The sequence below is a fragment of the Methanoculleus methanifontis genome (assembly GCF_030464365.1).
GTDB classification, from domain to species: Archaea; Halobacteriota; Methanomicrobia; order Methanomicrobiales; family Methanoculleaceae; genus Methanoculleus; species Methanoculleus methanifontis.
Genome location: NZ_VCYI01000001.1, coordinates 53914 through 165733, shown reverse-complemented (window position 1 = coordinate 165733; position 111820 = coordinate 53914). Strand labels below are relative to the sequence as shown.

Annotated in this window: 114 protein-coding genes, 2 tRNA genes and 1 pseudogene (2 of these 117 running past the window's edge); 51 read left to right on the top strand and 66 right to left on the bottom strand. The window is 62.0% G+C overall.

The features are described from left to right. Positions 1–379, bottom strand: the 5' end (the start) of a protein-coding gene (locus FGW20_RS00895; RefSeq protein WP_301676224.1) for a CBS domain-containing protein. Its footprint begins 503 nt before the window's first position; only the first 379 of its 882 coding nucleotides appear in the window; it begins with the start codon at positions 377–379; its stop codon lies off the left edge, out of view. Positions 380–427: 48 nt separating this feature from the next. Between FGW20_RS00895 and FGW20_RS00890 the strand changes: the two genes are divergently transcribed. Next, entirely contained in the window at positions 428–1408 is a 981-nt protein-coding gene (locus FGW20_RS00890) for an NOG1 family protein (protein ID WP_301676223.1), read from the top strand. Here the strand turns inward: FGW20_RS00890 and FGW20_RS00885 are convergent. Continuing rightward, on the bottom strand, positions 1347–2252 hold the full coding sequence (locus FGW20_RS00885) for a presenilin family intramembrane aspartyl protease PSH (protein WP_301676222.1): 906 nt from the start codon (positions 2250–2252) through the stop codon (positions 1347–1349). The genes FGW20_RS00890 and FGW20_RS00885 overlap by 62 nt on opposite strands. A 57-nt stretch (positions 2253–2309) precedes the next feature. Here FGW20_RS00885 and FGW20_RS00880 point away from each other — a divergent pair, with 57 nt between their 5' ends. The 5 genes from FGW20_RS00880 (at position 2310) to FGW20_RS00860 (ending at position 6600) form a co-directional block, all read left to right on the top strand. After that, the gene (locus FGW20_RS00880) at positions 2310–2624 is read left to right on the top strand and encodes a hypothetical protein (protein WP_048113340.1); all 315 of its coding nucleotides are present in this window, start codon (positions 2310–2312) and stop codon (positions 2622–2624) included. Between the two features lie 49 nt (positions 2625–2673). After that, the gene (fen, locus tag FGW20_RS00875) at positions 2674–3675 is read left to right on the top strand and encodes a flap endonuclease-1 (protein WP_301676221.1); all 1002 of its coding nucleotides are present in this window, start codon (positions 2674–2676) and stop codon (positions 3673–3675) included. Between the two features lie 391 nt (positions 3676–4066). After that, a complete protein-coding gene (locus FGW20_RS00870) occupies positions 4067–5566 on the top strand; it encodes a DUF2193 domain-containing protein (RefSeq protein ID WP_301676220.1) in 1500 nt (499 codons plus the stop codon). 11 nt (positions 5567–5577) lie between these two features. Then, positions 5578–5787, top strand: coding sequence for a DUF2180 family protein (locus FGW20_RS00865; RefSeq protein WP_301676218.1), 210 nt, complete (start codon positions 5578–5580; stop codon positions 5785–5787). Between the two features lie 69 nt (positions 5788–5856). Further along, positions 5857–6600 carry an MIP/aquaporin family protein gene (locus FGW20_RS00860; RefSeq protein WP_301676217.1) on the top strand — a complete coding sequence of 248 codons (744 nt, stop codon included), beginning with the start codon at positions 5857–5859 and terminating at the stop codon, positions 6598–6600. 354 nt (positions 6601–6954) lie between these two features. Here FGW20_RS00860 and FGW20_RS00855 read toward each other — a convergent pair whose 3' ends face one another. Then, the gene (locus FGW20_RS00855; RefSeq protein WP_301676216.1) at positions 6955–8574 is read right to left on the bottom strand and encodes a thiamine pyrophosphate-binding protein; all 1620 of its coding nucleotides are present in this window, start codon (positions 8572–8574) and stop codon (positions 6955–6957) included. Continuing rightward, positions 8555–8800 carry a rubredoxin gene (locus FGW20_RS00850; RefSeq protein ID WP_301676215.1) on the bottom strand — a complete coding sequence of 82 codons (246 nt, stop codon included), beginning with the start codon at positions 8798–8800 and terminating at the stop codon, positions 8555–8557. The genes FGW20_RS00855 and FGW20_RS00850 overlap by 20 nt, the downstream gene beginning before the upstream one ends. Positions 8801–8928: 128 nt before the next feature. On the opposite strand from FGW20_RS00850, the gene nfi reads away from it, so the two are divergent. The 4 genes from nfi (at position 8929) to FGW20_RS00830 (ending at position 13643) form a co-directional block, all read left to right on the top strand. Next, a complete protein-coding gene (nfi, locus tag FGW20_RS00845; protein ID WP_301676214.1) occupies positions 8929–9633 on the top strand; it encodes a deoxyribonuclease V in 705 nt (234 codons plus the stop codon). Positions 9634–9790: 157 nt separating this feature from the next. Further along, on the top strand, positions 9791–10981 hold the full coding sequence (locus tag FGW20_RS00840) for an FprA family A-type flavoprotein (protein WP_301676213.1): 1191 nt from the start codon (positions 9791–9793) through the stop codon (positions 10979–10981). Positions 10982–11083: 102 nt separating this feature from the next. Continuing rightward, positions 11084–12106: a phosphoribulokinase gene (locus FGW20_RS00835; protein WP_301676212.1), complete on the top strand. Its 1023-nt coding sequence runs from the start codon at positions 11084–11086 to the stop codon at positions 12104–12106. 79 nt (positions 12107–12185) lie between these two features. Then, entirely contained in the window at positions 12186–13643 is a 1458-nt protein-coding gene (locus FGW20_RS00830; protein WP_301676211.1) for a TrkH family potassium uptake protein, read from the top strand. A gap of 162 nt (positions 13644–13805) precedes the next feature. Here FGW20_RS00830 and FGW20_RS00825 read toward each other — a convergent pair whose 3' ends face one another. Beyond that, complete coding sequence (locus FGW20_RS00825) at positions 13806–14426, bottom strand: hypothetical protein (RefSeq protein ID WP_301676210.1); 621 nt, start codon at positions 14424–14426, stop codon at positions 13806–13808. Positions 14427–14655: 229 nt separating this feature from the next. Here FGW20_RS00825 and cfbC point away from each other — a divergent pair, with 229 nt between their 5' ends. Both cfbC and FGW20_RS00815 read left to right on the top strand, forming a co-directional pair. After that, positions 14656–15474, top strand: coding sequence for a Ni-sirohydrochlorin a,c-diamide reductive cyclase ATP-dependent reductase subunit (cfbC, locus tag FGW20_RS00820; protein WP_301676209.1), 819 nt, complete (start codon positions 14656–14658; stop codon positions 15472–15474). Next, a complete protein-coding gene (locus tag FGW20_RS00815; protein ID WP_301676208.1) occupies positions 15455–16501 on the top strand; it encodes a nitrogenase component 1 in 1047 nt (348 codons plus the stop codon). Before cfbC ends, FGW20_RS00815 begins: the two co-directional genes overlap by 20 nt. A 400-nt stretch (positions 16502–16901) precedes the next feature. On the opposite strand, the gene FGW20_RS00810 is transcribed toward FGW20_RS00815, so the two are convergent. Continuing rightward, entirely contained in the window at positions 16902–17750 is an 849-nt protein-coding gene (locus tag FGW20_RS00810; protein ID WP_301676207.1) for an RNA-guided endonuclease InsQ/TnpB family protein, read from the bottom strand. 15 nt (positions 17751–17765) lie between these two features. Next, entirely contained in the window at positions 17766–17993 is a 228-nt protein-coding gene (locus FGW20_RS00805) for a helix-turn-helix domain-containing protein (protein WP_301676206.1), read from the bottom strand. A 281-nt stretch (positions 17994–18274) separates the two neighbouring features. Here FGW20_RS00805 and FGW20_RS00800 point away from each other — a divergent pair, with 281 nt between their 5' ends. Continuing rightward, a complete protein-coding gene (locus FGW20_RS00800) occupies positions 18275–18748 on the top strand; it encodes a universal stress protein (RefSeq protein ID WP_301676205.1) in 474 nt (157 codons plus the stop codon). 32 nt (positions 18749–18780) lie between these two features. Here FGW20_RS00800 and FGW20_RS00795 read toward each other — a convergent pair whose 3' ends face one another. The 7 genes from FGW20_RS00795 to FGW20_RS00765 all read right to left on the bottom strand — a co-directional run bounded on the left by FGW20_RS00795 (position 18781) and on the right by FGW20_RS00765 (position 24530). Next, on the bottom strand, positions 18781–19368 hold the full coding sequence (locus FGW20_RS00795) for a PH domain-containing protein (RefSeq protein WP_301676204.1): 588 nt from the start codon (positions 19366–19368) through the stop codon (positions 18781–18783). 15 nt (positions 19369–19383) lie between these two features. After that, positions 19384–19863, bottom strand: coding sequence for a GNAT family N-acetyltransferase (locus FGW20_RS00790; protein WP_301676203.1), 480 nt, complete (start codon positions 19861–19863; stop codon positions 19384–19386). Between the two features lie 70 nt (positions 19864–19933). Continuing rightward, the gene (locus FGW20_RS00785) at positions 19934–20140 is read right to left on the bottom strand and encodes a hypothetical protein (RefSeq protein ID WP_301676202.1); all 207 of its coding nucleotides are present in this window, start codon (positions 20138–20140) and stop codon (positions 19934–19936) included. Positions 20141–20234: 94 nt separating this feature from the next. Then, positions 20235–21347 (bottom strand): nitrogenase component 1, encoded by a 1113-nt coding sequence (locus tag FGW20_RS00780; protein ID WP_301676201.1) that lies wholly within the window; start codon positions 21345–21347, stop codon positions 20235–20237. 328 nt (positions 21348–21675) lie between these two features. Next, positions 21676–22797, bottom strand: coding sequence for an isocitrate/isopropylmalate dehydrogenase family protein (locus tag FGW20_RS00775; protein ID WP_301676200.1), 1122 nt, complete (start codon positions 22795–22797; stop codon positions 21676–21678). After that, positions 22782–23273, bottom strand: coding sequence for a 3-isopropylmalate dehydratase small subunit (locus FGW20_RS00770; protein WP_301676198.1), 492 nt, complete (start codon positions 23271–23273; stop codon positions 22782–22784). Before FGW20_RS00770 ends, FGW20_RS00775 begins: the two co-directional genes overlap by 16 nt. Before the next feature lie 3 nt (positions 23274–23276). After that, positions 23277–24530, bottom strand: a complete 1254-nt coding sequence (locus FGW20_RS00765) for a 3-isopropylmalate dehydratase large subunit (protein WP_301676197.1) — start codon at positions 24528–24530, stop codon at positions 23277–23279. A 146-nt stretch (positions 24531–24676) separates the two neighbouring features. Here FGW20_RS00765 and mutS point away from each other — a divergent pair, with 146 nt between their 5' ends. Then, positions 24677–27298: a DNA mismatch repair protein MutS gene (mutS, locus tag FGW20_RS00760; protein ID WP_301676196.1), complete on the top strand. Its 2622-nt coding sequence runs from the start codon at positions 24677–24679 to the stop codon at positions 27296–27298. Then, complete coding sequence (gene mutL, locus FGW20_RS00755) at positions 27295–29052, top strand: DNA mismatch repair endonuclease MutL (RefSeq protein ID WP_301676195.1); 1758 nt, start codon at positions 27295–27297, stop codon at positions 29050–29052. The genes mutS and mutL overlap by 4 nt, the downstream gene beginning before the upstream one ends. A 512-nt stretch (positions 29053–29564) precedes the next feature. On the opposite strand, the gene FGW20_RS00750 is transcribed toward mutL, so the two are convergent. Beyond that, positions 29565–30188, bottom strand: coding sequence for a PsbP-related protein (locus tag FGW20_RS00750; protein ID WP_301676194.1), 624 nt, complete (start codon positions 30186–30188; stop codon positions 29565–29567). A gap of 43 nt (positions 30189–30231) precedes the next feature. Then, positions 30232–31092, bottom strand: coding sequence for a S16 family serine protease (locus FGW20_RS00745; RefSeq protein WP_301676193.1), 861 nt, complete (start codon positions 31090–31092; stop codon positions 30232–30234). 401 nt (positions 31093–31493) lie between these two features. Between FGW20_RS00745 and FGW20_RS00740 the strand changes: the two genes are divergently transcribed. The 3 genes from FGW20_RS00740 to FGW20_RS00730 are packed head-to-tail and all read left to right on the top strand — an operon-like array spanning position 31494 to position 34512. Then, entirely contained in the window at positions 31494–32600 is a 1107-nt protein-coding gene (locus FGW20_RS00740; protein WP_301676192.1) for an ABC transporter substrate-binding protein, read from the top strand. Continuing rightward, entirely contained in the window at positions 32600–33703 is a 1104-nt protein-coding gene (locus FGW20_RS00735; RefSeq protein ID WP_301676191.1) for a FecCD family ABC transporter permease, read from the top strand. The genes FGW20_RS00740 and FGW20_RS00735 overlap by 1 nt, the downstream gene beginning before the upstream one ends. Positions 33704–33705: 2 nt before the next feature. Continuing rightward, positions 33706–34512 carry an ABC transporter ATP-binding protein gene (locus tag FGW20_RS00730; RefSeq protein WP_301676190.1) on the top strand — a complete coding sequence of 269 codons (807 nt, stop codon included), beginning with the start codon at positions 33706–33708 and terminating at the stop codon, positions 34510–34512. Between the two features lie 144 nt (positions 34513–34656). Here the strand turns inward: FGW20_RS00730 and egtD are convergent, their stop codons facing one another. The 25 genes from egtD to FGW20_RS00605 form a co-directional block, all read right to left on the bottom strand. Beyond that, entirely contained in the window at positions 34657–35661 is a 1005-nt protein-coding gene (gene egtD / locus FGW20_RS00725) for an L-histidine N(alpha)-methyltransferase (RefSeq protein WP_301676189.1), read from the bottom strand. 121 nt (positions 35662–35782) lie between these two features. Continuing rightward, positions 35783–36577: a class I SAM-dependent methyltransferase gene (locus tag FGW20_RS00720; RefSeq protein WP_301676324.1), complete on the bottom strand. Its 795-nt coding sequence runs from the start codon at positions 36575–36577 to the stop codon at positions 35783–35785. Between the two features lie 168 nt (positions 36578–36745). Continuing rightward, positions 36746–38125, bottom strand: a complete 1380-nt coding sequence (locus FGW20_RS00715; protein ID WP_301676188.1) for an MATE family efflux transporter — start codon at positions 38123–38125, stop codon at positions 36746–36748. Between the two features lie 182 nt (positions 38126–38307). Then, positions 38308–38874 (bottom strand): HemK2/MTQ2 family protein methyltransferase, encoded by a 567-nt coding sequence (locus tag FGW20_RS00710; protein WP_301676187.1) that lies wholly within the window; start codon positions 38872–38874, stop codon positions 38308–38310. 2 nt (positions 38875–38876) lie between these two features. Next, positions 38877–39650 carry a 16S rRNA (adenine(1518)-N(6)/adenine(1519)-N(6))-dimethyltransferase RsmA gene (gene rsmA, locus FGW20_RS00705; protein ID WP_301676186.1) on the bottom strand — a complete coding sequence of 258 codons (774 nt, stop codon included), beginning with the start codon at positions 39648–39650 and terminating at the stop codon, positions 38877–38879. Beyond that, complete coding sequence (locus FGW20_RS00700; RefSeq protein WP_301676185.1) at positions 39647–40210, bottom strand: DUF655 domain-containing protein; 564 nt, start codon at positions 40208–40210, stop codon at positions 39647–39649. The genes rsmA and FGW20_RS00700 overlap by 4 nt, the downstream gene beginning before the upstream one ends. A 17-nt stretch (positions 40211–40227) precedes the next feature. Further along, positions 40228–40578: an RNA polymerase Rpb4 family protein gene (locus FGW20_RS00695; protein WP_301676184.1), complete on the bottom strand. Its 351-nt coding sequence runs from the start codon at positions 40576–40578 to the stop codon at positions 40228–40230. Positions 40579–40599: 21 nt separating this feature from the next. Beyond that, complete coding sequence (locus tag FGW20_RS00690) at positions 40600–40893, bottom strand: 50S ribosomal protein L21e (RefSeq protein WP_301676183.1); 294 nt, start codon at positions 40891–40893, stop codon at positions 40600–40602. Between the two features lie 2 nt (positions 40894–40895). Further along, positions 40896–42134, bottom strand: coding sequence for a tRNA pseudouridine(54/55) synthase Pus10 (locus tag FGW20_RS00685; RefSeq protein ID WP_301676182.1), 1239 nt, complete (start codon positions 42132–42134; stop codon positions 40896–40898). Further along, positions 42134–42703: a tRNA (pseudouridine(54)-N(1))-methyltransferase TrmY gene (gene trmY, locus FGW20_RS00680; protein WP_301676181.1), complete on the bottom strand. Its 570-nt coding sequence runs from the start codon at positions 42701–42703 to the stop codon at positions 42134–42136. Before trmY ends, FGW20_RS00685 begins: the two co-directional genes overlap by 1 nt. Continuing rightward, positions 42700–44031 (bottom strand): signal recognition particle protein Srp54, encoded by a 1332-nt coding sequence (locus tag FGW20_RS00675; protein ID WP_301676180.1) that lies wholly within the window; start codon positions 44029–44031, stop codon positions 42700–42702. The genes trmY and FGW20_RS00675 overlap by 4 nt, the downstream gene beginning before the upstream one ends. Further along, a complete protein-coding gene (gene ftsY, locus FGW20_RS00670) occupies positions 44031–45122 on the bottom strand; it encodes a signal recognition particle-docking protein FtsY (protein ID WP_301676179.1) in 1092 nt (363 codons plus the stop codon). Before ftsY ends, FGW20_RS00675 begins: the two co-directional genes overlap by 1 nt. Next, entirely contained in the window at positions 45122–45580 is a 459-nt protein-coding gene (gene pfdA, locus FGW20_RS00665) for a prefoldin subunit alpha (protein WP_367617908.1), read from the bottom strand. Before pfdA ends, ftsY begins: the two co-directional genes overlap by 1 nt. Continuing rightward, entirely contained in the window at positions 45573–45764 is a 192-nt protein-coding gene (rpl18a, locus tag FGW20_RS00660) for a 50S ribosomal protein L18Ae (RefSeq protein WP_301676178.1), read from the bottom strand. Before rpl18a ends, pfdA begins: the two co-directional genes overlap by 8 nt. Before the next feature lie 7 nt (positions 45765–45771). Beyond that, positions 45772–46434 carry a translation initiation factor IF-6 gene (locus FGW20_RS00655; protein ID WP_301676177.1) on the bottom strand — a complete coding sequence of 221 codons (663 nt, stop codon included), beginning with the start codon at positions 46432–46434 and terminating at the stop codon, positions 45772–45774. A gap of 1 nt (position 46435) precedes the next feature. Then, positions 46436–46699, bottom strand: a complete 264-nt coding sequence (locus FGW20_RS00650) for a 50S ribosomal protein L31e (protein WP_301676176.1) — start codon at positions 46697–46699, stop codon at positions 46436–46438. A gap of 4 nt (positions 46700–46703) precedes the next feature. Further along, the gene (locus FGW20_RS00645; RefSeq protein ID WP_301676175.1) at positions 46704–46856 is read right to left on the bottom strand and encodes a 50S ribosomal protein L39e; all 153 of its coding nucleotides are present in this window, start codon (positions 46854–46856) and stop codon (positions 46704–46706) included. Between the two features lie 20 nt (positions 46857–46876). Beyond that, positions 46877–47467 (bottom strand): DUF7411 family protein, encoded by a 591-nt coding sequence (locus FGW20_RS00640; RefSeq protein WP_301676174.1) that lies wholly within the window; start codon positions 47465–47467, stop codon positions 46877–46879. Then, positions 47467–47805 carry a DNA-binding protein gene (locus FGW20_RS00635; RefSeq protein ID WP_301676173.1) on the bottom strand — a complete coding sequence of 113 codons (339 nt, stop codon included), beginning with the start codon at positions 47803–47805 and terminating at the stop codon, positions 47467–47469. The genes FGW20_RS00640 and FGW20_RS00635 overlap by 1 nt, the downstream gene beginning before the upstream one ends. A gap of 19 nt (positions 47806–47824) precedes the next feature. After that, positions 47825–48274: a 30S ribosomal protein S19e gene (locus tag FGW20_RS00630; protein WP_301676172.1), complete on the bottom strand. Its 450-nt coding sequence runs from the start codon at positions 48272–48274 to the stop codon at positions 47825–47827. 51 nt (positions 48275–48325) lie between these two features. After that, a complete protein-coding gene (locus tag FGW20_RS00625; RefSeq protein ID WP_048113252.1) occupies positions 48326–48586 on the bottom strand; it encodes a YhbY family RNA-binding protein in 261 nt (86 codons plus the stop codon). Further along, positions 48583–48900, bottom strand: a complete 318-nt coding sequence (locus FGW20_RS00620) for a ribonuclease P protein component 4 (RefSeq protein ID WP_301676171.1) — start codon at positions 48898–48900, stop codon at positions 48583–48585. Before FGW20_RS00620 ends, FGW20_RS00625 begins: the two co-directional genes overlap by 4 nt. A 71-nt stretch (positions 48901–48971) precedes the next feature. Beyond that, positions 48972–49598: a phosphoribosylglycinamide formyltransferase gene (gene purN, locus FGW20_RS00615; RefSeq protein ID WP_301676170.1), complete on the bottom strand. Its 627-nt coding sequence runs from the start codon at positions 49596–49598 to the stop codon at positions 48972–48974. A gap of 21 nt (positions 49599–49619) precedes the next feature. After that, positions 49620–50900, bottom strand: a complete 1281-nt coding sequence (locus tag FGW20_RS00610; protein WP_301676169.1) for a hemolysin family protein — start codon at positions 50898–50900, stop codon at positions 49620–49622. A 95-nt stretch (positions 50901–50995) separates the two neighbouring features. Beyond that, entirely contained in the window at positions 50996–51820 is an 825-nt protein-coding gene (locus tag FGW20_RS00605; RefSeq protein ID WP_301676168.1) for a sugar phosphate isomerase/epimerase family protein, read from the bottom strand. 39 nt (positions 51821–51859) lie between these two features. Here FGW20_RS00605 and xseA point away from each other — a divergent pair, with 39 nt between their 5' ends. Next, entirely contained in the window at positions 51860–53107 is a 1248-nt protein-coding gene (gene xseA, locus FGW20_RS00600; RefSeq protein ID WP_301676166.1) for an exodeoxyribonuclease VII large subunit, read from the top strand. Then, positions 53091–53276, top strand: a complete 186-nt coding sequence (gene xseB / locus FGW20_RS00595; RefSeq protein ID WP_301676165.1) for an exodeoxyribonuclease VII small subunit — start codon at positions 53091–53093, stop codon at positions 53274–53276. Before xseA ends, xseB begins: the two co-directional genes overlap by 17 nt. Here the strand turns inward: xseB and FGW20_RS00590 are convergent. Both FGW20_RS00590 and FGW20_RS00585 read right to left on the bottom strand, forming a co-directional pair. Beyond that, the gene (locus FGW20_RS00590; RefSeq protein WP_301676164.1) at positions 53251–55206 is read right to left on the bottom strand and encodes a PAS domain S-box protein; all 1956 of its coding nucleotides are present in this window, start codon (positions 55204–55206) and stop codon (positions 53251–53253) included. The genes xseB and FGW20_RS00590 overlap by 26 nt on opposite strands. 346 nt (positions 55207–55552) lie before the next feature. Next, positions 55553–55906: pseudogene (locus FGW20_RS00585) on the bottom strand (DUF371 domain-containing protein); the annotation flags it as partial. 33 nt (positions 55907–55939) lie between these two features. Here FGW20_RS00585 and FGW20_RS00580 point away from each other — a divergent pair. Then, positions 55940–56530: an HVO_0476 family zinc finger protein gene (locus FGW20_RS00580; RefSeq protein ID WP_301676163.1), complete on the top strand. Its 591-nt coding sequence runs from the start codon at positions 55940–55942 to the stop codon at positions 56528–56530. 3 nt (positions 56531–56533) lie between these two features. Here FGW20_RS00580 and FGW20_RS00575 read toward each other — a convergent pair whose 3' ends face one another. Next, positions 56534–56812 (bottom strand): thioredoxin family protein, encoded by a 279-nt coding sequence (locus FGW20_RS00575; protein WP_301676162.1) that lies wholly within the window; start codon positions 56810–56812, stop codon positions 56534–56536. A 48-nt stretch (positions 56813–56860) separates the two neighbouring features. Then, on the bottom strand, positions 56861–57559 hold the full coding sequence (locus tag FGW20_RS00570) for a hypothetical protein (RefSeq protein WP_301676161.1): 699 nt from the start codon (positions 57557–57559) through the stop codon (positions 56861–56863). Between the two features lie 156 nt (positions 57560–57715). Here FGW20_RS00570 and FGW20_RS00565 point away from each other — a divergent pair, with 156 nt between their 5' ends. After that, the gene (locus FGW20_RS00565; protein WP_301676160.1) at positions 57716–58186 is read left to right on the top strand and encodes an Hsp20/alpha crystallin family protein; all 471 of its coding nucleotides are present in this window, start codon (positions 57716–57718) and stop codon (positions 58184–58186) included. Between the two features lie 67 nt (positions 58187–58253). Beyond that, positions 58254–59042, top strand: a complete 789-nt coding sequence (locus FGW20_RS00560; RefSeq protein WP_301676322.1) for a CBS domain-containing ParB/RepB/Spo0J family partition protein — start codon at positions 58254–58256, stop codon at positions 59040–59042. 99 nt (positions 59043–59141) lie between these two features. On the opposite strand, the gene FGW20_RS00555 is transcribed toward FGW20_RS00560, so the two are convergent. Further along, positions 59142–60320 carry a nucleotidyltransferase family protein gene (locus tag FGW20_RS00555; protein WP_301676159.1) on the bottom strand — a complete coding sequence of 393 codons (1179 nt, stop codon included), beginning with the start codon at positions 60318–60320 and terminating at the stop codon, positions 59142–59144. Between the two features lie 96 nt (positions 60321–60416). Between FGW20_RS00555 and FGW20_RS00550 the strand changes: the two genes are divergently transcribed. Both FGW20_RS00550 and FGW20_RS00545 read left to right on the top strand, forming a co-directional pair. Continuing rightward, the gene (locus tag FGW20_RS00550; protein WP_301676158.1) at positions 60417–60914 is read left to right on the top strand and encodes a YkgJ family cysteine cluster protein; all 498 of its coding nucleotides are present in this window, start codon (positions 60417–60419) and stop codon (positions 60912–60914) included. Continuing rightward, a complete protein-coding gene (locus tag FGW20_RS00545) occupies positions 60907–61167 on the top strand; it encodes a hypothetical protein (protein WP_301676157.1) in 261 nt (86 codons plus the stop codon). Before FGW20_RS00550 ends, FGW20_RS00545 begins: the two co-directional genes overlap by 8 nt. 6 nt (positions 61168–61173) lie before the next feature. Here the strand turns inward: FGW20_RS00545 and FGW20_RS00540 are convergent, their stop codons facing one another. The 3 genes from FGW20_RS00540 to FGW20_RS00530 form a co-directional block, all read right to left on the bottom strand. Then, complete coding sequence (locus tag FGW20_RS00540; RefSeq protein ID WP_301676156.1) at positions 61174–61503, bottom strand: type II secretion system protein E; 330 nt, start codon at positions 61501–61503, stop codon at positions 61174–61176. Positions 61504–61638: 135 nt separating this feature from the next. Next, complete coding sequence (yciH, locus tag FGW20_RS00535; protein ID WP_301676155.1) at positions 61639–61944, bottom strand: stress response translation initiation inhibitor YciH; 306 nt, start codon at positions 61942–61944, stop codon at positions 61639–61641. 43 nt (positions 61945–61987) lie between these two features. After that, complete coding sequence (locus FGW20_RS00530; RefSeq protein ID WP_301676154.1) at positions 61988–63634, bottom strand: adenosylcobalamin-dependent ribonucleoside-diphosphate reductase; 1647 nt, start codon at positions 63632–63634, stop codon at positions 61988–61990. Positions 63635–63693: 59 nt separating this feature from the next. Between FGW20_RS00530 and FGW20_RS00525 the strand changes: the two genes are divergently transcribed. Then, a complete protein-coding gene (locus tag FGW20_RS00525) occupies positions 63694–65190 on the top strand; it encodes a cobyric acid synthase (protein ID WP_301676153.1) in 1497 nt (498 codons plus the stop codon). A 1057-nt stretch (positions 65191–66247) separates the two neighbouring features. On the opposite strand, the gene FGW20_RS00520 is transcribed toward FGW20_RS00525, so the two are convergent. From FGW20_RS00520 to FGW20_RS00505, 4 genes are read right to left on the bottom strand one after another with little or no spacing between them, the layout of a single operon-like run. Further along, positions 66248–67297 (bottom strand): type II secretion system F family protein, encoded by a 1050-nt coding sequence (locus FGW20_RS00520; protein WP_301676152.1) that lies wholly within the window; start codon positions 67295–67297, stop codon positions 66248–66250. A 1-nt stretch (position 67298) separates the two neighbouring features. Next, the gene (locus FGW20_RS00515; RefSeq protein WP_301676151.1) at positions 67299–68222 is read right to left on the bottom strand and encodes a type II secretion system F family protein; all 924 of its coding nucleotides are present in this window, start codon (positions 68220–68222) and stop codon (positions 67299–67301) included. Further along, positions 68219–70669 (bottom strand): type II/IV secretion system ATPase subunit, encoded by a 2451-nt coding sequence (locus FGW20_RS00510; protein ID WP_301676150.1) that lies wholly within the window; start codon positions 70667–70669, stop codon positions 68219–68221. Before FGW20_RS00510 ends, FGW20_RS00515 begins: the two co-directional genes overlap by 4 nt. After that, a complete protein-coding gene (locus FGW20_RS00505; protein ID WP_301676149.1) occupies positions 70656–71294 on the bottom strand; it encodes a hypothetical protein in 639 nt (212 codons plus the stop codon). Before FGW20_RS00505 ends, FGW20_RS00510 begins: the two co-directional genes overlap by 14 nt. A gap of 385 nt (positions 71295–71679) precedes the next feature. Here FGW20_RS00505 and FGW20_RS00500 point away from each other — a divergent pair, with 385 nt between their 5' ends. From FGW20_RS00500 to leuS, 4 genes are read left to right on the top strand one after another with little or no spacing between them, the layout of a single operon-like run. Further along, a complete protein-coding gene (locus tag FGW20_RS00500) occupies positions 71680–72471 on the top strand; it encodes an A24 family peptidase C-terminal domain-containing protein (protein ID WP_301676148.1) in 792 nt (263 codons plus the stop codon). 6 nt (positions 72472–72477) lie between these two features. Then, positions 72478–72843 (top strand): phosphoribosyl-AMP cyclohydrolase, encoded by a 366-nt coding sequence (gene hisI, locus FGW20_RS00495; RefSeq protein WP_301676147.1) that lies wholly within the window; start codon positions 72478–72480, stop codon positions 72841–72843. A gap of 23 nt (positions 72844–72866) precedes the next feature. Further along, positions 72867–74762 (top strand): PINc/VapC family ATPase, encoded by a 1896-nt coding sequence (locus FGW20_RS00490; protein ID WP_301676146.1) that lies wholly within the window; start codon positions 72867–72869, stop codon positions 74760–74762. Between the two features lie 38 nt (positions 74763–74800). Then, the gene (leuS, locus tag FGW20_RS00485; RefSeq protein WP_437178565.1) at positions 74801–77578 is read left to right on the top strand and encodes a leucine--tRNA ligase; all 2778 of its coding nucleotides are present in this window, start codon (positions 74801–74803) and stop codon (positions 77576–77578) included. A gap of 351 nt (positions 77579–77929) precedes the next feature. On the opposite strand, the gene FGW20_RS00480 is transcribed toward leuS, so the two are convergent. Further along, complete coding sequence (locus FGW20_RS00480) at positions 77930–78256, bottom strand: DUF5611 family protein (protein WP_301676145.1); 327 nt, start codon at positions 78254–78256, stop codon at positions 77930–77932. A 59-nt stretch (positions 78257–78315) separates the two neighbouring features. Here FGW20_RS00480 and FGW20_RS00475 point away from each other — a divergent pair, with 59 nt between their 5' ends. From FGW20_RS00475 to nudC, 4 genes are all read left to right on the top strand, one after another. Continuing rightward, complete coding sequence (locus tag FGW20_RS00475) at positions 78316–79029, top strand: proteasome assembly chaperone family protein (RefSeq protein ID WP_301676144.1); 714 nt, start codon at positions 78316–78318, stop codon at positions 79027–79029. A gap of 5 nt (positions 79030–79034) precedes the next feature. Further along, entirely contained in the window at positions 79035–79424 is a 390-nt protein-coding gene (locus FGW20_RS00470) for a DUF473 domain-containing protein (RefSeq protein WP_301676143.1), read from the top strand. Positions 79425–79767: 343 nt separating this feature from the next. Beyond that, positions 79768–79842, top strand: a tRNA-Arg gene (locus FGW20_RS00465). 255 nt (positions 79843–80097) lie between these two features. After that, positions 80098–80940 (top strand): NAD(+) diphosphatase, encoded by an 843-nt coding sequence (gene nudC, locus FGW20_RS00460; protein WP_301676142.1) that lies wholly within the window; start codon positions 80098–80100, stop codon positions 80938–80940. Between the two features lie 120 nt (positions 80941–81060). Here the strand turns inward: nudC and metG are convergent, their stop codons facing one another. Continuing rightward, complete coding sequence (metG, locus tag FGW20_RS00455; protein ID WP_301676141.1) at positions 81061–83055, bottom strand: methionine--tRNA ligase; 1995 nt, start codon at positions 83053–83055, stop codon at positions 81061–81063. Positions 83056–83097: 42 nt separating this feature from the next. Between metG and FGW20_RS00450 the strand changes: the two genes are divergently transcribed. Continuing rightward, entirely contained in the window at positions 83098–83886 is a 789-nt protein-coding gene (locus tag FGW20_RS00450; protein WP_301676140.1) for a hypothetical protein, read from the top strand. Here the strand turns inward: FGW20_RS00450 and FGW20_RS00445 are convergent. Then, complete coding sequence (locus FGW20_RS00445; protein ID WP_301676139.1) at positions 83873–84847, bottom strand: DHH family phosphoesterase; 975 nt, start codon at positions 84845–84847, stop codon at positions 83873–83875. The genes FGW20_RS00450 and FGW20_RS00445 overlap by 14 nt on opposite strands. Before the next feature lie 138 nt (positions 84848–84985). Between FGW20_RS00445 and FGW20_RS00440 the strand changes: the two genes are divergently transcribed. Beyond that, positions 84986–85059, top strand: a tRNA-Phe gene (locus FGW20_RS00440). Between the two features lie 40 nt (positions 85060–85099). Next, positions 85100–85762, top strand: a complete 663-nt coding sequence (locus tag FGW20_RS00435; protein WP_301676138.1) for a phosphoribosylanthranilate isomerase — start codon at positions 85100–85102, stop codon at positions 85760–85762. 8 nt (positions 85763–85770) lie between these two features. On the opposite strand, the gene FGW20_RS00430 is transcribed toward FGW20_RS00435, so the two are convergent. From FGW20_RS00430 to FGW20_RS00420, 3 genes are all read right to left on the bottom strand, one after another. Beyond that, positions 85771–85971: a hypothetical protein gene (locus tag FGW20_RS00430; RefSeq protein WP_301676137.1), complete on the bottom strand. Its 201-nt coding sequence runs from the start codon at positions 85969–85971 to the stop codon at positions 85771–85773. A 541-nt stretch (positions 85972–86512) separates the two neighbouring features. After that, positions 86513–86686 carry a 4Fe-4S binding protein gene (locus FGW20_RS00425; RefSeq protein ID WP_048111827.1) on the bottom strand — a complete coding sequence of 58 codons (174 nt, stop codon included), beginning with the start codon at positions 86684–86686 and terminating at the stop codon, positions 86513–86515. Positions 86687–86761: 75 nt separating this feature from the next. Beyond that, positions 86762–87001, bottom strand: a complete 240-nt coding sequence (locus tag FGW20_RS00420) for a DUF5320 domain-containing protein (RefSeq protein WP_082223031.1) — start codon at positions 86999–87001, stop codon at positions 86762–86764. A 221-nt stretch (positions 87002–87222) separates the two neighbouring features. Here FGW20_RS00420 and FGW20_RS00415 point away from each other — a divergent pair, with 221 nt between their 5' ends. Beyond that, positions 87223–89625, top strand: a complete 2403-nt coding sequence (locus FGW20_RS00415) for a PAS domain S-box protein (protein WP_301676136.1) — start codon at positions 87223–87225, stop codon at positions 89623–89625. Between the two features lie 438 nt (positions 89626–90063). On the opposite strand, the gene FGW20_RS00410 is transcribed toward FGW20_RS00415, so the two are convergent. Continuing rightward, entirely contained in the window at positions 90064–91323 is a 1260-nt protein-coding gene (locus FGW20_RS00410) for a hypothetical protein (RefSeq protein WP_301676135.1), read from the bottom strand. Between the two features lie 376 nt (positions 91324–91699). Between FGW20_RS00410 and FGW20_RS00405 the strand changes: the two genes are divergently transcribed. After that, complete coding sequence (locus FGW20_RS00405) at positions 91700–92197, top strand: Hsp20/alpha crystallin family protein (RefSeq protein ID WP_301676134.1); 498 nt, start codon at positions 91700–91702, stop codon at positions 92195–92197. Between the two features lie 21 nt (positions 92198–92218). Here the strand turns inward: FGW20_RS00405 and FGW20_RS00400 are convergent, their stop codons facing one another. The 3 genes from FGW20_RS00400 to FGW20_RS00390 all read right to left on the bottom strand — a co-directional run bounded on the left by FGW20_RS00400 (position 92219) and on the right by FGW20_RS00390 (position 95764). Further along, positions 92219–93493, bottom strand: coding sequence for a glycosyltransferase (locus tag FGW20_RS00400; protein WP_301676133.1), 1275 nt, complete (start codon positions 93491–93493; stop codon positions 92219–92221). Positions 93494–93649: 156 nt separating this feature from the next. Further along, a complete protein-coding gene (locus tag FGW20_RS00395; RefSeq protein WP_301676132.1) occupies positions 93650–94057 on the bottom strand; it encodes a response regulator in 408 nt (135 codons plus the stop codon). An 18-nt stretch (positions 94058–94075) separates the two neighbouring features. Then, complete coding sequence (locus FGW20_RS00390; protein WP_301676131.1) at positions 94076–95764, bottom strand: PAS domain-containing sensor histidine kinase; 1689 nt, start codon at positions 95762–95764, stop codon at positions 94076–94078. Between the two features lie 325 nt (positions 95765–96089). On the opposite strand from FGW20_RS00390, the gene FGW20_RS00385 reads away from it, so the two are divergent. Then, positions 96090–96770 carry a 2,5-diamino-6-(ribosylamino)-4(3H)-pyrimidinone 5'-phosphate reductase gene (locus FGW20_RS00385; RefSeq protein WP_301676130.1) on the top strand — a complete coding sequence of 227 codons (681 nt, stop codon included), beginning with the start codon at positions 96090–96092 and terminating at the stop codon, positions 96768–96770. Between the two features lie 68 nt (positions 96771–96838). On the opposite strand, the gene FGW20_RS00380 is transcribed toward FGW20_RS00385, so the two are convergent. After that, complete coding sequence (locus tag FGW20_RS00380; RefSeq protein ID WP_301676129.1) at positions 96839–97279, bottom strand: hypothetical protein; 441 nt, start codon at positions 97277–97279, stop codon at positions 96839–96841. 280 nt (positions 97280–97559) lie between these two features. Here FGW20_RS00380 and FGW20_RS00375 point away from each other — a divergent pair, with 280 nt between their 5' ends. The 9 genes from FGW20_RS00375 to FGW20_RS00335 all read left to right on the top strand — a co-directional run bounded on the left by FGW20_RS00375 (position 97560) and on the right by FGW20_RS00335 (position 108013). Beyond that, on the top strand, positions 97560–99149 hold the full coding sequence (locus FGW20_RS00375; protein WP_301676128.1) for an FMN-binding glutamate synthase family protein: 1590 nt from the start codon (positions 97560–97562) through the stop codon (positions 99147–99149). Between the two features lie 162 nt (positions 99150–99311). Next, a complete protein-coding gene (locus FGW20_RS00370) occupies positions 99312–100445 on the top strand; it encodes an NAD-dependent epimerase/dehydratase family protein (protein ID WP_301676127.1) in 1134 nt (377 codons plus the stop codon). A 53-nt stretch (positions 100446–100498) separates the two neighbouring features. Then, positions 100499–101245 (top strand): MJ1433 family protein, encoded by a 747-nt coding sequence (locus FGW20_RS00365; RefSeq protein ID WP_301676126.1) that lies wholly within the window; start codon positions 100499–100501, stop codon positions 101243–101245. A gap of 407 nt (positions 101246–101652) precedes the next feature. After that, entirely contained in the window at positions 101653–103311 is a 1659-nt protein-coding gene (locus tag FGW20_RS00360) for a 2-oxoacid:acceptor oxidoreductase subunit alpha (RefSeq protein ID WP_301676125.1), read from the top strand. After that, positions 103308–104192, top strand: a complete 885-nt coding sequence (locus tag FGW20_RS00355) for a thiamine pyrophosphate-dependent enzyme (RefSeq protein ID WP_301676124.1) — start codon at positions 103308–103310, stop codon at positions 104190–104192. Before FGW20_RS00360 ends, FGW20_RS00355 begins: the two co-directional genes overlap by 4 nt. An 86-nt stretch (positions 104193–104278) precedes the next feature. Further along, complete coding sequence (locus FGW20_RS00350; protein WP_301676123.1) at positions 104279–105091, top strand: glucose 1-dehydrogenase; 813 nt, start codon at positions 104279–104281, stop codon at positions 105089–105091. A gap of 165 nt (positions 105092–105256) precedes the next feature. Continuing rightward, positions 105257–106768, top strand: coding sequence for an MFS transporter (locus FGW20_RS00345; protein WP_301676122.1), 1512 nt, complete (start codon positions 105257–105259; stop codon positions 106766–106768). Between the two features lie 50 nt (positions 106769–106818). Further along, complete coding sequence (locus FGW20_RS00340; protein ID WP_301676121.1) at positions 106819–107547, top strand: SagB/ThcOx family dehydrogenase; 729 nt, start codon at positions 106819–106821, stop codon at positions 107545–107547. 235 nt (positions 107548–107782) lie between these two features. Beyond that, the gene (locus FGW20_RS00335) at positions 107783–108013 is read left to right on the top strand and encodes a hypothetical protein (RefSeq protein ID WP_301676120.1); all 231 of its coding nucleotides are present in this window, start codon (positions 107783–107785) and stop codon (positions 108011–108013) included. Here FGW20_RS00335 and FGW20_RS00330 read toward each other — a convergent pair. Further along, complete coding sequence (locus tag FGW20_RS00330; RefSeq protein ID WP_301676320.1) at positions 107973–109901, bottom strand: agmatine deiminase family protein; 1929 nt, start codon at positions 109899–109901, stop codon at positions 107973–107975. The genes FGW20_RS00335 and FGW20_RS00330 overlap by 41 nt on opposite strands. Before the next feature lie 92 nt (positions 109902–109993). Here FGW20_RS00330 and FGW20_RS00325 point away from each other — a divergent pair, with 92 nt between their 5' ends. After that, positions 109994–110551 (top strand): manganese efflux pump MntP, encoded by a 558-nt coding sequence (locus FGW20_RS00325; protein WP_301676119.1) that lies wholly within the window; start codon positions 109994–109996, stop codon positions 110549–110551. 3 nt (positions 110552–110554) lie between these two features. On the opposite strand, the gene FGW20_RS00320 is transcribed toward FGW20_RS00325, so the two are convergent. Beyond that, positions 110555–111475 carry a DUF362 domain-containing protein gene (locus FGW20_RS00320; RefSeq protein WP_301676118.1) on the bottom strand — a complete coding sequence of 307 codons (921 nt, stop codon included), beginning with the start codon at positions 111473–111475 and terminating at the stop codon, positions 110555–110557. A 327-nt stretch (positions 111476–111802) separates the two neighbouring features. Between FGW20_RS00320 and FGW20_RS00315 the strand changes: the two genes are divergently transcribed. Further along, positions 111803–111820: the beginning of a hypothetical protein gene (locus tag FGW20_RS00315; RefSeq protein WP_367617906.1), read on the top strand. It continues 426 nt past the right edge of the window; 18 of the gene's 444 nt are visible here — the first part of the coding sequence; the start codon lies at positions 111803–111805; its stop codon lies off the right edge, out of view.

Here is a 111820-nt window from a genome sequence, read left to right as displayed (position 1 = left end):
GGAAGAGTTTCACGCTCCCGATGATCCTGACCATCGCCTGGCAGAGGTCGGGGTGGCAGAGGGTGGTGAACCCGAGCTCCCTGACGCGGACGCCCTTCACCTTCTCGCCGTCACGGAGGATCGGCACCTCGGACTGGTGCTCGAGATCCCCGAGATTCAGCTCCCTGTACGCACCTGCGGTCGGGCTGTATCCTCCTTTCGGGCCGGGAACGCCGTCGACCAGCCCAAGAGCTTTCAACGCCTGCATCTGGTTGCGGACGGTGCCGGGGTTGCGTTTCAGCACCTCCGCGATCTCCTCACCTTTTATAGAGTGGGAAGACTGATGGTATAGGGTAATCAAAGTTATCAGGATGTCCTTCTGAATCGGAGAGAGCTCCATAATTATCAGTCATTATATGTTGTTTAAATACATTAGGTTGTGTGTACAGTGGAATTCGAAACCATCCCGACCGTTCCGACGGCGGACGAAGTGCTCGACCGCAGTCTTCGCAGGGCGGCAGCTAAAAAGAAGCTGAAGACCAACGTCGATACCGCGAACGAGGAGTTCGTGAGAGCGGTCGCGAAAGCCATCCACGACAAATTAAAGAGTGTGGTCAGCTCGTTTCCGAGTTTCGAGCGCCTCTCGCCCTTTTACCAGGAGGCGACCGACATCCTCGTCTCGCTCGACCGGTTGAAACGATCCCTCGGCGCCGTCAACTGGGCGGCCGACCAGGCCTGGGTCATCGGCTCCGGTTACGCCCGCAGCATGCGATCCGGAGTAGACACACCCTCAAAACGGCGGCAGGCCGTCGCCCGCATAGCCTCCATCGTTCACCAGGTGGAAGACGATCTCGTATACTTAAACGAGGCCCGGAACATCCTGCGGAAACTCCCGCACGTGAACGACGACGACTTCACCGTGGTGGTTGCGGGATTCCCGAACGTCGGGAAATCCTCATTTATCCGGCTTGTCTCCACGGCGGAACCCGAGATCGCCGCATATCCATTCACCACCAAGGGGATCGTCGTCGGCCACCGCGAGATCGGCAAGCGCGACCGGATCCAGTTCATCGACACACCCGGGGTTCTTGAGCGCCCGGCGGACGAGAGGAACCCCATCGAGCGGCAGGCGGTCAGCGCCATCATCAATACGGCCGATGTCGTTCTCTTCATCCTGGACGCAAGCGAACACTGCGGCTACTCGCTCGACGACCAGAACCGGCTCCTTGAGGAGGTACACCGGCTCGTCGACGTGCCAGTGGTAACGGTCGCAAACAAGGCGGATATCCAGGGGATCGAGGGTTACCCGGAGATGTCCACCCTCACCGGAGAGGGGGTGGAGGCGGTGCTGGACCTCCTGCTCGCGTTCAGAAAGGAAGCCACGAGAACGAGCCTGCGAGAGCCGCCCCAACCAGAAACCCAAGAATAGCCCCGCCGTTTAACGGCGGGAGCCCCGCCTGGGGGTTGCCCTTGTTGACAATGTAGAGGAGCACCGCGAGACCTGCAAGCGCTCCCGCCATCGCGCCGAGCGTCGGGGCGGAGAGAACCCAGAGGAGCGCGGGCGCGTCCACAAAGACGTGCGACGACGCGACAAGGATCGAGGGCATGATGAGGTCGCCCATGCCCATGACGAACGCGCCGCGCTCCTCCCCCTCACTGATGTTGAGCCCCTCTTTTCTGAACGAGTAGTCCGCTCTTTTCGGGACCACGACCATGATGGGTGCCTTCGTCTCCAGGACGCCTTCGGCGAGGGTGATCATGTGTTTTGTCCGGTAGACCGATATGGCGTCGTAGATCGCGAGCAGCACCAGCAGCACGATCACCGGCAGGACGGCGAGGGATATCCCGAAGATGGACGCAACCCCGGCGGATATCAGCACGCCGAGGATATCGATGACGTACCACTCCGGGTAGAGGTAGAGGAGCGCAGTCGCTGCAACGGCACCGATGAGCGTTCCGGCCGCGGCGGCGGTGGTGGGCCCGAGCGCGAGGAGGGAGAGCGCACCGAATATGTAGATGAACGTCATGAAGAGGGCAAACCCGATGAACGCGGCGATGAACCGCCGACCCCCCGTCCGGAGCAGGAAGAGCAGAACCAACGTGAAGGCAAGCAGCATCCCGATAAATATCAGGGGATTCGCTACCGATTCAGGATCTTCAAACGCAACGAGCCCCGCAGCCTGCATAGGCATGACGAGGACGATGGCGATGATCTGGACGAACAGGAGCATCAGGGGCATTCCAAGAAGAGGCAGCCAGTCGCGTATCTGCATCACAAAACTCCACTCATTATAGGTAGGTTAATTAATGCATCCTCATCACTTTAAATTATGGAGATTCGCGAACTCATTGGCGATATTGTTCTCACCATCGTGATGGTGGTCTCCACCGTCGTGCTGGTGATGCGGTTCTGGCAGGACCTCGTCATAGCGGTTGCTGCGACGTTCATGATGCTCTCCCTGGGAGGACTGCTCATCTCACTCGGCATAAAGATCGTGAGCCTCGAGCAGAGCGTCGTGCAGCGGGAGCGCACCATGCGCGTGAACATGGAGGAGATGGGAAAGACGATGACCGCCAGATACGACAACACCGTCAGCCACATCGAGGAGATCGTCGACGGGCTCTCCCGGCGGATGTACCGGTGAACAGGATCGCCATCTTAATGGCATCTCCCCCTCTCATGACTAGGTAAGCATGGGCGTTGCTATCCGAGACATCCTGGCAGACAGTAAAGAGACGTTGACGTGGAACGATCTATCCGGCATTGCCGCACTGGACGCCCATAACGCGCTCTACCAGTTCCTTTCCATCATCCGGCAGCCGGACGGCACCCCGCTGATGAACGGTGCGGGCAGGATCACCTCGCACCTCTCCGGGATCCTCTTTCGCACGGTGAACTTCCTGGAGAAAGGCATCCGGCCGGTCTTTGTCTTCGACGGGAAACCGCCGGAGTTCAAGAAGGAGACGATCAACGAGCGACGCGAACATCGCGCCCGGGCCGACGAAGCCTGGAAGACAGCGCTCCGGGAGGGCGATATGGAAGAGGCCTACAAGCAGGCGAGCGCGTCCGCCCGTATCGACAGCCACACCATCGCGTCGTCCCGCGAGCTCCTCGACCTGCTCGGCATCCCCTGGGTGCAGGCGCCGAGCGAGGGCGAAGCGCAGGCGGCCCACATGGTGCACGGGGGATCGGTCACCTACGCGGTCTCTCAGGACTACGACTCGCTCCTCTTCGGCTCCCCGGTGCTGGTGCGTAACCTCACCGTCAGCGGCCGGCGAAAGACCAGGGGGAGGACGATCACGGTGAATCCCGAACGGATCGTCCTCTCCTCCCTCCTCGACCGTCTCGGCGTCACGAGAGAGCAACTCGTCGAGATCGGTATCCTGGTGGGCACGGACTTCAACCCGGGGATCCGGGGCGTCGGCGGCAAGACGGCCCTGAAGATCGTGCGGAACGGCGAGTTCGAGTCCGTGATTGCCGAGAAGCAGCCCGACTTCGACCCCGCTCCGGTCCGGGACTTCTTCCTCGACCCGCCGGTCACCGACGACTACACCCTCGAGTGGAGGACGCCGGACGTCGAGGGCGTCGTGGAGATGCTCTCCGGCCGTTACGACTTCTCCGAAGAGCGGGTCAGGAGCGCTCTCGCCAAGGTCTCGGTGAAGGCGACGCAGAAGACGCTGGATGCCTGGTTCTGACCGCCGAAACGGCGAGCGCTCGAAGGTAACGAGCCGGCGTGAGTGGGCCGACGGGCCAGAAAACCCCTCTTTTCCCCTGAATACGGGGGCCGGCGAACGACACAAGAGATATATGTGAGGACGCCCTATCAGGCCAATTGAAGACTCCTTACCGGGATTTCAAGGCATGATGGAGGGTGCACGAGCCGGACAACAGGTATCGTATCCCCGATCGCCGTCATCCATGCTCTCCGGGCCCTTTCCCGGGCCGCCATAGCCAAACCATCCGCATTCTCCATCGCTCAGAGTAGCTCCGCATGATCCGGAGGTTCCGCAGGGACCGCCGTAAGAATCGCTTTCTTGAACATGCTGTCCGAAGAACCGGGCGGCAGGAACCATACAGGTGATTGATATGAGAGAACTCTACGAGAAGATGATCAACGAGGCCATGACCGCCCAGCGGGCGGACGTGGAGACGTTAAAAACAAAACGCGGCCAGAAATTCGTCCTTACGGACACGAAACCCTACGTCGATGCCGTCCGGGGGATGACCGCGATCGGCGACCAGAGCCAGGCGGTCATCGATCTACACAAGAACTCGGTCGTCTCGCATGCCGAGGTCCTGCAAAGCCTCACGAAGACCGTCCGGCCGGAAGACGATCCCTTCGTCGAACACTACCAGACCCCCGCGGTGCTCGATATTCTCAAAAGTCAGGACGGAGCGTTCGCAAAGAGCGTCGACGCCTTCACGGAGGCGATCGCCGCCGCGGAGGCCAGGATCGGCCTTGAAGCGGTGCGCCGCTACGGCGGGTTCTACGGCCCCACCTGCGTCGTAGACTTCGCGCTGATCCCGGGCAGCACGAGCAACGTGGTGAACCGGGTGCTCCAGAAGACCGATATACCGGTCGAGCACAAGCGGGCGATCCTTGCTGCCAAATCGTGGGGGATGAACACCTCCTACGGGTTCGGAGACACCTTCGCCCACGCCCTCGAGGAGGGCGCCACCCCCGGCGAGGCGACGGCGAAAGAGGTCGGGATCATGCAGAGGATCTACCGCGACCCGATGGAGGCCCAGGCGGAACTGATGGATGGGGCCGGGATGTCGTCGTTCGACCCGCGGAAGTACATGAGCGAGTACCGGCGGCGGATGGAGCCGACGGTTCGCGCCGCCGTCGACGACGGCGTCCATTACGCGAACATCCTGACGGTTCCCGCCTACAGCGTCGGCGACGTCGCGCACCACATCGCGCAGTCGACCTTCAACATGTGCAAGGACGACGTTGTCATGGCGACGATCGAGGCGGTCACCGACGTGATGGAGTCATCGCTCCGGAAATCGCTCGACTCTTACAAGAGTTACTGGGACGTCCTCTCGGTCGCGACCGGGTCGTCTGCCGCCGCGACCGAGTACCTCCTCCAGCTCGACGGGTTCAACGCCCCCATGATCGTCGACCTGCTCACAAGGCGGTTCCACAATTACGTCCAGCTCTACCCGTCCCGGGGCGCGGCGGCGGAACTCCACAACTGCGACTTCATGGACATGATCTACCGCGGGTGGAAGATCCTCGACAAGGCACAGCGGATGCGGAACGGCTCCGGTGAGACACTGGTCCCCATGGTCGGCAAGTACCCCGTCGACCTCTCGCCCATCCACGCAAACGAGGTGCTGATGAACCCACAGTGGTACGCCTACCCGGCCTGTGCGATATCCGTCCGGTTCGCCGCCCTGATGAGTCTTGCCGACTACCCGTGCCTCCTGACGAGCGAGCCGGTGACGGCGACGATGATGACGAACATCATCGCTCTCGAGAAGGAGACGGCGGCGGCCCCGGTGCGGGCCTGCAAGAACTGTGCCTCGGCGTGCCTGGTCGACATGCGTCACCAGTATTGCCAGTGGAGAGAGGCGGTATAAAAGGAGCGATCATGAAGTGCTACTACTGCGCCCTCGAGGGGAAGGATAGCGAGGCGGTGGCGATCTGCATCGTCTGCGGGATGGGGCTCTGCATGGAGCACGCGATCCGAAAGGATGTCGACGTCTGGGAAGGCGGCTACCCGCTCCCCAGCAAGCGTGTGAAGGCTCCGCTGCCGCGGATACTCTGTCCCGCTTGCTATAAAGCCCTGTATGAGAAGTAGCAACACACCCAGCCCCTTTTTTGGGCTAAGGTTCATTAAAAAAGGAGTATCTTACGTACTGGTGAAACTATGACCACATCTCTTGGAAAACGATGCGTCGCCGAAGCCGTCGGGACGTTCATTCTCGTCTTCTTCGGTGCCGGCGCCGCGGTCGTCACGCTGATGCTCGCCGCGGGGACGACCCCGGCGACCTCCTTCAACATAGGGATCGGGGCGCTCGGTGGCCTCGGCGACTGGCTCGCGATAGGGCTTGCCTTCGGTATCGCCATCGCCGGGTCAATCTACGCTTTCGGGCGGATATCGGGCTGCCACATCAATCCAGCAGTGACGATAGCCCTCTTTGCAACCCGCCGGCTCCCCGGCCGCGACGTCGTTCCGTACATCGCCGCCCAGCTCGTCGGTGCCGCGGCAGCGAGCCTGCTCTTCGCCTGGGCCGTCGGCCCGGACGCCGTAGTCATCGGGGGGCTTGGAGCGACGACACCGTTCCCCGGTATCGGCTACCTGCAGGCGATCGTCATCGAAGCGGTCGGGACGTTCCTCCTGATGCTCGTCATCATGGGCGCTGCCGTGGACGAACGGGCCACGCCGGGCTTTGCCGGGCTTGTGGTGGGTCTCGCGGTCGCGGGGATCATCACAACGATCGGGAACCTGACCGGCGCGTCGCTGAACCCCGCCCGTACGTTCGGCCCGTTCCTCGGGGACTGGTTGCTTGCCGGCCAGAACCTCTGGGAGTTCTTCCCGATCTACATCATCGGCCCCATCGTCGGTGCGGTGCTCGCCGCGTTCCTCTACGACTACGTCTGCTGCGAATGATGCAACCCCACCACTCTTTTGGAACGGCAAAACATTCGGCCGACGGGCGGCCACAAGAAGAACGGTGAACCGGAGCGGATCCGGTTCGCCGCAAGTTTACCCCAAAAACCCGTACGATTAACGGGCTCTCGGGACCCTTTAGCGTGGAGCGAAGAACGACATACCCATGCTCCCACCCGGATCGACATCCGGAGATCCGCGCTTGCCCGGCACAGGCCTCGCAGGCTGCGCGGCCATGACCGGGATGTTCACATCTACCCTCGGCCTTTCATACAGTTGCAGGATACTTATAGATTTCGGGTGAACGGCGTGACGTGTCCCACCGGCGCTCGCCGGGGATCGGGGAGAAAGACCCTACCCGAACCGCACCGGATCGGTCTCGATATCGACCACGACGGGCTTATCCATCCGCAACGCCCGGAGAACGGCATCCGCGAGATCCTGTGGCCGGGCCACCCGTATCCCGGCGCCGCCGCAGGCCTCCGCATACGCCGCGAAGTCGGGGTTCGTGAGTTCGACGCCGTAGGGTGGATAGTTCGCCTCCCGCTGCTCCTCCCGGATCATCGCAAGTTCGTGGTTGTTCAAGACCACGACGACGATGGGAAGATCGTTCCTGACCGCCGTGACGAAATCGGCCATGACCATGGAGAAACCCCCGTCACCGGTGATGCAGACGACGGTCGCATCGGGGTAGGCCAGTTTCGCCGCAATCGCCCCGGGGAGCCCGAACCCCATCGTCCCGAGGTATCCCGACATTGCGAACCGCTGCCGCTTCATCCGGAAACTCCTCCCGAACCACCACTGGTTCTCCCCGACGTCGAGGGAGATGACCGCGTCCTCCGGAAGGGTCTCGGAGAGGACTTTCATGATGTAGGGCGGGCGGATGGGAACCGCCTCCGGGTCGGCCTCCCGGTCGAGCTGGTTGAGCCATTCCTGCTTCTGTCCGGCAAGCCACGCCCTGACCTCCGTATCCTCCCGCGGCCTGACCCGCTCCCGGATCATCGGTACGGCAACGGCACAGTCGCCATAGACCCCTGCCGCGAGCGGGTGTTTGCCGAGCTGGAGCGGGTCGATATCGATGTGGACGGCCCGCTTCTCGCCGGGGATCCCGGTGAAGTCGGAGAAACTCGCCCCGCAGGCGATCACGAGGTCGGACTCTGCAATAAGTGTGCGGGCGTGGGGCGTCCCGAGCGGCCCGTGCACCCCGGCAACCCACTCGTTCTCGTCGGGGAGGATGCCCTTCGCCCTGAAGGTGGTGACGATCGGCGCCCGGATCGTCTCCGCAAGCTCGAGGACTGCTCCCGCCGCACGCATGGCGCCGAAGCCCGCGAGGATGACCGGCCGCATTGCGCCGTCGATCGCGTCCGCCGCCGCCTGGACGGCCTCGTCGGTCGGGACCGCCGTGACCGTCGAGAGGCAGGTCTCGCGTTCGCAGTAGGCAGGCTCGAGCGGTTCCCTCTGGATATCGTTCGGGACAGAGAGTTGGGCGACGCCGCGGGCGACGATCGCGTAGCGGAGCGCCCGTGTGAGGAGTTTGACCGCCGTCGACGGGTCGGCGACGGTGTTGTTGAAGACCGCGATCGGGCGGAAGAACGCGTCCTGATCGATCTCCTGGATGCCGCCGGGGCCGGCGTACTGCGCCTGCACCTGCCCGTTCAGGGAGAGCACGCTCGCCCGATCCTCTTTAGCGTCATACAGGCCGGTGGCGAGGTTCGTCGCTCCCGGCCCGGCGATGGTCAGGCAGACGGCGATCTTCCCCGTGAACTTGTTGTACGCGGACGCCGCCAGCGCCGCGGTCTGCTCGTGCCGGACGACGATGTAGCGTGCGTCAGGGTTCCTCCTGATCGCGTCCACGAGCGGGAGCGACGATGAGCCGGGGATGCCGAAGTAGAGGGTGATCCCCCAGGCCGCGAGTTCCGAGACCAGCACGTCGGCCACGGTCGTGCCGCCCCCTTCAGAGGTAGTCTTCGTCATTCGTCTCCACCTCTTCTTCGCCGGCCCGCACGAACGCTTCCTTTCCCACGCTACAGCGGGGACACCGCCAGTCGGCGGGGATGTCCTCAAACGGTGTACCCGGCGGGATACCGGCTGCCGGGTCTCCCGCTTCCTCAACATACTCGTAATCACAGACACTGCAGACCCATCGTGCCATACCGTCCACGCTCCTAAGATCGCTCCGCCGGGCCGTAACCTCCTCCACGTATAAAAATGCCCCGCCACCCCGGGGGAACTCTGCAGTTTATGGGGCGTTGCCATGGAGTGCCGTACGCCCCAAGCATATAATAGCAGGTCACAACACCACTTACCCCCGTATACCGGGAGACCGCCATGGAGATCAGAGAGACTCACCCCTTCGATCTGACGCCGGCCGAAGCGATCCGCCTCCAGGAGACGCTCCGGGCCCGGGTCCGTCTCGCCGGTGATATCGGGGAGGTCTCCCTCGTGGCCGGTGCCGACGCCTCCTACGTGAAGGGCGAAGACGTCATCCACGCGGTCGTCGTCGCCCTCAGTTACCCCGATCTCACCGTCGTCGAACGGGTCTCCGCCGCCGCCGTGACACCGTTCCCCTACATCCCCGGCCTCCTGACCTTCCGGGAAGGCCCCGCCCTCGTCGAGGCGTTCCGGAGGCTGCAGTCAGAGCCGGAGGTCATCTTCTTCGACGGCCAGGGGATCGCCCACCCCCGGGGGCTCGGTATCGCGAGTCACATGGGCGTCCTCCTGGACCGGCCCGCCGTCGGGGTCGCAAAGAGCCTTCTTGTGGGAACAGCGGCCGAGCCCGCGGTAGGCAGGGGATCGACCGCCCCGATACTCCGCGACGGCGAGACGATCGGGATGGCGGTGCGGACGAGAAAGCGGGTGAAACCCGTCTACGTCTCGGTGGGCCACCGGATCGATCTCTCGCAGGCGGTCGACCTCGTCCTCGCGACCGCACGGGGCTACCGGCTCCCGGAACCGACGCGGCAGGCCCACCTGTTTGCAAACGAGGTAAGAAGATGGGAAGGGCAGACCACCCTTTCTTCCTCCACGAAATAGAGCGAAACCGTTATCACCGTTCGCGCCGGAGAGACGCTTGCCGACCGGCGCAGCAGGGCTTCGCCGGGACGGTCGATAACCTAGGAGGCGCAAGCATGTCGGATACCTTGATAACCTGTGTGGCAGCCGGAACAGAACCGACGGAGGCGAAGGAGTAATGGCCGCACGCGAGATCGTGCCGGGCGTCTTTGCCGTCGGCGCAATCGACTGGGACCGCCGGCTCTTCGACGAACTGATCCCGCTTCCCGACGGCACCACCTATAACAGTTACCTGGTGCAGGGCAGCGAGAAGACGGCGCTGATCGACACCGTCGACCCGATGAAGACCGCAGAGCTCGTGGGGAACCTGGAGAGTCTCGGGGTTGATTCGATCGACTACATCGTCTCCAGCCACGCCGAGCAGGATCACTCTGGCTCGTTGCCGGCGATGCTTGAGAGGTTCGGGGACGCTCAGGTGGTGACGAACCAGAAGTGCCGCGACTTCCTGGTCGACCTCCTCCACGTCCCCGAAGACCGGTTCGTCGTCATCGGCGACGGCGATATGCTCGACCTCGGGGGGAGGACGTTCGAGTTCATCATCGCCCCCTGGGTCCACTGGCCGGAGACGATGCTGACCTACCTCAAAGAAGACCGGATCCTCTTCCCCTGCGACCTCTTCGGTTCGCACTACGCAACGAGTTCCCTCTACGTCCCCGACGAGGGCGTGATCTATGAGTCCGCGAAACGCTACTACGCCGAGATCATGATGCCGTTCCGCTCAAGCATCAAGGCGCACCTTGCAAAACTCGCGATGCGCGATATCGACCTGATCGCACCGAGCCACGGCCCGATCTACGACAACCCGGCGTTGATCGTCGAGGCTTACCGGGACTGGACGGGGGACGACGTGACGAACACCGTGGTGCTCCCGTACGTCTCCATGCACGGAAGCACCGAGACCATGGTCAAGCACTTCATGGACGCCCTGATGGCGCGCGGCATCGAGGTTCAGCCGTTCAACCTCCCGAAGACCGACACCGGCGAACTCGCAAAAGCGCTCGTGGACGCGGCGACGGTCGTGATCGGGGCGCCGACGGTCATCTTCGGCCCGCACCCGCAGGCGGTCTACGCCACCTACCTCGCAAACCTCCTCCGCCCGAAGGCCCGCTACGCGACGGTGATCGGGTCATACGGCTGGGGCGGCAAGACGGTCGATACCATCGTGGAGATGCTCGGCCGGCTCAGGGTCGAGTTCCTCGACCCGGTTTACGTCAAAGGCCACCCGAAGGAGGAGGACTTCGCGGCGCTCGACCGGCTCGCCGACGAGATCGCCAAGAAGCACCAGGAGGCGGGGATCCTCCCCTCCTAGGCACCCCACCCTTTTTTCACGGTTGCCGCCCCGTTCCCCGCCGGGTCGGCCTGCACCGAAATCTTAACACGCTCAGATACCGACCAACCTTCGAGTTGCATCATGCCCCCGTCCAACTTCAAGAGAGTCATTGCCGAGTCGCCCTACGTCTTCATCATCGGCGTCGCGGGAGACAGCGGGTCCGGGAAGACCACCTTCACCCGGGCGATCCGCGAGATCTTCGGGGACGAACTCGTCTCCACCATCACCATCGACGATTACCACAAATACGACCGCCAGGAACGCAAGGATCTCGGGATAACCCCGCTCGCCCCCGAGGCGAACCGGTTCGACCTCTTAGAGGAACACCTCGCCGAACTGAAGGCGGGGCGGGCGATCGAGAAACCGGTCTACAACCATGACAACGGGCAGTTCGATCCGCCGGTGCCCTTCAGCCCCACGAAGATCCTGATCCTTGAAGGGCTGCACCCGTTCATCACCGGGAAACTCCGCGACCTGATCGACTTCAAACTCTACGTCGACCCGGACCCCGACGTCAAGCGCGCCTGGAAGATCAAACGCGACGTGGAACGGCGAGGCTACGCCACCGAGGCCGTCCTCCAGGAGATGGAGGAGCGCAAACCCGATTACGAACAGTACGTCGCGCCGCAGTGCCTGTTTGCCGATGCGGTCATCCGGATCGCCTTCTCGAAGTACGGCAGGGACGTGAGCGAGGAGCGCAACGTCTATCACGTCACCCTCTGCCAGAACAGGCTTGAGCAGAGCATCGGGGACGTCGACCTCTCCATCGACCTCTTCGGGCTCCTCTCGCTCTCCGAGCGCGACTTCATGGTCGAGTTCACCATCGAGGATGTCGGGGGGAAGGCGATGGGGGCGCTCACGTTCGACGGGGAACTGAACGATGCCGTCGCGAGAAGACTGGAGCACAACATCGAGATTCAGACGCAGGTAGAGCCGATCGATCTCAGCCAGGACAGCGACTACCTGACGGCCAGCGATATGGCCCAGCTCGTCCTTGCCTGGCGGATCATCAACCGGCGCATCTTCATCGAGAGCGCGCCGGGAGTGACCGAGACCGGAGAGACGGTGACCGGAAACAACGGGTGCGAATGCGGCCGCAGGTGATTCTGAACTTCTTGAGAGCCCGATAGGCGAACGGCCGCACAGGAGAAAGTAGATAAGAGCACCCGGAGAACGTGTAACGATGGATAGGATCGAGCAGTTCTCGATCATCGCACAGGACATCGGCAGCATCTTCAAGTACATGAGCGTCGCCACGGCGCTGCCTCTTGTCGTGGCGGTGATCTATGGGGAGTGGGAGATGATCCTGCCCATGGCCTCCGTCCCGGTCGTCCTCTTTATCCTCGGGATGTTTCTTCTCCAGGTGCCCCGCGAGGATCGCGAGGCACCCCTATCCGCCGCCCTCATGGCGGTCGCCCTGATCTGGCTCGCCATCGCGCTGGTGAGCGCCCTCCCGTTCTGCCTCGGGCTCGGCGTCCCGTACCTCGACGCCGTCTTCGAGGCAATGTCCGGATGGACGGACACGGGCCTGACGGTGATGCGGTCGGTCGACGACCTGCCCCGGACGCTTCTCTTCTGGCGGTCGCTGATGCAGTGGCTCGGCGGTATCGGGATCATCGCCTTCACCGTCGCGATGGCCTCAAGAACCGGGCTGACCCAGTTCCGTCTCTACCGGTCGGAAGGCCGTTCGGAAGCGTTGATGCCGAGCGTCGTCGCGACGGGGTTCGAGATGTGGAAGATCTACCTGGTGCTGACCGCCGCCTCGATCGGCATCATCCTGCTCTCGGGAGTGCCCGTCTGGGACGCGGTAAACATCGCTCTCGTCGCCATCGCCACCGGCGGGTTCACCGTCCACTCAGGAGGGATCCCGTTCTACAACAACCCGCTGCTCGAAGTCCTCATCATCCCGGTCATGATCGCCGGCGCCCTGCCGTTCAAACTCTACTATCTCCTCTACCGCCAGAAAGGCGTGCGGTTCTTCGAAGACCAGCAGGCGCGTCTCCTCTTCATGCTCATCGCGCTCGGGATCTTCGTGATAGCATGGGATCTCGTCACACTCACCGCAACCGATCTCCCCACGGCCGTCCGCCAGTCGCTCTTCATGGCTACCGCAGCAGTCACCAGTACCGGGTTCCAGGTCGCCTCCCCGAACGAATGGGCAAGCGTGACCGTCCTCTTCCTCGCGATGCTGATCGTGATCGGCGGGTCGTCGGGTAGCACCGCCGGCGGTATCAAACTCTCCCGGGTTGTCCTCGGGTTCCAGAGCCTGGTCTGGTGGTTCCGGCGGATGTTCGTCTCCGGAAAGGTGCTCGTGCCGTTCAAGTACGACGGCAGGGTGATCCCGAAGAACATCGCCGACCTGGAGATCTCGCGGAACATGCTGATCATCATGCTCTACTTCCTGATCATCTTCGTCGCCACGATACTGGTGATGCACCTGCAGCCGACGTCGTTTGATTCGAGCAACGTGATCTTCGAGGTCGCCACTGCGATGTGCAACAACGGCATATCCACGGGGTTCGTCTCGCCCGACATGGACGCTCCGGCAAAGGGCCTCTTCATCCTGATCATGTGGATCGGGCGTCTCGAGATCATTCCGGTGATCATGCTCTTCATGGGGCTCTTCAAGAGATCGGATTGAGGGGTCAATTGAGCAGTTCGTTGCGAGGGCAGGAGCTGGAAGAAACAGAATGTCCGAAACGTGAAACAACCGCAGCGTCCAGCACACGAGCATCGAAGAACGACGTTCGCCTCAGGTCAACCGACCCGGATCCCCCGGATCGCAAAAAAAAGAATCAGCCGGTTACTCCAGCTGATTGTTGGCGTACAGGTCGTCCACCGCCGCCCCGTCCCCGCCGTCCTTGACGAGCAGGTTCACGTAGGCGTGAACCTCCGGGGCATACTTCTCCAGGACCTCGGGGGAGGTGTGGTAGAGCATGAACGCCTCAGCGAAGATCGCCGCCTCTCTCTCCTCACCGGCAGGCGGGGTGATCCGGGCCAGGAAGGTGCCCGGGTCTTCGGCAAGCGCCGCAAACGCCTTACTCTCGTCAAACCCCATCGTGTGGTAGACGCGGTAGCCCACCTGCTGGACAAAGACCTCGTCGGCTCGGGCCGGATCCCTGTCCGACCGGATGTAGACAGCGTTCTCCTCGGGGACGTAGACCCCGCTCACGTCCCCGGACGCACCCTCCCGCTTGAACACTTCGCTCTTGCTGTCGATGTAGACGGTGAGGTTCTCCATAAACGCTTCTCTGATTTTAGTGCTCTGCTGCAACACCAGGGCCTCCGCCAGCGCCGCTTCGGTGCCGCTTCCATCCCTGTTCTCCAGACGGAAACCAGCAACCGGGCTCACCGAGAAGACCGAACAGACGACGGCAATGAGGATTGTCGCCGCAACCAACCTTGATCGGAATCGTGGGTCCATAACTCGTTTCCCTCTGCGTAACAATGAGTTTCAAACTGTTCATTATATACCTTTCTTATTTTAAAAAAAGAATTATAAATGCTAGAATATCAAAAAAGTTCATGAGGATGAACGGTTTGGGTGAAGAACCATCCAGAGCAGGCGGCCATAAGGGCGAAAAGGGTAAATATACCCCCTACAGGAACAGCATCCGACACCTAATTACCCATGCAAGCGCATAGTAGCTGCAATGAAACAGATCGCCCTCTACGGGAAGGGGGGAATCGGGAAATCCACCACTGCAGCGAACCTGTCGGCAGCACTCGCGGGAGAAGGACTCGATATCCTGCAGATCGGCTGCGATCCGAAGCACGACAGCACCCGCATGCTGATGCACGGGACCTGGATCCCGACCGTCCTGGACCTCATCCGGGAGCGCGGAGACGAGACTATCACCGCCGACGACGTGGTCTATCGGGGCTTTCGTGGCGTGCGCTGCGTGGAGGCCGGAGGGCCCGAGCCCGGGATCGGGTGCGCCGGCCGGGGGATCATCGCGACGTTCCAGCTCCTCGAACGCCTTGACGCCCTCAAAGGCGACGTGATCGTCTACGACGTCCTCGGTGACGTCGTCTGCGGGGGATTTGCAATGCCGATGCGCGAGGGATACGCGCAGGAGGTCTACCTGGTCACCTCCGGCGAGTTGATGTCCATCTACGCGGCAAACAACATCGCAAAAGCCATTGCGCGGCTCTCGCGCCGGGTGCGGAGCAGGTGCACGCTTGGGGGCGTCATCTGCAACGCAAAGAACATCGAGGGCGAGCAGGAACTCGTGGAGGAGTTCGCCCGCCGGATCAACTCCCGGCTCATCGCCTACATCCCCCGCGACCGGGTGGTGCAGATCGCAGAACTGCAGAAGCAGACGGTCGTCGAGTACGCCCCCGAATCCGACCAGGCAGCGGTCTACCAGGAACTCGCCCGCACGGTCTACGGAAACGAGACGACGAGCATCCCCACACCCCTCGAGATGGATGAACTCGAATCCTTCGCCCTTGAATTCGTCCAGGTATGAGGGGTGCACCCTGACCGGGGCGCTCTCGGTGACGACAGAGGTACGGGACGCCATCTCCATCATCCACGGCCCGGCGGGATGCACGCACCACAACTTCTCTCTCCTGCACGCCACTCATCTCTCAAACGACCGGCTCGAGGTGCCCCGTCTTCTCTCCACCCGGTTAACAGAGAACGGCATCATCTTCGGGGGCGAAGACGCGCTGGAGGAGAGCCTGGCACGGGCGGTCTCGCTCGCGCCCGCCTCCGTCTTCGTCCTTTCGACCTGCATCGTCGAGACGATCGGAGACGACGTCGCGGCGATCTGCGCGAAAGACCGGGGTGTCCCGGTGATCCCCGTGCCGACCGCCGGGTTCCTCGGGGGGGTCTTCGAGACGGGAGTGAGAAACGCCCTCTCTTCCGTCGCATCGCTTGCCCGGCCGGCAACCGAAACGACCCTGTCGGCAAACCTGGTCGGCGAGAAGAACCTTGAGTACGGTGCCGACGAGAACGCAACCGAGATCGAGCGCCTTCTCTCCCGGCTCGGCATAACGATCAACCTCAGGTTCGTGCGCGGGATCGAGACCCGGGATATCGGACGGCTCAGCTCGGCCGCCGTGAACATCCTCCGGGAACCGGCGCTCCGGCCGGTCGGCGAAGACCTCGATCGGAGGCTCGGCACGCCCTGCGTCGACTCGTTCCCGGCGGGCCTTACCGGGACGTGCCTGTTCCTCGAAGAGGTCGGCCGGATATGCGGCATCGACGCCACCGCCGCCGTCGAGGAGGAACGAGCCCACCAGGCGGCGATGCTCTCCCGGTTCGACGATATCGCCGGGAGCCGGGTGTGCTTCCAGTCCCCCCACCCCATGCTCAGGGGCGATCCGGGTGCGGTGGCCATCTGCACCGAGTGCGCCGAAGCCCTCGATCTCACCGTCGACCCGGACGGGGCGGCGATCCCCCTCCCCTACCCGGCGCCCGTCGGGACGGCCGGTCTCCGCCGGATGCTGCACCGGTGGCGGGTGCTGATCCGGGAGAAGCAGCGGGGGTGAGAGACGTGCTCGGGAGGGGGAGCAGCTGATTGGGAAGCGCAGGACTGCCCCAAGAGCAAGTCGGGCCGCCGCGCTTCGAGCGTGTTGTGCAACGAACGTTTGTCCCGGTATACCCACATTTTAAGCGTGGAACGGGGCAAAGGGCGAAGAGGCCTCTTCTAATTAGTATTCAGAAGGAACTAATTCAACTGGAAGAAAATATCACACCGAAGGTTTTCAAACAATGGAAAGACCCAATGCAGTGGACCGTGGTGGATATCGCGTTTGGGGGAGGGGTTGCAGGGGAGGGGAAGACCCCCTCCCCTGTCCCCACCCCCCACGGCGATACTCGGTGGAAACCCGTGCATGAGTTTATACGAGTGACTGCTCCCCCGACTGAAGTCGGGGGCATCTTGGGATATCACCCCTGAGATTGCAGTCCCAATCTCATAATATTGATCGCCGCGTTCTGGTCGCGATCCATCACCAACCCACAATGCGGGCAGGAGTGGACTCGATCAGAGAGCGTCTTGGCGACGATCATCCCACATCTGGAGCATATCTGAGACGTGTTTCTGGGGTTCACCAGGATCACGCGTGAGCCAGCATCTTCCGCTTTGCTCTCTGTGATCGTGATGAACATATTCCAGGCAACATCTGCAATGCTTTTTGCCAGATGGTGGTTCTTCTGCATATTTGTGATATTCAGATCCTCGAACACAATTGTACCAAACCGATTCACCAGCTGACGGGAGGTCTGGTGAGCAAAATTGAGCCGTCTGTTGGCGATCCGTTCATGGACGTGTGCGACGATCTTCCGGGCTTTCTTCCGTTCAGGAGTGCCCTTCTCTGCCTTCGAGAGTTTCCTCTGCGCCCTGGCGAGATCTTTCTCGTCGGTACGGAAGAACCGGGGATTCTCGATCTTCTCCCCGTTGGAGAAGGTGGCGAAGGATTCCAGACCCACATCGATCCCGACGACCGACTCTTTCTGTGGGAGGGGAGGGGGATCGTACTCGACCGAGAAGCAGGCATACCACTTTCCAGTCGAAGACCGCCGGATCGTGAGGGTCTTGATCGTCCCTTCAACCGGACGGTGGAGGACGACCCTCACGTCTCCGATCTTCGAGAGGTGGAGGCGATCCCCGTCAAGTTTGAACCCGGACTGTTTGTACGTGATACTATCGTATCGTCCCTTCCCCTTGAACCGAGGATATCCGGGGGTCTCCCCTGCTTTTACGCGCCTGAAAAACGATTTGAAGGCAAGATCCACTCGAACCTGAACGTTCTAGAGGACCTGAGAATGAACCCGATTCAGATCGGATCGTTGCTTCTTCCACTGTGTCAGGATCTTGTTGGTTTCGTAGAGAGAGATAGTATGCTGCTCCTGCTCCCAGGCGTTCTTTCGCAATGCGAGCGTATCGTTATAGACCCACCGACAGATCTCAAGCGTCTGCTCAAGCAGAGTCGTCTGAGACTTTGAGGGATAGAGTCGATACCGACATGCCTTACGCATTATAGTCTTATGCACCACGGTGCGTAATATGATTATCGATGGACGACATTCATCCCCCCACTAAAGTGGGGGGCCTTCTGCCTGTTTTCTTCGTAAAAAGAACGTAAATGGACCGCAGATCTTCAGAGATGGCAAACCACATGAAGCTCCGGAGGGGGACCCCGTCGGGTATGATACACATCCCGTATAGCAACCCCCGGCACCCACCTCGTCCTCCGGCGTCCACACAATCTCTTTTATACCTCTTCTGCAGAAAAGGTCTCATCGGAGTGAGTGCCAGTATGTTTGAACGCATCCTGTTTCCCACAGACTTTTCAGAACCCTCCATGAAGGTGCTGGACTATATCCCCGTGCTGCACGAGGCGGGAACCCGGGAAATCGTCCTCGTCCACGTTATCGACTCAAAGGAGATCACGCTGATCGCCTCGGGCGGGCAGGGGTTCCTTGGAACCGTGCCCGACCGGGAGACCGAGACCCAGAAAGAGTTGCGGGAAGAGATCCAGCACCGGATCATCGACACCCGCCGGGCGCTCGAGAGGCAGGGCGTGAAGGTGACCGTCCGGACGCCCGTCGGCACCCCGGGAAAGGAGATCGTGGCCGCGGCCGATGCGGAAGGAGCGTCGCTCATCGTCATCGGCTCTCACGGCCGGTCGAACATCCGCGAACGCCTCCTCGGGTCGGTCTCAGAGTACGTGATCAAGAACGCCCGCCAGCCGGTCCTGGTCATCAAGCGGGAGACGATCAGTGGGAGGTAAGCCCCCCACCTCCCTGTATCTAAAAAAAGTATCTACCGCTCCTGCCGGCCTTCGAGCAGCCGCCGGATCGCCCGGAGTTCTGCCACCACCGCATCGGCAGCCGCCCCCTCTTCCGGCTCGCCGCCGGTCGCGGCGACCGGCCCGGTCGTCCGGACGAAGTTCATGATCTTCTCCTGGAGATCCCTCGGGTCCGCGATCCCGTTGATGACGATCTCCGCCTGTGCCTGGGCCGAGTAGCCCGCGGTCTGCACTCGAACGGCCGAGAAGGAGAAGAACCGCATCAGGGGGCCCTGGGTGATATCGACGTTCGTTATCCGGTTGTAGGGAACGATCCCCGTCTGCCGGAACCAGACCCCGCGCTGCCAGGTCACCTCGGTGACGGTGAGCCGGTAGACGATGCTCTCGTGGTAGAGCGGTATCCAGTAGGCGACGAAGACAACGATGGCGAGCACCGGGACGGCGAAGGCGAGAGCGACGGGCAGCCGGCTGAAGATGACGATGGGAGCGAGCCACGGCAGGACGAAGACGACGACAGCCAGGATCAGGGACGCGTAGAGGTACGACCGGAACTGTGGCACCGGTTTGAACGGTTCTCCTATGCGGAAAGTAGTGAGAGGCATGGTATCGCACAGATCTCAACCTGAACAGATTAAATCTTCCCGGCCGGTGAGGTCTCTTCGGAGGATACAGCGATCGCCCCCCTCGCCGAAGTAGGCCGGAAAAAAGTCCGTCTCTCGAAAGCCGTGCCTCTCGTAGAGCGCCCGGGCGGCACGGTTCCCCGGCGCGACCGAGAGGCAGACCTCATACGCTCCCCGCTCCCGGAGAGCGGCGATGACGGCCGCAACGAGGCCCTTCCCGAACCCCCTGCGCCGGTACCGCTCCCCCACCACCAGCCGGACGATCCAACCCGTTGTCTGCCGGTGCTGGACGAGAGCCCCGATGGTGTAGCCGACCACCTTCCCGCCGCATTCCATAACGAGAAAGGTATCGGCGAAGAGGACGCCGGCCTGCCGGATGAAGACCTCGGGCTTGCAGCCTCTCGGGCTGTTCTCCCGCTCGAGGCCGCAGACCGCGAGAAAATCCTCATCAAGGTATTCCCTGATCGTCAGATTCATACCGGTACATTCGTCATGATGTAAAAAAGAGGAGACGATCCCCGGCGGGGAACGCTCCCGAACCCGGCGCTCACTTCTTCATGCCCTTCTCGAGCATGTCCCGTGCCATCTTGTAGGTCCCGACCTTATACTGCATCGTCTCGATATACTGTTCTTTCATCTTGATGCGGGACTCGATCATCCGTATCATCAGTTGCCGCATCTCGTTCTCGTCGAGAAGATCGTACATCTTCGCGAGAAGCATATCATGGGCACCGTATCCGCCGTGATGTGTCATGTCATACCCTCCCTCTCGTACCGGCCCGCCCTGCGGACGAACCGGCACCCCGGTATCCGCCGACTGATAAATATCTTATGCCAGATGCGGCGGCTCACCGGGAGGGCGTGAACAGATCACCGCGTTTCGCCCGGTTCCGGTTGATACAGGCGTTGAGCACCTCTTCCATCAGCCGGAGCGCCCCTTCCACCCCGGCGACCGCGTGAGAGGAGAGCGTGACCCTGTCCCGGAGCGGCAGCGTCAACCCGACAAACGCGGCGCCGGGAGCGATCGCCCGCTCGTAGGAGGAGCCGAGGATAAGATCGGGTTCGGCGTCCCGGATCATCTCCCGGATGACCGAGAAGTCGGTTGTGTGAGTGATGCCGTCGCCGGAGGAGCCGTTCCGGGCGGCGACGCAGGCGATCTCGGCACCGAGATACCGGTCGAGGAGGTCGGCGGCAAACGCAGCGTAGGCGTGCCCGCCGGCGATCGCCACGCGGGGCGGGTCGAACCTCCTGAGATACTTCTCGCAGGCTTTCCGGATCCGGGCATCGGCCCACGCGACTTCGTCCATGACCGGGCGGGTATCCACGCCGTCGATTACGGCGCCAAGCCGCTCAAAGGTCTCGCGGACGGCATCGAGGCCGAGCAGCGAGCCGCACCACGTCCCGACACCGCTCGCGATGTCCGGGTTCGTCCCGACGGTGAACGGCGCCGCCCGGCGGGTCGCGGCGTAACGGTCCAGGCAGAAGGTGGCGGCGACATCGACGCCTGCAAGGTTGAGCAGGCGCCGTGCCTCGAGGGCGTTCCCCCGGCAGAAGGGGTCGGTGCGGCAGATGCCGTCGATGTTGACGCCGGGGGTATCGGGGTCGACCACCGGCGCGATCGTATCGAGCGCACGGCGGTACCCGGCCTCGAGGTCGCCGAGGAACCCCGGGCTGTCGACGAAGAAAATCTGCCCGTCGCCGGCAAGGTCGCCCATATCCTCGCCCATGATCGCGGGCACGCAGGTGTTGACCACGGCTATCCGGGCGTAGCGGCCGGCGAGTTCCCGGATCACCTCCGCGAGGCGGGACTCCGTGCCGAAGATGACCTCGTTCTCGACGAGGAACGTCCCGTGGATGGGGACGCCGACGAGCGACGCGGGGTAGAAGTAGCACCCGCTCGAACCGTGGACGACGACGGCGATATCCGCGAACCCCGAAAGACAGGCGACCGCCCCGGTCATCGCACACGGCCAGAGAGGGTTTTCGCACGGTGTTTGCTGCTCTTCCTGCATCGGTCCACAAGATCATGGCGGTGCGGGGATATAAAAGACGGGATCTGCGGGGATGTCCAGGAGGTCGTCACGAAGTCTGTGTGACTGCCAGCAACCTGTCTTCGCGGGTCGCACCTGCGGTGCTCAAACTCCGGATGTCTCATCCGTCGTTCTTCGCGTGAGGTTGTAATAGGGGTAGCAATCAGGTCTCACGCGAAGCCGCGAAGAACGCGAAGGAAGTTGTTAACAACTTCAGGGCTTCACGACTTCACATGAGATGCTGATACTGGTGGCGGCCCTACACCGTCTTCACAAGCGACGCGAGGTGCCGCCCGATCTCGCTCGTCTTCTTCGCGCCGCCCATATCCCGGGTGACGTATCCGTCGAGGATACTCCTCTCGATCGCCCGGAGAACGGCCGCCGCGGCCTCGTGCTCGCCGAGGTGGTCGAGGAGCATCGAGCCCGCCCAGACGGTGGCGAGCGGATTCGTGACGTCCTGGCCGCGATACTTCGGCGCCGAACCGTGGATCGGCTCAAACATCGAGGTGCCCGCGGGGTTGATGTTTCCGCCGGGGGCGAGCCCGAGCCCGCCCTGGATCATGGCACCGAGGTCGGTGATAATGTCGCCGAACATGTTCGGGGTGACGACGACGTCGAACCACTCGGGGTTCTTGACGAACCACATCGTGACGGCGTCGACGAAGTTGAACTCCGTCCTGACGTCGGGGTACCCGGTGGCGACGTCGGTGAAGACGTCCCGCCAGAGGCCGTAGACGTCGGAGAGGACGTTTGCTTTGTCGACCGACGTGACCTTCTTCTCCCTCGCTGCGGCGAGGTCGAAGGCGTAGCGGATCGCCCGCTCCGCACCCGGCCGGGTGACGACGCCGATCTGGTAGGCAAGCTCGTCGGCATCGGTCTCGACGTCGAGGCCGAACCTGACGCTGTAGAGGTCGCGGACGACCTCGAGGGTCTTCTGCTCGCGCCGTCCGGCAAATCGGGAGCCGATCCCGACGTAGAAGTCTTCGGTGTTCTCCCGGACGACGACGAAGTCGATATCCTTCGGACGCTTGTTCGCGAGCGGTGTCTCAACACCGTCGAGGAGTTTGATCGGCCGGAGGTTGATGAACTGGTCGAAGTGGAACCGGATCGCGAGCAGGATGCCCTTCTCGAGGATCCCGGGCTTCACCCGGTCGTCGCCGATCGACCCGAAGTAGATCGAGGAAAACTTCGAGAGTTCCCGGATATCCTCTTCGGTCAGGAGTTCACCGGTCGCGAGATAGCGGTCGGCCCCGATATCAAAGTCCGTCCAGGCGATGTCGAACCCATAGCGCTCGCCCGCGGAATCAAGGACTTCCTTTCCCGCCGCGACGATCTCGGGCCCGATACCGTCCCCGCCGATTGCGGCTACTCTGTGCTGCATGTCTTCACCTCATCCAGATCTTTTGCGTAGGCCACCAGGCCGCCAGCATCGATAATCTCCTTCATGAACCCGGGCACCGGCTCGATCGCGAGCCGTCTGCCGTTCACCTCGATGTAACCTCCGGCGAGGTTCACCGTGACAGTCTCGCCGTCCCGGATGCTCTCCGCCCCGGCAGAGACCAGGGGCAGGAGCCCGGTGTTGACGGCGTTCCGGTAGAAGATCCGTGCAAACGACTTCGCGACCACGACCTTCACCCCGGCGCCGAGGAGCGCGAGCGGCGCGTGCTCGCGGGAGGAGCCGCACCCGAAGTTGCTGCCTCCGACCACGACGTCGCCCTCCCGCGCCTCCTTCGCGAACTCGTCCCGCGTCCCCTCGAACACGTGCTTCGCGAGTTCCGCCGGATCGTAGATCGTGAGGAACCGGCCGGGGATGATCGCATCCGTATCGATATCGTTGCCGAACTTCCAGACTCGCATGATTCACACCTCCCTCGGGTCGGTGATCTCGCCGTAGAGGGCGCTCGCCGCCGCCGTCGCCGGCGAGGAGAGGTAGACCGACGCCTGCGTGCTCCCCTGCCTCCCCCGGAAGTTCCGGTTCGACGTCGAGAGCGAGACCTCGCCGGGGGCCAGGAGGCCGAACGCCCCACCCATGCAGGGGCCGCAGCAGGGCGCTTCGACGAGTGCGCCCGCCTCGACGAACCGCTCGATGAGCCCGGCCCGGAGAGCCTTGAGATACTCCGTCCGCGAGGCCGGGATGACGATCACCCTTACACCGTCCGCGAACCGGTCGGCGTTCCCGAGAACCTCGGCCGCCTCGACGAGGTCTTCGTAGCGGCCGTTCGTGCAGGAACCGATGAAGACCTGGTCGACCTTTGTTCCCGCTGCCTTCGTCACGTCCACGACGTTGTCGACGTTGTGCGGGACGGCGACCTGCGGGGCAAGGTCGGTGACGTCATAGCGGCGGCGCTCCCGGTACTCCGCGTCCTCGTCGCCCGCAAGGTCGAACGGCTCGATATCGCGGCGGGCGGTGACGTAGTCCCAGGTAGCCGCATCGGGCTGGACGATCCCGGCCTTCGCCCCCATCTCGATCGCCATGTTCGCGCAGGTCATCCGGCCCGCCATGCTCATATCATGCATGGCGGCGCCGGTGAACTCGAGCGCCATATAGGTCGCCCCGTCCGCGCCGATGTCGCCGGCGAGGGAGAGGATGAGATCTTTCGCCCCCACCCTCCGGCCGAACGCACCCTCGACCTTGATCCGGATGCTCTCGGGCACCCGGAAATAGAGCGCCCCGAACTTCAGGACGAACCCCATATCGGTCGAGCCGATCCCGGTCGCAAACGCCCCCGCCGCACCGTAGGTGCAGGTATGGGAGTCGGTCCCGACGACGATCTCGCCGGGTGCCGCCCGCCCCTTCTCCATCACGACCTGGTGGCAGACGCCCTCGAGGAGGTCGTAGTTGTGGATCCCCTGCTCATCTGCAAACTGCCGCATGAAGACATGGTTCTCGGCGGCGGGTATCGAGTCGGCGGGTACCTGGTGGTCGAAGAGCATAATGATCCGCTCGGGATCGAATACGCGCTCTCCACCCATCTCGCGAAAGACCCTGACCGCAAGCGGGCCGGTGATGTCGTGGATCATCGCTGCATCCACGGGTGCCATCACAACCTCTCCCGCGCGGACGGGTCTCCCGCACCGTTGCGAAAATATCTTTTCTGCGATAGTCGCCGACATACAGTATCGTGTCTCAGGTACGCGTTCCGGACGTATTTAATTTGTCCGGGGGTGCCTGAGTGGTGCAGTGAATCGGAGCCCTTTTCGGCCGTTTTCCCGGGACAGTACCCTTATGTGACTCCATGCGGATTCTATAAGGAGAAGCGATGACCGACGGACCGACCCCGGCAATGCGGCAGTATTATTCAGCGAAAGCCCGGTACCCCGACGCCATCCTCTTCTTCCGGATGGGGGACTTCTACGAGACCTTCGGCGAGGATGCCGGCGTGGTGGCCCGCGAACTCGACATCACCCTGACGGCCCGGGGCAGGGACAAGAACGGCGACCGGATGCCGCTTGCGGGCGTCCCCCACCACGCCGCCGACGGCTACATCGCCCGCCTGGTGAACAAGGGCTACAAGGTGGTGATCTGCGACCAGGTGGAGGACCCGAAGACCGCAAAAGGCGTAGTCAAGCGGGAGGTCACCAGGGTGATCACCCCGGGAACCCTTATCGACTCCTCGATGCTCTCCTCAGCCGGCGCCCATTACCTGATGGCGGTCGCTCCTGACCAAAAAGAGACCTTCGGCCTCGCATTCCTGGATGTCTCGACCGGGGAGTTCTTCGTCTCCTCGGGCAGCGGCGGGCGCGACTACGCCGAGATCGTCTCGGAGGTTGTCAGGTACCGCCCGACGGAGACGATCGTTCCCGAGAGCCTCAGCGACGGCCTCCCCGCCCGGCTCGAAGCCCTCGGGGTGACGGTGAGCCGCTACCGCGACGACGCCTTCGACGTTGACGCAGCGTGTGAGCGCCTCTGCGGGCAGTTCGGAACGGCAACGCTCGACGGCTACGGGTGCGCGGGAATGCCCGGCGCGATCAGCGCAGCCGGAGCGGCGCTCCACTACGCCCAGGAGACGCAGCAGTCGTCCCTCTCCCACATCTCGGGGCTCTCGACACGGGTTCCGTCGGGGAACATGGCGCTCGACGCAATCACCCTGCGGAACCTGGAGATCACGGCGGGGATCCGCGGCGTTGGCGACGCGAACACCCTTCTTGCCGCGCTCGACGCCACAGAGACATCGATGGGGAGCCGGACGATGCGGTCGTTCCTGATCGCCCCCCTGCTCGGGAAGGACGCCATCGAGGCCAGGCTCAACGCGGTGGAGTGGTTCTTTGACCACGCGCTCGATAGGCAGGCGCTGCGCGCAACGCTCAGCGACTTCGCCGACACCGAGCGGATTGCAGGAAGGATCGCCTACGGGAACGCCGGGCCGAGGGATCTCGCGACGCTCGGGGAGTCGCTCGAAGCGATCCCGGACGTAAAAGCGCTCATTCCTGCCGACGCCCCGGCCCTGGTCCGCGAGGCTCTCGACGCGATGAGCGACCATGCTCGCGTCACCGGCCTCGTCGGCCGGGCGATCATTGACGACCCCCCGGCACTCGCCAGGTCCGGCGGGATGATCCGGGAGGGGTTCAACGAGAAACTCGACGAACTCCGGCACCTCGCAACGACCGGGAAGGACTGGATCGCGGAGTTCCAGCAACAGGAGCGGGAGAGAACCGGGATCAAGTCGCTCAAGATCGGCTACAACCGGGTCTTCGGCTACTACATCGAGGTGACGAAACCGAACCTGCACCTGGTGCCGCCGGAGTACGAGCGGCGGCAGACGACCGCGAACGGCGAGCGCTACACGATCCCCGACCTCCGGGAGAAGGAGGCGATGATCGCGACCGCCGAAGAGCGTCTTGGCGCCCTCGAAGCGGAGATCTACGCCGAACTCGTCCGGACGCTCGCGGCGGAGGTCGCCGACCTCCAGGCGACCGCCCGGGCTGTGGGGCTCCTCGACGTCTATGCGGCGCTCGCCGAGATCGCCGCCCGCTACAGTTACACCCGCCCCACGATCGAGGAGAGCGGCCGGATCGTCATCCGCGACGGCCGCCACCCGGTGGTGGAGCGCCACCTCCCGGTCCCGTTCGTCCCGAACGACACGGAACTCGATTCCGCCGCCGACCAGATCATGATCATCACCGGGGCGAACATGGCGGGCAAGTCCACCTACATGCGGGCGGTGGCGCTCTGCTGCATCATGGCCCAGATGGGGAGTTTCGTCCCGGCCCGGCATGCCACCGTCGGGATCGTCGACCGCGTCTTCACCCGGGTCGGGGCGTTCGACGACCTCGCCTCCGGGCAGTCGACGTTCATGGTCGAGATGCTGGAACTCGCGAACATCCTGAATAACGCGACCCCGCGAAGTCTCGTTATCCTCGATGAGATCGGGCGGGGGACGAGCACGCTGGACGGGTGCTCGATTGCCCGGGCGGTGGTGGAGTTCCTGCACGGGAAGGCGGTCGCCGGCCCCCGGACACTCTTTGCGACACACTTCCACGACCTGATCGACCTCGAAGGATCGCTCAAGCGGGTGAAGAACTTCCACTTTGCGGTGAAGGATACCGGACAGGATGTTGTCTTCCTCAGAAAAATTATCCCCGGCGCGACCGACCGGAGTTACGGTGTCCACGTAGCGCACCTTGCCGGGATCCCGAAGAAGGTGACCGACCGGGCTATGGAACTCCTGAAAGAGGCGTCGACACGGGAGTTCTCAGCCGGTTCGCGGGCTCCCCGCTACACCCAGATGCTCCTCGTTGATCCCGGTGAGGGGGTCGTGGAGGAGAACCCGGCGGTCGGAGAACTTAAAAACATGAATCCCGATGAGATGACACCAATTGAGGCACTGAACGCCCTCTGCAGGCTCCAGAGGATGGCGAACGGGGAGAGGAGTGAGCGATGACGAAGATCCGCGTCCTCGACCCCGATACCGTGAACCAGATCGCCGCCGGCGAGGTCGTGGAACGGCCGGCATCGGTGGTGAAGGAACTTCTGGAGAACGCGATCGACGCGAGCGCGACGAGCATCCTCCTCGACGTCGCGTCAGACATGACGGGGGTCACGAAGATCCGGGTGACCGACAACGGCGAGGGCATGAACCCGGAGGAGGCGGTCCTCGCGTTCCACCCTCATGCGACGAGCAAGATCCGGGATATCGCCGATCTCTCGGCGATCAGGACACTCGGGTTCCGGGGGGAGGCGCTCGCGAGCATCGCCGCCGTCGCGGAGGTGACCGTAATCACCCGTTCCCGGGGAGCCGGGGCGCTCGCCGGCACCCGACTGGTCGTCAGGGGCGGCGAGGTCGTGGAGAAGAGCGAGGTCGGGGCACCGGAAGGGACGACGGTCACGGTGGAACGCCTCTTCTACAACACCCCCGCCCGCCGGAAGTTCCTCAAGAGCAGGAACACCGAACTCGCCCACGTCTACGCGGTCGTGGAGAATCTCGCCCTTGCCCACGGCGAGGTCGCTTTCCGGGTGGTGCACAACGGAAAAGAGCGGATGGCAACCCAGCGGTCCGCGGGGCTCCAGAACACTATCGCGGGCCTCTACGGCGCTGAACTCGCCCGGGCACTCGTCCCGGTCGAGGGAAGGCTCCCGTTCCTCCGTATCGGAGGCTACATCTCCCGGCCGTCGGAGAGCCGGGGGAGTCCCTCGCAGATCTCCGTCAGCATCAACGGGAGAAGCATCTCTTCCCGGCAGATTGCCGCCGCTGTCCGGGAGGGCTACGGCACCCTCCTCCCGAAGGACCGCTACCCGGTGGCGTTTCTCGAACTTTTGATCGACACCGAGCTCGTGGACGTCAACGTCCATCCAACCAAACGGGAGGTCCGTCTCTCCCGGGAGCGGGAGATCCTCCCGGCGATTGCGGCCGCGGTGGCAGAGGCGCTTGCCGGGCACGACCTTGCACGGGAGACCGCGACCGACCCGGTGCAGCAGCAGATCGCCCGGGATCTGCCCGAACCGGTGCCGTCACCCCCGCCGGTCGCCGAGGCCGGGACGTCCTACACGGCCGGTCACCGGGAACTCGCCCTCTCCGACAAGCAGCTCCGCCGGACGGAGACGAAAGGCGGAGAGAACCTCCTCCCCGCAATGGAGCCGATCGGACAGGTGGCCGCGACCTACATCGTGGCGGAGGGAACCGACGGCACCCTCTACCTCGTCGACCAGCACGCGGCTCACGAGCGCGTCCTCTACGACCAGGTCGCGGAGCAGCGCGATAAGGAAGCCGGGTCGCAGGAACTGATCGCGCCGGTCATCCTCTCCCTCCCCCCAAAGGAGTCTGCCGCGCTCCGGGACGCAACGGCGCTCCTCGCGGATGAGGGGTTCGTGGTGGAGGAGTTCGGCCGGGATACCTTCGCCGTCCGTGCGGTGCCCGCCGCCCTCGGCGCGACCGAGAGCCCCGAGACAGTCCGCGAGACGATCGCCGACCTTCTCTCCAACGAATCCCGCACCGCTCCCGATCGCCGGGAGGCAGTCACCTGCATCGTCGCATGCCGTGGAGCGGTGAAGGCCGGCGCCCATCTCACGCACGACCAGCAGAAACGTCTTCTCGCCCAGCTCGCCCGGACGGAGACACCCTGGACGTGCCCGCATGGGAGGCCGACGGTCGTGGCGTTCGACAGGCGCAAACTCGACGGGATGTTCAGGCGGGGGTAGCGGCACCCGGCCGGAGCGGCATAAAAAACTTAAGAAACGCCCATAAACACCCATTTTCCAAATTGGGCGGGTTAAAATAGGTGCAATAGCAAAATCCCGTATCATAATGGATTTATCCAGGGAGTTCATTACGACTATGTGTCGCAGCGGGCACCCGCTGCAGACGAAACGGATTGAACCATACGACACTACTCCAGCAATTCACCTCTGATATGGGGAAACAGAGGACTATTACCACAGATTCATAGAAGTGACCGGGTTATCGAGTTGCAGTGCACTTCGATATTCTCTCGCCAGCAAGCCTCCCCCTGACTGCTCACGATACCGTGTTAAAAACAGGTGACGGGGAGCCATCTCTAAACGTCCTGCCGAAGAAAACCACCTCTCAGCAACTCCGTTTACCCGCCACATTTTTTGATGTCGCCCGCTGTTCCCGCCAGGTGTACCTCCCGGCAGAGCCGTTTCAGGACAACCCCACCGACACTTCCGGATTGCGGTGCAGCCAAAAAAAATTAGAGGAAACGGAACGATTCAGCCGCCGGAGCCGCGTCGGCGTTGTAAACGTCGTACTCGGGCGGGAACACCGTATGCATGACCGAGTAGATGACACCGTCCTTGACGGCGTAACGGACGACGAAGGTATACCGGTCCTCATCGACGATGGGAACAGAGAAGACCGACTCGTATGCCGGAACGCCGTCAAGGGAAATCTCCTCCGTCGACACCCATTCGGCATCGATTCCGGCGCGAAGATCCTCCACATAGGTCGCGTTCAGCGCTTCGAGAACGTTCTCCGTGTCGCCCTCGCTCTCGCTCGAGAGCGGGTTCGTGTTCACGCGAACCTCTTCGTGCTTATCCGGCGAGGAGAACCAGACGCTCTCACCGGACTCGGTGTAGAACCATCCCTCCGGGCAGGTGACGGCATACCCGTACGTGGTGTTGACGTAGGTGCCGTTCTCCGGAACGGGCTTCGGTGCCGGTGTCGGGACCGAGGTGGAGGTCGGAGCCGGGGTAGGAGGTTGGGTCGGGTCAGGGCCGGGCGGCTGCGTCGAGGAGAGCCCCGGCAGCAGAACCGCCAGAACAACGACCAGAACAACCACGAAAACCGCGGCAATCAGCAATTTTTGCGATCTCATACTGTCCAGGTACGTAGACCGGCGGAGGATAAATACCCTTCAGTCAGGATGACCGGTCGGGCGCAGGGGCACGAAGATCGGCGAGCAGGTCGTCGAGGGTATTCACGTATTTCACCCGGATGCCGAGTTCCTCTTCGATAAACTCTTTTGAATCCACGATGATCGGCCGTTGCCGTACGATCCTCAGTCCGCCGAACGATTGGATCTCCTCGCGGTAATCGAGCATCTGATCGTTTTCGCCAGAGAGGATGAGAAGGGTCTTCCCGCCGCGTTGAGCAGCCTCAGCCTTCTCAAGGATCCCCCCGACCGGGCCGATACTCCCGTTCTCATCGATGGTTCCCGTCACGGTCACGCTCTCGTTGAGCGCGAAGTCCTCCAGCACCGAGAGGAGCAGCACGGACATCAGCGCCCCCGCACTGGGGCCGTCGATCTCGGAGATATCCTCCGGCCCCTGGATGCTGAAGATGATATCACTCTTCGTGAGATCCGCACGAGACCGGTTGGCGGCGACCGTTACCGCAAGGTTCGCGGCGTCCTGAAAGACCATCCCCATCAGGGGCGTCGTCTGGACGAGCACCCTCCCTTTCCCGGGCACGACCTCGACCGAGACGTTCACCATCGCCCCCTCTTCGATCACCTCCTCATAGAAGAGCGGGCCGCCCCGGTCGACCTCAATCTTCTGGACGATGACCGGCACCTGCATCGAGGCGGCGCTCCCGTTCCCGGCCACCTTCACCGGGAGGAGCGGGGCGACGGTCGCAGTCGGAAGAGTTTCGGTCTCCTCGGGTTTGGAGAGCGCCGGGGAGAGATCGTCCGCCGGCATGAGGACGACAACCAGGAGAAAGACGTTCGCGACAAGCGACAGAACGAATAGAATCGTCAGAGTCTTCTCCCGTATGCGCATACGCTGCCCGGATATTATTCATCTGGATATATAGTTTGTGCAAAGCGACTGGCCCGTAGGGGCAGGAGCTCGAGCACCGTCAGGTGCGAGCACGACTGGCCGTAGGGTGCGACGTTCCAACGGAACGGAGCTCGAGCACCGTCAGGTGCGAGCACGACTGGCCGTAGGGTGCGACGTTCCAACGGAACGGAACTCGAGCACCGTCAGGTGCGAGGCAGGAGCTCAATCATAACCACCAGAGAAACCAGGCAGCCATCTACACGCCATGGTTAACAAAAACCAATTAACTCAACCGAGAAAGGCAATTGTTTTCTTCCACAAAAATTAAATCCTCACGTATTCAGCGGAATTACGCTTAAAGCAGGTAAGTTCCGCTGTATAACGGTTACACAGGTGTAAAGATGACAAAAATCAGTTATGTGCTCTGTGCACTCATCGTTGCGTCAGGGATACTCTGCTGCGGTTGTACGACTACAACAACGCCGGAAGATCCGGCCGCGACACGGACGATCACCGACATGGAGGGGAACCAGATCACGCTGCCTGCAAAAGGAGCGACGTTCGGTGTCTTCGGCGGCCCCATCAGCCAGGTGCCCTACCTCCTCGGGGCAAACGCCAGCATCGTTGCAGTCACGAAAGGGCCGCAGATGATGGAGATGATGCAGGAGATGGACCCGGGCATCATCGATAAACCGGCGCCGCGGACGACGAACGGCAACGTGAACATCGAAGAACTCCTGGTCGCGAACCCCGACTGTGTCATCGCCTTCGATGTCGACGGGAAGATCGTGGAATCGCACACCGACATCCCGGTCATCTACCTCTCCGGCACCATGGGCGACGGGTTCGACGAGATGCGGCGGGAGATCGCCTTCATGGGCGAGGTCTTCGGAAAGCCCGATCGGGCGCAGGCCTACATCGACTACCTTGATGGAACCCTCGCATTCCTCCGCGAGCGCACCGGCGATATCCCCGACGACGAACGCGCCACCGTCTTCCTGGGCGAGGGCGTAAGCCATCTCCAGACGCTTGGCGGCGACACGTTCTTCGCCGAGTGGACCGAGGCTGCGGGGTGCAGAAACGCTGTCGCCGGCATCGAGACCACGCTGGGGCAGCAGGAGGGGATGCACACCGGCATCAACGAGATCTCGATGGAGCAGGTCCTTGCCGTCGACCCCGATATCATCATCATCGATACCGGCAGCCCCACCGAACTCAAGGACGACAGCCGCTGGAAGGAACTCGGTGCCGTCAAAGAAGGCCGGGTCTACAAGGAGCCGACCGGAGTCTTCCTCTGGAGCCGCCCGTCCGCCGAATCCGCCGTCCTCTACCCGCTCTGGCTCGCGTATAATGCCTACCCCGACCGTTTCGAGGACGTGCCGCTCACCGACCGGGTTAAAGACTTTTATGCCGAGATCTTCGAGTTCCCCATCACCGATGCGCAGGCGCAGAAGGTCATCGACGGCACCTACGGGAGCGTGACGTTCGGCCAGGTGAAGCAGTCCTGATGAGACAGAGCTCAACGAGCGCCGACGTGCAGACCAATGGAGGAGCCACGGTGACCGGGACGGCGGCGGCAAACCAGGCCCACAACAGGAGCTGGGGAGAACAGCACCCCGGCACCATCCTGATGCTCCTCCTCGGCGTGCTCGGGGTTTTGGCGTTCGTCGCCCTGATGGTCGGCCGGTACATGATCCCGCCGGAGACGGTGATAGCGGCGCTCTTAAGTTCGGTCTTCCCGATCGAGGAGACCTGGGCGGCGACAGCGACTTCAGCCGTCGTAAACGTCCGCATCCCCCGGATCATCGCCGGCCTCCTCGTCGGGGCCGGGCTCGCCATCAGCGGAGCCTCGTTCCAGGGGATGTTTCGGAACCCCCTGGTCTCCTCGCAGATACTGGGCGTGGCCTCCGGCGCGGGCTTCGGAGCGGCAATCGGCATCCTCCTCTCCGACAGCCTCGTCCTTGTCCAGATCCTTTCGTTCGTCTTCGGCCTGCTCGCTGTGGGGATGGCCTACGGGCTCAGCCGGGTCAGGAGCACGACCCCGATCCTGATGCTCGTCCTCTCGGGGATCGTGATCACATCGCTCTTCTCGGCCCTCACCTCGATGGTGAAGTACGTGGCCGACCCGATGAACAAGATGCCGGCGATCGTCTTCTGGCTGCTCGGATCGCTCAACCACGTCTCGGCGCCGGACCTGATGATCCTCGGCCCGATCATCGCCGTCTCGATAGTGGGGCTGCTTGCCGTCCGGTGGCGGATCAACGTCCTCACGATGGGCGATGAGGAGGCACGGGCGCTCGGGGTGAACACCGAGCGCTTGAAGGTCGTCATCATCCTCCTCTCGACCGTGATCACCGCTGCAGCGGTCTGCATGAGCGGGATCATCGGGTGGATCGGGCTTGTTATCCCGCATATGGGACGGATGCTCGTCGGGCCCGACAACCGCTACCTTCTGCCGATATCGGTGCTCCTCGGGGGAGCGTTCCTGATCGCCGTCGACACCGTCGCGAGGACGGCAGCCCCTGCCGAGATACCGATCGGCATCCTGACGGCGGTCATCGGGGCGCCGATATTTGCGGTGCTGCTCCGGCGGAACAACCCGGGGTGGTGAGCATGGGGTGCCGCATCAGCGTAGAGGATATAGCGTTCAACTACCCGGGTGGAGCCACCGTCTTTACGGGCATCTCGCTCGCCGTGGACGAGGGATGCGTGTACTCACTCCTTGGCCCGAACGGCACCGGGAAGTCCACGCTCCTCAAGTGCATGGCCGGGCTCATCTCCCCATCGCACGGCCGCGTTCATCTTGACGGGCGCGATATCGCGGGGATGCAGCCGCACGAGATTGCCAGGCAGGTCGGGTTCGTTCCCCAGACACAGGTCTCACCGTTCCCGTTCATGGTCAGGGACATCGTCCTGATGGGCAGGGCGTCCCATCTCGGCCCCTTTGCAACCCCGTCTGCGGAAGACGAAGAGATTGCTGCCGACGCCCTTGGACGGGTCGGGATCTCTCACCTCGCCGATCGTCCGTGCACCGGGATCAGCGGCGGCGAGTGGCAGCTTGTCCTGATCGCCCGGGCGATCGCGCAGCGTCCGGGGATCCTCCTGCTCGACGAACCAACGTCCCACCTGGACCTCGGCAACCAGGTACGGGTGCTCGACGTCATCAGGGGGCTTGCAGAGGACGGAATGACCATTGTCGTCGCGACCCATTTCCCGGATCACGCGCTTCTGACGTCGAACCAGGTTGCAATCCTGAAAGATCAAAGAATCCTTGCTATGGGAAGCCCCGAAGAGGTCATCGGCGAAGATACCATGCACCGGGCCTACGGGGTGGACGTGCGGATCCTGCACCTCGACGACCCGTTCAACCGGCGGATCTGCGTGCCTGTGATGGGCCCATCCAGGGGAACGGCACCATAGCAGAGCAGCCGCACAACCTTTTTTTCACCGGTGGGAGAGACCGGGTGCCGGCATATCCCGGGAGGAGTTCGACGCGCTCGCGCCGGATCACCACCCCGTGCCGCCGATTCCTCACCACTACGGCGGAGGATACAGCAAGGGACGTCATCCCAGCCCCGCCCGGGAGACCTCAGCGAGCGCAAACCACTCCTTCGGGTCGGAGAACCAGCGCTCCACGGTAAGCCCTGCGGCCGAAAAGAGCCGGCCGGCGCTCTCCCGGGTGAACTTCCGGGAGATTTCGGTAAGGATGGTCTCGCCCCGCTCGAACGCCACGTGAAGATCCAGGGCGGGGATACCGACCGCCATAGCCGCCGATGCCACAAGATGCATCTCGATCCGCTCCTCGTCCCGGTTGAAACCTGCACGGTGCTCAAATCTGCCGGGGTCGAAGTCCGCCCCGAGTTCCCGGTTGACCACGGCAAGGATGTTCTTGTTGAACGCGGCCGTCACCCCGGCCGCATCGTTGTACGCGGCCTCGAGCACCGGGACCGGTTTTACCATATCGAGCCCGACGACGAAACGATCATCCTCCCCCATCACGCCGGCCACGCTCCTGAGCATCCGCTGCGCTGCAGGATCGGTGAAGTTCCCGATGGTGCCCCCGAAGAACGTGACGAGTTTCTTGCCCCTGGCGGGAATGTACCCCAGATCGCGGGTGAAATCACCCACAATCCCGAGAACGCGCAGCCGCGGGTACCGCCTGAGCAGACCCTCCGTTGCGGCGGCCAGAGCCGACTCGCTCACATCCACCGGGATGTAACATATCCCCTCCCCCTCGGGCTCCGGTGCCGCATCGATCAGTTTCGAGGCCTTCAGATCCGTTCCCGGCCCCAGTTCCACGAGATCCCCTTTGCCGAAGGATTCCATGATCGCCCCGCATGCCCCGTGAAGGATGGAAAGTTCCAGCCGGGTCTGATAGTACTCGGGGAGGCGGCAGATCTCCTCGAAGAGCTGCGAGCCCCGGGCATCGTAGAAGTATCTGCTGGGGATACACTTCTGCTCTGCGGTCATCCCGGCCAGGATATCCCGGGCCAGGTCGTCCCGGTACCCGGAGGAAAGATAGTTACGGAACTCGCTTCGCGGGACGGGGTTCCCCGTGCGGTTCAGCATAGCCCGACTCAGATCCCCGCCGACGTATAAATACCTCCCCGTCACGGGGCAGTTGAAACGACCGCTCCCGGGGGTCGATGCGACATAATTGTTCTCATAGCCGGACGCGGGGAGGTGGCCGTCATTCCGACGGTTTGACCGCCTCCACCTCAAGGCGCACCATGGGGACGTGGATGCGGCCGTCGGCCGAGGGGTATCGCTCCACATACCGGCTCACCACCCCGGCGATGAACGCCGGCCGGGCCTCTTCGGGCAGCCGGTCGAGATACAGGTGCCAGGTTGTCCGAATCCACCCTGCGAGGTCGTCAAGCTGACCGAAGGCCATGTCCTTTTCGATCAACTCAACCCGCACGGGCGCAAGCCTCGCCTCCGCAAGCCACCCGCGCTCTTCCTCAGGGTCATAGAAGGCGTAACGGCGGGAAAGCCCATTGAAGAGTTCGTTCCAGGGCTCCTCCGCGAGCATCTCGTCCGCGAGCGCAAGGATCGGCGCGGCGTTTCCTCTCCCGCCCATCTGGAGGAAGACCCTTCCCCCCGGCCGGAGAGCGCGGGAGATACCCTGAAAGACCCTGCCGTGGTCGGCGACCCAGTGCAGGGCGGCGCTGGAGAAGACGACGTCGAACTCCTCATTAAACTGCAGACCGAGCATGTCGCCCTCGACAAACCGGAGATTCGGGTACCACTCCGGGGGCAGGTGAGCCCGGGAGAAGGCGATCATGTCGCGGGAAAGATCGAGGCCGAGCACCGAGCCGGAGGAGAGGCGGGCTGCAATCTCCGCGGTCACCTTCCCCTCGCCGCACCCGAGATCGAGCACCCGCTCGCCGCCGGCAAGCGCGAGTTTCTCGATCAACTCGTGCGCCCAGTGAGCCTGGGCGGCGGAGTGCCGATGATAGTCATCCGGGTTCCAGGTATGCGTGATGATACTTCCTCCGTGCGAGTTAGCCCGACCGGAACAGCGCTCAGGCTCTCACGGGCCAGGTATCGCCGTCACAGAACATCAAGTCACCGGCGCAGGATCGCCAGCGGACAAAACGTCCACAGGCTCCTTACAGGGCCGGTCGAAAAAAAGTCTCAGAGAATCTCTGGCTTAATTCTCTCCGCCGAGATTCAGTTTCTTTGTCTTCCAGGCGCCCTGCCGGTAAAAGAACAGGTCGCACAGGAACACCACCACGGTGCCGCAGACCACCGCGAACCAGACGAACTGCAACGGCAGGTCCATCGTCACAAAGATCGCAGCAAGACCCACCTGCACGATCAACTGCCCCGCGATCGCCGCGTACATGCCGGGTCTCGTCATCCCCGCACCGTTCATCGCAAATCCCATCGTCATCGCCATAGCGATCACGAAATACGACATCGGGATTATCTGCATAAACAGGGTGCCGTCTGCAAGCGACTCGCCTGTCGCGCCGAAGAGCGCCAGGAGATTCTTCGCATGCAACAGATACAGGATACCCACCATCGCCATGAACGATGCGTTCACGATCATCGCGATCCGGACCGTTTTCTCCGCTCTCTCCACTTTCCCTGCTCCCAGGTTCTGCCCGACCATCACCGCGACTCCCGTGCAAAGCCCCAACACAAAGATCAGGCCCAGCATATCCAGACGCTGGCAGATGCCGTATGCCGCCACCGCCGCCGTCCCGTACAGCGCAACGATCGCCGTCATCCCCAGGAACGCAAAGCTCCTGACCCCGCTCTGCACCGCCGAAGGTATCGTGACCTTCACGACATCCTTGATCAGCTGTGGTTCGAACGTCCACTTCTTCGGGAACCTGACCGGTCTGTCCTTTCTGGACGGCAGATACATCACCCCAATCAGAAGCAGCACGCCGATCGTACGCGACGTAAGGGACGCATACGCAGATCCGGCTATTCCAAGCGCCGGGAGACCGCCGAGACCCATGATCAGCGTTGGGTTCAGAACAATGTTCACGATATTCACCGCGATCATCACGTACATCGGCGTTCGCGAGTCTCCCGTACTCTGGAACACGGTCGTCAGGATCATCAGCGTGACGAACGCAAACATTCCCATCAGCATCGGGGAGAGGAAGCGTGCTCCCACCACTGCGACCTCGCTCTCCGCTCCAAGGAGCAGGAGGAGATCCTGTGGCCAGAAGATGCCGATGACCATAAGGATCATCGAGAAGGCAAGTGCCAGATACAGCGAATGCGCGAGGATCACCGGGATACGCTCATACCGCTGCGACCCGTATGCTCGCGAGACAAATGCAGCCGTTGCCGTCACGGTCCCGAAGATCACTGTTGTAAGCACCATTATGATGGATATGCTCATCGCTCCGCCGGCGATCGGAACATCGCCGAGTTTCCCGATGAAATACATATCCACCACCTCCAGGACGCTTGCGAGGAAGTTGCTGATGATGATCGGAAGAGCCACGATCCAGAGACCCTTTCCGACCGATCCTTCAGTGAGGAGATTATTGGAATGTTGTATTGTCACGATAACATATCTTATGTGATGCAAGAGGAGATAAAATCTAACTGAATATTCTAACCACAATCAGCCTATACATTAAAAATTGAGCCACATCAAGCCCTTATCCGGCCATCGGGGTTACCGGAATAAGAAAAATAGTAAGCAACCTTCTATCAGGAGAAACGGAGCCGAAGAAACCCGAAGGCTCACGCTCCCATCCGGCAGAGGTCCCGCATCGCCCGGATGACGTAGAGCCGCTCCCCCTCGAGCGGTTCCTCGTCGACGACGAACGAGACGAATCCCTCGCGGGCGAAGAGTTCCCGGACTTCGTCAAGCCCGGTCAGCGACGAGACCAGGAGCAGGATGCGCCCGTATGGCGAGAGCACCCTCCCGGCGTCCGCGACGAACCGTTCTATCACTACCCTTCCTGTCGGCCCGCCGTCGAGGGCGTACTCCAGCCAGTCGTCCATCCGCTCATCGGGAGACGTCGGGAGGTAGGGGGGGTTGAAGAGAATGAGGTCGAACGGACCGGAGACGCCCGCGACGAGGTCTGTCCTGATCGCCGCCACCCCACGGGCGCGGGCGCACCGGACGGCGTGGGGGTTGATATCGGTTGCGGCCACGCTCGCCGCGCGGCCGAGAAGTCCGGCCGCGACGTAGCCGCTCCCGGTCCCGACCTCGAGCACCCGGTCGGTCTCCCGGACTTCCCGTCGCGCCGCCCGGAGGAGGAGGAACGAGTCTTCAGCGGGAGGGTAGACCTGGTCGGGGAGCATCCCTAACTCCCGGCAAGCATGTTCGCGATCAGCGCGAACTCCTCGAGCGTCAGGTCTTCGGGCCGGCGCCGCAGGAGGTCGTCGGGCAGTTCCGCGATCGTCCGCTCGATCGCCTCACGTGCAAACGCATCCTTGCCGGTCCGAAGACCCTTCCGGACGGTCTTGCGGCGGTGGGAGAAGAGCACCCGGACGACGTCCGCGTAGACCTCGCGGTCCGTGATCGGGTACGGTGGTTCGTGCGGCGTGATCCGGACCACCCAGGAACGAACCTGCGGTTGCGGGCGGAACGAACCCGGCCCGAGGTCGAGGAGCGGTTTTACCGAGGCGTAGGTCTGCACCATCACCGAGAGGCGGCCCACGTTCGGCGTACCCGGCGGCGCGATCATCCGCCGGGCGAACTCCTTCTGGTACATCAGGACAGCGACCTCAAAGCCGATCTCGAGCAGCCGGAACGTGATCTTCGAAGAAACAGAGTAGGGAAGGTTCGCGACGGCGATCTCGAACGGCGGGATATCCACCTTCTTCGCGTCGCCGTGGATGATCTCGAGACGGCCTTCCCCGATCTCGTCGGCGAAGGCAATCTCGAGTTCCTCCACGAGAGCCGGATCGATCTCTACCGCAATGACCTCCGCTCCGCGGTCAAGGAGGGCGCGGGTGAGGATCCCTTCGCCGGGCCCGATCTCGAGCACTCTCCGGCCGGAGACATCAACAAAACCGGCAATCTTCCCGACGGCTCTCCGGTCGACGAGAAAGTGCTGATCCCTCGGAGCACTCATCTCGATGTAAAGACGTGATACTTCTCGTTCGGATCCTCGATCTCACGCAGGATCCGGCTGACAATCATCCTGTCCGGATGTGGGAGCGACTTGATCCGCCCGGAGATGTCGGCGAAACTCTCGAACGGTTTCTTCCCGCGCTGTTCGATGATCTCCCACATCAGCTTCTTCCCGATGCCGGGGAGCAGGTGCAGCATGTGAAACTTCGGTGTGATGGGCACGGACTTGTTGAAGAAGTCGACGAACCGCGGCTCGTTCTCGCGGACGATCTCCTCGACAACGAACGGCAGTTCGAGTTTCGCCGTCGCCGTCAGATCATCGTAACTGATCCGCCGCTTGACGCGCTCGATCTTCTCCCGTTCCGCATCGCCGATATAAACGCGGTCGTAGAGCTGGATATCCGCACCCTGCTTCGGGATGAGTTCGAGCAACTTGAACTGGTTCACGCCGACCGCCTGGACGACCGGCTCGCGCTTGTAGACCGGCCGCTGCTCGCTCACGTATCCCATGGGGAGGACATCGATAACTACCGCGTTCTCCTCTTTCCTTTCGGTCTTCATTGGCACCACCCCTTCAATCAGAAGTGGGTCATTACCAGGTCGAGGATCTCGTCCAGCTCTTCCGTTGTAAGATTGAACCGTTCTTTGGCGTAGATGGCCCGCAGTTCATCCCGGGTCCGCGGCATCAGGTTCGCGATGCGGTAGGCGATCTCCTCTTTCATCTTCTCAAGTTTCAGGAGCTCATCAACGAGGGCGCAAGCCCTCTCGGAAGATGTCTTTGAAAGCTGGTTGGCATGCTCGATGCTCTTACGAAGCTCGTAGGACATCTCTTCACCGGACTCGAGCCGGGCTGCCTCCACCGCGAGAAGGGTTTCCCGCAGTTCGGGAAGCAGCATCCGCTCTTCACTCACAATTCGTTTTACCTTCATGCCAACCACTACTGTTGAGGATTATACTTTCTGCGCTTTTAGATGTTGCGGTCTCGCAATCACCTGTTTTACCGAATCTCCATCCCTGACTTCAAGCAGCCATGCGCGTCCGCGCTGTCCGATGACCGTGCCGGTCTTCCCGTGGAATCTCCGGTGGGGCATGCCCTTCTGGACACTCGGCTCGACCACGACGTGCACCTTCTGCCCGATCTCGAACTTCTGAATCACCGAGGTGACCGGGGGGATGCCACGTTTTCTGAGGTCCTTCTTGAACTTATACCGCGTCTTCTTGCGTGGTCCATTGTGATGTGCCATGATTACTCACCATACTCGTTTGCAGTTTTGACCAGCACCACATCGAGGCTGACAACACTTGCGGTGCGCCCCAGGATCTGGGCAAGGCTGGGCTGGGTTCTGCCGCTGTCGCCCGATACCAGTTCTTTTATGTAGAGGCCCGCTTCGCCGACGACTTCAACCCAGTATCTGCCGTCGACGCTACCCGTACATTCGATATCGAGGACACGCCGTTCCCGAACTTTATCTGCCCGTCGGTGTGACACCCTATTCGGGGTGCGCTGTCGTATCGTTACACCTTTTAACTGATCGAGGGCCGCCCTGAACTCATCTGGGGTTACAGAACCGTCGATCTCGACCAGGATCCTGTATTTTTTATGCGCTTTGTCTGATTTAAGGCTTTGCACCAATTTCCGATCCGCCCATCCGTCAAGGTGAACCGCCACCCGGCCTTCGGCCGCACGGTTGATCTCCACTTCAAGCGCCGCAAGATCCACCGACCGCTTCCGCGGCGCCTCGATCTCCATCGCGAAGGGGCGGCCCGATCCGAGCATCCGGGCATCGATATCCTCTCTCCCGGCACCGTGCAGGACGGCGTTCTCCGCGCCGAATACCTCGATCGCCGGCCGGCCGATCAGTTCCTCGACGGAGTCGGCATACTGCTTGCCGGTGAAGTTGCACTTCTCGCACCCGGCTCCCCGGCACGCCCGGCAGTCCCAGTGGGTCTGGGGGATGCCGCGCTCGTACTTCAGGTACCGGCCGGCGAAGAAGACGGGGTTCACCTGCACCTCGACGGTGCCTTCCCCGAGATCGAGGATCGCCACAACGTCGGGCTTCTTGAGGTCGGCCGACTTTCCGGAGAGGGCCGAGACGGCTTTTCCGACCTCCCGGTTCATCTCGGCCTTCAGCGGTTCGGGGTCGCGGAGCGAGAGATCGCTCCAGATCATCTCCTCGCTCTCCGCGACGAGCGGCGGCACCTTCGTCCCGATAAGGAACGTTGAAAACTCGATGCCGTCCAGCGCCTCGACAACCTTCTCCGCCCAGTCTTCGGTGCGGGAGAGTTCGCCGGCGCATATCCAGCAGGAACCCGGGTCGGGTTCGCGGTGCGGTTCGTTTGCCGCAAGTTCGTGCGCGATCCGAAGAGCCCTGCCCCGCTCCTCGTTCGTCAGTCCAAACGACCGCTTGCCGAAGAAACGCCCGAGACAGTGGTCGCAGGTATCGCCGTATCCAAGAATTGCTTCTACCTCGTGTATGATATCCATCAGGATTCCCTCCGGTCCATCTCATTTAAGAGGACGGTGATCGTGTGATCGGCGTGCAGCGACCGCGGCCCGACCGAGTAGCGGGGGCAGCCCGCGATCGAAGCCTCTTCCTCTGCGGTGAAATTGTGGTGATCCGAGAGGAGATAGTTCTCCGGGAGGTCGTGTGCCCCCCGGATATCCTCGCCCGCCTCATCGAGCACCGCGAACGGGATCTCGGCAAGCAGCCGGGAAAGCCCGCCGCGGCGGACGTAGACGCCGGGAGTCGACTCCCGGAACTCGTCGCCGCAGGGGATCGAGAGCGCCTTCTTGATGAGAGCGGCGCTGCTCCGCTCGTCCGGCGAGAGGTGCCTGACCTCGGCGCCGCGAAAGAGGACGGTCTTCTCGGGCCCGGGCTCCCCGCAGAGGACGAGGTAGCACTCGACGTCGCGGCGCAGATCGTGAGAAAGGAAGAACGCGGAGTTGACAGAGCGGCAGAGGACGTCCATCCTCCCGCCGCTACCGGGCAGATCGTTGAGGCTGAAGGTGCCGCTCGTCACGGCAAGGTGGCCCACGACGGCAAACCGCTTCATCTACTGGGTCCGCCGAACTTCTTCATCATGCGCTGCATGTTGAACTTGCCGCCGCCCATGCCCCGCATGCCCTTTAGGGCGCGCTGCATGATCTTGTAGTATTTGATGAGGTCGCGGACGTCGTCGGGCGTCACACCGGCGCCCCGGGCGATCCGCTGGATCCGGGAGCTCCCGATCATCGACGGGTCGTCGAGTTCCGGGGGCGTCATCGAGTCCATGATCACCTTGTAGCGCTGCATCTTCGTGCTGGTGATGTCGTAGGCGTCGTCCGGGATCTGCATGCCGCCGAGGGGGAGCATGCTCATGATCTGCTTCAAGGGCCCCATCTTGTTCAGGGCCTCGAGCTGCTTGTACATGTCCCGGAGCGTGAACTTGCCCTTGAGCATGGCGTTGACGTCGAGCTCCTCGCCCGAGACCGCCTCTTCCGCCCGCTCGACGAGGGCTCTTAAGTCGCCCATCCCGAGCAGCCGGGAGATGAACCCGTCCGGGTCGAACCGCTCGAGGTCGTCGATCGTCTCGCCGCTCCCGATGAAGACGATGCCGCTCTGGGTCTCGGCAACCGCTGAGAGCGCGCCGCCGCCTTTCGCGGTACCGTCCATCTTCGTGACCAGGACACCGTCGATCCCGATCGCCTCGTGGAACCGGCGGGCCTGTTCGCTCGCCTGCTGGCCGAGCGCCGCGTCGATCACGAGCCACCTGTGCTCGGGGTGCGAGATCTCGTTGATGTTGACGATCTCCTCGATCAGGTTCTCCTCAAGGGCGTGCCGCCCCTGGGTATCGATGATGATGACCTCGTAGAGCTTGCGGTACTTTGGGAGGCCTTCGCGGACGATCTTGAGCGCATCGGGTTCCTTCGGATCCCCAAAGCACGGGACGCTGATCTGGTCGCAGAGCGTCTTCAACTGGTCGTAAGCGCCCGGCCGGAAGGTGTCGGCGCAGATCACCCCGACCCGCAGCCCCTTGCGCTGGAAGTAACGGGCGAGCTTCGCCGTCGTCGTGGTCTTCCCGCTCCCCTGCAACCCTGCCATCAGGATCGTCTGGGGCTCGAGCGCCACCTCGCCGGGCGTCCCCATCAGCCGGACGAGTTCCTGGTAGACGATCCGGAGGACGTGCTCCCGGACACCCATCCCCTTCGGCGGCTCCTCCTCGAGGGCGCGCTGCTTGATCGCCTGGGAGAGGTGCATCACGAGTTTGACGTTGACGTCGGCGGAGAGGAGCGCACGCTGCAGGTCGCGCACCAGTTCGTCGACCGCCGCCCGGTCGATCACTGTCTTGCCGGCGAGTTTTTTGACGGCGTCCTTTAAGGACGTGCCGAGGTTATCGAGCATCAGGCTTCATCTCCCAGAAGTTCGCTCACCACCGCCCCGGGTTCGAACGGCATGATGTCGTCGTAGCCCTGGCCGGTTCCGAGGAAGAGGATCGGTTTCCCGACGGTGTGAGCGACCGAGATCGCCGCACCGCCCTTGGGATCCATATCCGCCTTCGTCAGGACGACGGCGTCGGTGCCGACGGCCTTGTTGAACTCGTCGGCACGGATGACCGCGTCGTTCCCCGCGACCGCCTCGTCGACGTAGACGACGAGATCGGGCTTCATGACCCGCCGGATCTTGTCGAGCTGGTTCATGAGGTTCGCCCGGTTGTGGAAGCGGCCGGCCGTATCAGCGAGGACAACGTCGATATCGTGCGCCTTCGCGTACTGGACAGCGTCGAAGAGAACTGCGGAGGGGTCGGCGCCCGCCTGGTGCTGGATCGTCTTGATCCCGAGGCGGTCGGCGTGGGTCTGTATCTGCTCGATCGCACCCGCACGGAAGGTATCGCCTGCGCCAATCACGACCGTAAAGCCGTTCTTCTGCAGGTACTGCCCGACCTTCGCGACCGTCGTCGTCTTGCCGGTTCCGTTCACGCCGGTGAAGAGGATCTTCACCGGGCGCTCGTGCTCGCGGATGTAGCGCGAGAGGTCGAGGCCCTCCCCGAGCACTCCACAGAGCGCGGAGCGCAAGGTCGACACGACCAGATCGTCAACCGAGGCGCCGATCTTACGGTGCCGGCCAAGAAGATCGCTTCGCATCCGGGCGATGATCTCGTCCGTGACCGGGAGCGCGACGTCGTTTTCGAGAAGCACCATCTCAAGTTCGAAGAGCGGCTCCTCGACGTCCTTCTCCTGGAGGAGGACTTCCCGATCCCGGACGAGGACTTTTACCTTCTCAAAAAACGTAGGGCGCTCCCGGCCCTCCTGCACCTCTTCCTCCGCGATAGAAGATTCGGGTTGGGGGGCGGGAGTGGAGACGGGTTCTTCCGTCTCCGCTCCCTCCGGCAGTTCTGCAACCTGCGGCTCCGGTTCGGCCCCGGCAGCCTCCTCGATATTCGAGGCGAATTTGGTCCTGATATTCTGAAGTTTTTTCTTTAGGGAATCAAACATTATGAACGTCCGCCCTGGCCTGCCTGAGCCTGCCGGGCCCCCCGGTACGTCGCCTCGAGGCGCCGGGAAATCTCCGTTGCCTGGCCCTGCAGTTGTTCGACCGAACCTGAGACCTTCTTTGCAAGCGCCTCAAGTTCGGTTATCCGATCCTCCAGATACTCCACCGCATCCGCGGTGGCCCGTTCGACCGAAACGTCGGCCCCGACGTTCACCAGAGCATGACCGGCATCGAGCACCTTCACCCGAAGGTATGCACCGCCCCCGATGGGGAGAAGAACGGTATCGTCCGCGTTCTCCTGGATAGCACGGAGGGTCTCGATGGCGGCGGTGCCCTCAAGCCGCTGCTGCTCTATCATCGAGAGCTGCTGCGTCATGAGCTCGATCTGCTGCCCGTACTCGTTCAAGTACATCTGGAGAGTCTGTATCTCGCGAGGATCTGCCTGGTTCACGTCATTCACCAGCTACTACGTTAACCGATTCGATAGAGATATAATTTCTCTTCAGGCGGTGTTTGCTCCCGATATCAGTAAGAACCCGCTCTTTTGCCTGGTTCTCGTTCGGGGCGCCGACGACCTTGCGGTACGGTTTCCACTCGTTGTTGATCTTACACGCGCCTACAACTTCAAACATCTGGTTTTCCATGGTTGTATCACTCCAAAAACCCAAAGACTTCTTCTATTCGTCCCAGCTCAAACCCGGTCGTGACGGACCCTGCGACGTAGCCATTGCTGTTTGCAAGGAGCCCGGTACCCACGAGACCGCTTCCCATGTTGACCGACCCAAGCCCGATCGGGAGCTCGACCACTCGTTCGAGGTTCGCGAGCTCCGTATCGTTGGCTCTCGGGTGGACAAGGACACCTTTGTTCGTCGCGGATCCCGCCATACCGACGGTCTTGATACCGCCGAGCGAGAGCCGGACCACCGGCACCCCGAGGAACGACCCGATCTCTTCGGCAACATCGAACGGCATCTCAGGGTGGACGGCGGCAACGTAATCGTTTGCGAGAATAACGTTGCCGGCCGCGTTCATAGCCCCCTCGAGCAGAAAAATGTCCCGGTACTCGTTCAAGGCCGCCAGTTCCTCGTCGGCGGCAAGGCCGCTGACGACAAGACCCTGGCTGTTTCCGGCAACGAGCGAACCGATGATGCTGCTTCCCTGGATAAAGGTGCTCACGACCTCGACATCGAGTTCCCGCGCGAGGGCCGCGGTAAACTCCGCGGGCGCCCCGGGGTATACGATCGCTATATCCTCAAATACTCGGGCGTAGACGCCGATGTTCGGATCGCCGGCGAGATCGATCGTTCCCGTCATTTCACTCCTCGGCGAGCTCGGCCTGAACCTGCCCGTCCTCGAACTTCATCGCGCGGACGCGAATCTTTCGCGGGGGCCTGGCACTGCCGTTCTCCCAGACCTTCTCGTTGATGCTCTTATCGAGTTTGACGTCCTCGCTCTTCATGTGCCGCGCGAGAAACACCCTGATGTCCTTGATTGCGGTGTTACCCCGCTTCCACCGGGGTGCACGCTTCACCTCGCGGAGGGGGATGATATAGATATGCTCCTTCAATGCTTCTGCCATAACCTTACACCTTCAGGGAACTCCGTCTCCAGTTGCGCCGCTTTGGATGCGACGCAACCCCACGGTTGGTCTTGATCATCACCCATGCAGGCACGCGGCGGTTCTGCTCGCATGCCTTTGCCAGCCGGATCTTCCGGCCCTTCATTAATTTGCTCATAATGTTCACTCTCGTAATATTCAGGTATCTCTCCTCGCGACCACCAGCGACTGCAGGTGGCGGGAGGGGAAGAACGACGCCGGGTCGATGCCGCGAGCGCAGATGGCGTTGCGGAGCTCTCCTTCATAGTCGCCGTTCCCGATGCTGCCCGTCTCCCCGTACCGCACCACGAGCAATCGCTCGGCCAGCCGCTCCACCTCAGTTTTTCCGTAGCCGAAGAGCGGGCGGACGTAGGAACAGCCGGTGGTCATCTCCAGGTGCTGGACATCAGGGCGTTCGAGCCGGGGAACCCGGTCTTCCCGGCGGGTGCCGTCGCCGACCACCGCATACTCGGCCGCTAGGGCCTCAACCGCCGTCCGGTGAACCATATCGATCGCGTCGTTTGGGTACCCGCATGAGAGGAGCAGGTCGACGGCTTCGCAAAGCAGATCTCTTCCGAGCACCCTTCTCCTGAAGGGAAGTCCCAGGGCGGCCGCTGCGGCCCGCACTTCCGGGACCTCGCGGTCGGGATCGAATACACAGGTATTCAGTTCCACGCCGTAATCGCGCGCGAGCATGATCGCCGCGAGCGCGCTGTCTTTCCCGCCCGAGAAAAGCACACCTGCTTCCATTATTTCCGCGTAATCCTGAACTCTTTCTTCGACGGCGTCAGCTGGGCAAGCAGCGCTTTCAGCTGCTCGTCGGTGATCCGCTGCCGAACCCTGCCGCTCTGGGCCAGCATCACCAGCTGCTGCTCGACCGCTTTTGCAAACTCCGGCCGGGTCAACTTGATGGTATTGAGCCTCTCCCTCGCTTCAGGTTCGAGGATCTCCATGAGCGCGGCGCGGATCTGTGCATCCATCTGCTGCTGGCGTGCGGCCTCTTCCTCCATACCCTGCTGATCCATCGCCTGCCGTTGCATCTGCTCCATCTTCCGGCGGCGCAGTTCAGCGAGTTCGTCATCTACCATCAGTCATACCTCCTGCCGATCAATACTTCGCAAGGCCCGGGGCGGTTGTGGCAGCCTCGGGTTTCAGGCCGTTTGCAACGTTGTCAAGGAAGGACCTGCCCGCCGGTGTTACCGTGCGTCCCCCAACGCCGTGGGCGACGTATCCGGCTGCTTCGAGCTGCTGGAAGATCTTCCGAACGATCGACCCGCTCCCCCGCTTAAACCGGTTCGGAGCCGAGCCGCGGTTCAGCGCACCGCCGTAAGCGGAGCGCATCCTCTGGATACCGACAGGGCCGTCGGTGTAGATCCGCCGAAAAACCGCCGCCGCACGCACGTACCACCAGTCGTCATTCTCGGGGGGCATCTCTTTGTGTGCCCCCGTCTTTGCAAAAGCGGCCCAGTCGGGGGGCTGAATCTGCGGATTTTTCTTGAGTTCTTCTGCCACCTGCCGGATGAGCATATCGGCAGGGATGTCATATACAGTCGTCATAGATGAACCTCACTCTCGCTAACAGTCTTTACATATTCGTTTAGTGACGATTTATATATTTCGAGGATTGTGCCCGGGCGATCGGTTCCGCCGCTCCGTAAGGACGAGCGTCCGCCCCCGGACCTCGGCCAGGACCGCGCCGGCCGACGCCGCTATCTCCTCGGGATCAACCTCGGTGTTTCTGAGCCATCTCACCTTGACGACCTTCCGATCCTTGAGCTGCCGCCGGATCTCGTCGATCATGACGTTCGTGATGCCGCGTTTCCCGATCCAGATGGTGGGCTTGAGATCCTGGAATGATTCTCTGCTCATTGTCGTGGCCTCCCGACCGGGTACCGCGACCGGTGCCCGCAGGCAAGACAGGTGACAACCACGCGCCCCCGGTGAACCCGGACCCGGGCGTTCGACCCCGGAACCAGGTAGGTGCAGCACCGGCGGCAGAAACGGCGTTTCAGTGGTCGTTCTATCCGAACGCGATGACGCATGCCGATCTTGCGGGCCAGTTCAACGCACCGGTTGCTCCAGTCGGGGTTTTCCGGGTAGAACTCCGCGGCACGCGCGAAGAGGACACTTATCCTCTCACGAGCGAGTCTCCGGGAGCCTGATTTTCGTTTAGTATCTGCCATGGTGCGATCCGTCTCAGTGGTGGGTCATGAGATTGGAGGCGAGAAGATATATAAGAGATTGATGACCGCGGTCAGCGGACCCACACGCGTCGCCCGTCGACCTCCAGGCGGTTCTCGCAGAAGAGTTTCACCGCGAGTGGGAGGGCTTTGTGCTCCTCTGCGAGGATCCGGTCGGCGAGCCTCGTCTCATCGTCGTCCGGGAGAACGGGCACGCACCGCTGGACAACGATGGGGCCGGTATCCATCCCCTCGTCCACCAGGTGGACGGTGCAGCCCGCGACCTTCACCCCGTACTCGATCGCCTGCCGCTGCGCGTGCAGTCCGGAGAACGCCGGGAGCAGGGCGGGATGGATGTTCATCATCCGGCCCGAGAACTCGCGGACGATCCCGGTCCCAAGGATCCGCATGTAGCCGGCGAGGACGAAGAGGTCGGCCCGGCAGCCCCGCATCGCAACGAGGAGGGCCTCCTCATAGGCGGCTTTCGTTGGGAACCCCGCGTAGTCGACGACCATCACCGGGACGCCGGCGTTCTTCGCCCGCTCTATCGCGTACGCCTCCGGGTTGTCAGTGACGAGCCCGACGCAGATCCCGGGGATATCCCCGGCCGCGACGGCGTCGAGCACCGCCTGAAAGTTTGATCCTCTCCCCGAGACGAGGAACGCAATCCGTTTTTTATCAATAGATCTCTCTGGACTCATAACTACCGTTCTCCGGGCACCTTACCGGGCCTCGCCCGGCCCGTTCTGCGGGCCGATGATCAGTTTCACCTTGACGATCCGCCGACCCCGCATCTGCATCACCACAAGTGTGATGTTGCTCTCCTCAACCTTGACCACCTCGCCGCGGCGGGGGATGTGGCCCAGCCGGTCGATAACGAGGCCGCCGATGCTCTCATAAGCATCCATCAGCGGGAGGGATAGTTCCAGGTCCTCGTTGAGGTGCTCCACCCACGCCCGCGCATCGACCAGGTAGACACCCTCCTCGACCTGTTGCACTTCGGGCTCCTCCTCGTCGAACTCGTCCATGATCTCGCCGACCAGTTCCTCGAGCATGTCCTCGACGGTCACGATCCCGGCAAATGAGCCGTACTCGTCGAGGACGACTGCCATGTGCTGCTTCTTCACCTGGAGTTCCTTCAAGAGCTCGTCGATCTTCTTGCTCTCGGGGACGAAGTAAGGTTCGTACATCAGGTTCCTGACCGTCGCGCTCGTCTGCTGCCGGAAAACTGCCGAGAAGACGTCTTTCACGTTTAAGAGCCCGATGACGTTGTCGATGTGCTCGTGATAGACCGGGAGCCGGGAGAAACCCGTCTCGTTGAAGATGGTGAGGGCGCTCTCGAGCGTGGATACGTCCTCGATCATGGTGACGTCTATCCGCGGCGTCATCACCTCGCGAACCGTTGTGTCCCCGAACCGCAGCACGGAGTAGAGCATGTCCCGCTCCTCCTCCTCGATGGTGCCCTCCTCTTCGCCGACGTCGATCCACTCCTTGATCTCCTCTTCAGTGACGACCGGCTCGGTCACGCCGGGCCTGAAGGCGAACTGCTGCTTGATGCGGTCAGCGACCCAGAGCACTGGATAGAGCACTCTTGAGAGGTAGAGGATCGGCTGGGCGACAGCGAGCGCCAGTTTTTCGGTATTCCGGGAGGCATACATCTTCGGCCCGATCTCGCCGAAGATCAGCATCAGAATGACCGTGACTCCGGTCGCTATCCCGATACCGACATCGCCGTAGATGGCTATGGCGATCGCGGTCGCGAGCGATGCCGCGGCCACGTTGACGATGTTGTTTCCGATCAGGATAGTAATCAGAAGACTATCCGTCGACTGTTTCAACGTATCGAGCGCATTCGCTCCCTTTCGACCCTGATTTAAGAGGGCGCGGACTTTCGCCCGGGTTACCGATATAAGGGCGACCTCCGAACTTGAGAAAAAGCCCGAAAGGAGCAGACAAACAATGAATAAAATAATCTCTACGGTTAAAAGGTCTATGACTACCATTTACTCCACGCCGCATCAAGCGGCAGCATCCGGTATTGATTGATTCCCGGCATTTTATGAATTATGTCGCAGCCAGATGTAATAAAACCAGCGCTTCACGAGAATGCCTCTCGTAGCGCCTCCGATTCCTTTGAAAGAAGCACGACCTTCTCCTCGGACGAGAGCGCCCCGGGAAAGACCATGTCCTCGAGTTCCAGGGTGAGGTATCCACCATAACCCCGGTCGGCAAGTTCCGCGAGCACCCGCAACGCCTCCGGGTCGTCATGAATGGGGTGGTGGGGGCGCCCGTTCCCGCCGATTGCGCTGACGTGGACGTTAACCATCCTCTCAATGCAGAGATCGATGAACCGGATCGTCTCGTCGCACGACGTCATCATGGCGTGCCCCATATCCAGCGTGAACCAGAGCCAGGGTTCCCGCTCGAGCACCTCGGCGGCATCCTCCGCCGTGGAGAGGAGCGCGTTGACCCGGGGCTCCAGGTTCTCGATCGCCACCTTCACCCGCGTCCCCTCCGCCACCTCCCGGAGCCGGGCGATGTAGTCCTCGAACCGGCGGTAGTCGTAGGCGCTCGGGTGCCGTTTCGCCGTCCGCTTCCCCGGGTGGATGGTGACCACGGCGGCACCCATCCGCTCCGCCATCTGGACGGCCTCGACGGCGTAGTCGACCGAGATCCCGGCAACCCGGGGGTTGATAGAGCAGGGGTTTAAGTCCAGCGACGGGGCGTGGACGGTGATCGGCGCGAGTTCCGGGTGCCCCGCGATGCACCCGGCGAGTTCATCTTCAGGGCGGTCGCGAAGCCAGAAATGCGGCGTCTCGACCCAGAACTCAAGCGAATCAAGACCGGACTCAGCGACGTAGTCGAAGATATGGTCACAGGGGTACTCGTGGAAGAACATGGTCGAGACGGCGAAACGACCCATAACACTACTTGATATAAACCATCGGTCAAATAGATTGTGATGATGCTCGGCGGTCATTCCACCGGCCCGGAACAGTTCGGCACCCCGATCTTCGGGGTCTCGGAGGTCTCAGGGCTCATCTGCGACCTCCTCGACGACGCCCGCCTGCGCCAGATCTGGGTGCGGGGGGAGGTGACCAACTACAAGAACCACGCCTCCGGCCACCGTTATTTCTCACTCTCGGAGAGGAGCGGGAGGAACTCCGCGGTGATCAACTGCGTCATGTGGCGCACCACCGCATCGGCGCTCGCGTTCGAACCCAAAGACGGCATGGACGTCCTCGCCTGGGGATCCGTGGAGGTCTACGAGCCTCACGGCAGATACCAGCTGATCGTCCGGGAGATGCTCCCGGCGGGCCTCGGAGAACGCCATCTCATGGTCGAGCGCTGGAAGCAGGAACTCGACACCGAGGGGCTCTTCAATCCGGAGCGGAAACGCCCTCTGCCTCCCTTCCCGCAACGGATCGGCGTGGTCACCTCATCGACCGGCGCGGCCGTGAAGGATATCCTCTCGGTCATCTCCCGGCGCTACCCGTCGGAAGTAATCCTCTCTCCGACGGCCGTCCAGGGCGAGGGGGCGCACATCGAGATCGCGGAGGCGATCCGGCGGATCGACGGGCTCGTGGACGTGATCATCGTCGGGCGCGGCGGGGGAAGTTTCGAAGATCTCTTCCCCTTCAACCACCCGGACGTCGTGCGGGCCGTCGCGGCGTGCAGAACACCGGTGATCAGCGCCGTCGGGCACGAGGTGGATACCGCCCTCTGCGACTTCGCCGCGGACATCCGGGCGCCGACACCCTCGGCGGCGGCGGAACGGGCGGTGCCCGAGCGCCGGGACATGCTCCGCGAACTTGCCGGGTGCGAGGAGAGGATGCACCTGCTCGTCCGTAGCCGCCTTGCCGCCTCACAAAGCGAGGTCGAGGACCTGCGGGAGCGCATGCGCCCCGGACGGCTCGCGCGCCGCATCAACGAACGAATGCAGCGCCTCGCCGAACACGACGACCTGCTCAGGCGGGCGGCGGTCGCCCGGGTGCAACGGGAACGCTCCGCTCTCGCGGAGATTCGCGCCGGCCTCGAGGGGAAGAACCCGCTCGCGATCCTGGAGCGGGGATACTGCATCGTCGAATCGGGCGAGAAGGTCGTGAGGAGCGCCGCAAGCCTCGCACCGGGCGAGCGCGTGACGATCAGGATGATGGACGGTCGGGCGAGAGCCGTCGTGGAGGAGACAACATATGACGAAGACCTTTGAAGAGATGCTAGAAGAACTGCGGGGGATTGTCCGGAAACTCGAAGACGGCGAGACGAGCCTTGAGGAGAGCATCGCCATCTACGAGCGGGGCGCGCTCCTCGTCAAACAGTGCGAAGACCTGCTCGACACGGCCGAGATGAAACTCACCGAGCTTGGCCGCGACCGGTGAAGCGGTAGAACCCTTGCGGGACGTCGATCTCGAATCGCGCGCCTTTACCGGGCTCGCCGGTCTCCCGTATGGAGATCCCGGTAATACCGAGGATCTCGCGGGAGAGGAAGAGCCCGAATCCGGTCTGCCGCCCGAACCCACGCCTGAAGAGGTTCTCTTTTACTTCACGGGGAATGCCGATGCCGTCGTCCTCGTAGACAAGGCTGATCCCCCGGTCGGACCCTTCGGGATAGATGCGTATCCGGGTAACCCGTTCACCATGCCGGAGCGAGTTGTCGATGAGGTTTTCAAAGACCCTGACGATGAGAGGGTCGGCATACACCTCCAGATCGCCCGTCCGCACCTCGATGGCAATATCGCCCGGATCGAGCCCCGCCATCGCCTCACGGACGATCCTCCGGGCATCCTGCCAGGCAGGGGTGGCCACCCCGACATCACGGTACTCCGCGGTGAAGGCCATGTAGCGCTGGATGTCCTGGAGGGCTTCTTCCTCTTTTCGGCAGTAGTCCAGCAGTTCCGGGTCGCTCACCCGCTCGCGAAAGAGGGCAAGGTACCCGGAGAGCACGGTGAGCCGGTTTAAGATATCGTGCCGGGTCACATCGGAGAGCAGGTTGAGTTTCCGGTTCGCAAGAAGAAGCGCCTCCCCCGCCATCCGCGCATCGGTGATGTCCCGGCCCACCGATTGGTACTCGACGACGGAACCCTCTTCATCGAAGGACGCCGTATTCGTCCACTGCTGCCACCGGACACCCCCGTCCGGCATGATCACCCGGTGCTCGACCGTCGATACCGGGTGGTCGGGGGTGAGGGAGGCGAAGCTCTCCTGGATCCGGGCCTGGTCGTCGGCCGGGACGGTGAGGGTGTAGCGCCGTCCGATGAGGTCGCCGCACGGGATGCCGACGTAGCGGCAGTAGGCGTCGTTCGCGAAGGTGATGGTGCCGTCGGGGAGCCGGCGGCAGATCAACTCGGTCTGGCTCTCAACGACCATCCGGCACCGCTCTTCGCTCTGCCGGAGCGCTTCTTCAGCCTCGCGCCGGGCTGTGATGTCCCGGATATAGATGGAGATGCCCGCACGGGTGGGGACGGCACGCACCTCGAACGTGTGTTCCCGGCCGTGGATATCAAACCTGCATTCGCTTATCCCGGGTCGGCCGGTCTCCGCAATCTGCCGGAAAAACCCGATAACCTCGTCGTTTCGGAGTTGCGGGAACAGGTCGTAGATGCTCTGTCCGACCGCTTCCTCCACCGTGCGGCCCGAGAGACGGGCGGCCGCCCGGTTCCAGGAGATGACGCGGCCGTCCCGGTCCAGGGCGAGGAATGCGTCGCTGACGTTCTCGGTCAGTTCCCGGTACCGGTCTTCGCTCTCCCGGAGGGCTTCCTCGACTCGCTTCTCTCCCGATATGTCGTGGAACACCCAGAGGTACTCGGCTGCACGGCCGCCGGGCCCGTAAGAGGTCGAAACGGCCGCAGTCGCCGGAACGGTGCCGCCGTCGGCTCGAACGAGCAGGAACTCCTGCGCAGGCAGATCCTCGCCCCGGCCGAGCGCTGCAACGGCCGACCGGAACGCCGGGATGCTTTCCGGGTGGAGATGTGCGCCGAGAGGCAAACCCTGCAGCCGGTCGGGAGCGATGCCGAACAGGAGGGTCGCCGCCCGGTTCGCCTCCAGGATGATGCTGTCCGCGCCCGTGCAGAGGCAAATCGCCGGGAGGTGGAAAAATCGGTCGCGATATCGTTGGTATGCGGCGTCGATGCTCCGGATATCGGCAATCAGCGTGTCGACCTGATCGTAGAGCTCGGCAAGATCAGGTTTGAGCAGGAGCAGGTCCCCTGCGGGAGCCGCACCCTCGCCTGCCCTGAGCGGGCGGAGACGGCGGTCGAGATCTTCCAGGTGCTCGAGGAGGTCTTCGAGCGCCGGGGTGAGCGGTTGCATATCTCACCCGTTCCCCTGCACCTTGAGTGCATAAATCTATCCCTGCCGGCATCGCGGAGCGGGCACACGGGTTTTCCGGGCAGGAAGATCGGAGCACCGGCAACCTCACGGATTTCACAGCTCCGTGTGAGGCAGCAGCGCAATGAGTGTGTCGGATCTCACGCGGAGGCGCGAAGTCAGGCTGATAGGCGCATCGACAGTTCCCTTCGCGCCCTTCGCGAGTCGCACCTCGCACCTGGCGATGCTTGAACTCTTGTTCCTCCGGAACGTTGTCACCCAGAATCTCCACTTCGAGTTCGACGACCAGTTCCTCCCCCCGCCGGAGCGCCTCGATGAACTCGCGGGGGAGGGTCGCCGCGACCTGGTCGGAGCGGATGCCCACCGTCCGGTCGGAGACAAAATCGCTCCGTCGCCAGACGAGGTCGGCGGGGTGATCCAGACTGAACGCCGCGTTGCCCCGCGACGTCACCTCGACGATCTCGCTCCCCGCGGTAAGCCGGGTCGTGAGCACCGCCCGATCGTCGCAGAGCAGCGCTTTGAGACCGGGGTCGAGGTCGGCGGCACCCTTGTCGGCAGCGACGCCGATGATGCAGTCTCCGGTCTCGGTCAGCGTCTCGTCTTTTGTCACTTCAAACGTCGTCCGATGGGTTCCCTGGACCAGCGGGTGTCCCCGTGCCCGCACGACATCCCTCGCCTTCATGCTTAATTAGGAGAGGGACGCTATTGCTAATGAATGATTAGCATCGTTTGCCCCGTCTGTAAAGAGGAGTGCGAACACCAGGTTCTCCGGGAAGCCGCCGAACTGGTGGTGCAGTGCAGCGAGTGCGGGCAGGTTCACCGGATACCGAGACCCCCCGAACCCGAGATCCTTGCCATCAAAGCCATCGTGAGCCAGGAGACCGAATCAATGGTCTGCAGCGTCGAGATGTTCGATGACGAGGTCGTCTCCCTTGGCGACCGGATCGCCGCGGAGTGCGGCGACGAGGTCTTCGGGGTCGAGGTGACCGGCATTGAGGCCGGTCCAAAGCGGGTTCGCCGGGCGGCGGCCGGAGAGGTGACGACTCTCTGGACACGGGGAATCGAGCAGGTCGTGGTGAAGGCGTCAATCCACACCGGGCGCACGACCCTCCCGCTCTACCAGACCGCCGACGGCGAGGATGAGTTCGTCGTCGGGGAGACCTACACCTTTGCGGGCCGCCGGATCAGGATATCACACATCAAACTCCGCGACGGCCCGGTCATGCGAAAAGAAGGATGGAAGACGTTTGCCCGCCGGGTGAAGCGGATCTACGGGTATCTCGAAGGTCGCCCCCGGGGCCGCTGAACCTCACCGGGGCAGGGGCTCGGGGAGGTGGCGCCGGATCGCGGCCTCGAGGTCTTCACGGTGGACGAGCCCCTCCATCCGCTCCCTGACCTCGTCGCCATCGAGGACGATGATCGTCGGCGTCACCCGGAGATTATACTTCTGGATATACTCGGGGTTCTTCACGGCATCGATCTCTTCTATCTTGATTCCGAGTTCCTTCTCGGTCTCGCAGAGGATCGAGGCCTGCTCCTCGCACCCCATGCATCCTTCCTGGTAGAAACTAATCACCTTTACCGCCATGTACGGCAGGTCGCAGGGAGATTATAAAAAAGTGTGGGGCGGGTGCCGTCACCCGGTTATGCCGTTGAGTGTGACCCGGGCGCTGCCGTAGCGGCACGTAACGACCAGCGAGTCGTCGGTCTTGTCAGCGACTTCCCAGAAGCGCAGCGTCGGGGTCTGGTTGGTCTCATTCCCCAGATGGATGCCCGACGCGAGCATAAACTCGCGCAGGAACGGTTTACCCACTTCCGCCTCCGTGAAGTTGAGGTCGATCTCGTTTGCTTCCTCTTCGCTGATATTTATCTCGAGGTCGTTTTCCTCGTAAGCGAAACTGATGGTCTTCGTCTCGCCGGCCTGCATCCCGACGAGCCCTGCCGAGATAGCGTTGGTCTCGAATCCCAGCAGTCCGGCGCCCACGGTTCCGTTGGTCTCGGGGTATGCGATGGGAATGGGTGCAATGTTCTCACCTGAGACCTGTGCACCGACGGGCATCTCCAGGCCGTAGGTCAGGAGAACAAAGTTTCCCTTCTCGTACTCGCTTACGAGGAGGTTCTGGTCGGTCGTGATGAGGGGACGTCCGTCCTCGTTGAAGATGGTGTAGCCGATCACCGCCATGTTTCCTACCTGGGCGGCCGGTTTCTTCTCAAACATGGGTGCGAGATAGGTGCCGACCATGGCAACCGCAACCAGAACGGCAATCCCCACATAGGCCCATTTCATCCACGGGGAGTTGTCATCCTTCGAGGTCTTCTGCTGTGTTTTTTTCATTACGAGTACAATCGCCGTTTGGTGAAATAAAATGGTATTGTTCTGGAGGGATACGGAGACGCCAGAGATAAATTTATTATACTTTAGCACTACCTAAAGGTTAGCCTCGGCCGACCCGCTCGTCCGGGGCGATCCGAGTCAACAGGAGTGATTACAATGGCAAGAATCGAACGAGGACCGTATCGCACGATATGGCAGGACTTCGACGACCTTATGGCCGAGATGGAGAGCAGGTTCCAGTCGTTGCTCGGGGGGATCGGCTCACGCGGAGAGGAAGTCCGGGGCCGGGTCGTCCCCGCGGTCCGCGACTTCCGCGTGGATGTCCGCGACCACGAGGACGAAGTGATCGTCGTTGCCGACCTCCCCGGCGTCGAGAAGGAGAACGTCGCTGTCCGGCTCATCGATCCCAGCCACCTGGAGATCACCAGCAGGCGGACGGGAGAGACCGAGGAGGAGAGCCTGGATTTCTTCATGCGAGAGCGCATCTACGGTCTGATGACCCGCACGGTGCTGCTCCCGGCGGAAGTAATCGAAGAGAGCGCCGCTGCAACGTTTAAGAACGGGGTTCTCGAGGTCCGGCTGAAGAAAGCGCCGGCCGAGACCGGAACCACGATCCCCATTGAATAACCATTTTTTGGGGGCGTTGCCGGGTTCAACCGAACATTTCATGTCGGGCCAGCGTGAGACTATCATGATGGATAAAAAGAAGGTCAAGGATTACATGACCTACGACGTCGTCACCGTCAATGCCCACGGGACGGTTCGGGACGTCATCGAAACCATAAAAAATACACATCACGACGGTTTTCCGGTCGTCGAGAATTCAAAAGTGGTGGTGGGCTACATATCGGCACGGGATCTCCTCTTCGTCCACCCATCGACACCGGTGGAGCAGGTGATGTCCCGCCACCTCATCGTCGCCGACCCGGACATGAGCGTGAACGACGCCGCTCGCGTCATCTTCCGCTCCGGCATCCAGAAACTCCCGGTCGTCAACGACAGAAACGAGCTCATCGGGATCATGTCGAACGCCGACGTCATCAGGTCCCAGATCGAGCACGTATCGCCGGAAAAGGTCTTCAAGTTCATCGAAACACTCAAAAAACTCTACGGGGTGGAACCGACCCTGAAACGGGGATCGGTTCCAATCATCAACCTCCTGCCCACCCAGTCGAAGATCTACGAGGACGAACTGGAGGGGAGGATGTACGAGATCAAGAAGGGGCTCGCCGAGCCCCTGATCGTCGTCAGGCGGCCGGGCCGCTGGATCCTGGTCGACGGGCACCACCGTGCGATCGCGGCCAAGCGACTCGGGATCGCGAACCTCGACGCCTACATCATCGAGGTCAGGGAGAACATCGAACTCGGGATGGAGCGGACGGCCCGGACGCTGAACTTAAAGACGCTCGACGACATCAAAGTCCTCGACTACGCCCGCCACCCCCTTGTCGCGCTGACGCACCGGCTTGTCAGGCACGGGTAGTGCCCCGGGGGCCATCACCGGCAACCAACCGCTTTTCGTGTCCTTCGCGTGAGGGGGCGACCTGCACCGGGAACCACGAGGCGCGGTGAAATGCCCCAATTAGGACCCTTCGGTCCGGGTATCGAAGTCCTCGTTTAAGACGTGCTCTTTGACGACCGTCCCCTCGGGGATGATCACCTCCGGCCAGAGCCGGGTTCCCGAGTGGACGACCACGCCGCCTTTCAGCACCGCACGCGGCCCGATGACCGTATCGTGCTCGATGTTGCACCCGGTGCCGATGAGTGTATCGTTGTCGATGATACTCCCGCTGACGGTGCTGTCTCTCCCGATCACCACCCGGTTGTAGATTGACGAAGAGAAGACCTTCGCGCTGTTCTTGATGATGCAGCCCTCCCCGATGCTCGTATACGGCCCGATGATGACGTTCTCCTCGATGATCGTCCCGGCGCCGATCGAAACCGGCCCGATCACCCGGGAATTTGCCGCAATCGAGACCGAACTCCCTATCTGTGCCGGGCCGAGGATCCGGGCGCCCTTGATGTAGAGGTCGCCGGAGATGTTCGTGAACCCGATATCCTGCAGTTTCCACCGTTCCGCTTCACGGAGCGACCGCGGGCTTCCCACGTCCGACCAGTTGCCGCGGGCAAGCCAGGCTTTCAGGCCGTAGCCTTTCTCCATCAGTTCGGGGAAGAGGTTCCGGGCGAAATCGAACTTCTCGCCGGTCGGGATGTGGTCAAAGATCTCCGGGTCGCAGACGTACATCCCGGTGCTCGCCAGGTTCGAGAAGATCTCACCCGGGCTCGGCTTCTCCTTGAACCGTTTGATCTGGTAGTCCGCGTCGATCTCGGCGATCCCGTACTCGGTCGGGTCATCGATGCTGATGAGGCCGATCGTGGTGATCGAGTCGTTGGTGAGGTGTTCACGGTAGAACTCGAGCAGGTTCAGGCCCACCACGTGGTCGCCGCCGACAACCAGGAACGGCTGCTCTTCGAGGTATTTCTGGGCGTTCTTGACGCTCCCCGCCGTTCCGAGTTTCGTCTTCTCGTGGACGTAGGTGACATTGACCCCAAAGAGCGACCCGTCCCCGAGGGCCTCCTCGATGGACTCGCTCATGTAACCGAGCGTGATCACCACGTCGTTGAACCCGAGGTTCGCGAGGTGTGAGACCAGGTGCTGGATCGAGGGTTTGTTGACAATTGGAATACACGGTTTAGGACGCCCGAATGTGAGGGGGCGGAGCCGTGTGCCCTCCCCTCCGCACATTATGCACACCTTCATGCCACTCCATTGTATGCGTATCGATTTAACCCTATTGGGACGGCAAAGCACCTCGTTCACGAACCTTTATCCATCGTTATGCAAAGAATCTAGTGGATGACGGCGTTCGAATGTACACTCTGCGGGAAGTGCTGCATGCAGGCAGGCGGCGCACTTATCGAGGTAGAGAAGAGACTCACGAGCCGCGATTTCCTCTGCCGGCAGAAGGTCGTCGGCGGCACGTTCCGCGCCCGGGTAGAGGAACGGTTCCTCGACGCATTCAGGGATACCTCCGAGAACGACAGACACCCCTCCTGGTGCCCGTTCCTCCGGCCCCTCCCCGGGGAGAGGGGGAAATACGTCTGCACCATTCACAACAGCCGCCCGCTGATCTGCCGGTCTTACATCTGTTGCACCATGCGGATCTTCGATTCCAGCGGGCAGGAGATCGGGAAGGTGAAGGGGAGGAGAAGCCTCGCCACCGAGGACGCCGCCCTCCACCAATGCTGGGAGGAAGGAGTCGCACCGCTCACGACCGACGACGATATCGTCTGGAAGAGCGAGGTCGCCGCGATCCTCGGCCGGGCGGGATACCAGGTCGAGGCCTATGAGTGAACCCCGGCGTCTTGCGGTCGTCCAGGGCCGGGTTCAGTGCACGGAAAAAGAGAGTGTTTCCATCGACCGGTGCAGATTCTGCGTCCATTCCGCCAGTGTCGTAGTCAAAGGAGCAGAACTGCCGTCACCGGCACGGGCCTACTGCAGCCGGTGCCGCGATGCACCCAATATCGATATGGCAAAAGTCGAGGCGGTTCTCTGCGATGATAAGCAGGAAGAAGGGTTTCGGAGCATCGCAAACATCATCAGCTAACCGGGCTTACTTCCGCCAGAACTCCCAGGGGTGTTTCGTCTGGAACGGAACGCCCTTCGCCTCGTTGTTCCAGTCGGTCTCGATCGTGTGGTGGACCAGCCGGACTTCGTTGCGGAGCTCCGTAAGGACACTTTTGACATCCTCAAGTTCCTTCTGGAGCCGGCTCAACTCCTCAAACGTTCGCGGCTGCCGGACTGTCGGCGTCCCCGTCTCCTTGCAGGCAAGGCCGGCCTCAATCAACTCTAAGATAGCCTCATTTCTTTCGAGCGCGTGATCCCTGGCAAACTGATCGATCTGCTCCATCAGGTCGGGATCGAGCGCAAACGAACATCTCATCACCATAGGTCGTCCACTCCCAATATTGTACCTATCTGTTGATTATAGTGTCTGCCGCTCAGGGAAGGGACAGCCTCTTTGAGTGCAACGTCTTCGCAAAAAAAGTGTCCGGGCCCTCTATGGAGGACAACCCGGTCAACTGATATTTTCCATGTTGTATCCTTTCTGCGCGAGCAGAGCTTTCACCCGCTCGCGGTGGTTGCCCTGCAGCTCGATCGAGGAGTCTTTGACCGTGCCGCCACAGGCCAGCTTCGCTTTCAGGAACTTGGAGAGGTCTTCGAGATCGATGTCATAAGGGTCGAGGCCCTCGATGACCGTGACTTCTTTCCCGTACCGACGCCTGTTGATCTTTACGCTGATTCTCTGTTGTTCCTTTGCTACTTCTTCACAGATACACAGTTCCTTTGGCAGTCCGCAAGTCGGACAAATCCCACCGTTCATTGCATTGTACCTTTCAGCTCTCGTTATATATTATTTGGCATGGTCATCCGTCAATCAGGCAGACATCGCACCCTAGCGAGAATATCTGGTCGGGTCTGCTCCGGTAGCGGTAGACGGTTGTGCCCTTGCACCCAAGATCATGGGCGAGGGAGAAGACGCGAATGATATCGTCGACGGTTGCGCTCTGTGGCAGGTTCACGGTCTTCGAGACGGCGTTGTCCACGTGCTTCTGGAACGCCGCCTGCATTCGGACATGATGCTCCGGTGCGATCTCGGTAGCTGTCCTGAAGAGGTCGCGGGCATGGTCGTCGAGGGGGAGGGCGGCGACCGTGCCGTGGCGGCGGACGTGCTCGGCCACATCCTTCCCCCCGGCGGTCGGGGGCAGGAACCCGGCTACAAGGTCGCTCGTGATGCTGACCGGCCGGCCGTCGATCGTCCGGTCGTAGGCTAGCGAGAAGACCGGTTCGATGCCGCTCGTTGTGCCGGCGATGAGGTGGATCGAGCCCGTGGGGGCGATGGTGGTGACGGTGGCGTTGCGCATCTCGCCTGGAAAGACCGAGCCCTCGATCACCGGGAACGACCCGAACTCTCTCCCGAGTTCCTCCGAGCGCTCCCGGGCCGTCACCCGGATACGTTCCATCAGGCTCCCGGCGAACCGGAGCGCCTCCTCCGACTCGTAGGGTATCCCGAGACGTATGAGCGTCTCGGCAAACCCCATGACCCCGAGGCCGATCTTCCGGGTTGATAGGGTCTTTTCCCGGATCTGGGGTAGAGGGAAGTGGTTCACGTCGATGACCGCATCGAGGAAATCGACGCCGCACCGGACGATTTTTGTCAGCAGGCCTTCATCGAGGTCGTGCTTTCTGATGCACCGGGCGAGGTTGACGCTTCCGAGGTTGCAGCTCTCGTAGGGGTAGAGCGGCTGCTCGCCACAGGGGTTGGTCGCCTCGATGCGACCGAGGTGCGGGGTGGTGCTCTGTCGATTGATCTCGTCGAGGAAGAGCACCCCGGGCTCGCCGGAGACGCTGGCGGACGCGGCGATGAGACGCCAGAGCGATCGGGCGTCGATGCTCTTCCAGACACTGCCGTCGCGGGGATTGACGAGGTCGTACTCCTTCCCCGTCGCGACGCACGAAAAGAACTTCTCGTCGACGCCGACCGAGATGTTGAAGTTCGAGAGCCCCCCTTCCTGCTTTGCGGTGACGAACTCCTTGATGTCGGGGTGGGAGGCCGCGAGCACCCCCATGTTCGCCCCCCGGCGCCGGCCGCCCTGCCTGACCGCCCCGGTCGCCGCGTCGAAGACCCGCATGAACGAGACCGGCCCGGTTGCGGCGCCCGTGACCCCGTTGACGGCGTCGCTGCGGGGCCGCAGAAGGGAGAACGAAAACCCGGTTCCTCCCCCGGACTGGTGGATGAGCGCCATGTGGCCGAGGGTTCCGAATATCCCTTCGAGCGTGTCCTCCATCGGAAGGACGAAGCAGGCCGAGAGCTGCCCGGAGGGGGTGCCCGCGTTCATCAGGGTCGGGGAGTTCGGGAGGAAAAGAAGGCTCGATACGAGCGAGAAGAACTCGCGGGACCGTGCCGTCCCGCCCACGGCGTCGGCGACCCGGGAGAAGAGGCCGGCCGGCGTCTCGCCCGGGAGGAGGTAGCGGCTCTCCAGGAGGAGGCGAGCAGCAGGGGAGAACTCCATATGATCCCTGATGGAACCCCGCCCTTAATAACCCGTCGTGCCCAACTCTTCTGCCGGCAATGTCTCTCATCGTGCTCGGAACTGCATCCCACGTGGGCAAGAGTATGACCGTTGCGGCGCTCTGCCGTGCGCTCTACCGCCGCGGAATCCCGGTTGCGCCGTTCAAATCCCAGAACATGAGCCTCAACTCCTACGTCACGGCCGACGGGAGCGAGATCGGGATCGCCCAGGCCGTCCAGGCCTTCGCGGCCGGGGTCGAACCGGAGGCAGACATGAACCCGGTTCTCCTCAAGCCGAAAGGCGATTCTGTCTCGCAGGTGGTGCTCCTCGGCCGACCCTATAAGGATGTGCAGATCCGGGACTACTACAGGGAGACCGATACGCTTCTTACCGAGGCCGTCGCCGCGTTCGAGCGCCTGAAACGGCGCTTCGGGAACGTGGTGGCGGAAGGTGCCGGAGGAGCGGCGGAGGTGAACCTCTACGACCGCGACATCGCGAACATCAGGCTCGCCCGCTCGCTCCGCCTCCCCATCGTCCTGGTCGCCGATATCGAGCGGGGCGGGGTCTTCGCCCAGGTCTACGGGACGCTCGCCCTCCTCCCGGAGGATATCCGGCCCCTCGTCGCCGGGGTCATCGTCAACAAGTTCCGGGGAGACCCCGGGCTCTTCGCCCCGGGCGTCGAAAAACTCGAGGAACTCACGGGCGTCCCGGTGCTCGGGGTGGTTCCCTACACCGATATCCCTCTGCCGAGCGAAGACTCGCTCTCGATCGCCGATAAAGGAGAGCGATCGGCCGCCCGCCCGGTCAGGATCGCCGTCCTCCGCCTCCCGCGGATCTCGAACTTCACCGACTTCGAACTCCTCGAAGAGCACGCAACGGTGGACTACGTCCCGCCCGGCGGATCGCTCTCCGGCTACGACTGCATCATCCTGCCGGGAACAAAGAACACCGTCGAGGATCTCGCCGTGCTGAACCGCAACGGCGTAGGGGAGGAACTCCGGCTCGCCCGGGAGCGGGGCGTCCCGATCATCGGGATCTGCGGTGGCTACCAGATGCTCGGGAGCCGGATCCATGACGGCGCCATCGAGTCGGAGAACCCTGCGGAATACCCGGGGCTCGGGCTCCTCGACGTCGTGACGGCCTTTTCCGGCTATCGCAAGACGACGGTGCAGGTCCGGCGCCGGGCAACCGGTCCCGGGCCCATCCTCCCGGCGATGGGGGAGGTGGAGGGCTACGAGATCCACATGGGCGAGACGGAGCGGGGAGGGGTGCCCGAGGCGTTCGCCGGGGAAGGAGCCGCAACCCCCGACGGCCTGGTCTTCGGGACCTACATGCACGGCCTCTTCCAGAACCCCGGCGCCGTAAACGCCCTCCTCGCCCACCTCTCGGAACGCCGGGGCGTAGCCTTCGAACCGGTGGCGGAAGCGGGCGGAGGCGCCCTCGGAACCGCGGCTTCTTACGACGAACTGGCCCGGCACTTCGAGGAGCACGTGGATATGGAGGCTATTCTGGAGTTTTTTCAGAACGATGGCACGGCGGCGAAAGAAGCAAAGTGAAAGCGAATAACGGCTTTCCGCAAAATGGAATCTAGAAGAGCCAAAAACCTTCGATTGTGAGCAGCCACATTGTAATCAAGAGAAGGTCAAATCCTCATTTTGGGACTACCCAGGCAGATCTACGCTCCACTTGATCCCGCAACTCCACCTACGGATTCCCACTGAGTATCGCGCTTGGGGAGGGGCCGACGGGGAGGGGGGCATGCCCCCCTCCCCTGTCCCCACGGTCCAGTGTACCGGGCGTTTTCATCGCCTGAAGTTCTGTCAGTTGCGACCCAAAACCCCATTCCTCTCAACTCCACCCCTTAGGGCCAGTCCTTCCAAGCATCGCATCCACCCTCCTGTCAAAGAAGTTCCCAGACCGTTTTATGGGCCCTGTTGAAATGCTTTCCACAACCCCTGGATAACACTCGGTTGCCGATAGAGGCGGGTGATGTGGGTCTCACGCGAAGCCGCGAAGGGAGACAGTCAATACCCATCCAGACTTCGCGTTCTTCGCGCCTTCGCGTGCGTCGGTGAGACATGGATTATCCGGAGATAATTCATCCTCCGGGAGAGGGGTTTAACAAAGCCGTTTTATGATTGCCTCTCCCGCCTCACTTTCTCACGTCAGGGCCAAGAGTTAAATAGCAACGTATTTCTTTCATCGCACGGAGGAGTTTAATGGGAAAAGGAAATATGGAGGTCATCCCAAAACGCCTCTGCCGGGAGGGGGACACCCGTTCGAAGACCTTCGGTCTTCTCAAGCTCCCTCCGGTCGCACCTCCCCGATCACTCCCGCGTGGCGATATGCGATGGTTCGTAGAACCGGAGCAGGAGCACCGGAGGTGCGATAACCAACGGGAAGCCGTTTCAGCAATTTGATACAGGAGATCATTCAATTCGGTATGAACGCTCGTAATTACATTCAGAACCCTGTGAATCTTCAATCCCGTGGTATTTTTGGGACGACTTCAATAATTCACCAAAATGTCGCGCTCCCTACTTCCAGTGCTCCTTCTCGCTTTCGCTTGCACATCGAAACGTCGTAAAAAAAGAAGAACTCGTTCCGGCCCTCTCAGATAATGAACCGGAACGCCAGCCAGGCGATAAACACCATCAGCGCCGAGTATTTCAGCCCACCGACTACCCGGCCTTCGCCCATGATGCCCGCCGCCAGCCCCGAGAAGAATCCCTGGATCAGCGCGGCGTGGCAGAAGAGCCGGTTGTAGAGGAAGAGGTCCACGTTGCCCATGAACGACTGCGCCGAACTTGAGCCCGATGCAGCGACCGCCTCGCCCGCCTCCGCCATCGTGGTGAGGAAGGTGCCCGAGAGCACCCCGATGACGAAGAGGAAGACGAAGAACGACATCAGGATGATGATCATATAGATCATCATCCCGTTTTTGCGCTCCGACTGCAGGTTGAAGAACTCGTACGCGTCGTGCGCCGCCGCACGCAGAACCTCACTCACATCGCCGCCGGCGGAGCTCGCGTGGGCGATCAGGTCGACACTCCGTTCCGCGAGCGGAGTGCTCACGGCCTTTCCGAACTGGCGGATAGCTTCCACGAACGGGACACCCCAGGACATCTCGGCATCAAGTTTGCGGATGTGCGGCGTGAGCGCCCCATACTCGCCCTCCGAGACTATATGAACCGCATGCGGGAGCGTCATGCCTGAATCGTTCATCCCGGCCACGTCACGGAAGAAGTTCGGGAGCGACGCCTCGATGCTCGATATACGCAACGCCTCCTTGAAGTCGAGGAGCGAAAGCGGCACGATGGCGATGAGGAGCGCGAAAACAAAGACGTCGTCGATCATCGTCGTCGTGAAGAGGGCGCCGATGCCGTAAGACGCCACCATGCTCATAAACCCGCCTATGAAGAGGAGAAGCGCGGCGGGGACGGATATGAAGAGGACGGTGTAGGGCTCTTCCACCATCACCCTGACCGGGTGCCTGAGGAACCGGTAAAACCCTTCCTGGTACTTCCGCCAGTCCTCGATCCGGCCGAAGATCTCCTGGTCTTGCTCCACGAACGGGTCAGATTCCAGCACGTCATTCGGAACACTCTCCTGATCCGAAGATTTACGGTTCAAGAAATCGTCGATAAGATCTTTAAATCCCATATCACACCTCCGGCGTCATGGAACTGATCAGGATGACGAACATCATGCTCCCAAACGGCACAATCATGTAGATGATGATGTAGAGGAAGAACGGGTCCGAGTCGCCCGAGAGGATCGTCATCACCGACTGCAGGATGATCAGAAAGAGCATGCCGGCGACCATCGCGGTGACGTACGACTCCGCAATCAGCCCGAGCGTCTCTAAAAACGTCTTCTGCTGCTGGTTATTCTCAAGCGTGTACTGGTGAGCCTTGTTGCGGAAGTACTCCGTAAGGTTGCTCCCGCTGGAGATGCTCGCAACGGACCCCTGCAGGAACTCCCGCATCCGTTCGCTCGGCGTCGCCTGTGAAACCGTCCGCAGCGCTTCGAGGAGATCCTTCCCGAAGAAATCGGTCTCCCGGGAGATATAGCGCGCTTCGACAGCGCTTTCGCCGTATATCGCACTCTGGCCGAGCAGCCGGAAGACCTCGTCGGGGGTGATCCCGGCTGAAGACATGGCGGTGACGTAGTTGATGGCGTACGGGAGGGTGGCATCGATGTTCCGGCGACGCTCTCCTGCCTTTATACCGGGATAGAGGAGGTAAATCAGGTAGGTCAGCCCCCCGAAGACCAGGAGAGAGATGACCGTGATGATGATGGTGCCGAGCAGCATCTTGTAGTCGTTCAACGCGTACAGGACCTCCGGAACCGCTCCGCGATAGACGATCATATCAGGGATCCGCAGGAAGTAGGTCAGCAGCCCGATGAGCGCGGCGGCGACCAGCCCCACGGCGACCGAGGAAACGTAAGCGGTCGCAAGATACGCCTCGAACGGCGTATTCATCCGGGCCCCCATCAGGTCGTTTCGGAGGCTGATGTAGTCTCCCCGCTTCGCCTTCAGGTCGTGTCCGATCAGGTTGAAGCAGAACCGCTCGTAACTGTTCATGCGGAACCACCCTCCCCGTAGAGGTCAGCACGCACCCGCTGGACGACCGTCTCCGGATCGCGGAAGTAGGAGACCAGGATCTTGCTCACGTCCTTGAAATAGCGGATCTTCTTGATACGCATCCATTCAAGGACTTCCTGCCGCCGTTTCAGCTCTTCACGCATCCGCTCCTCGCTCCACCCCCGGTCTTCCATGATCTGTTCGAGAATGTAGGATTTGCCGGAATACCGGATCTCGTCGGTCGCCGGATGCCACCGGAAGACCTCGTTCGTGATCAGTTCGTTCGTTCGGGGATCGATGTCCAGGATCTCGATCAGCTGCTTGTTCCGCCGGATCCGCTGACCGCCGATACGGGCCTGCACCTGGATGGACATCAGGTTCAGTGCAGAGAGCATGTTTCTCGGCACGTCGATCGGCGGGTTCTCCAGACGGTGGACGGCGCTCGCCACCGAGTCGGCGTGCATCGTCGCGTAGGTGACGTGACCGGTGCTCATCGCCTGGAAGAGGGTCAGGGCCTCCTTGCCACGGACCTCACCGACCAGGATGTACTCCGGGCGTTGCCGGAGGGCGGCACGCAGGAGTTCGTACATATCGATCTCGCCCCGCCCGTCCTGCGAGAACGAGTCACGGGTGATGCTCGGGATCCAGTTCGGGTGAGGCAGTTTCAGTTCCCGGGTATCCTCGAGGGTGACGATCTTTGCAAGCGGCGGGATAAAGAGCGATATGGCGTTCAAGGTCGTCGTCTTCCCGGACGCCGTCCCGCCGGCAAAGATGCAGGACTTGGCGTTCTCGACCGCAAGCCAGATGAAGGCAATCCCGAGCGGCGAGAAGGTGTGCCACTCGATGAGGTCCGTCGGCGTGATCGGCTCCTCGCGGAACTTACGGATGGTGAACGTCGAACCGTGTGCGGTCACCTCCGCCCCGAGTGTCATCTGGATACGCGATCCGTCGCTCATCGTGGCGTCCAGCATCGGCTCGGCGATGGAGATGTATTTCCCGGCCCGCTGCGCAAGTTTCGTGACGAACGAGTCGAGCGCCACGTGATCCTGATAGACAAGGGTCGTTTTCATCGATTCGTACGTCGTGTGATAGACGAATATGGCACTGCCCACGCCGTCGCAGGAGATATCCTCGATGTACTTGTCGTGCATCACCGGATCGATCAGTCCGTCGCCGAGGAACTCCTTCTCCACATGGTAGAGGATCTTCTCGCGCCCGAGAGGGTCGAGACGGATACCGTAGTCGGCGATGATCACGTTCGCCGCATCACGGAGCGCTTTACGGGCTTCATCGTGAGTGAGGTCACGGGAAGTGATACAGAGCGTCTCAAAGAGCCGTTCTTTGATCTCCAAAAAGAGTTCCCGTTCTCCGGGCGTGAGCATGGGCTCGATGACGTGATAGGTGTACTCGTGCGTCGTGCTGTCGTAGGTCACCCGGACATAGGCATACGGTTCGTTCACCGGATAGAGTTCAATCTCTTCAATCCCCGGTGACGGCCGCATCGCGAGATCGACGAGCGGACCGTGGAGTGTGGGGTTATATTCCTCGACCACGGCACCGACTTTCGGCACCTGGAACATTTTGAGGAAACCGAACCGGGGTTGCGGAACCTCTTCGACCGGGGTCGCCACCTGTGCGGCCGCCGCAGCAAGCGAAGCGGAAGAGAGGGACTGCGAGAAGATATCGTCGAACTCCGATACGACCCGGGCGTTGTCGACGAAATCAAAACTGTGTTCGTTTCGGTTGATGTTCAATTCATCGATGGTGAACGTCGCGCTCTTCGGGAGGATGAGATCCGCCAGGTTCCCGAGTTCATCGACCGTTACCACGCCGTCGGAGACCTCTCCTCCGAGTCCCGGGTCATCGACCTCTTCCACGATGTGGGATCCCGACCCGGGGGTGCTGGATTCAGTGTCCTCCCGCCACCCTTTCATCCGGTCAAGGATTCCCGCAGGGCCGTGGTGCCTGGGGGAAGGAGCCGGCACGTCCGCCTCCGGCCCGAAATCTTCAACCGCTGCCGGCAGATCGGCCGACATCTCCGCTTCTGCACGGACATCATGCGTCTCTACCGTAGGGGTGGACGCGCCCTCTTTCCCCCGGCCAATCCGGTTAAGGAGCGCCCTGACCGGGTCCTTGCCGCCGGGTACACGTGGTTCGGCGGCGTCTCCGGATCTTGCCACCGTTTCGATGAACGAACGAATCCCCGCGCCCTTTTGCGCTTGCACTGGAGATTGTTCCGGTTGCTCGTTCTTTTCATCGGTGACGGGGGCGGCAACCTCCGGAACCGTCTCTTCCCGCACATCCTCTTCCGGGGACGGGGGCGGCAAATCTGTACCGACGCTCTCCGCTGCGGATTTTTCTTTGCCGGCCTCCAGTCCCCCGGGCTGTGTGAGAAGGTTCCTGACTGCCGCTATCAATTCACGTTCTTCATCTTCACCTGTACTCATCCTCAGTGCCCCCAATATCAATGTGCTCTACTACCTGAGGTTCATGGAACTCGACGATTTGCCGTGTCCGCTCTCCGAGCCGATCCGAGACCACGCACATATAGCGCCCATTGAGCAGTCGAAAACAGACCTTCCCCGCGGAATCCGTCACATCGCCCGTCATGACGAGTTTGCCCTTCCGGATCGCGACGTGGGCTCCCGCAAGAGGCGTCCGGCCGTCGCGCACGATCAGGCAGAGCACCCCTATCCGCTGCCGGGCAGGCGTACCGACGGTCGGGATATCAAGGCGACCGTTCTTCTTCAGGTGGCTTTTGTCGAAGAGCCTGCACCGTGCAACCAGTGCATCAATAATCTGCGGCGTCACCGAGAAGAGTTCGAACTCTTCTCGTCCGGTCAGGCGCAGGACGGCCGAGTCTCCAAAGAGCGTCCCCATCGTATCGACGAACATGGCACCGTCCGGTTCGCCCCCGGAGAAAAACAGGAAAAACGTGTGCCCTTTCTCTCTGGAAACCCCGATCCCGGTCGGGGAATACCTGCTACCGTAATGCAGCAACTCGTCAAGAGTGAAGTGTCCCTCGCTCGTCGACTGTCGAAGGACCTCGCCCATAAGGTCGTTTACGTCCATGCAGATCTTCAGGTACGATATTTTGTAGATTTTATGCCGGAAAGGGGATTTTTACCCCCTATCACAATATATCACATCATTATGCTATTATTAATACCTTGTGAAAATAGAATCGTCATTCTAACAAATATTAATGGGAAAGGGCAGTATCTGGAAGTCTGGAGGAGACCATTTACGTACAGAAGTTCCCGATATGGTTCCGGCCAGGAAGGGGCTTTGACCGGAGAACCCGAACGCTCAAACCGTCCCGGCGGCGGTAGGTGCCCGTATGGTGTCGTATCGGTTCGGAAAACGCATCGAAACGACGACGATCCCCTACAAAGAAAGATCGCCAGAAATAAGAGACAACAGGTGAATAGAGTACCTGCCCATGATTCTTCCGCCCATGGTAGGTATCCCCCTCATGATTGCAGCGACTGCAATAGGGGTCACACTCATATATGCGTCCATCTTAGATGCGAAAGAGCGGCGGGTGCCTCACAAAACCTGGCGCCTCGCACTCGTGATCGCGGTTCCGGCGGCCGTCTGGGTGTACGGACTGACTATCCTTGCGGACTGGCGAACGGCAGCGGCGTACCTCGTCCTGGTTGCGGTCTTCTGCGGATTTTTTTACTTCTTCCAGGCGGTAAACCTCTTCGGCGGAGCGGATGCGTACGCCCTCATCATCATCACTGCTTGCATTCCGTTCTACCCGCTCGAACCGTACTTCGGCGCATCACCCCTCGGGTTCTTTCCGTTCAGCGTGCTGACGAACGCCGTGCTCATCAATATCGCGGCACCCGTCGCAATCTTCGCGAAGAACATCCTGGAGGGGAACCGGGCCCCGGTGCCCTGCCTCCTGCTCGGCTTTCCCGTCGACGGGAGATCGATCCAGAACGAGTTCGGTTTCGTGATGGAAGATATCGAGGAGGCGGAGGACGGCAGACTTGCCAGGCGGTTCGTCGGATTTACGGAATCGCTCGGGCGTATCGTGCGGGGAGAGCGGCGGTTATACACAAAAGATCTCAGGCTGCATCCAAATGACTACCAGCGGGAACTTGCCCTTTACAGGAAGGCCGGCAAAGTCTGGATATCCTACGGCATTCCATTCATCATACCAATCACAGCAGGATTTCTGACCGCACTGTTCATGGGAGATATCCTCTTTGTAATCATGAAGGCAATCGCGGGAATGTGAATCAATATGGAGATACAGTTCAAGGACGGATTGGTGCCTGTCATCGTGCAGGAAAAACGAACTCGTGATGTCCTGATGCTCGCCTACGCAAACGCGGAGGCGTTGGAACTCACCAGAACCACGGGATATGCACATTATTACAGCAGGAGCAGACAGAAACTCTGGAAGAAGGGGGAGGAGAGCGGGCACGTCCAGCGGGTCTGCCGCATCCTGGTCGACTGCGACGAGGATGCCGTCCTCTACGAGGTGGAGCAGACCGGCGCAGCCTGCCATACCGGCCACGTCTCGTGTTTCTATCGGTCGGTCGACGGGGAGGAGGTCGCCGGATTGGTCTTCGATCCGGAGAAGGTATACGCTAATAAGGGTGAATGACTTCATTACTATGGTGATTTTTTATGAAAATTGTACCCGATACCAGCGTCGTAATAGACGGACGCATAACATCGCTGATAAAAACCGGAGAATATAAGGGCGCAACAATAATCATACCGGAAGCTGTCGTCGCCGAACTGGAGGCCCAGGCGAATCAGGGGCGGGAGATAGGATTTTCCGGTCTGACGGAACTCCAGGAACTCTTCCGCATGTCGGAAGAGAACGTTATCGAACTCCGGTTTTCCGGAGAACGCCCGAGCCTCGACCAGGTGAAACTGTCCAGCGGGGGCGAGATCGATGCCCTGATCCGGAACGTCGCGATCGACCACGAGGCCCGGTTCATCACGAGCGACCTCGTGCAGGCGGAGGTGGCGAAGGCAAAAGGGCTCGACGTCACCTACCTGCGGCCGCAGATCGGCGACTTCTCGCCGCTCTCGATCGACCAGTATCTCGATGAGGAGACGATCGCGATCACTCTTAAGGAGCGGGCTCCGCCGGTGGCAAAGATCGGGAAACTCCGGGATACCCGCCTGGTGACCCTCCGGGATGCACCGATGTCCGAGTACGAGCTCAAGGCCATGGCGCAGGAACTCCTCGAGCGGGCGAAACGCGACCCGGACGGCTTCATCGAACTTGAGAAGCGGGGGATCACGGTCGTCCAGATCGGGTCGCTCCGGATCTCGATTGCCCGGCGGCCGTTCTCGGACGGGATGGAGATCACGGTCGTCCGGCCACTGGTCGACCTTTCGCTCGACGATTACGACATGGCGCCGGAGATCAAGCAGCGGATCCTCGGGAACCGCCGCGGCGTCCTGATCGCGGGCCCACCAGGAGCGGGGAAGACAACCCTCGCCCAGAGCCTTGCGACGTTCCTCGCCGACAACAACTTCGTCGTGAAGACGATGGAGGCACCGCGCGACCTGCAGGTGCCCGACCACATAACCCAGTACACGGCGCTCGAGGGGAGCATGGCGAACACCGCCGAAGCCCTCCTGCTCGTCCGTCCCGATTACGTGATCTTTGATGAACTCCGGAAGAACGAGGACTTCAACGTCTATGCGGACATGCGCCTTGCCGGGATGGGCATGGTCGGGGTGGTGCATGGCATGGAGGTGCACGACTGCCTCCGGCGGTTCTGCGACCGGGTGGACTACAGCATCCTGCCGCAGATCATCAACACCGTCATCTACGTCGTCCAGGGTGCGATCACGAAGATCTACGACCTCGAGCTGGCGATCAAGGCACCGGAGGGGATGCCCGGCGATACACACATCCGCCCGGTGATCGTCGTCCGCGACCACGCCCGGCGGGAACCCGAGATCGAGATCTTCCGCTACGAAGGAGAAACCCTGGTGATGCCGCTCGCCCGGAAGAAGAGCGTCGTAGAGCCGGCCGCTGTTCACGCGGAGCCCCCGGCCATCACGCCACCGGAAGCGGAGCCCGAGGAGAACGTCACCTGGAAGGTTGCCGAGAAAGAGGTCCAGCGCGAGATTGGGCGGTACACGAGCGGGCCGGTCGAGGTCCGGATCATCAGCGACAACAAAGCCGTCGTCTATATCGAGGACAAGGACGTCCCGGCGGCGATCGGGAAGGGCGGCAAGAACGTCTCGGCGATCGTGAACAAACTGGGTATCGGGATCGATATCCGGCCGAGGAGCGAACTCGAGACGCAGAAACCTGTCGAGGAGGAGATGCACCTTGCCGGCGGCATCAGGATCCGCCTCGACAAGAAACAACTGACGATCGTATCTCCCGAGAACAAAGGCAAGATCGTGGACGTCTTCGCCGGGAAAGAGTATCTCTTCACGGCAACGGTGAACGATGAGGGGGATATCCTCCTTGCCAAGAACAGCACGATCGCCCAGGAGATGATCAAGCGCTACAACGAGGGCGAGACGATCCGGCTGCGGCCGGTATGATAGGGCAACTATGAGGAACCAGAATCTGGAGGCTTAGAGTGAGCGGATTAGATATGCAGGGCAACGAACAGGAGTGCATCGCCCGGTGGGAGCACGCGTTCGAGGCCGATCCGGCAGAAAAAGAGAAGTATTACCTGACCGTGGCGTACCCGTATCCAAGCGGGGCGATGCACGTCGGACACGGGCGGACGTACATCGTCCCGGACGTCCTCGCCCGGTACCAGCGGATGAAGGGCAAACAGGTTCTCTTCCCGATGGCGTTCCACGTCACCGGCACCCCGGTCATCGGGATATCGAAGAGGATTGCAAACGGGGACACGACGACGATCGGGCTCTACCGCGACCTTTACCGGGTGCCGCAGGACATCCTCGATCGGTTCATCGACCCGATGGAGATTGTCCGCTACTTCTCGGAGGAGTACCGCCGCGTGATGCAGAAGTCAGGGCTCTCGATCGACTGGCGGCGCCGGTTCATCACCGTCGATCCGCAGTACAGCAAGTTCATCGAGTGGCAGTACAAGCACCTGCACGAGGAGGAGCACGTCGTCAGGGGTGCCCACCCGGTCAAGTACTGCCCCCAGTGCGAGAACCCGGTCGGCGACCACGATCTCCTCGAGGGGGAGAAGGCCGAGATCATCAAGTTCACCCTGGTGGTCTTCTCCTGGGACGGCGCCAGGATTCCCTGCGCAACCCTCCGGCCCGAGACGGTCTACGGCGTGACGAACCTCTGGGTGAACCCGGACGTCACCTACGTGCGGGTGACGCTTGACGGCGAGGAGTGGATCCTGAGCCGCGAGGCGGCGGCGAAACTCGCCCTGCAGGACCACGACGTCCGCGTGGGAGAGGAGATCCCCGGGACGGCGCTCGTCGACCAGACGGTCACCCACCCGCTCTCCGGCGATGTCGCGGTTCTTCCGGCGACGTTCGTCGACCCGGACATGGGGACCGGGATCGTCATGAGCGTTCCCGCCCACGCGCCCTTCGACTACATCGCGCTCCGCGACCTGCAGCAGCAGGGGAAGTACACGTCCATCCGGCCGATCCCGCTCATCTCCGTCGAGGGCTACGGCGAGATCCCGGCAAAGGACGCGGTCGAGCGGGCGGGCATCCGTGACCAGAACGATCCAGGGATGGAGGCGCTCACCCAGGAGGTCTACAGCGCGGAGTTCTCCCGCGGGAAGGTCTTTGAGAAGTACGGCGGCAAGCCGGTGCGGGAGGCCCGGGACGACGTTGCAGCGGTGATGATGGAGCGGTACGGCTCCATCGCGATGTACGAGTTCGACAACCGTCAGGTCACCTGCCGGTGCGGGGGGCGGGTCTTCGTGAAGATCCTGCACGACCAGTGGTTCCTGGAGTACAGTGACCCGTGCTGGAAGGAGCAGGTGAAGACCCAGCTCGAGCGGATGGCGCTCGTCCCGCCCGAGGTTCGGACGGAGTTCGACCGGACGGTCGACTGGCTGAAGGACTGGGCCTGCACCCGCCGGGTGGGGCTCGGCACGAAACTGCCCTGGGATCCGACCTGGATCATCGAGCCGCTTTCCGACTCGACGATCTACATGGCCTATTACACGATCGCCCACCACCTGAAGGCTATCCCGCCGGAGAACCTGACGCCCGAGGTCTTCGACTACATCTTCTTCAGGGAGGGAAGCCCGGAGACCGTCGACCGCGAGACCCTCGACCGGATCAGGAACGAGTTCCTCTACTGGTACCCCTACGATTACCGGTTCTCGGCAAAGGATCTCATATCGAACCACCTCACCTTCCAGCTCTTCCATCACCGCGCGGTCTTCCCGCAGGAACTGCAGCCACAGGGCATGGTGATCTTCGGCATGGGGCTCCTGAACGGGGCGAAGATGTCCTCGAGCAAGGGTAATGTCTTCCTGCTCGAGGACGCCATCGAGGAGTTTGGCGCCGATACCGTCAGGATGTTCCTCGTCGGGAGCGCCGAGCCCTGGCAGGACTTTGACTGGAGGAACGAGCTCGTCTCGTCGACGAGAAGGCAGATTGAGCGGTTCTGGAACACGGTCGAGGAGACGAAGGACGCGGAGGGCGCCTACGATATTGATGCCTGGCTCGCGAGCCGGCTCCAGCGCCGCATCGAGAACGCCACCGCGGCGTTTGATTCGTTCCAGACCCGGCAGGCGCTGCAGGAGGCGTTCTTCGGCGTAGAGGCCGACCTGAAGTGGTACCGCCGCCGCCTGCCCGAGGGCGCGAGCGGCGGGGCGGTGATGCAGGATCTCTGCCGCACCTGGGTGCGGTTGCTCGCTCCTTTCGTCCCGTTCACCTGTGAGGCGCTCTGGGAGCGTGTCGGCGGGGAGGGCATGGTCTCCTTCGCCCCCTGGCCCGGGGTGGACGAGAGCAGGGTCAGCCCTGAGATCGAGCTCGCCGAGGAACTCCTCACCCGGACAGTCGAGGATATCGAGTCGATCGTGAAACTCATCCCGATGGAGCCCGCGTCCATCAGCCTCTTCGTTGCCCCGGCCTGGAAACACGAGGCCTTCCGGATCATCGCGGCTTCTGCCGATAAGACGAGGGTGATGCGCGATATCATGCAGAACGAGGATATGCGCAAGCGCGGCCGCGAGGCGACCGATGCCGCGAAGCAGATCACGAAACTCGTCCTGAAACTGCCGCCCGAACTGGTGAAGCAGATCGGAGCATCGCCGCTCGACGAGCAGGCGATCCTCGAGGGCGCACGGGAGTTCCTGGAGCACGAGTTCGGCGTGCCGGTGAAGGTTCAGAGCGCCGAGACGAGCACGCACCCGAAGGCCTCGGGAGCGCTGCCGTTCAAGCCGGCGATTGTGATTGAGTAGGGCGCTCACTCTTTTTTTAGGTCATCCCAACATGCCTCTGCCAGGAGGGGGACACCCGTTCGAAGACCTTCGGTCTTCTCAAGCTCCCTCCGGTCGCACCTCCCCGATCACTCCCGCGTGGCGATAAGCGATGTTCCGACAGGAACGGAGTTGGAGCACCAAAGGTGCGATATCCGGTGGGAAGCCGTGTACAGGTTCATCCAATTAACTGAAGCAAAAGCGAAAGATGACCAATACCGGGCAACGATTGAAACGCCGGGAGCACCTCGCCTTTCTGCACCAAAAATCAGCATGAAATATGCGGAGTTAAAGTCCGCAAAAAGAGATGCCCTGCCGGAGAGAAGAATCCGGTTATTCTTTTTTCTTTAAGGCCTGCTGGGCCTTCTTTGCCCGCTCTTTTGCCGTATACCCGGTGACCTGCTGGAGATAGTTGCGGAACCGGCGGTTGGTGTCGATGATCGTCTCGTCGTCGGCATCCTTGCTCGCCTCGGTATCGACGATCAGGGTTTTGCCTCCTGCGCCCAGCCAGACCTCAAGGCGCAGGAGCGCTCCGTAGGAGATGATATAATGGTCGTTCTCCGCCGCACGGGGTTCGATCTCAAACTGGTCGCGGAGACCCTGAATCATGGATTCTGCAAGTTGTTTCGTGTATCCGCGCTTGATCTGGTATTCTTGCATAATATTTTTAAGGGACATCCAGCTATGTTAAACTAATCCAGGAGTGAGTGATTGATCCCATGGACGATATAAAGGTCATATCCAGAGCGCTCGCCGGCGCCGAAAAAACAGTGTTGATCGGCTTTCCGGGGAGTGGGCTCGTCGGGAGTATTGCCCTGCAATACCTCGTCGAACAGATGGAATTCGAACAGATCGGGGCGATCACGAGCAAATACTTCCCGCCGGTCGCTCTTATGTCGAAAGGCGTGATTAACGCTCCCGTACGTCTCTACGAGAAGGATCACCTCGCCGCAGTCGTCTCCGACGTCCCCATCCACCCGGCGATCTGCTACGAGGTGGCGAACGGCATCATGGACTGGCTCGCCCAGTTCAACATCGGGGAGATCGTCACGATTGCCGGGATCATCACGAACGAACAGGAAAAGAGGGTCTTCGGGGTCGCGACCAGCAGCGGTGCGTTGCAGCGTGTCGAGGAGAAGACGATCATCCTTCCCATGGGAAGCATCTCCGGTGTCGCGGCAAGCCTCCTCACGGAGTGCAAGACGCGGGGCATCCCGGGGATAGGGCTGCTCGGGGAGACGGTGAATACCCCCGACCCGCGATCGTCTGCGGCCACGATCGAGGTCTTAAACCAGATCTACGGCCTCGGCCTGGATATCCAGCCGCTGCTCGAACAGGCGGTGGAGATCGAGGCGGCGATGTCCCAGATCGCCGAGCAGGTGCAGAAGACTGAGGGTCAGCCCCGGAGAGAGCAGCTGCCGATGTACGGGTGATGACTATGAAGTATGCAGCGTTAACCGGAATTTCGCCGTCGGTCATTGCCGAACTCAAGAGCGGCAAGGCCCGCACTCTCGAGCTGAACAGCGCCCACAACATCATCACGCTGACCGAGACCGCTCCCGGCGAGTGCATCTTCGTGACGTCGGTCAACGAGGAAGACCTCTCGCCCGGTGATCCGGGGATCATGGTCGATCTCCTCGCCCTCAACATCAGCATGAGGCGGATCGAGGTCGCCAACCCGTTCTTCTTCGAGGAGCGGGAACGGATGGCCGCCCGGATCAAGGTTCAGTTCCGGGGGATGACCATCGCCCGCGACGTGGAGGGGCGGAAGTGGGGAGACCCGACCAAGGTCGAGATCATCCGGTCGGCGTGTTACCGCGCCGGATGATGCGCTCTCTTTTTTCGTGCGACGTTCCGACAAGGAACGGATCAGGAGCACCGGAGATGTGAAGAGACACTGGCAGCACCCGGACACCAGACTTCGCGTCCTTCGCGGCTCGAAGCCTACGGCTTCTCACGCTCCCGTCCTGTGGACAGTCGCGGCTCGCACCTACGGTGCTCCAACTCCGCTTCTGACGAAGCGTCGTTCTTCGCGTGAGTTAGCGGGTACAGATAACAATATGACCTCACGCGAAGTGCGCGAAGCCGCGAAGTGCGAAGGGCCGGAGCATGGGCGCCTTCCTCAAAGGGTTAATAACCCCATGCGACCAAAATGTATAGGAATACCACAGGGGTCTGTGGCTTAGCCAGGACATAGCGCCGGGCTTCTAACCCGGATGCCGAGGGTTCGAATCCCTCCAGGCCCGTCCGTTTTTAACAGGTATAATCGCCCCCATCGCTTGTTTCCAGGCATAGAAAGCCAGGGGGACTTCGGCACCTCATCGGGGTCAGGGTAAGGGATACCCGACATCACCCGGCCGGATGCCCCGTGGGTCAAAGGTGTATCGACGCGTCACCATACGCTGTATAGCGAGCGAAAAGAGCGGGAATACTTTCTGTAACGGATAGATCCGTGCCGGCAATCGGGAGATATTTCAGGGTTGCACACTGAGATAATACGTATGGAGCACCGTCCGTTCTACGCAGTCCGCCCCCTCCTCCCCGTCTACCCGGAACCGGAGGGGACGGCGCCTGCACGGAAACGCTGGATCCTGGTCCAGGGCAGTTCCGTATTCTTCACGAGCAAACCGGCACCCGGCACTGTTCTCATGCCGGACTCCCTCCCCGCCGGTCTCACGTCCGGTGCGCCGGTGTACCTCGGCACCCGCAACGACATCGTCTACTACGCGGCCGAGGTCGCTGCCGGAGCCGCGCCGCCGACCGGCTGGCAGCCGTCACCGGTCAGAGAACTCTTCGGAACGGTTCCGGACGACGACCTGGCCGTTGCCTCCTATGCCGTGCGGATCCTCGACTTCGACCGGTCGACCGTCTTCTGCGGCAGGTGCGGTGCCAGAACCCGCCCGGTCACGACCGAGCGGGCACGGATCTGCACGGCCTGCGACCACATCATCTACCCACGGATCTCCCCCGCCGTCATCGTGCTGATCAAGAAGGGAGAGGAGGTCCTGCTCGCCCGTTCTCCCCACTTCCCATCTGGGCTCTTCTCGGTCATCGCCGGCTTCAACGAGCCCGGTGAGAATCTTGAACAGACCGTCCACCGCGAAGTCGGCGAGGAGGTCGCGATTACGGTGCGTAACCTCCGCTACTTCGGAAGCGAGCCCTGGCCGTTCCCCGACTCGCTCATGATCGGCTTTGTCGCAGACCATGCCGGAGGGGAGATCCGGATCGACAACCAGGAGATCGAAGCCGCCGGCTGGTTTACCCGCGATGCCCTGCCTCTCGTTCCACCGGTGGAGAGCATCTCGCGGGCGCTGATCGAGGCCTGGATCCGGCGGGAGATCTAAGAATTTCGTAGTATGACCGGGACAGTAAGTGGACAGCCAGGTGTGAAACCCAGTAACAGAGTAGACCGTCATCTATAACCAGTCGCTCAAGAAAAAACAGGATTGACCGGGTCGTCCCGGTCAGCGGACCTTTGTCCCCGGCTTGACCGGGCGGAGAGGAACAAGGAGAGAGGCCTCGTCGCCAGCGGCGAGGATCATCCCCCTGCTCTCGACACCGAAGATCTTTGCGGGAGCCAGGTTCGCGATCAGCGCCACGTCTTTGCCCACCAGTTCGTCGGGGGCGTAGAACTGCGCGATCCCGCTGACCACCTGGCGCTTCTCGCTTCCAAGGTTGACGATGAGTTTGTAGAGTTTCTTCGAGCCCTTGATCGGTTCGGCCGAGACGACCGTTGCGATCCGGATATCGAGGTTCGCAAACTCATCGATCGAGACGGTGGGCATCTTCGGTGCGGCCGCCTCCTTCGCCTGCTCCACCCGCTCGTTAAGGGTCGCCTCGAGGGCGGCGACCTGGTCTTTCTCGACCTTCGTAAAGAGCGTGGCGGGTTTTGCAAGCGGTCGTGCCCCCACCGGCTCCGTGCCCTCGCCTATGGGATGGTCTGCGATATTATCCTCGTAGCCGAGCATCGTCCAGGCCCGCTGCATCGCGTCAGGCATCAGCGGCTCGAAGACGAGGACGAGCGCTTTCACGATCTGGAGGCAGTCGGCGATCACCTGCTCTGCCGCGGCCCGGTCTTCCTTGATCAGCTTCCAGGGCGCGTTGTTCTGGATGTAGCCGTTCCCGTATGACGCGAGCGTCATCATCGCATCGACGGCGTTCTTGAAGTCGTAGTCGCGCATCAGACCGTCGATAGCGGCAAGCGACCGCTCGATCTCTTCGACGACCTCCGGCCGCGGGGCAAGGTCGGGCACGCCGGAAAACTCCTTCTCGGCGAAGTACATCGTCCGGTAGACGAAGTTCCCGAGCGTCCCGACGATCTCGTTGTTCACCCGCTCGGCGTAGACCTTCCAGGAGAAGTCGAGCTCCTTCGTGTGGTTCGTGTAGGAGAGGAGGTAGTAGCGGAGATAGTCCGCCGGGAGGCCCTGGTCCAGATAGTCGTCGTTCGTCCAGACGACGTAGCCGCGGGACTTCGAGAACTTCCTCCCCTCGATCGTGACCATGCCGCTCGCGACCACCGCGTGCGGGAGGCCGTAGCCCGCACCTTTGAGGAGCGCCGGCCAGAAGATGCAGTGGTGGTAGATGATATCCCCGCCGATGAAGTGCGTGACGCGGGTATCGTCGCCGCACCAGTAGTCCTTCCAGTCGGCGCCGGCAGCCTCTGCCCACTCCTTCGTGAACGAGATGTAGCCGATGGGCGCGTCGACCCAGACGTAGACGACGAGATCGTCGCGTCCGGGGAACTTGACGCCCCAGTCCAGCGTCCGGGTGATGCACCAGTCGTGCAGGAGTTCTTTCACCCACCCGAGAGCGTAGTTGCGGGCGGTGGACGTGCCCTGGAGGTTCGGGAGGTACTCAAGGAGGAACTCGCGGAACGCCGAGAGCTTGAAGAAGTAATGTTCCTGCTCCCGGTACTCAGCCTTCCCGCCGCAGACCTTGCAGACCGCGTCCTTGATCTCGCCCGGCTCAAGGTGCTGCCCGCACCCCTGGTCGCACTCGTCGCCCCGGGCGACCGCCCCGCAGTGCGGGCAGATCCCCTCCACGTACCGGTCGGGGAGGAACCGCTCGCAGTCCGGGCAGTAACTCTGGCTGATGGTCTCTGCGTAGACGTAGCCGTTCTCGATGAGCCGCTGCACGATCGAGCGGGTGGTCTCGTGGTTCATGGCGTCGTCGGTCATCCCGAACCGGTCGAAGACGACGTCCATCCGCCGGAACGTCTCGTAGAAGTGCTCGTGATACTGCTCCGAGAGGGCGCGGGGTGTCGAGCCCTCTTGCTCGGCGCTGATCACGATCGGCGTTCCGTGGTTATCGGAACCGCATACAAAGACGACCTTCTCCCCGGACCGGCGCATATACCGGACATAAAAATCCGCCGGCACGTAGGTCCGCAGGTGCCCGATATGGCAGGGACCGTTCGTGTACGGGAGCCCGCACGTTACCAGCAACGGCTTACCACTCATCCTTATTTACTCTGGTTGCGATGCTAATAAAGATACCAGCGCATGGCACGACGGATTACAATACCAGTGAGGTCGTTCGGTTCCGAGGTCGGGATACCTGCGGTTCCGGAACTCGCAGAATGGTTGAAGGAGAAGAGAGGGGTGGAAGCGGATCTCACCACCTACCGGCTCGAGCGGTCGCTCGACGCCCAGGAGGGCGTGGCGGTGCCAGCCGCCGGCGGCGTCTTCTACGGCGAGCGGTTGAGCGGGGCATTCCTCGGCATGGAGAACGGGGTGCTCGTCGGCGAACCGGGGATCGAACCGGCCGCCGTGACCGAGGACGCCCGGTTCATCAGAACGAAGTGTAAAGATGCGTGGACCGCGCTCCCCACCCCCCACATGCTCGGGTTCCGCGACGCCTGCATGGGGGACGAGGAAGAGTTCTCCGAGACGATAGCGGACCTGTATGCTCGCCTTGCGCGGGAGATGCGGGACGCAGGCGTGCAGGGCCACGTTCTGATCGCAGATGAAGCGGATGCGATCGAACTCGAGATGCTAGCGGGCAGAAAAGTCCTCTTCTTCCCGAGAAACCCGGAGACATTCGACCTGGAACTCCTGCTCGAATACCAGGACACCCTCGTCCTCCCGGCGGCCGCGCTCGGCCGGGCGTTTGACCTGATGGAGCGGTTCCGTGTCCGAAAGCTGATCCTCCTCGACGCGGAGGGAACGGATCTTGCGGCGGCGGCGGCCGAACTCGCCGATCCGGATCTGTTCGAGGCGGGCGGCTACTGCAAGGAGTCCTGCCCGGACTACTGGAAGAGCCTCGTCGACCGGGCGTTCATTTCTCGATAGACGCGGCCTTCTCCGCCAGGCGGCGGTAGTGACGGTTCCTCTTGATGAGCCAGAAGAGGAGCCGGTCGACGAGGTTGAAGGAGAACGTCCCCCCGGCCGCGTGGGGATGGCCGCCGCCGGAGAACTCCCGGGCGATGATATGGCTGACGGGGGGGACGGAGCGGATGGATATGCGGCCGTTAGAGGAGACGATCACCTCGATATCGGTGCCGAGTTCTTCACGGATGGCGTGAGCGGTCTCGCTCGGGTAGCCGTAGAGGGGAGCGAACGCGATCCGGTAGCGATCGCTCTCGATGATCGTGGTGTGCCGGATGCTCTTTTTGATGTCCCGCTCCATCTCGCGGACGATCTCGTCGTACTCGCTCTCAACCTTTGCATCGACGATCGTTCCCCCGACAAGGTTGTCGCGGACGTACTCCCGCCAGCCCTTCCGCATCACCACCTGGCCGAGCATCTTCGACCGGGGATCCTGGTGTTTCCAGAGGTCGTAGTCGCAGACGACCCGCGCGACCTCTTCGGCCACCGGGTCGCCGGGAGCGAGGTCGCGGGCGACGATCCCGGTCGCGCAGGTGGAAACGTCGACGTGGAGGAGGCTCGTCTTCTTCTCGACGGCACGGATCTCCTCGTCCTTCCAGCGATGATGGTCGCGCCACTCGATCCGCCACCCGTTGGAGCGCGCCTTCGCCAGCCGCTGCTCGACACCCTGCTGGTAGCCGAGATCCGATATGCTGAGGAGGTCGCCCCGGCCGGGAGAACCGGCGACGGCGTCGAAGAGGGAGAGGAATTTGCCGACCGAAGACCAGACGGTGAAGACCTCCCCATAGGTTCTCCGGTGAACGGCATCGCTCCCGACGGCGTCGAGGTCGTTGTGCGTGAGGTGCACGACGCTCGCTGTCCTCCCGGAGAGAGCCTGCATGAGGTTTCCGCCCCTGGTATCCGGCTTTCGATCGCTTGCGCCCATTGTTCTTTATATCGGCGTACAACGTGATAAACAGGCGGTTATGGGTCGGCTCCCACCCCGCCGTCCCGGTGCCGGCGGGTTTGTGTCCCGGTAAACAGAGTATTTATTAAGAACGACCGACAACATTGTAAGGCAGAAGCCCCTGTAGCTCAGACTGGGAGAGCGCCAGACTGAAGATCTGGTTGTCCCCGGTTCAAATCCGGGCGGGGGCACTTCGAGCAACTTTTCTGATGTCGTTGTGAAGTGGTCCCCATGCGTGTAAAATTCTGCGGAACGGCCAGCCTTGCGGATATGCGGTGCGCAATCGACGCGGGCTGCGACGCCGTGGGGTTCATCATGGGCGTGACCCACAAGAGCAGCGACTTCGTAACTCCGGCAGAAGCTGCGAGAATGATACGCCGTCTCCCGCCGTTCATCGAACCGGTCGCGGTCACCCACCTGCAGGAGACAAAAGACCTCATCGAGTTAGTAAAAGAGTCGCGTTGCACGACGCTGCAGGTTCAGAACACCGTCGAACCCACCGAACTGGATACCGTCCGCGACGCTCTCCCGTACGTAACGATCGTGAAAGCCGTTCACGTGACGGACGCATCGGCCGCCGCGGCGGCAAAACGCTACGAGCCATACGCCGACGCACTCCTCCTCGACACCAGGACCCGCGAGAAACTCGGGGGAACGGGGATCCCTCACGACTGGAACATCAGCGCAACAATCGTCGCAAACTCGCCAATCCCCGTCATACTTGCAGGAGGGCTTACGCCGGAGAATGTCGGAGCTGCAATACAGAAAGTCCGCCCCTACGGGGTCGACGTGCATACCGGCGTCAGGAAAGACGGTGTCCGCAACCCTGAGCGAACGCTTGCTTTTGCCCGCGAAGCGAGAAACGCCCTGCCGAACGCCGGGAACGAAAGGTAGATCCCCTCTCAACCGCCGGCATCGAGGGCGGGAAGTGCCTGAACCGGCAGGACGGCTTCGATCTTCTCGTGCGAGAGATCATCATGATGGGGAAAGAGCGGGGCCACGAACTTTTCAGCCGCGACAACATGGTTCTCCGGGCTATCCCGGCAGGCAACGTCCAGAACACCAACACCTGCCTTTTCGCTCGCCGCAACAAGAACATACATATACTTACGAACATATGAGTCATAATAGCGGGTGAGAGCACGCCCGCAAGGAGATGAATCATGCCAGGATTTGACGGTACAGGACCAAGAGGGCAGGGGCCGCTGACCGGCGGCGGGTTCGGTTATTGCAACCCCGCCGCACGGAGACAGTGGCCGCCCGTGTGGGGGCCCGTTGGGGGTTATCGCGTTCCGTACTCACCCTACCCGGGACCGGTCTACGGTCTCGGCCGCGGGGGGCTGCCACGCGGTGGCGGCCGTGGCCGCGGCTTCGGCGGGGGACGGGGCCGCGGTTGGCGGTGCTGGTAGCCACGGGCCGGCAGGGGGAACCCTGTCTGCACGCATCACCGGGATCCTCGCCGTGCTAACGGCACCAAACCCCTTCTTTCCCTACTCTTCCACTCATGCTCCATAACCCGGGACGGATCACCCGTACCCGGGTTTGAGTAACCGTGTTTGACCGCAACTGACCCTGCAGGTATAGCAGTCTGCGTAGAATCGCTTAAAAAAGGTTTTTCACCGGCTGGACCCTGCCCGGCCGGCACTACTCAAGACGTATGGCGCCTGACGGGCACTCGTCGACACAGGTTCCACAGTCGATGCAGAGCCCGGCGTCGATCTTTGCCTTCGCGTCTTCCATCCGGATTGCTCCGGCCGGGCAGGCATCCACACAGGTTTCGCACCCGGTGCAGAGTTCCGGATCGATAATTGCTGCCATGCTTACTGTACTCCGGCAGGCTCCGCGAGGGGCGGCCGGATGGCAATCCAGCCCGCACCAGCTCGCATCAGGCGTTCACCACCGGCGCCCGCGTCCGCCGCCGAAGCCGCGGCCACGACCGCACCCGTACGGGATTCCGCCTCGCCCAAGGCCGTAAACAGGCTGCTGCTGGGCCGGAGCCTGCTGGGTGGTCTCGTTCGTTTCTCCGGCAGGGCTGCCTTCTGCCGGCGGCTGCGGCGGCAGGACACACCGGCCCATGCGCCGCCCGGTCATCGGCCCCATACCCTGGGGCCCGGTACCATCAAATCCTGGCATTGCTGTTCACCTCTGTTGTAACATATTACTCATATGCGCGAAAAGATATAAAGGTACCTATCTGCGCAGGGTATGCCCGATATGAACAGACCGTAAAATCTTCATGCACAACCGGAGATATCGGCCTCTCCAGGACTGGCTCCTTCCGGAATACCCCATGCCAAAGTTTACTGTCGATCAGGTTCCACCTCCAATAGAAACGCAAAACGGCCGAACCCACCATGTCTTTCACACCTGCATCCGATGAAGTGCTCAACCCACACGCCACCCTCGACGAACTCGAAGACGGCGTGCTCCTGCTCGACGCCGACAGGAGAGTGATACGGGTCAACCGGATCTTTCAAAGCCTTCTATCGCTGCCGGACAACAGGGATCTCACCGGGGCGGACGGGATGGCGCTCGTCCGCACCCACCTCGCACCGCTCATCGCCGATCAGGAGACAGCCTGGCGGCTGATCGCGGCGATCCGGGAAAGGAAGATTATCTCCGGGCTGGAATGCCAGATTGCTCCCGACAGGTGGGCGGCATGCTCGGTCCGGGTTCCGGGCAACGGCGCGGTGCTCCTCCTCGTCAGCGACATCACCGCGAGGAAGGAGAGCGAGGAGAACTACCACCGTCTCGAGCAGGAGCGAAACCGCTACCGGGAACTCTTCGAACTCGCCCCCGACGGCTACTTCATCTGCGACCCGCAAGGGATGATCCTCGACGTGAACCGGGCGGGAGCCCTCCTCCTCGCAAAAGACCGGCAAACCCTGATCGGGACGGCCGGCGCCGATCACATCGCCCCCGGGGACAGGAAGGCCTGCCGTGACCTCGTCGCGCAGTTCGAGAGCGGAGCCCCCGGCCCCCTGCGGGGGATCGAGGTCCGGGTACAGCCGGCGACCGGAGAGCCCGTCCCCGTCTCCCTCTCGGCCACGGCCGTCCGTGACGACCGGGGCGGCCTTACAGAGATCCGGTGGCTCACCCAGGACATCACCAAAAGAGTTCAGGTGGATGCGGAGCGGGAGCAGTTGCTCGCCGAGAACCAGTCGCTCGCTGCCGACCTCGCGGAAGAACGCGACCTCCTCCGGACGATCATGGAGTACACCGACGTCCACCTTGCGTACCTCAATCCTGGGTTCCGGTTCGTTCGCGTGAATACGGCCTACGCAGAAGGTTCGGGGTACGCGAAGGAGGAACTTCTCAGGCAGGGGCACTTCGACCTCTTCCCGAACCTGGAGAACCAGACGATCTTTGAGCGGGTTCGGGATACCGGCGAGCCGTTCCGGATACACGCAAAACCGTTCGCGTACGTTGACCAGCCCGAACGCGGGACGACCTACTGGGACTGGAGTCTCGTGCCGGTGAAGGATGCAAAGGGAAACGTCCAGGGGCTGGTCCTCTCGCTTGCCGACGTCACGGAACGGATACGCTCAGGGAAAGAGATTCTTATCAGGAACAGGAGGCTCGCCGTCCTGAACGCGGTCATCACCGCCTCGGCATCCGCATTCACCCTGGACGAACTGCTCGAAAACACGCTCGATGCGGCACTCGACAACCTCGGGTTCGATCTCGGGTTGATCTACATGCTGGAGGGAAGGGAGCGGGTGCAGGCCGGCATCCGGTGCCACCGCGGGGTCTCCGCGTTCGCCCTGATGCAGAACGGGAGGCTCAACGTCCGGCACTGGCCCTACAACCGGGTCTTCGTCGCGGGGCAACCATGGTTCGTTGAGGGGGCGGAAGACGCGCCCGGCCGGGACCTGGATCTTCTCGCGGACTTCGGCGTCGCTTCCCTGGCCTTCATTCCGCTCGCCGCCGAATCCTCCGTCGTCGGGGCGTTCGTGCTCGGGAGCACCACCACACCGGAGATCCCGCAGGAAACCCGGCGGGTTCTCGAAGCGATCGGCCGTGAGGTCGGGAGCGGGGTTCTCCGTGGGATACTCCACTCACGGCTCGAGGCGGCGCACCGGGAGGCGAACCTCTACCTCGACATCCTCACCCACGACATCAAAAACGCCGACAACGTCACGAACATCTACGCCGAACTGCTCGACGAAGCACTCTCCGGGAAGGAGCGGGAATACCTGAAGAGACTCCGCGCCGGTATCAGAAAGAGCATCGATATCACGGCAAACGTCACCACGATCCGCAAGATCCGCGAGAGCCGGGCGGCGCTCCACCCGGTCGACCTGGACGGGGTTATCCGCAAGGAGATCGCTCACCATCCAGACGCTCGCATCACCTACGAGGGGCTGCGGGTGATAGTCCTCGCAGACGACCTCCTCCCCGAGATCTTCACGAACCTCATCGGCAACGCCGAGAAGCATGGCGGGCCGGGCGTCGAGATAGAGATCGTCGTCGAAGACGCTGAAGATGACGGGCTCGTCCTCGTCACCGTCGCCGACACCGGCCCGGGGGTTCCGGAAGAGGCGAAGAAAGCCATATTTTCCCGGTTCGAGCAGGGGAAGGCCCGGGAGAGCGGCCAGGGCCTCGGCCTCTCGATCTGCCGGATGCTTGTTGTCCGCTACGGCAGCAGAATCTGGGTCGAAGACCGGGTGCCGGGCCGTTCCGATGATGGGGCGGTGTTCCGGTTCACGCTCAGGGAGGCCACGGATAACGGCGAGCTACCGGCACCAGATATGTAGCGGGTGGTGCATAAGATCCTACGGGCCATCGCAAGTTGTGTGAGGCAAACAGGGCAGAGACAACAGTATACTCTTCCGCGGAAGAGGTAAGCCGCACAGCAGCCCGAAGGTTCGGGCCGTCAAGCAAAAAAGGGCCCTGTTGAAATGCTTTCCACAACCCCTGGATAACACTCGGTTGCCGATAGAGGCGGGTGATGTGGGTCTCACGCGAAGTGCGAGCGCAGCGAGCTTGAGCACCGTAGGTGCGAGCCGCGACTGTCCACAGGACGGGAGCGTGAGAAGCCGTAGGCTTCGAGCCGCGAAGCCGCGAAGGGAGACAGTCAATACCCATCCAGACTTCGCGTTCTTCGCGCCTTCGCGTGCGTCGGTGAGACATGGATTATCCGGAGATAATTCATCCTCCGGGAGAGGGTTTCAACAAAACCCAAAAAAGGGACCTTATCGGGCAGGCACCGCTGCCATACCCTTCTCGACCCGGCGGGCCATCTCCTGCTTGACCTTCTTGATGTTCTGCGCCTGGTCGCGCTCTGCAAGGCCCGGGCCCGCTTTGGAGACGACCTCCTCGCTCGGAACACCCTTTGCGTTCATGACGCGCAGGTAGCCGAAACTTGCCCAGTCGTCCGGGAGATCCCGCATCCGCACGAACTCCATGTTGTTCGGCGCAAGATCGAGCTGGTTGTCGATGACGCTGTTGACGTAGTCCTTGTTCTCCTCGAAGACGACCAGGGGCTCGATGACGTCGGCCTTCACGAGGTCCATGACATCACGGCCCTCATACTGCTTGATGAGCCGTGCGCACTCGTTGAAGTGCGCGATCTCCATCTTCATGAACTTCTCCCAGATCCCCTTGATCCTCGGGTCGCTCTCGGTCTGTGCGCATGAGTAGTAGAGGTAGGCCTCGTTGAGCTCAATCATCGCCATCTTCTCGAGCATCGTCTCGTTCGGGTCGCCGAGCAGGCCGTACTGGGTGACGTGCTGCTCCTCGATCTCCGCGATCTCGGCATACAGTTGCCGTGCAATCTCATCGGGATACATGAACCCGTGCGCCCGGTAGTAGAGCATCGTCTGCTGCTCTCCGGCGGTGATCGTGATGTAGTTCATCTTCGTCTTGATGTCGGCCGTCTCCTTGTCGTAGTGCTTGCGCATCGAGTCGAAGGGGTGGCGGTGCTCGATACTCGTCGGCCTGCCGGGTTTCACCTCGGTCTTGCCCTGGACGATCGAGTCGGGGTCGCCGCCCTCGATGTAGTCGTAGAGGCAGCTGTAGCGGTAGAGGTGATCGAAGTCCTCGAGCAGGGCAAAGTCCAGCGTCTGCTTCACGTAGGGATCCGGCTCGTTCTGCGCCAGGTTCGCAGTGAGGTCGACCGCCACCTGCTCGTAGCCGAGCGTGGTCTCGACGATCGACTGGTCCGCCGGGTTGAGCCAGTTGACTGTCTCCTGCTGCTGGGAGTCGATCCGCCGCATCAGGGCCATCGACTTCTTCACCTCGGGATCGGGGTGCATCCGCTCGATCGCGTGCGACATCAGAACAGCGTTGTTCTCGATCCCGTTCATGAGGATGATCCGGGTCCGGGTGTAGGCGTCGACCGCCTTTTTGTCATACGGGGCCGGAACCATATCCTTCCAGTTCATGGGCTGCTCTTCTATAGGCATCCCTTCCATCTCGAATGGTTTGAATTGCGCCATCTCGTCTTCCTCCATAACCCCCCGCCGAACCCGTCGGCACGGGCATCTCCGGTATTACGGCAGCACGGGCGGTGAATCTTGCAGTCCCCCGCGCCCCGGAAAACCAGGGGTTGCTCCCCATACCGGTCACGCCACAAAAACCTAACGGCCGGCAAACGACGGCACGAAGAACGTCTTCCGAAGTCGTATCAATGGCCACCCTGACGACGGCCAGGGATTATCCGCCCCGGGCCGCCGGGAAGACCGCAACGTATGCATCACTGAAGGTGCTGCTGCAAGTCAGGGCGACCCCGGCACCCGGGTACAAACTGTTAAGTATGCAGGTTCAAGAGGGGAACGACGGATGGCGACCGGCCATCCGACGGCAACCTGACTGCAGGAGGCAAGCACCATGACAGGGAGAGAAGACGACCTTTCCGGCCCCGGGCGGCGGCAGGAGGGGGATCAGGGAACGAGCAACCAGGACAGCGGATCCGACAGAACCCATGGAGGCGGGAAGAAAGGCGGGCTGCCGCCGGTCTCACGCGCCGGCAGCCGCGATTTCCCCGGCCTCACCGCAGACTTCCGGGTCGACATCCTCGAACACGGCGACAAGGTGATCGTCGTTGCGGAACTGCCCGGCGCTGACAAGAACGAGATCCAGATCAACCTGCCAACCCCCCAGACCCTGCGAATTACGGCGAGGCGCCCCGGGCCGGTCGAGGAAAAACCGGGAACATACTACATCCACGAACGCGGAGACGGCACCCTGAGCCGGATGATACGCCTGCCCGCGAGCGTGGTAGAAGACGGTGCCGAGACCGGATTCAAGAACGGTGTTCTCGAATTACGCCTGAAGAAGATGGGGAAGCCGGGCGGGCCCGGCGGCAAAAAGATCCCCATCGAATGACGGGACTGGAGGAGGCAACCATCAGTGCCGGGCCGCACACCCGGCCATCCGGGTCGTCACCACCTGCGGGTGGTAGCAGATGACGCTGTCCCGGGCGGTGATCCTGCCGTTCTTCACCTGATCGATGACGGTGAGGTGATCCTGCACGCCCCGGGTGAGGAGATAGTACTCCCGCACGAACTCCTTGCCCCGTGCCCCCATCTCGCGGGCCGTCTCCGGGTGCCGGAGGAGATGGAGGATCCGGTCGGCGGTCTCCTGGACCGTCGAGACCAGGTAGCCGTTCCAGCCGTCACGGATCTGGAGCGGTATGCCGCCGACGCTCCCGGCGACGACCGGCTTCTCCTTCCAGAGCCCTTCGGTCACCGTCAACCCGAACCCCTCTTTTATGGACTTCTGGACGATCACATCAGACGCCCGCTGGAGCGCGTTGATCTCGCGGTGACTGTCCGGGGGGAGATCGAGGATATGGATATCGGGATCGTCCTCGGCCGTCTCGCGGACCTCGCGCAGGACGATGAAGCATTCCGGGTCGTCGCACGCCCGCCCGCCGACGAGGACGAGCTGGCAGGGCATCTTCCGCCGGACGTTCTTGAACGCCTGGATGACGCCGACCGGATCCTTGAAGACATCGTACCGGGAGACCTGGGTGACGATCGGCTTCTCCGGGTCGATACCGAATTTGGCGAGGGTTGCGTCGATCTCGGATACGGGGAGATCGCGGTTCTTCTCGGATAGCGGGTCGATGAACGGCGGGATGATGAAACTCGGCACGTTCCAGAGAGGAAGGTACTGGAAACTGGAGAACACCCCGGCGTGATACTTCTCGACCAGCCTCCGTAAGACGTTGCCGATGCTCCCGACGGCCGTGGTGGGTACCGTCTCCAGCTGGACATGACACCGCCAGAGCAGTCTCTTCCGCTCGAGTTCCCGGTTCGTCAGGAATTCGACAAGGCCGAGCGGCTGGGGGTCGTGGATGGTCACGACGTCGGCATCATCCTCGATCAGCCCTTCGTTCTGCCGCTGAGCCTCCCAGTAGGTCTCGATCATCTCCGGCGAGAACCCGCCCTCCCGGCCCTGGAGGAAGTTGTGGAGCGTCTTTGTCACGTCGAAGAACGGCTGTTCGGCTTCCATGACGCTCCAGGTTGTCTCGAGGCCGAGCGCGTTGAGGAACGGCACGTACGAGATCAGGATCTCCGAGACGCCGCCTCCATAACGAGTCGAGTTGATCTCCTGGAGACTGACGCCGGAGAGGCGTCCGGCGAGTTCCTCGATCGCCGAAAACTGTTTCGTGCCCACGATACGCTGATATTCCCTGAGGGAAGGATATCCGGGGAGATCCGTAACGATCATGAGAGGAACACTACCGGGTAATACGCACCTGGCCGATAAAATGCCTTTCGGTGGAAGGCAGGCTAACCCGGGGGGATGCCGCGGGATGTGTGTGAAAAGAGGTCACCCGCTCTTGATCTGCAGGGTACGGCGGGTGTCGTCCACGCGAGAAGAGGCGTCTTGGGGAAGGGCCCTCTCCAGGGCGGCCTTCAACTCGGCAAGAGAGATAGGCTTTTCCAGGACACCGACGATATCTTCCGCGTATCTCGAGTACTCTTCCGGCCAGACGTGTTTTGCGGTGAACAGCAAGACCGGGATATCCTTGTATTCGTCATTCCGTTTTAGTTCTTCCAGGAACTGCCATCCGTCTATGGGAGACATCATCACATCGAGAATGATAAGCGCGGGTTTCTCTTTCTTGATTGCCCGCAGGGCATCCCATCCATTATGAACCAGGAGTGGTTCACGGTTGATCTTCTTGAGCAGCAGCTCCATTACTTCCAGCGTCGGCAGATCGTCATCGACGACCATGATCTTGTTTCCCAAAACTCATACCTCCCTTGGTATTCTGATAGTGAAGGTGCTTCCTTCGCCCACTTCACTCTTCACCGTTATATCCCCTCCATGCAACTGGACATACTTGTTCGCGATCGTGAGCCCAAGGCCGGTGCTGCCGTCTTTGCGATCCTGGTTGACGTCTCCGACGTGGAGCGGCTCAAAGATCGATTCGATATTATCCTCGGGGATACCGATGCCATTATCACACACCATAATATAATGGTTCGCATTTGATCTCGCATACCGGATCCATACGTTCTCTGGCGGTTCATTATACTTAACGGCATTCGCTACCAGCCCTGCCACTGCCATGGAAAGCCTGTCGGGATCTCCCGGGATACGGACGTTATCAGGTATTTCGTTACAAATCCGGGCACTTCGTTCGTATCCGCCTTCCGAGACGGTGGTTTCGATGAGTTCGCGGAGCGGTATATCCTGAACGGTCAGATCGACGTAGTCCATCGTGAGCAGGCTGAGCTCGACCACCCTCTCCACCACTGCCTGTTCCTGGTCGGCGCACTCGAGGCAGGTCTTGAGGATCTTCTCCGCTTCCTTCGTGGAGCCGTAATAACCGGGGTCTTCGACGACCATCCGGAGGTAGCCGACAAGCGGCTGCAACGGGGTGCGTAATTCATGGGCCAGCCGGGTGACGAGCCCCTTCCACTGTTCAACCTCCCAGGAGAGCTGTCTGCACGCGAGCCTCTGCCGCCGCACCTCGCTGGTGTCCCGTGCCGACCCCACGACGCCCGTGAACGCACCGTCAACCCCGTTGTACGGGGCGATTGTAACAGAGAAGGTATACCGGACACCTCCAATCTCCAGGTCGAGATCATAACTGGCGCTCTTCTGCTCTTCGATCACCTTCTGGATCAGTTCTATGTTCTGCGCGGCAAGGTTGGGGGGCAGGAAGGCGTCCGCGCCTTTTCCAACGATATCTTCGGGAGAGAACCCGTACTCGGACGCACGAACCCAGGAGAAATGCAGGATGCAGCCCGCGGCATCCTGCATGAAGAAGATATCGTTTGTCTGCCGGATGAGTTCCATCAGCCGCCCGTTCGACCGGATGAGTTCGTTGTTCTCGCCGAGAAGCCTGCCGGTGTCCACAACCGTGCATTCGAAAAGGTTCTCGGGGGAGAGTGCCCTGCAGGAGAGAAGAACTCTTCTCGCGTCGCCGTTATTCGCGTAAAAGACCATTTCCGCGTTTCCGACGTAGCCTTCCCGCTTCATCTCCTCGATGAACCATGCCTTGCCGGTTTCGTCCGCCCAGAACATCTCTGCCGGGATGCCGACAAACTCCCGGGGCGCGTAACCGAACATATCGGCACATTTTCCGCTGGCGCAGACAACACGGAGCGTCTCAGGGTCGCAGAGGAACCTTGCGTCCCGGGTTTCCTCGACGATCCGCCGGCACCGGGAGGCGGCCAGGTGAGCATCCTGCGAAAAGAGGGTGGTGGCCCCGAAGACCCAGAAGAAGATCATCGTGTGCAGCCCCGTCATCACGGGATCGACGGCAAAGCCGAGTGCCGAGAGGTGCACCCGGATGATCGCGAACCCGGCAACAAGGAGCGCGGTCGCCCTGAATGCCTGCCGGGGGAACCAGAGAGCGGCGAGGAGTATCGGGATGCAGTAGGTCAGGGGGCAGAACAACTGGGCGCTCACCGGCGTAGCCGCCGTGAGCATGAGCGACACCGCTGACAATGATACCACCACAATCATCTTGACGATATCCGTCGCGGTAAAACAGTCCTGTCGAAAACACCTCAAGCGGCTCCGGTTCAGGGGCATAGGCAATAAAGAGAGTACTCCGAGAAGGATATATAAGCAATTCGGAATTTTCCGGCAGATAACCAGTAGCATTTCAGAAAAATAAGTATTATTACGTGACCTTTTGCCGGCCAGACACCGATTATTTATCAATCCATGGCAGAGGGCGCCAGGAACGTCAGCCGGTTCAATGTCGCCGGAAAAGGGAGCATATATGAAGATCGGCATGCAACCCTAATTTATGCGCCCGTTTGTCTTCGTCAACGCCGCTATGAGCGCTGACGGGAAGATTTCGACGAGAGAGCGGCGGCAGGTGAGGATCTCGGGTAACGAGGATTACCTGCGGGTCGACCGGATCAAGGCGGAGAGCGATGCCATCATGGTCGGTATCGGCACCGTGCTCGCTGACAACCCGTCCCTCACCGTCAAGTCTCCGGAACTCCGGGAACGGCGGAGAGCGGCCGGAAAGGACGAGAACCCCATCCGTATCGTGGTGGACGGCAGGGGGAGGACGCCCCCCGATGCGGACATCCTTCACAAGGGAAGCGGAAAGCGTATCGTTGCTGTTTCAGAGAAGGCGCCCCAGAAAGCCGTGGAGGAACTGCGGCACCACGCCACCGTCGTCGTCGCCGGCGAAGAGACTGTCGATCTTTCCGCCCTGCTCGAAGAACTCCACCGGCAGGGTGTCCGGCGCCTGATGGTCGAGGGTGGGGGGACGCTGATATGGACACTTTTCGAGCAGGGGCTCGTCGACGAACTCCAGGTGTTCGTCGGCAACATTGTCATCGGCGGAAAGGATGCTCCCACACCCGCTGACGGTGCCGGGCTTCTCCGGGAGGAGGACTTTCCCCGGCTGCGGCTCATCGAGGCCGTCCGGCTCGACGACGGCCTGCTCGTGCGGTGGGAAGTGGAGACGACGTGAGGCGGGATGCCCCCCGTCAATAGTTATTGTTCAAAACCGGCTGGCCGATCGGAAAAAGTTTGTTCGGATCAGGGTACTTTCACGATCTGGTCTTTGATCTTGAACGTGCCTCCCGTGACGAAGGATACAGTTATCTCAACCCGATTCTCGCCTTTGGCATTATGGATGATGATTTCTTCGCCCCGGATCGGCTGCAGAGTATCGGTGATGACTTCCCCGGTCGACTTGGTCACGCGCACGTCGATATTCGTTACGTAGTCCTGCCCTTTACCGCCGCTGAACGCGATGTACAGGTCGTTTGTGATCCGTGAAGGGTATCCACCCGTAAGCTGGAACTCAACCTCCTTTCCCGGCGGCGCCGTCTCCGTCGGGCCGGGCGTAAGCGAAACCGGCGTCGCTGTGGGCGCGGGGGTCTCAGCGATTGTCGCCGTCTCTCTCGGCGTGGTGGGGTCGGCGGGCTCGCCGGAGCCGGTGCAGGCGGCAGAGAGCGAAAATGCAAGCAGGAGCACAATCAGAGCGGATAGCAACCTGAAGTTCATAAAGGATTCATGTACATCAAGGTATTTCACCCTTTCGTCACGATCGCGGCATACCCTGAATGCGACAGCATAAATAGCCCTCGATACTGCCGATCAGCAGCGCGAACCGGGGGATCCCACCGGGCCGGAACAGAAACAGAACGCAGGACAACGAGATTTCGACGAGGTTTCGGAACAGTGGGTCCGCGACAACGAAAGATTTATACCTGCTGGAAGGAACTTTCTATCCATACTTGAGAAGGTGCAACCGATGAATCTGCGAAGACCAAACGCTAACGATGCGACGGGAACCACAAACCGCTCCCGGGACGTCGTGCCGATGTCCGGCATCTGTAGCCGGTGCGTCGATGGGTGCAAAGGATCCTGCGAGATCTGGCTCTCTTCCTTCCGGGGCAGGGAGGTGCTCTACCCCGGCCCGTTCGGCGAGATCACGGCCGGCGCAGACAAAGACTACCCGATCGACTACTCGCACCTGAACATCCAGGGCTACGCCCGGGGCGCAAAAGGGCTGCCGGAAGGCGTCGAAGCCAACCCCGACACCGCCGTATTCCAGGACGTCGATACCCGAACAGAATACGGCTGGGACGTCAAAGTGCCGATGCGGGTGCCGATATTCACCGGGGCGCTCGGGTCGACCGAGATCGCCCGGGAGAACTGGGAGCACTTCGCCATCGGAGCGGCAATATCCGGCATCACGCTCGTCTGCGGGGAGAACGTCTGCGGCGTCGACCCGGGACTGGTGCTCGATCACGACGGCAAAGTCGCCGAATCACCCGAGATGGATCGCCGGATCGAGTCCTACAGGGCGTTCAAGGACCGGTATGGCGAACTCCTGGTGCAGTTGAACGTGGAGGACACGCGGCTTGGAACCGCCGAGTACGTCTCCTCGAAGCACAACCTGGAGACGATCGAGCTGAAGTGGGGCCAGGGCGCAAAGTGCATCGGCGGCGAGATCAAGGTCGGCAGCCTCGACCGGGCGAACCAGCTCAAAGACCGCGGGTACATCGTCCTCCCCGACCCGGGGGTTCATGAGGTCCGGGCGGCCTTCAAGGACGGCGCCGTAAAGGAGTTCGAGCGGCACTCCCGTCTCGGCTTCGTCACCCGGGAAGAATTCCTCGACGAGGTCGACCGGCTCCGCGATATCGGATTCAAGCGCGTCACCCTCAAGACCGGCGCCTACTCGGCCGTCGAACTTGCGATGGCCATCCGTTACGGCGCCGAGGCGAAGATCGACCTCCTCACCATCGACGGTGCGCCCGGAGGTACGGGGATGAGCCCCTGGCCGATGATGAACGAGTGGGGCATTCCGACATTCTACATCGAGTCGCTTGCCTACCAGTTCGCCGAGAGGCTTCGGCAGCGGAGCATCCGGGTCCCGGACATCGCCATCGCCGGCGGGTTCGCGGACGAGGCCAACGTCTTCAAGGGGATCGCCATGGGAAGCCCCTACGTCAAGGCAGTCTGCATGGGCCGCGCTCTGATGATCCCCGGCATGGTCGGGAAGAACATCGCAAAGTGGCTTGAGACCGGCGAGATCCCCAGGACTGTCTCCAAGTACGGCAGCACTGTTGAGGAGATCTTTGTCTGCTACGAGGAACTCAAAGAGAGATACCCCGGCCGGATAGGCGAGATCCCGCTCGGAGCAATCGGGATCTACACCTACGCCCAGAAGTTCAGAACGGGGCTCCAGCAGATCATGGCCGGAAGTCGGAACTTCAGCCTCAAGACGGTCAGCCGGAGCGACCTGATGGCCCTGACCGAGGAGGCGGAAGCGGTCTCGGGCATCCCGTACGTGATGCGGGCTTACCGCGACGCTGCCGAGGCGATCCTCGACTCATAAGAACGTATCGAGAGACGAACAACCCCCCCGCCGGCCGCACACCATCGGGGAGGTAAAACAACCTCGGAAGATACAAATACCCCAAATAAACATTTTTTATTAATATTTTGCAACCACGATAATATTTAATGCGAAGAGTGCATCAGGGATGCCTGATACACCATGCATACGGATACCAGTCCGACCGTTCTCATCACCGGGGGAGCGGGATTCATCGGGTCGCACCTCGCGACGGAACTGTTGCAGCACGGCTACCAGGTTCGTATCCTCGATAACCTGATGCCACAGGTGCACGGCGCGGAGCGACGGCGGCCCGACCACCTCGACCAGCGAGCGGAGGTTCTTGTCGGGGATATCCGGGACTCGCATCAGCTCGAGGAGGCTCTCGACGGAGTTGACGCCGTCATTCATCTGGCGGCGGTCATCGGTGAACGATCGAGCATGTACCGGCTCGAAAAGTACATGAGCATCAACACCGCCGGAACCGCCGTTCTCCTCGAAGCGCTGCTCGATCATCCAATCGAGCGACTCATCGTAGCCTCAAGCAGCGCCGTCTACGGGGAAGGCCTGTACTGCTCGTACAACGGCACCGTCTACCCGAAGGTTCGGCGTTCCCCGAAAGAGACGGCACGGGGCGGGTGGGAGCCCCGGAGCCCGGACGGAGAGGTGATCTACCCCCTCCCGACACCGGAGACGAAGGAGGTTTCACCGCTCTCGGTCTATGCCATCTCCAAGTACGACCAGGAAGAGATGTGCCGGCTGATCGGGGATACATACGGCATCCCGACGACCATTCTCCGGTTATTTCCCGTCTACGGCCCTCACCAGGGGTATGCAAACCCGTATTCCGGCATGCTGGCCGATTACGCGTCCCGCCTGCTCCAGGGAATTCCCATACACCTCTTCGAGGACGGTTACCAGCAGCGTGATTTCGTGAGCGTCTACGACGCGGTGCGTGCCTTCCGCCTGGCCCTCGAATCGCCCGATGCTGCCGGCGTGACGTTCAACATCGCAAGCGGCCGTCCCTGCACGTTCAAAACCGCCGCCGACCATCTTGCAACGATAACCGGGCGGCAGGATCTCGCCCCGGAGATCATGGGCACCACCCGGATCGGCGACATCCGCCACTGTTTCGCAGACATCGGCCGTGCACGGGAGGTTCTCGGCTACGAACCGGAGGTTACCCTCGAGGCCGGCCTGCTCGACCTGGTCGCCTGGGTTCAGGCCGAGATCGCGGCGCGACAGAAGGTTCCTGTACCCATCAAGGCGCTCGGATCGTCACGCCTGCGGGTCTGAAGGGTACCCGGTTCCCAACCTTTATTTCTCCGCCGGAAGTACGTGATCGTATCATGCGCATCAGTCTCCGGACGTGGGAAGTAAGGCTCGGGATTGTTCTCGTTGCTTCATCGGCCGTCATTTACGGAGTGAAACACCTCCTGCTCGGCGACGCCGAGAACACCTATCAGTATATCTTCAACGCTCTCGGGTTCCTCCCGATAAACGTCCTCCTGGTCACCCTCATCTTAAACCAGCTCCTGAGCGTCCGGGCAAAGCGCGAGAGGCTGGACAAACTGAACATGGTCATCGGCACCTTCTTCTCGGAGGTCGGCACCGAGCTCCTCACCATCCTCTCTGACCGCGACCCGAGCCTCCCGGAGATCCGGCACGACCTCGTCATAACAAACGCCTGGACACCTGAGAGGTTCTCCGAGGTACGCAGCCGCCTCCGGCACCACACCTGCCGGGTCACCGTCGGTGCCGCCGACCTGCAGGAACTCTGCCGGTACCTCAAGGAGCAGCGGGGATTCCTCCTCCGCCTGCTCGAGAACCCTGTCCTCCTGGAGCACGAGTCGTTCACCGACCTTCTCCGAGCAGTCTTCCACCTGACCGAGGAACTCGAACGGCGGCGGGACTTCGCCGGGCTCCCGGCAAGCGACGTCGAGCACCTCGCGGGGGACGTCGAACGGGTTTACGGGCGGCTCATCGGAGAATGGCTCGCCTACATGGAGTACCTCCAGAGAAACTACCCGTACCTCTTCTCGCTTGCGATGCGGAGCAATCCCTTCGACGAGACGGCGTCCCCGGTGGTACGGTGAGGGGTTCGGGCAAGACTGTAGCGTAATCTATCCGCTACTTTGACTCACGCGAAGTGCGAGCGTAGCGAGCTTGAGCACCGCCAGGTGCGAGCCGCGAAGAGCGATGGGCGGAACGCCCGGAGCTTGAGCACCGCAGGTGCGAAGAACGCGAAGATCGGTTATCCGAGAGCAACTCCCCTTCGCGGCTTCGCGTTCTTCGCGTGAGGCCATATCATCGCATATAAACCGTTAACTCAAGCGAAGCCGCGAAGAACGCGAAGATCGGTTATCCGAGAGCAACTCCCCTTCGCGGCTTCGCGCTCTTCGCGTGAGGCCATAATCATGACCTTCCAGGAATGTGCATTCTCCACGTCCCCTTCCGGCACAACATATATACCCGCGGGCAATCTACGCCACGCCCGATCACCATGGCCGAATACTCCGTACTGATCGGCGGCAAGGCGGGGGAAGGCATCAACACGGCGGGCCTCTCCATCGCCGGTCTCTTCTCCCGCCTCGGCTACCGCACCTACATGTACTTCGATTATCCCTCGCTCATCCGCGGCGGGCACAACTTCGCAATCGTCCGGGCCGCAGACAGAGCGATCGGAGCGCATCGAACTCCGGTCGACGTCCTCCTGGCTTTCGACCAGAACAGCATCGAGAACCACCGCCAGAAGATCCACGACGGCACCACAGTCGTCCATGACGCCTCGCAGGTGGTGAGGGGCGAGGGCTACGGCCTCCCGCTCGACGATATCGTCAAGGAGGAGAACGCTCCCCCGATCACCAAGAACTCCGCGATGCTCGGGGCGCTTGCCCGGGTGGCGGGCATCGGGCGGGAGGTGCTCGAGGACGTCCTCCGCGGAAGCGTTCCGGCAAAACACCTGGAGGCGAATCTCAGGGTCGCCGGCCGGGGCTACGACGCCGTGGAGGAAGTCTTCACCGTCAAGAGGGGCGATGCACCGGCGTTCCCGGTCCTGACCGGAAACGAAGCCGCAGGGCTCGGGCTCGTCCACGGCGGGCTGGGCACCTACGTCGCGTACCCGATGACACCGTCATCGAGCCTCCTCCACTTCCTCGCGAACCGGGCCGAAGACCTCTCAGTCAAGGTCATTCATCCCGAAAACGAGATCAGCGTCATCCTGATGGCGCTCGGGCTCGCCTACGCCGGCGAAAAAACGGCGGTCGGCACCTCGGGCGGCGGGTTCTGCCTGATGACCGAAGGCCTCTCCCTTGCCGGGATGTCGGAGATTCCCGTGACGATCGTGATGGGGCAGCGGCCCGGCCCGAGCACCGGCCTGCCGACCTACACCTCCCAGACCGAGCTCCACTTTGTCCTGAACGCGGGCCAGGGCGAGTTCCCCCGGCTCGTCGTCGCCCCTGGCGACCTCGAAGAGACCTACGCCTGGTCGGCGGCCGCCCTGATGCTCTCCTGGAGATACCAGGTTCCCGCGATCGTCCTCACCGACAAGACGCTCGCGGAAGGCGCCTACTCGTTCGATCTCGGGTCGATCACCCCGCCCCCGGACAGGGAACCCGTGCTCTGGGATGGTGCAGGAGAGTACCGCCGGTATGTCCGGACGGAGGACGGGGTGTCGCCGCTCGCCTTCCCGGGAAGGGAGGGGGCAATCGTCAAGGCAACCAGTTACGCGCACGACGAGGCCGGGTTCACGACGGAAAAGCCGGTTGAGGCAAGGGAACTCCAGGAGAAGTTGCTCAGGAAAGGCGAGAGCCTGAAGGCGGAACTTGCTGCCTACCCGACGGTGAAGACCTACGGCGCACGGGACGCCGGGACGACAATCGTCTGCTGGGGTTCGCAGAAGTGGGTCTGCATCGAGGCCGCCGAGGAGTTCGGGGCACGGGTCGTCCAGCCGCTCGTCCTTTCGCCGTTCCCTACCCGGCAGTGGAAGGAAACGATGATCGGGGCAGGGAAGGTTGTCTGCGTCGAGAACAACGCTACCGGGCAGTTAGGCCGTCTCCTCCGCCAGCAGGGGTTCGATCCCGGCCGCCCAATCCTGAAGTACGACGGGCGGCCGTTCGCGGTCGACGAACTTACAGCACGGCTCGGGGAGGTCTTCGCATGACCCCGGATCGATCCCCCGGACACCCTGCCGGCGGTCTCATCAGCCCTGCGGAGAACACCTGGTGCCCCGGATGCGGCAACTTCTCGATCCAGCACATGATGAAGTCGGCCGTCGCCGAACTCTCGGAGGAGGAGGGGATACCCCTCGAGAACTTCGTTCTTCTCGGCGGGATCGGGTGCCACGGGAAACTGGCCGATTACCTGAACGTCAACAGCCTCTACGCCATCCACGGGCGTTCAGTTCCGGCGGCCACCGGGATACGCCTCGCAAATCCGGACTTAAAGGTGATCTGCCATGTCGGGGACGGGGACATCTACGCTGAGGGACTCGACCACCTCATCTTTGCAGCAAAACGGAACAGCGACATCACCGTCATCGTCCACGACAACCGGGTCTACGGGCTGACGACGGGGCAGTACACCCCGACGTCTCCGGCCGGTTTCAGGGGCCGTTCCACCCCGGGCGGCATCACGGAGCACCCCTTAAACCCGCTCGGACTCATGCTCGCCGCCGGGGCCACCTACATCGCGCGGGGCTACACGAAGAAGATCCGGCACTTAAAAGACCTCTTCAAGGAGGCGATCATGCACCGGGGGTTCTCGTTCGTCGACGTCCTCCAGATCTGCGCGACCTACTTCAACCTGACCGACTACTACAACGAGCACGCCTACGAGATACCGGCCGGCGAGGTCGATACCGGGAGGTTCGAGAGCGCTCTAGGAAAGATCCGGGAATGGGACTACGACCGGGAGGCGCCGATCCCGCTCGGGACGTTCTACTCGGTCGAGAAACCGGTCTACGAGGAGAAGTTCCAGGTGCTCGCGGCAGACAGATCAGAGAGGCGGGCGCTTGTCCGGAAGGTGGTCGAGGAGTGGCGGTGAGACCCGCCCGAGACATTCATAAACCACCTGCTCCACAGGGAGCCGCAACGGGCGGAGTGCCCGTATCACCCAGAAGGTGAGGCGATATGAAACAGCTGGAAGGAAAGAACGTCCTCATCACCGGCGGCTCGACCGGCATCGGCCGGGCAACGGCGATCAGGTTCGCGGACGAGGGCGCAAACGTCGCCATAAACTATCATTCGAGCGAGACGGAGGCCGAGATAACGCTTGAGGAGACGCAAGACGCCTGCAGCATCATCCGCGAGAAAGGATGCCGGGAGATGCTGGTCCAGGGGAACGTCGCGAACGAAGAGGACGTGAAACGTATATTCCGCGAGATCCTCACGGCGTGGGGGAGGCTTGACGTCCTGATCAACAACGCAGGTATCCAGACCGCAAACCCGACCCACGAGATGGCTATGGACGCCTACGACCGGGTTCTCGCGGTGAACCTCCGGGGCGCGTTCCTCTGCGCCCGGGAAGCCATACGTCATTTCCTCGACCGTGGGGGCGGGGGCATCATCCTTAACAACACCTCGGTTCACGAGACCATCCCAAAACCGCAGTACGCCCCCTATGCCGCGAGCAAGGCGGGACTCGGGGCTCTTTCAAGGACGCTCGCACTCGAATACGCCGGGAAGGGCATCCGGGTCAACACGGTCGCCCCCGGAGCAATCATTACTCCGATCAACCGGGAATGGACGGACGACCCCGAGAAGAAAGCGGTTGTGGAAGGACACATCCCGATGGGCCGCGGGGGAAAGCCCGAAGAGATCGCCGCGGTCTTTGCCTTCCTCGCCTCCGACGAGGCCGCCTACATCACCGGGCAGACCATCTACGTTGACGGCGGGCTGACCCTCTACCCCGACTTCAGGACGCCGTGGTCGTCGGGAAGTTGAGGGACGGCAGGGGCCCACAACAGGCATATCGGCCGCGCCGTTGACGGAGAGCCATGCAATTAATTCAAGCAGATTAATATAATTCTATTTTTATATGATCGGGCTCGAAGAATCGCCCGCCACAGGATCCGCTATGACGGGCGATCCACCGAGGTGACCAGTTTCGTGAGTATACGAAGAGGACGCAGACGGCGCATGGTCTTCGAGGCAAAAGAGAGCCTGACGGAAGAAGAGGTCGAGCACGGCCTGAAACTCGTCATTCGCGACGGCCTTGCCACTCAGGCGATGGTGACGCTGACCGGCGGCATCTTCCTCGTAGCCTTCGCCCTGCAGCTCGGGGCGTCCAACACCGTCATCGGCCTGCTCGCCGCAATCCCACCGCTCGCAGAACTCCTGCAGATACCCTCCATCTACATCGTCGACCGCCTCAGGATAAGGAGGCTCGTGGTTGTAGCGGCATCGTTCGCGGCGCGTCTCTGCTGGATACCCATCATCCTGATACCCTTCGTCCTCTCGCCGGGGCAGGGAGTGATCGCGCTCATCGCCTCGATTGCCCTCTACGCGTCGTTCTCGGCCATATCCCACTGCGGCTGGAACTCCTGGATGCGCGACCTGATACCGCAGGACCGGCTCGGCGAGTTCTTCTCCCGGCGGCTGACCCTCTCCACAGGAATCGCCCTCGTCATCAGCCTCGTCGCCGGGTTCTTCATCGACTCGTGGGAGATCGCCTTCCCCGACCTCGCCGCCTACGGCTACTCCGTCCTCTTCCTCCTCGGGCTCATCGCCGGGCTCGTCGGGATCACGTACATCGCCCGCACTCCCGAGCCCCGGATGGCCGTCGAAGATGGAGGAGACGGCCTGCTCGCCGCGATCAAAAAGCCGTTTGCGGACCTGAACTTCAAGAACCTCATCATCTTCCTCGGGTCGTGGAACTTCGCCGTCAACCTCGCGTCGCCGTTCTTCACGGTCTACATGCTGCAGAGGATCGGGCTTGACATCTCGATCGTCGTCGCTCTCAGCGTCCTCAGCCAGGTCATGAACATCGTCTTCTTCCGCTCGTGGGGCCGGGTCTCCGACCGCTACTCCAACAAGTCGGTTCTTGCCGTGAGCGGCCCGCTCTTCATGCTCGCGATCTTCGCATGGATGTTCGTCACGCTCCCGAACGTCTATGTCCTGACCTACCCGCTGCTTGTCCTCATCCACATCCTGATGGGGATCTCCCTTGCCGGGGTCTCGCTCGCTTCGGGAAACATCGGCCTGAAGATGGCGCCGCAGGGCCAGGCGACCAGTTACCTTGCAGCAAGCACCTTCGCCAACTCCGTCGCCGCCGGCGTCGCCCCGATCCTCGGCGGGCTCCTCGTGGACTTCTTCGCCGAGCGGGAACTGATCTGGACCCTGATCTGGAGAGACCCGGTGCAGGAACTCGTCTTCGTCACCCTGGATCTCCAGCAGTGGGAGTTCTTCTTCCTCTTCGCCTTCATCCTCGGGCTCTACTCCCTCCACCGCCTGACGGCGGTGCAGGAGGAGGGGGAGGCAAAGGAGCAGGAGGTCGTCGACGAACTCATCTCGGGGGTCAGGCGGGACATGCGCAACTTCTCCCCGGTTGGAGGTCTCCGGGACTTCGTGAAGTTCCCCTTCTCGTCCATCGGTGACCGCCGCAAAAAGAAGAAGCGGTAGGCCGGGGGTGCCCCGATACCATCATGAGCCCGGAGGCAGAGTCCGGTCTCATGAACCGGAGATACTCTCGCTTCACCCTCGCCATCGCCGCAACGCTTGCCGTGATGCTCGCTGCCGGATGCGCGGGCATCCCCCCGGAACCGGGCAGCAACGGCACGCCGGAACCGCCAAAAGACGCGATCGTCCTCCCGGAGCCACGCGGAGAGGGAGACGTCTCCGTCGAGGAGGCGCTCTCGGCACGGCGGTCGGTCAGGATCTACGCCGATGTGCCGCTCGCACTCGATGACGCCGGGCAGACCCTCTGGGCGGCACAGGGGGTCACGGACGACCGGGGTTACCGGACCTCCCCCTCCGCCGGAGGGCTCTACCCGCTGGAGGTCTACCTTGTCGCGGGCAGCGTCACGGGTCTTGAGCCGGGTGTCTACCATTACCGGCCGGGAGAGCACCTGCTCGTCCGGGTCGGCGCCGGCGACCAGCGTGCCGCACTGCAGGCGGCGGCCGTCAACCAGACCTCCGTGGGCGACGCCCCGGCAACCATCGTCATCGCGGCTGTTCCGGAACGGACGACCGTGAAGTATGGTGAACGCGGGATGCGCTACGTGTACATGGAGGCCGGGCACGCAGCAGAGAACGTCTATCTCCAGGCGGAGGCGCTCGATCTCGCCACCGTCGTCATCGGGGCGTTCGACGAGGATGAGGTCCGGGAAGTCCTCGCGCTCCCGGAGAACACGACACCGCTCTACCTCATGCCGGTGGGACGGCCCGTTCCAGGTGCCTGAGGAACGATCGCACGCGAAGCGCGGTAAATGGGTACTGACGACTTCCCTTCGCGGCTTCGCGTCCTTCGAAGACCTTCGGCCTTCTCAAGCTCCGGATGTCCCATCCGTCGCACTTCGCGTGAGGCCGTTTCTGTGCTCAACCTGATTAGCTCACGCGAAGAACGACGCTTCGTCAGAAGCGGAGTTGGAGCACCGTAGGTGCGAGCCGCGAAGAACGCGAAAGGAGTTCTAGCGAATGCTTGAAATCACGGGCCGTCCACAGGGCGGCATGATGGACGCCCTCGAAGCCATCATGACACGGCGGAGCGTGCAGGAGTACACCGTCGCGGCGTTTGCCCTCGTCACCGCCGGCTACCCGGCCGTCTCCGTCATCGCAATCCTGCTCGCCTTCGCCGGCTGGACCTGGAGCACGGCGACCTACGCCATCATTCCTCTCGTGATGCGCATTCTGTCCCCGGAGAGGTGACGGACGGCTGCTGTTGGCTGACGCAGTGAATCGCACCGAAACCCGCAACCATCGCCGTGCAGTCGATCCCGACGACCTCCCGATCGGGGAAGACCTGCTGAATCCGGGCTACGGCGATCCTGTCGTTCGGGTGCCCGAAAACCGGCACCAGCACGACGGTGTTTCCGATGTAGAAGTTCGCGTAACTTGCCGGCAGCCTCTTCGCACCGCCAACCCTCCCCGGCATCGGGAGCGGGATGACCGTTAAGGGGTTGCCGTCCTGGTCGGTCGAAGAGAGGAGGATCTTGTAATTCTCCTGCAGGACGGCGTAGTTCTCATCGTCCTCGTTCTCCTCGAGCGCACAGAAGACCGTCGTCGGGTTCACAAACCGGACGATATCGTCGATGTGGCCGTCGGTGTCGTCGCCGGCGATCCCCTCCTTGAGCCAGATGACGTGACCGGCGCCGAGGTACGCCTCCAGGTAGGCCTCAACCTCCTCCCGGGCGAGGTCCGGGTTCCGGTTGGGGTTTAAGAGGCAGGCCTCCGTCGTGACCACCGTGCCGCACCCGTTCACCTCGATAGACCCACCCTCGAGGACGATCCCGGGGGTGAAGAGGGGGAGTTCCATCTCCCGGTTCATGGCAAGCGGGATCCGGGAATCTTCCATGAGCTCCGCGTACTTCTCGCCCCAGGCGTTGAACGTCCAGTTCACCATCGCGAGACTTCCGGTCTTTCTGTTCACCAGGAACGTCGGCCCGTAGTCCCGGAACCAGACATCGGCGTACTCAGCGAGGTGGAACCTGATGCCACCCGTATCGACACCTTCCTCCTCCAGCATCGCCTCGATGCGGGTGCGCATCACTTCGCTCGTGACGAGGAGGTCAACGGTCTCTGAGCCGCGGAGCGCCGCGATGATCTCGACATAAATCCCCTCCACCGCGGCAAGGTCGGGGAACGTCTCGCGGTCGTGGGGCCAGGAGAGCCAGACGGCGTCATGCGGCTCCCACTCCGCAGGCATGCGGTAGCCGGAAGCCGCAGGAGTCATGCCCGGCGGGAGTCTCCGGGCGAGCAGTCCGTAGGTCTCCGGGCGCCGGTTCCGGAAGAATCCCCAGCCCTCCCGGACGTTCTCGTTCCCCGCGAGGTCGACCTCCACGACGAGAACCTCTTCGTCGGTCTCGCTCGCCCGGGCAACGACGTTCCCGAACGCGTCGGTGACAAACGAACTCCCGAAGAACCGGATATCGCCCTCGTCCCCCACCCGGTTGACGGCGGCGACATGGACGCTGTTTGCGATCGCATGGCCGCGCTGCACCGTCTCCCACGCCTCGCGCCAGTCACCCTCGGGCGGTTCTTCCCCGGCAATCCGGCCGATGGCGGTCGGGTAGAAGACGATCTCTGCACCCGCGAGCGCAACCGCCCGCGCGGCTTCCGGGAACCACTGGTCGTAGCAGATGAGCACGCCAATCCGGCCGTACCGGGTATCGTAGACCCGGTAGCGGTCTCCGGGCAGGAAATAGGTCTTTTCGTAAAAGAGCGGATCACAGGGGACGTGCACCTTCCGGTAGGCGGGGAGGAGCCTGCCGTCGGCGTCGATCACCACGGCGGTGTTGTAGTGCTCGCCTGATTCGGCACGCTCGTAGACCGGCACGATGACCACCACGCCATGCTCCCGCGCAAGCACCGCGAAGGCTTCGGTCGACGGCCCCGGGATCGTCTCGGCGTAGCGGGAAGCATCCGTGTCCTCGTACTGCGGGAAGTAGGGGACGCGGTAGAGTTCCTGCAGGCAGAGGAGCCGCGCACCCTTCGCGATCGCCACTCTTGCCGCTTCAAGGGTGCGTTCCAGGTTGCGGTCGGGATCATCGGTCACTGCCGTCTGGATGAGGCCGATCGTTTGCGTGCTCATCTCCATCATCTCTCCGTATCGGTAGGACACTCCAGCGTTTTATAGCATCCGCCGGGCCATAGCGTTATCCGGCACCGTGTCGAAGATCTCCGGAAGCAATGGAGTTTGCGACGACACTCCTCATCGCTGTCGGACTTGCGATGGATGCGTTTGCGGTCTCGATCAGCGGAGGGGCCGCGATCAGAGAGGGCAGGATCCAGTGGGCACTCATCATTGGAGCCCTCTTCGGGGGGTTCCAGGCGGGGATGCCGGTGCTCGGGTGGCTCGCCGGGACGGCCCTCGCCTCGTTCGTCGGGACATATGGCCCCTGGATAGCCTTTCTGCTCCTCGCCCTCATCGGCGGGAAGATGATCGTCGAGGCGGTGCGAGGCGACGGCGAGAGCGTCCGGTTCGAGAACGGCGCGACCGTCCTCCTTCTCCTCGCCATCGCAACGAGCATCGATGCCCTCGCCGTCGGCGTCTCGTTTGCCGTGCTGGATACCCCGATCGCTCTGCCCGCAACCACGATCGGGATCGTCACCTTCGCTTTCTCCGCCGCCGGCGTGCTCCTCGGGAGCGCGTTCGGGCATATCATGGGGCGGAAGGCCGGCATCGTCGGCGGGGTGATCCTCGTCGGGATCGGCCTACGGATCCTGCTCGAGCACCTCTTCTTCTGACCTTCAGGCGCTTTCGTCCAGGATCCGCCGCATATCAAGGACGAGGTTTTTGCTTTCGGAGTCGAGCGCGACGAGCCGGAGATCCGCGGCCGACCTGACACCGATGCCGAGCTCCACGGCCCGGGCAATGGTATCCATTCCAAATATCCGGCCCCGCATCACTTCCGGCGTCGAGCCGTAGTGCCGGAGAAGCGCGATCCCGGCGGCGTCGAGAGCGACCCGGTCGGTGCTCGCGAGGATGACGTTCGGGGCGATGCGGTTGCCCCGCTCGGGCCCCCCGGTCGAGAACCCCTCCGTCGCGTCCATGACGGCGACAGCACAGGGAACAAACCGGTTGATCTCGGCGACCATCCGCCTCTGGTGCGGTGACGAGTGCAACTCCGCCATGTAGTCGTAGCCGTCCCCGGGGTTCCTCGCCGCCACCGTTCCGACCATATTCTTCAGAGAAAGGGAGACGTGGCCGCCGAACCGGTGCGTCTTCAAGCAGCAGGTCTGGATAACCGCATCGGCCTCCCGGAAGAGCCGGGCGACCAGGAACCCGCGCCCCCAGTGAAGATCGTCGGGCGGGATCGCCTCCCACCCCTCCGGGGGGAGCGAATCGAGCACCGCCACCTCCGCACCCGTACGGGCCGCTATCCCGGCGGCACCCCGGTTCTTCAGCACCAGAGCGGTCTCTCCCATCCCGCTCCGCTCCCCGAGCACGATCGACCGGGCGCCGGCATCGCGGACCCGTGTGAGGATCGCCTCCAGCATATCAGGATGGGTTGTCGCAGGAAACGGATCGTCACTGTTGAAGTTCGCCTTGACCGCAACGGCGTTTCCATCGAGGGAAGGGAGAGCAATCTCGCGCCAGAGTGCCTCGACGGCATGGTAGCGGTCAGATGCATCGATAACGTAGACTTCGGATGCCGCTGGGGATGCCATGCGCGCAAAGTGCCACGACAACCTATAAAAGATCTATGCCGACAGCCCGGAGCGTGCTAACACAGCTTGTTTGCAGGCATTCAGGTTTACAGGCATTCAGGTTTGCAAGGAAGGGGATCGCGGCGGGTCCCGACGCCGCGGGCAAGTGGATCCTTCGGCCACATTCGACACGTATAAGAGCACCCCGAACGCAATACGTAGTAAACCTCACGACAATCGTAGAGATCGCGCATCTCGCGTGGAATGCTTCCAGAAGGCACGAAGCCCCGCGCCCGGTGTCTCTGGAAGAGTAAGAGGTATGAGGCCAGTATAAACATGACTTCCAGAATGCATACCCCCCACACC

Bases quoted from the DNA above. Each gene is read 5' to 3' on its own strand.
- FGW20_RS00735 (WP_301676191.1), top strand. From the start codon at position 32,600: ATGAGACAGAGCTCAACGAGCGCCGACGTGCAGACCAATGGAGGAGCC.
- FGW20_RS00855 (WP_301676216.1), bottom strand. From the start codon at position 8,574: ATGACGAAGACTACCTCTGAAGGGGGCGGCACGACCGTGGCCGACGTG.
- FGW20_RS00390 (WP_301676131.1), bottom strand. From the start codon at position 95,764: ATGCTCACGGCGGCTACGCCGGTGAGCGCCCAGTTGTTCTGCCCCCTG.
- trmY (WP_301676181.1), bottom strand. From the start codon at position 42,703: ATGAAGCGGTTTGCCGTCGTGGGCCACCTTGCCGTGACGAGCGGCACC.
- FGW20_RS00510 (WP_301676150.1), bottom strand. From the start codon at position 70,669: ATGAGTACAGGTGAAGATGAAGAACGTGAATTGATAGCGGCAGTCAGG.
- FGW20_RS00355 (WP_301676124.1), top strand. From the start codon at position 103,308: ATGACCCCGGATCGATCCCCCGGACACCCTGCCGGCGGTCTCATCAGC.
- FGW20_RS00655 (WP_301676177.1), bottom strand. From the start codon at position 46,434: ATGACGGGAACGATCGATCTCGCCGGCGATCCGAACATCGGCGTCTAC.
- FGW20_RS00525 (WP_301676153.1), top strand. From the start codon at position 63,694: ATGTCTCTCATCGTGCTCGGAACTGCATCCCACGTGGGCAAGAGTATG.
- FGW20_RS00445 (WP_301676139.1), bottom strand. From the start codon at position 84,847: ATGGGCGCAAGCGATCGAAAGCCGGATACCAGGGGCGGAAACCTCATG.
- FGW20_RS00560 (WP_301676322.1), top strand. From the start codon at position 58,254: ATGGATAAAAAGAAGGTCAAGGATTACATGACCTACGACGTCGTCACC.
- FGW20_RS00885 (WP_301676222.1), bottom strand. From the start codon at position 2,252: ATGCAGATACGCGACTGGCTGCCTCTTCTTGGAATGCCCCTGATGCTC.
- FGW20_RS00540 (WP_301676156.1), bottom strand. From the start codon at position 61,503: ATGAGATGTTCGTTTGCGCTCGATCCCGACCTGATGGAGCAGATCGAT.
- FGW20_RS00780 (WP_301676201.1), bottom strand. From the start codon at position 21,347: ATGACCGGGGCGGTCGCCTGTCTTTCGGGGTTCGCGGATATCGCCGTC.
- FGW20_RS00745 (WP_301676193.1), bottom strand. From the start codon at position 31,092: ATGCGCATACGGGAGAAGACTCTGACGATTCTATTCGTTCTGTCGCTT.
- FGW20_RS00880 (WP_048113340.1), top strand. From the start codon at position 2,310: ATGGAGATTCGCGAACTCATTGGCGATATTGTTCTCACCATCGTGATG.
- FGW20_RS00385 (WP_301676130.1), top strand. From the start codon at position 96,090: ATGCGCCCGTTTGTCTTCGTCAACGCCGCTATGAGCGCTGACGGGAAG.
- FGW20_RS00795 (WP_301676204.1), bottom strand. From the start codon at position 19,368: ATGCCTCTCACTACTTTCCGCATAGGAGAACCGTTCAAACCGGTGCCA.
- FGW20_RS00320 (WP_301676118.1), bottom strand. From the start codon at position 111,475: ATGGCATCCCCAGCGGCATCCGAAGTCTACGTTATCGATGCATCTGAC.
- FGW20_RS00610 (WP_301676169.1), bottom strand. From the start codon at position 50,900: ATGGTAGTCATAGACCTTTTAACCGTAGAGATTATTTTATTCATTGTT.
- FGW20_RS00730 (WP_301676190.1), top strand. From the start codon at position 33,706: ATGGGGTGCCGCATCAGCGTAGAGGATATAGCGTTCAACTACCCGGGT.
- FGW20_RS00630 (WP_301676172.1), bottom strand. From the start codon at position 48,274: ATGACGACTGTATATGACATCCCTGCCGATATGCTCATCCGGCAGGTG.
- FGW20_RS00365 (WP_301676126.1), top strand. From the start codon at position 100,499: ATGCGCATCAGTCTCCGGACGTGGGAAGTAAGGCTCGGGATTGTTCTC.
- FGW20_RS00835 (WP_301676212.1), top strand. From the start codon at position 11,084: ATGCCCCCGTCCAACTTCAAGAGAGTCATTGCCGAGTCGCCCTACGTC.
- FGW20_RS00330 (WP_301676320.1), bottom strand. From the start codon at position 109,901: ATGGAGATGAGCACGCAAACGATCGGCCTCATCCAGACGGCAGTGACC.
- FGW20_RS00395 (WP_301676132.1), bottom strand. From the start codon at position 94,057: ATGGTCGTCGATGACGATCTGCCGACGCTGGAAGTAATGGAGCTGCTG.
- FGW20_RS00790 (WP_301676203.1), bottom strand. From the start codon at position 19,863: ATGAATCTGACGATCAGGGAATACCTTGATGAGGATTTTCTCGCGGTC.
- xseA (WP_301676166.1), top strand. From the start codon at position 51,860: ATGATGCTCGGCGGTCATTCCACCGGCCCGGAACAGTTCGGCACCCCG.
- FGW20_RS00590 (WP_301676164.1), bottom strand. From the start codon at position 55,206: ATGCAACCGCTCACCCCGGCGCTCGAAGACCTCCTCGAGCACCTGGAA.
- FGW20_RS00375 (WP_301676128.1), top strand. From the start codon at position 97,560: ATGAATCTGCGAAGACCAAACGCTAACGATGCGACGGGAACCACAAAC.
- FGW20_RS00475 (WP_301676144.1), top strand. From the start codon at position 78,316: ATGGACGATATAAAGGTCATATCCAGAGCGCTCGCCGGCGCCGAAAAA.
- FGW20_RS00605 (WP_301676168.1), bottom strand. From the start codon at position 51,820: ATGGGTCGTTTCGCCGTCTCGACCATGTTCTTCCACGAGTACCCCTGT.
- FGW20_RS00625 (WP_048113252.1), bottom strand. From the start codon at position 48,586: ATGAGCAGAGAATCATTCCAGGATCTCAAGCCCACCATCTGGATCGGG.
- FGW20_RS00405 (WP_301676134.1), top strand. From the start codon at position 91,700: ATGACAGGGAGAGAAGACGACCTTTCCGGCCCCGGGCGGCGGCAGGAG.
- FGW20_RS00620 (WP_301676171.1), bottom strand. From the start codon at position 48,900: ATGGCAGATACTAAACGAAAATCAGGCTCCCGGAGACTCGCTCGTGAG.
- FGW20_RS00570 (WP_301676161.1), bottom strand. From the start codon at position 57,559: ATGAAAAAAACACAGCAGAAGACCTCGAAGGATGACAACTCCCCGTGG.
- FGW20_RS00640 (WP_301676174.1), bottom strand. From the start codon at position 47,467: ATGGAAGCAGGTGTGCTTTTCTCGGGCGGGAAAGACAGCGCGCTCGCG.
- egtD (WP_301676189.1), bottom strand. From the start codon at position 35,661: ATGCTGAACCGCACGGGGAACCCCGTCCCGCGAAGCGAGTTCCGTAAC.
- FGW20_RS00565 (WP_301676160.1), top strand. From the start codon at position 57,716: ATGGCAAGAATCGAACGAGGACCGTATCGCACGATATGGCAGGACTTC.
- FGW20_RS00415 (WP_301676136.1), top strand. From the start codon at position 87,223: ATGTCTTTCACACCTGCATCCGATGAAGTGCTCAACCCACACGCCACC.
- FGW20_RS00800 (WP_301676205.1), top strand. From the start codon at position 18,275: ATGTTTGAACGCATCCTGTTTCCCACAGACTTTTCAGAACCCTCCATG.
- FGW20_RS00580 (WP_301676163.1), top strand. From the start codon at position 55,940: ATGATTAGCATCGTTTGCCCCGTCTGTAAAGAGGAGTGCGAACACCAG.
- FGW20_RS00420 (WP_082223031.1), bottom strand. From the start codon at position 87,001: ATGCCAGGATTTGATGGTACCGGGCCCCAGGGTATGGGGCCGATGACC.
- FGW20_RS00840 (WP_301676213.1), top strand. From the start codon at position 9,791: ATGGCCGCACGCGAGATCGTGCCGGGCGTCTTTGCCGTCGGCGCAATC.
- FGW20_RS00515 (WP_301676151.1), bottom strand. From the start codon at position 68,222: ATGAACAGTTACGAGCGGTTCTGCTTCAACCTGATCGGACACGACCTG.
- FGW20_RS00700 (WP_301676185.1), bottom strand. From the start codon at position 40,210: ATGAAGACCGAAAGGAAAGAGGAGAACGCGGTAGTTATCGATGTCCTC.
- FGW20_RS00505 (WP_301676149.1), bottom strand. From the start codon at position 71,294: ATGGACGTAAACGACCTTATGGGCGAGGTCCTTCGACAGTCGACGAGC.
- FGW20_RS00340 (WP_301676121.1), top strand. From the start codon at position 106,819: ATGAACCGGAGATACTCTCGCTTCACCCTCGCCATCGCCGCAACGCTT.
- FGW20_RS00750 (WP_301676194.1), bottom strand. From the start codon at position 30,188: ATGAGATCGCAAAAATTGCTGATTGCCGCGGTTTTCGTGGTTGTTCTG.
- mutL (WP_301676195.1), top strand. From the start codon at position 27,295: ATGACGAAGATCCGCGTCCTCGACCCCGATACCGTGAACCAGATCGCC.
- FGW20_RS00575 (WP_301676162.1), bottom strand. From the start codon at position 56,812: ATGGCGGTAAAGGTGATTAGTTTCTACCAGGAAGGATGCATGGGGTGC.
- FGW20_RS00770 (WP_301676198.1), bottom strand. From the start codon at position 23,273: ATGCGAGTCTGGAAGTTCGGCAACGATATCGATACGGATGCGATCATC.
- FGW20_RS00490 (WP_301676146.1), top strand. From the start codon at position 72,867: ATGAAAATTGTACCCGATACCAGCGTCGTAATAGACGGACGCATAACA.
- xseB (WP_301676165.1), top strand. From the start codon at position 53,091: ATGACGAAGACCTTTGAAGAGATGCTAGAAGAACTGCGGGGGATTGTC.
- FGW20_RS00425 (WP_048111827.1), bottom strand. From the start codon at position 86,686: ATGGCAGCAATTATCGATCCGGAACTCTGCACCGGGTGCGAAACCTGT.
- FGW20_RS00545 (WP_301676157.1), top strand. From the start codon at position 60,907: ATGAGTGAACCCCGGCGTCTTGCGGTCGTCCAGGGCCGGGTTCAGTGC.
- FGW20_RS00450 (WP_301676140.1), top strand. From the start codon at position 83,098: ATGGCACGACGGATTACAATACCAGTGAGGTCGTTCGGTTCCGAGGTC.
- FGW20_RS00860 (WP_301676217.1), top strand. From the start codon at position 5,857: ATGACCACATCTCTTGGAAAACGATGCGTCGCCGAAGCCGTCGGGACG.
- FGW20_RS00785 (WP_301676202.1), bottom strand. From the start codon at position 20,140: ATGACACATCACGGCGGATACGGTGCCCATGATATGCTTCTCGCGAAG.
- FGW20_RS00870 (WP_301676220.1), top strand. From the start codon at position 4,067: ATGAGAGAACTCTACGAGAAGATGATCAACGAGGCCATGACCGCCCAG.
- yciH (WP_301676155.1), bottom strand. From the start codon at position 61,944: ATGAACGGTGGGATTTGTCCGACTTGCGGACTGCCAAAGGAACTGTGT.
- FGW20_RS00805 (WP_301676206.1), bottom strand. From the start codon at position 17,993: ATGCGTAAGGCATGTCGGTATCGACTCTATCCCTCAAAGTCTCAGACG.
- FGW20_RS00765 (WP_301676197.1), bottom strand. From the start codon at position 24,530: ATGTCGGCGACTATCGCAGAAAAGATATTTTCGCAACGGTGCGGGAGA.
- FGW20_RS00645 (WP_301676175.1), bottom strand. From the start codon at position 46,856: ATGAGCAAATTAATGAAGGGCCGGAAGATCCGGCTGGCAAAGGCATGC.
- FGW20_RS00470 (WP_301676143.1), top strand. From the start codon at position 79,035: ATGAAGTATGCAGCGTTAACCGGAATTTCGCCGTCGGTCATTGCCGAA.
- FGW20_RS00435 (WP_301676138.1), top strand. From the start codon at position 85,100: ATGCGTGTAAAATTCTGCGGAACGGCCAGCCTTGCGGATATGCGGTGC.
- purN (WP_301676170.1), bottom strand. From the start codon at position 49,598: ATGAGTCCAGAGAGATCTATTGATAAAAAACGGATTGCGTTCCTCGTC.
- FGW20_RS00480 (WP_301676145.1), bottom strand. From the start codon at position 78,256: ATGCAAGAATACCAGATCAAGCGCGGATACACGAAACAACTTGCAGAA.
- FGW20_RS00530 (WP_301676154.1), bottom strand. From the start codon at position 63,634: ATGGAGTTCTCCCCTGCTGCTCGCCTCCTCCTGGAGAGCCGCTACCTC.
- FGW20_RS00830 (WP_301676211.1), top strand. From the start codon at position 12,186: ATGGATAGGATCGAGCAGTTCTCGATCATCGCACAGGACATCGGCAGC.
- FGW20_RS00740 (WP_301676192.1), top strand. From the start codon at position 31,494: ATGACAAAAATCAGTTATGTGCTCTGTGCACTCATCGTTGCGTCAGGG.
- cfbC (WP_301676209.1), top strand. From the start codon at position 14,656: ATGAAACAGATCGCCCTCTACGGGAAGGGGGGAATCGGGAAATCCACC.
- FGW20_RS00695 (WP_301676184.1), bottom strand. From the start codon at position 40,578: ATGAAGGTAAAACGAATTGTGAGTGAAGAGCGGATGCTGCTTCCCGAA.
- FGW20_RS00550 (WP_301676158.1), top strand. From the start codon at position 60,417: ATGACGGCGTTCGAATGTACACTCTGCGGGAAGTGCTGCATGCAGGCA.
- ftsY (WP_301676179.1), bottom strand. From the start codon at position 45,122: ATGTTTGATTCCCTAAAGAAAAAACTTCAGAATATCAGGACCAAATTC.
- FGW20_RS00635 (WP_301676173.1), bottom strand. From the start codon at position 47,805: ATGGTAGATGACGAACTCGCTGAACTGCGCCGCCGGAAGATGGAGCAG.
- nfi (WP_301676214.1), top strand. From the start codon at position 8,929: ATGGAGATCAGAGAGACTCACCCCTTCGATCTGACGCCGGCCGAAGCG.
- FGW20_RS00555 (WP_301676159.1), bottom strand. From the start codon at position 60,320: ATGAAGGTGTGCATAATGTGCGGAGGGGAGGGCACACGGCTCCGCCCC.
- rsmA (WP_301676186.1), bottom strand. From the start codon at position 39,650: ATGAGTGCTCCGAGGGATCAGCACTTTCTCGTCGACCGGAGAGCCGTC.
- nudC (WP_301676142.1), top strand. From the start codon at position 80,098: ATGGAGCACCGTCCGTTCTACGCAGTCCGCCCCCTCCTCCCCGTCTAC.
- hisI (WP_301676147.1), top strand. From the start codon at position 72,478: ATGGAGATACAGTTCAAGGACGGATTGGTGCCTGTCATCGTGCAGGAA.
- FGW20_RS00520 (WP_301676152.1), bottom strand. From the start codon at position 67,297: ATGGGATTTAAAGATCTTATCGACGATTTCTTGAACCGTAAATCTTCG.
- FGW20_RS00370 (WP_301676127.1), top strand. From the start codon at position 99,312: ATGCATACGGATACCAGTCCGACCGTTCTCATCACCGGGGGAGCGGGA.
- FGW20_RS00410 (WP_301676135.1), bottom strand. From the start codon at position 91,323: ATGGAGGAAGACGAGATGGCGCAATTCAAACCATTCGAGATGGAAGGG.
- FGW20_RS00675 (WP_301676180.1), bottom strand. From the start codon at position 44,031: ATGCTCGATAACCTCGGCACGTCCTTAAAGGACGCCGTCAAAAAACTC.
- FGW20_RS00775 (WP_301676200.1), bottom strand. From the start codon at position 22,797: ATGCAGCACAGAGTAGCCGCAATCGGCGGGGACGGTATCGGGCCCGAG.
- mutS (WP_301676196.1), top strand. From the start codon at position 24,677: ATGACCGACGGACCGACCCCGGCAATGCGGCAGTATTATTCAGCGAAA.
- FGW20_RS00685 (WP_301676182.1), bottom strand. From the start codon at position 42,134: ATGGATATCATACACGAGGTAGAAGCAATTCTTGGATACGGCGATACC.
- FGW20_RS00325 (WP_301676119.1), top strand. From the start codon at position 109,994: ATGGAGTTTGCGACGACACTCCTCATCGCTGTCGGACTTGCGATGGAT.
- FGW20_RS00350 (WP_301676123.1), top strand. From the start codon at position 104,279: ATGAAACAGCTGGAAGGAAAGAACGTCCTCATCACCGGCGGCTCGACC.
- FGW20_RS00500 (WP_301676148.1), top strand. From the start codon at position 71,680: ATGGTAGGTATCCCCCTCATGATTGCAGCGACTGCAATAGGGGTCACA.
- FGW20_RS00650 (WP_301676176.1), bottom strand. From the start codon at position 46,699: ATGGCAGAAGCATTGAAGGAGCATATCTATATCATCCCCCTCCGCGAG.
- rpl18a (WP_301676178.1), bottom strand. From the start codon at position 45,764: ATGGAAAACCAGATGTTTGAAGTTGTAGGCGCGTGTAAGATCAACAAC.
- FGW20_RS00360 (WP_301676125.1), top strand. From the start codon at position 101,653: ATGGCCGAATACTCCGTACTGATCGGCGGCAAGGCGGGGGAAGGCATC.
- FGW20_RS00335 (WP_301676120.1), top strand. From the start codon at position 107,783: ATGCTTGAAATCACGGGCCGTCCACAGGGCGGCATGATGGACGCCCTC.
- FGW20_RS00690 (WP_301676183.1), bottom strand. From the start codon at position 40,893: ATGGCACATCACAATGGACCACGCAAGAAGACGCGGTATAAGTTCAAG.
- FGW20_RS00710 (WP_301676187.1), bottom strand. From the start codon at position 38,874: ATGCTCCCCGACCAGGTCTACCCTCCCGCTGAAGACTCGTTCCTCCTC.
- FGW20_RS00825 (WP_301676210.1), bottom strand. From the start codon at position 14,426: ATGGACCCACGATTCCGATCAAGGTTGGTTGCGGCGACAATCCTCATT.
- FGW20_RS00430 (WP_301676137.1), bottom strand. From the start codon at position 85,971: ATGTATGTTCTTGTTGCGGCGAGCGAAAAGGCAGGTGTTGGTGTTCTG.
- fen (WP_301676221.1), top strand. From the start codon at position 2,674: ATGGGCGTTGCTATCCGAGACATCCTGGCAGACAGTAAAGAGACGTTG.
- metG (WP_301676141.1), bottom strand. From the start codon at position 83,055: ATGAGTGGTAAGCCGTTGCTGGTAACGTGCGGGCTCCCGTACACGAAC.
- FGW20_RS00865 (WP_301676218.1), top strand. From the start codon at position 5,578: ATGAAGTGCTACTACTGCGCCCTCGAGGGGAAGGATAGCGAGGCGGTG.